Source organism: Flavobacterium xanthum (assembly GCF_900142695.1).
Lineage (GTDB): Bacteria > Bacteroidota > Bacteroidia > Flavobacteriales > Flavobacteriaceae > Flavobacterium > Flavobacterium xanthum.
Map to the genome: position 1 here is coordinate 1 of NZ_FRBU01000004.1, position 115,343 is coordinate 115,343.

The window sequence follows — 115,343 nt, forward strand, 5'->3', positions numbered from 1 at the left end:
CTCTTCTTGTTCTTGACATAATTCTGCTAATTTAAGGTTTTTAATCCTATCTTAAATTCACACAAAAAGTTGTACGTTTTTTGGGGAGCAGCATACTTTCATAAATCCAATGTCCTAGACTATAAAGCGATAGCACAACAAAAATGGGAATGAGCACAATCGCAAAAATGTTTTTAAGTTTTATAAATTTATTTACATCTAACGTTTTTTGAATTTTAGATTGGTTGATCTCATTTTTTCTGTTGAGGTTGTAAAAAACAAAAATTAAGAAGAATAAAAGTATAGTTGCTATAATGTCAAGCGTAAAATTCACATTCGTTTTTACAGTGAACCAGCTGGAGTTAATTTCTAATTTAGTTAAGTCTTTAAATATTCTACGAATAATAATTAATGTTATAATTTCATATTGTTTGCCTATATAGATTGTTGTTGATTTAGGTAAATAATAGACTAAAAGATACACTTCGTATATCAATATAAAGGAAAAAGGAGTATAAATGGCAGAGATTGGATTACTCAACAATTTCGAATAATCATTGACCAAAATAATTTCAAGATCAACCAATGCTATAACTAGCAAATGAAGTAAATAGCTAATTATAGCTACAGAGATAAAAAACTTTTCGGTTGTTTTCTTTGTCTTTTCAGATAAAAGAGCGGTATATAAAAAGCTAAACAATGATTTGGTTTCTGTCATTTGAGTTATATATATAGTAAACGTAATCAAAAAAGCCTGAAACTCATTTGAATTTCAGGCTTTTAACTTTCGTTTAAGCGTCTTTTAGCCATTAAATATCATCAAAATCGATATCCGTAAAACTAGATGTTTGTGGTAGGATCTCATCATCTGATTTTTCAGAGGCATATTCTTTTTTGAAATCTTTTTGGTGTCTTTCTGAAATTACCTCTTCGCCTTTATGGTTCAAAACGTAAGAAGTCATATCTCCTAAAATCTCAGCAAAAGCAGCAAAATCCTCCTTGTATAAATAGATTTTATGTTTTTTGAAGTGGAATGATCCATCTTCCTCAGTAAATTTCTTGCTTTCGGTAATGGTAATGTAATAATCATCTGCTTTTGTAGCTCTCACATCAAAGAAATAGGTTCTTCGTCCAGCTCGTAAAACTTTAGAAAATATCTCTTCTTTTTCTAACATGTCATGTTCTCTCATAATCCTTTCTGTCAATTTATGGTTGTTAACTAGTTTCCAAAAATCTATAAAAAATATGTATTACACAACAATTAAAGCATTTCTTTTTCTGAAAGTTGTTTCAAGTACAAAGCGGCGTAATATCCTTCCTGATTTATCAATTGATTATGAGAACCTTGTTGTATAATTTGGCCTTTGTCAATGATAATAATTCGGTCTGCGTTTTTAGCCGAAGAAACGCGATGACTAACAATAATAGTTGTTTTGTCTTTGCATATTTCATGCAAGTTGTTTAGTATCTCTTCTTCGGTTTGGGTATCCACAGCGGATAAGCAATCGTCAAATAGCAAAATCGGAGGATTCTTAATGATGGCTCTCGCAATAGAAACTCTTTGCTTTTGACCGCCAGAAAGGGTAATTCCCCTTTCGCCCAAAACTGTTTCGTATTGTTTACTGAAGCCCATTATATTATCATGAACAACAGCACTTTTAGCAGCAGATTTTACTTCTTCTTCTGTAGCATTTTCTTTTCCGAACATAATATTGTTCTTGATACTGTCTGAAAATAAAAAGGCATCTTGCGGTACAATCCCAATACTGTTGCGTAAATCAAAAAGATTGATGGTGCTTATTTCATTTTTATCAATATTTATTTTTCCTTCTGAAACATCGTACATTCTTGAAATTAGGGATAAAATGGTAGATTTTCCTGAACCTGTTTTGCCTAGGATAGCTAAAGTTTCTCCCTTTTGTACGGTGAAAGATATGTTTTGAAGCGCTTTGATATTGGTGTCTTCATAGGTGTAACTTACATTTTCAAAAGAAATAGTTCCTTCTATTACCGATTTGTTTTCGTTTTTATTTTTTATTTCTGGTTCTATTTTTAGAAATTCATTAAGCCTTTTCTGCGACGCTTCTGCTTCTTGAACCATAGACGAAACCCAACCTAATGATGCTACAGGCCAAGTAAGCATATTGACATACAATATAAATTCAGCGATGGTTCCAATGCTTTTAATGGTGCCATCGATATACATTAAACCACCAAAATAAATGACCACTAAGTTACTGATTCCTATTAGAGCCAACATTAATGGACCAAATAAAGACTGTACTTTGGCCAAATTCAAGCTTTTACTTTTGCTTTCATTCGCTAAATTAACCATGTTGTTTTGATGTTGATCCTCCAAAGAATACGCTTTTATCACGCGGATTCCAGAGAATATTTCTTGTGAAAAACTGGAAACTTTGGATAAATATTGTTGAAAAATGGTGCTTCGTACATTGATTTCTGAACTTAACTTGAAAATAGCATACGATAAAAGCGGTAAGGGCAAGAGTGTGTACAATGTTAATGTAGGCGAGACATTATACATGTAAACAATAACAATAGCAAAACGGATAACCGTGTTTATGGTATACATTACTGCTGGACCAACGTACATTCTCACTTTTGAAACGTCTTCGCTGATTCGGTTCATTAAATCTCCTGTCCGATTTTGCTTGTAAAAATTTTGAGAAAGATTTTCATATTGGCGGAATACTTCGTTTTTTAGGTCAAATTCAATATGGCGCGACATCACAATTAGAGTTTGTCGCATCAAAAAAGTAAGGAAACCCGCAATGATCGTTGTGGCAATAATCAGTAAAATATTCGAAATTAATTCTTGATGAATCACGGATTTAGCAACGGTTTTGTCTTTGGCGAAAGCTTCAATAACCTTAAATGATTTGCTGATCAACTTAGGAGTGAACAACATAAAAATCTGAGCTATAATCGTAAAAACGATTCCGAGTAGAAAACTGTATTTGTATTTGACGAAGTATTTGTTTAAATAACGTAATTCTTTCATTTTTTTAATATATTCTGTGTTGAAATGATTTTATTTTTAGGATAAAATTTTATTTTTAATAATTTAAAGGCTTAACTTTTACTTGTAAATCTTGCTAATTTGGTGATTTTTTAACAAAGCATTCATATATGTTTATATTTTGTGTAAATTTGGATTGTCTTTTTGACAAATTCATAATTTATCACTATTAAAACTTACACTATGAATGCAGCTTTCACAACTGGCAAGGAACTTCAAAAAATGGATCCCGTTTTTGGCCAATTATCATTTGATGATCACGAACAAATTGTATTTTGCAACGACAAAGATACAGGTTTAAAAGCAATTATTGGTATTCATAATTCGGTTATGGGTCCTGCTTTAGGAGGAACACGAATGTATAATTACGCAAACGAATGGGAAGCATTAAATGATGTTTTGCGTCTGTCACGGGGAATGACTTTTAAGGCAGCAATCACAGGATTGAATATTGGTGGAGGTAAAGCAGTTATTATTGGTGATGCCAAAACACAGAAAACACCAGAGTTGATGCGTAAGTTTGGTGAATTTGTACATTCTTTAAGCGGAAGATATATTACTGCTGAGGATGTAGGAATGGAAACCGCAGATATGGATATCGTTAGAGATGTAACACCTTATGTTACCGGAATTTCTGAATCTAGAGGTGGTTCTGGAAATCCATCTCCAATTACGGCTTATGGAGTGTATTTAGGAATGAAAGCAGCTGCTAAACAACAATTTGGTTCGGATGTTTTAAGCGGTAAGAAAGTATTGGTTCAAGGAATTGGTCACGTTGGTGAAACTTTAGTTGATTATTTAACCAAAGAAGGAGCAATCGTTACTATTGCTGATATCAATGAAGAAAAATTGAATGAAGTAGGAACGAAGTACAATGCAGAAATTTTCAGAGGGGAAGATTTATATACTGCAGATGTAGATATTTATGCGCCTTGTGCCATGGGAGCCACGTTAAATGACGCTACTGTATATAAAATTAAAGCAAAAGTTATTGCTGGTGCAGCTAACAATCAGTTGGCAGACGAAAATGTGCATGGAGCAATCCTGCAAGAAAGAGGCATTTTATATGCTCCTGATTTCTTAATTAATGCGGGTGGAATTATTAATGTTTATGCGGAATTAGCACATTATGACAAAGCTGAAATTATGCGTAAGACGGAAAATATTTATAACACAACTCTAGAGATATTTGATTTTGCTCTTGCTAATAAAATCACACCGCACCACGCCGCTTTGACGATTGCTCAAAATCGAATCAATCAAAGAAAATTGGAGAATAGCAAAAAGTAATTTTAACTGTTCCATAATCCGTATTCAGTGTTCATTTCGTCTTGATCGATGCATACGGATTATGGAATACTTTTAAAATAAGCGATTATATATTTTATTTTAAAAAAGTAAAGACTTATTTTTGCAGGCTAATTAATAAAAGTTCTTACAAGGTGGTAAATAGAAGACACATTCGCGTTAAAGTCATGCAATCCATTTATGCGATGCATCAAAGCGGTTCAGATAATTTAGAAAAAGAAGAGAAATTTCTTTTTTACAGTATCGACAATATTCAAGATTTATACCTAATCATGCTTTCTTCGCTGATTGAGATTTGTAAAACAGAAACAATCTTTTTGGATAAATCAAGTCTAAAGCATCTTGCAACTGCTGAGGAACGTAAGCCCAACGAGAAATTCATTAAAAACATGATTTTTCAAATTCTTTCCGAAAACAACTCATTAAGTATTGCACTGGAAAACCGTAAAATTAATAATTGGACTTTAAACGACGATTATATTTTATTGCTTTTGAATGCGATAAAAGCAAGTAGTTTGTATGCTGATTACATGAGTAATGCAGTAAATACATTTGAAGAAGACCGACAATTTATTGTTGATTTGTTTATGGAGGTTATTGTTCCTAATGAAAAATTATACGACTATTTAGAAGATGATAAGTTGACTTGGGTTGATGATATTCCATTAGTGAATACGCATATCATCAAGCAATTGAAAGCGATTAAACCAGGTGAAGATGACAATTTTAGAGTACCAAAATTGTATAAAGACAATGAAGACAAGGATTTTGTAAAAGACTTGTTTCGAAAAACGGTTTTAAATGAAACTGAATTGGCAAAGGAATATCTAGATAAAACGCCCAACTGGGACAGTGATAGAATTGCTGAAATTGATACGATTATCCTTAAAATGGCAATTTGTGAATTCTTGAAATTCCCGTCCATTCCAATAAAAGTTACTCTTAATGAATATTTAGAAGTCGCTAAGGAATATTCTACACCAAAAAGTAGTATTTTTATCAATGGAATTTTAGATAATTTAGTAAAAGAGCTGCAAACCAACAAGAGAATCATCAAAGCTGGTCGTGGTTTAATGTAATAATTAACAAATAAAAAGAGAATTAAAATTATGGAACAATTAACTCAATTTGCACCGTATATATTAATGTTTGTGGTGATCTATTTCTTTATGATCAGACCACAACAAAAAAGAGCTAAAAACGAAAAAGAATTTGAAAGTACGTTAAAAGTAGGTGATAAAATCATTACTAAAAGCGGTCTTCACGGAAAAGTTTCGGAATTAGCGGATACAACTGTTGTTGTAGAAACGATGTCAGGAAAATTAAAAATGGAGCGCTCTGCAATCTCTATGGAAATGAGTGCTGCATTGAACAAAAAATAATTCACTCCTTCTTATCAATATAAAAGTCCCAATCCGATTTTCGGTTTGGGACTTTTTTTATGTAAAAAACAATCCTATTATTTCTTATTCTTTTTATTCTTCTTTGCTTTTTTAGATTTTGCCTTGGCTTTTTTTGCTTTTATCTTGGCTTTAACTTTTGCTTTCTTCGCTTTGTCTTTTTTAGCTTTTTTTGCCTTTTTAGCTTTTGCTTTCGCTTTTTCTTTTGCATCGGCTTTTTTAGCCTTTTTCTTGTCTTTGTCTTTCATTTTCACTGTCTTTTTAGTGGTTTTTTTCTTGTCTTTTTTTTCTGCTACAACAGGAGTACTAGTGTCGCTTTCAACCGCGATAGTTATCGTTTCTTCAATAATTTCTGTTGTGATGGTCTCGTCTACAGGTTCTATAATCGCTACAGGCTCGTCTTTAACTTTGATTACGGGTGTTCTTTTGGCTCTAACCGGCTTTTTAATCTCCGGTTTTGATTCAGCCGGCTTTGTTGTTTCCTCTTCGTTTTGTTGTGTCATAGTTTATATTGTTAGTTTACTACTTGTTTTAATTACATTCTATATTCTGAATAATGTTATTAAATTGTTGTGTTATTGTAAGTAAATATAGTGATTTAAAACATAATGCAATGTTAAGCTTTTCATAGAATAGCTTTTTTTTATTTCAGTAAATCAATTATTTTCGAAACAATGGCATCTGAATTAAAAGTGTAAAACAAGGTTTTAATTTTGTTTTTCAAATAAAAATCGATCAAACTTATGGCCGCACGTTGGCTTATTAAAACAATAAAACCCCAAATCTGAATTTCAGAAATGGGGCTTTATTTTTACAGTAATAATCATTTAAACCTATGTTTTTCAGTAACACTGGAGGTAAACAAGTAATAATTTTATACGATCAACAGGTTAACTAGTTGTATTCCAATATTTTATTTTCTTGCACTATTTTCTATAGCGGTTAATTCAGCTATTTTAACGATTACTTCTACTGCTTTTTGCATGCTTTCTGCAGGAACATATTCGTATTTTCCGTGAAAATTATGGCCACCTGCAAAAATATTAGGGCATGGTAATCCTTTATATGATAACTGAGAACCGTCTGTTCCACCACGAATAGGTTTAATTAATGGTTTTATTCCAATTTCTTTCATTGCTTGTTCAGCAATATCCACAATATGTTTCACAGGTAAAACCTTTTCTTTCATGTTGTAATATTGATCCTTTATTTCGGCTGTAACGATATCTTCACCAAACTGTTTAGCAAATTTCTTATTTATTTTTTTAGTTATTTTTTCTATTAGCTCTTTACGCTTTTCAAATTTTTTCTTGTTGTGATCGCGAATGATTAATTCCAAAACGGTTTCTTCGATACTTCCTGTTAAGTGATGAACGTGAAAAAAACCTTCATATCCTTTTGTTTCTTGTGGAGTCTCTCCATGAGGAAGTTCATTGATGAAATCATTAGCGATCAGCATGGAATTGATCATTTTACCTTTGGCATAGCCAGGATGCACGCTTTTTCCTTTGAAAGTTATTTTGGCGCCAGCTGCATTAAAATTTTCGTATTCTAGTTCCCCAACTTGGCTACCATCCATAGTATAGGCCCAATCAGCTCCAAATTTATCTACATCAAAATGATGGGCACCGCGGCCAATTTCTTCATCTGGTGTAAAGCCAACTCTAATTTTTCCGTGTTTGATTTCTGGATTATTAATAAGAAATTCCATTGCCGTAACAATTTCTGTAATACCGGCTTTATCATCGGCACCTAATAATGTAGTTCCGTCAGTGGTAATCAACGTTTGTCCTTTGTAAAGCAATAAATCTTTGAAATAACTAGGCGATAAAACAATATTTTTATCGGCATTTAATACGATGTCTTTACCATCGTAATTTGGTACAATTTGTGGTTTTATATTGGCTCCGCAAAAATCAGGTGACGTGTCAAAATGAGAAATAAATCCAATCGTTGGTACCTCGTGCTCCACATTACTTGGTAGTGTAGCCATGATATAAGATTTATCATCTATTGAAACGTCTTGCATTCCAATATTTTTCAATTCCTCAACTAGTTTATGAGCTAAATCCCATTGTTTTTTGGTACTTGGAGTTGTTTCTGAATTCGCATCGGATTCCGTATCTATAATTACGTAACTGATGAAACGATCGATGATATGTTGCATGGATTTTTATATGTTTAATTCAAGCAAATATATAAAAATGGAAAGGATAAGAATGTTTAAAAAAGTATAATTTATTAATTGTTTCCAAACATATTATAGGGATCGTAGGGAGAGGCGCTCACTTCTATAGTATCGATCGTGCCATTTTGATCGATGTCATTTTCAAAAGAAAAAGTAAAATTAGTAGCTGTTAATGCGATCACTTTGTAAGTCAAAACAACTTGATTTCCGATATAGAAATAGAGTGTATCCTTTTTTATTTTCCAGTCCAATGTAGCACTGTTGTTCGTGCAATAATCATTTGTAAAAGTGGTTTCAATAAATTGATAAGCTTGTCCCGGTCTATTTAGAAAACCAAAAAAATCATTATTACAATTTGGGTTATGCTCGTAATTATAATAGGTTCCGTTTATTTTCAAAACGTCATACCGCCACCCTTTTAATAGTAAATTGACATTGAATGTAGGTTGGTCAATTGATCCTATTTCTTCATCGTCATTTGAGCAAGAAATAGTAAACAGAATTAGCGCAAGCAAAATTATTTTTTTCAAGTGATTTATTTTTGTGGTGATTGTACAAAAATAGCTTTTATTGTAAGTAATTGTTCAAATGTATGTAGCAAAACAGCAACTATTTTATATTTTTGCACCACACAACTAACTACTCATGTATAAATTACTGATTCGCCCCATACTTTTTAGCTTTGATCCTGAAAAAGTGCACTATTTTACTTTTTCATTGATTCGCTTTGTATCAAAAATACCAGGTTTTCCAGCACTTTTTAAATCTCTTTATGAAGTAAAGGATTCTCGATTAGAAACGGAAGTTTTTGGATTAAAATTTAAAAATCCAGTAGGATTAGCGGCAGGTTTTGATAAAGACGCAAAATTGTATAAAGAACTATCGAATTTTGGTTTTGGTTTTATCGAAATAGGAACACTCACGCCAAAAGGACAAGAGGGAAACCCTAAGAAACGCTTGTTCCGTCTAAGAGAAGATAATGCAATCATCAATAGAATGGGGTTTAATAATGGAGGTGTTCATGACGCGGTGGCACTTTTAAAGAAAAATAAAGGCGTTTTAATAGGCGGGAATATTGGAAAAAACAAACTGACGCCAAATGAGGAAGCCACGTCAGATTACGAAATTTGTTTTGAGGCGTTGTATGATTATGTGGATTATTTTGTAGTAAATGTAAGTTCGCCTAATACACCAAATCTGCGTGCTTTGCAGGATAAAGAACCGCTGACACAGTTGTTGCAAACACTACAAAATAAGAATTTGGCAAAGCCAAAACAAAAGCCAATACTGCTGAAAATCGCACCTGATTTAACCGATGGCCAGTTATTAGATATTATTGATATCGTAAATGAAACTAAAATAGCAGGCGTTATCGCTACCAACACAACTATTTCCAGAGAAGGTCTACAGTCTGAAAATAAAGTAGAAATGGGCGGATTGTCAGGGAAGCCGTTAGCAAAACGTTCGACTGAAGTGATTCGGTTTTTGTCCGAAAAAAGTAATAAATCTTTTCCAATAATTGGAGTAGGAGGCGTTCATTCTGCGGCTGATGCCTTAGAGAAATTAGATGCTGGAGCAAGTTTAGTACAATTGTATACTGGTTTTATTTATGAAGGACCCGCTTTGGTGAAAGCCATAAATAAAGAAATTTTAAAAAGACTGTAGTTTTTAAAATGTAGAAAAATACAGCTAAATATTAATTTGCTAATATTTAAAAACCTTAATTTTAAATTCCTAATTGTTTTTCTATCTTTGGCTGTCTATGGAAGCAATAAAAATTATAGAATGTCCACGTGATGCCATGCAAGGCATTAAACCATTTATTCCTACGAAAAAAAAAGTGGCTTATATTCAGTCTTTGTTGCGTGTAGGTTTTGACAGTATTGATTTTGGGAGTTTTGTTTCGCCTAAAGCGATTCCGCAAATGCTAGATACAGCCGAAGTTTTGGCACAACTTGATTTGTCTCAAACCCAAAGCAAATTACTAGCAATTATTGCTAATACTCAAGGTGCAACACTAGCCTCTGTTCATCCCGAAATACAATATCTAGGTTTTCCATTTTCGATTTCTGAAAATTTCCAAATGCGGAATACGCACAAAACTATAGCCGAATCATTAATCACTCTTCAGGAGATCCTTGAAATTGCTGATAAAAGTAATAAAGAAGTAGTGGCTTATTTATCGATGGGTTTTGGTAATCCGTATGGAGATCCATGGAATATGGAAATTGTTGGGGAGTGGACCCGGAAATTAGCAGCCATGGGTGTTAAGATACTGTCACTCTCGGATACAGTGGGAAGTTCCACTCCTGAGGTAATCTCGTACTTGTTTTCCAATTTAATTCCGAAGTATCCCGAAATAGAATTTGGAGCTCATTTACACACAACACCAGATAAATGGTTTGAGAAAATTGATGCAGCTTATAAAGCGGGATGCCGTCGTTTTGATGGCGCTATCCAGGGTTTTGGTGGCTGTCCAATGGCGACTGATGATCTCACTGGTAATATGCCGACGGAGAAATTGTTGTCCTATTTTACTGCACAAAAGGAATTTACTAATTTGAGTCCAATGAGTTTTGAAAGTGCTTACAATGAAGCTTCTAAATTGTTTGGAGAATATCATTAAAATTAACATCCTGTTATTTACAAACATCAATTACTTCAGAAATAATAAATTTAGGATTGGTTCGTTAGTTATACTGTTCTCTAAATTTTACCATTAAATTACCTTAGTATGAAATTTCGGACTCTCAATAGATTTTTAGGAATACTACTGTCGTTTTTTTTATTTTCCTGCGCAAGTGATTTGGATTTCAATCAGGTGAATGATGTAAAAATAGAACCGGTAGTGGTGACTAATTTAGCTTATTTTGATGTACTTGCAAATCAATTTGTTACCAATGGAGTAGAGCAAAATGTAATTTTTGATGCACCAACGGTTGATATATTTAATGGCTCTTTCTTTAGACAGCGATTAAAAAAAGTGGAACTTTTCTTTGAAATGGAAAACACAATAAATAGAGGGTATTCAGTAGATTTAGTATTTTTAGATAGAAATAATCAACCTGTTCACGCTATTAATCTGGCTATTCCGCCGTACTTAGGTGTAGAAAATAAAGTGACCAAAACGGAAGTGTTTGAAAATACTCAATTAGATCTTTTAAAAAGAACTACAAGAATTGCGTTCACAATGACCATGTTGCCGGGTGCTGCATTAAGCGAAAGTAGTATAGGAAGTTTGAAATTGCGTTCAGGTGTAACCGCTTATTTAGTAGTAGAATGAAAAAAATAGTGTGGGTTTTAGTTCTAATGCTAGCGATAAATTGCTTTTCACAAAACAAACAAATATTATATAATTTTACATCGGTTCCGCAGTCATTACTGACTAATCCTGGTGCTGATTTTAAATACAATTTTTATTTTGGCATTCCTCTCTTGTCTGGAATTTCTGCAAATGTAGGTTCTAGTGGATTTTCAGCTTATGATTTATTTGCCGATAATGGTATCGATTTTAATGTAAAACTGCGGAATGTTGTGTTTTCTACTACAAGAAAAGACAGGCTGGCGATAAACGAGCAAATAGAAGTTTTTAACGGTGGTTTTAAAATTGCTGGAGAACAAAGTGATTCCTATATTTCGTTTGGTATGTATCAGGAATTCGATGCGTTGAGTTATGTTCCTAAAGATTTAGCCATTTTAGCTTTAGACGGGAACAGAGACTATTTGGGTAAAGTTTTTGATTTAGGAGATTTAAATGTAAAAGCTGAAATGCTATCCGTTTTTCATGTTGGATTCCACAAGAACATTAATAAAAACTTTATTTTAGGTGTACGGGGAAAGATTTATTCTAGTATTTATAATGTTAGTTCTACAAATAACTCGGGTTATATTTACACTAATCCATCTTCAGCCGGAGTCTACGAACAGATGATTTATTCTCAACTGCAACTTAATACATCAGGCATCGCAAAATATGATGACGAGAATTATGAACCTAATGTAGTAAAAGATATCACCAAAAGGGCTTTTTTAGGTGGTAATTTAGGGTTGGGATTTGATGCTGGTTTTACCTATTATCCAAAGAAAAATGTACAGCTAACTGCAAGTATGATAGACGTTGGTTTTATTAAGCACAACAAAGAAGTGGAAAGTTTAACTTATAAAGGAACCTATGAATACAAGGGAGTAATTCCAAAATTCAGTTCTGGAGAATCGGTTGAAAATGGATTTCAAGATTTTAAGGACGCTATTCCTTTGGACACCTTATACGCAGCTTATACAACTTGGCGCCCGGCTAAATTCAATTCTTCCGTTCAGTTTTCATTTGATGAAGAAAGACCAGAAGAGTGTAATTGTTTAGATTATAATCCGGAAACTATTTATAAAAGCGCGATAGGTGCTCAGCTCTTTGTGATGACTACGCCAAGAACGCCATTGGTTGCCTTTACCACTTTTTACAGAAGAAAAATTTTCAAGTCATTGCAAATGAAAGCAACATATACTTTGGATTCGTATTCATACAATAACATAGGTTTGGGATTATCTAGCACTTTTGGCCCTGTAAATTTCTATGTTCTTGCTGACAATCTTTTGGAATACAGAGATATTACCAAAGCAAACAGTCTTTCTTTTCAACTGGGACTAAATGTTATCTTTAAGAATAGAAAAAAATAAATGTTATTCTAAATCGGAGGCTTTCCGTCGTTTAAATCCTTTGTAAATTTCTATCCAAAGTACGGACACAATCCCTACTAAAATACTCAATCCCATTTGGAATCCAGAAACCCTTTCAAACTGGAAAAAAGAGGCAAATAATGGGATAAACAACAAGGAAGCCGTTACTAAAATGGTGGCGCTGATGATCAATAAGACCAAATTATTTTTGTAGTGTAATGTTGTTAAAATGGAGTAATAAAAGGAACGATTGGCAAGTGTTAGAAAAATATTAGACGAAATTAACGTTAGGAATACCACGGTCCTTGTGGTACTCTCAGAACAATGTGTAGCTACGCAATACTGGTACATAAATAACAGTCCAATTGTGATGACAAGACCTTGAATGATACTGATTGTAATTTCTTTAAGTTTAAAAAATGTACTAGTAAAAGGTCTGGGTTGTAACAGCATTAAGTTGCGTTCCATAGGTTCGTTCTCGTATATTATAGAGCAAGTAGGTCCCATGATTATTTCCAAAAATATAACGTGAACTGGGGAGAAAATATTAGGATAAATCCATCCTAATGCCAAAGGGATAAAGATAATCAAGATGATAGGGATGTGTATTGAAATGATATATTGTATGGCTTTTTTTAGATTGTTGTATATTTTCCTACCCATGGCAACCGCATCAATCATTTTGGAGAAATCATCCTCAATCAGGATCAGATTGGCAGCTTGTTTCGCAATTTCTGTTCCCTTTTTTCCCATAGCAATTCCTATGTGGGCTGATTTTAAAGCGGGTCCATCGTTTACACCATCACCAGTCATGGCTACAATTTGATTGTTGTCTTTTAGTGCTTTTATAATCTTGAGTTTAGCTTCAGGAAACATTCTGGTAAAAATGGCAGTTTCCATAACCTTTTCTCTAAGTGTTGCGTCGTCCATCGCCATTAATTCATCTCCATTTATTGTTTTATCGGCATTTCTAAAACCAATTTGTTTAGCAATTGTCGCTGTTGTTTCCGCATTGTCGCCTGTAACTATTTTTACTTGGATTCCAGCTTTGTATAGGGTTTCGAAAACCGCTTTTATATTTGCTTTTGGAGGATCGTAAAAAGCAACTAGTCCTTTAAATTTAAAAGAAAAATCCTGTTGTTTTTCAGGATAATCAGAGCCTGAAAATGCTGCAAGTCCAACACCTAAAACCCGATAACCTTCTAAAGCCATTTTGCTCATTGCGGCTATAATTTTTTGTTTTTCATTTTCGGATAAATTTGAAGTTGCTATTAATGCTTCAGTAGCACCTTTGGCAGCGATAATTCTGTTCCCATTATGATTCTCGAAAACATGAGTCATCATAGGTGGTTTCCCCTCTAATGGATATTCATGTACAAGTTTAAAATTAGGCCGTTCGTCCGCTGTTTTTAATTTGGAATAGGCATCATGCAAGGCGATTTCCATTGGGTCAAAAGGAATGGGTTCGCTGGCCCACATCGCTATAGTTAATAATTCAGTATTATTGTCCGAGCAAGGTTCGTTTATAGTATCATTCGACAGCGTATAGCATTGCGCCAGACTCATCTTGTTTTCTGTAATGGTTCCTGTTTTATCTGTACAAATTACGTTTGCACTTCCTAAAGTTTCTACGGTTTTTGTTTGTTTAACAATAATCCCCATTTTCATCAAGCGCCAAGAACCAAGAGCCATAAAGGTGGTAAAAGCAACTGGAATCTCCTCTGGAATAATACTCATTGCCAAAGTTAGCGCTTTCAAAAGGCTGTCTAGAACCTCTTTTGAATTGTAATAATTTATAAACCAGACAAAGCCAAAAATCACCAAACCAACAAGAGACATTTTTTTGACAAAGTTTCCGATCTGAATTTGCAAAGGTGTTTTTTCTTCCACAATAGATTCTAGACTTTTGCCTATTATTCCCAATTGAGTTTTGTTGCCTATAGCGGTTACTTCACAAATCGCCAAACCACCTGTGACAATTGTTCCAAGAAATACGGTATTGTTTTTTGTTGTTTCATTTTTAAAAACAGCCAGCGATTCTCCAGTAAGAATGGATTCATTAACAGAGAAATCATTGGATTGCAGGATGACGCCGTCCGCAGGAATAAAAGTGCCTTCTTCCGCTTGGAGCAGATCACCTATGACAATTTCCTCGCTTGGAATTTCTATTATTTCATTGTTGCGAATGACTTTGCTTTTGGGTTGGGATAATTTTTTTAAAGCTTCAATTGCTGTTCTGCTTTTTGATTCCTGATAAAGTGAAATAGTAGAAACTAACAGTATTGCTACGGTCATGAAAATTCCATTTCCAAAATCGCCTGTAATGAAATAAATACTGGTTGCAGTAAGTAAAAGCAGGAACATGGGTTCTTTGACCATTTCAAATACCGAATTCAGAAAAAGATTTTTTTTCTGTTGAACTATAGCGTTTGATCCAAACTTTGTTCTCGAAAGTACTACTTCTTCATTTGAAAGTCCTTTCAGCGGTTGTTGGGTTTCTGTCATAACAAAATAAATTAATCAGATTTAATAGATTGGAAACCATAGCGTAAATCAGGAACAAGGAATTGCCTTCGAAATGCAATTTAATTATTTATTGTATAAAGAAGCTGTTTTTTTGCTTAAAATTGTCTATATTTGCACGCAATTAAACTCCAACTACAATTGCAATGATCGCACACAACTCTAAGATTATCGGTGAAGGATTAACTTACGATGATGTTCTATTAGTACCCAACTACTCCAATGTGCTTCCGCGCGAAGTGAGTATTCAATCAAAATTTTCAAGAAATATAACACTAAATGTTCCAATTGTATCCGCTGCAATGGATACGGTAACCGAAAGTGCAATGGCAATTGCTATGGCTCAAGAGGGTGGAATAGGTGTTTTACATAAAAATATGACAATCGAGCAGCAAGCTGCTAAAGTACGAAAAGTAAAGCGTGCTGAGTCTGGAATGATTATAGATCCAGTTACTTTGCCGTTGACTTCTACTGTAGCTGATGCTAAAAATGCGATGAAAGAATATGGAATTGGAGGAATTCCAATTGTAGATGATAATCAAATTTTAAAAGGAATCGTCACTAACAGAGATTTACGTTTTGAAAAAAATAGTGCCAGACCTATTATTGAGGTAATGACCAGCGAAAATTTGGTTACTGTTGCGGAAGGTACTTCACTAGAACAAGCAGAAGTAGTTTTACAGGGACACAAAATCGAAAAATTACCAGTTGTTAACAAAGACTACAAATTAGTAGGCTTAATAACATTTAGAGATATCACTAAATTAACTCAAAAACCAATTGCAAATAAAGATGTTTATGGTCGTTTGCGAGTTGCTGCAGCCATCGGTGTAACTGGTGATGCTGTTCAAAGAGCTGAAGCATTAGTAAATGCTGGAGTTGATGCCATTATTATTGATACCGCTCACGGACACACACAAGGTGTTGTCAACGTATTGAAAGAAGTAAAAAGTAAATTTCCTCAAATTGATGTTATTGTAGGTAACATTGCTACACCGGAAGCAGCTAAGTTCTTAGTTGAAAATGGAGCTGATGGTGTAAAAGTAGGAATTGGACCTGGTTCAATTTGTACTACGCGCATTGTTGCGGGTGTTGGTTTTCCTCAATTTTCTGCTGTTCTTGAAGTGGCTGCGGCTATCAAAGGGACTGGAGTTCCTGTAATTGCAGATGGTGGAATTCGGTATACAGGTGATATTCCTAAGGCTATTGCTGCAGGTGCTGACTGTGTGATGTTGGGTTCCTTATTGGCCGGTACCATGGAATCTCCTGGTGAAACTATTATTTTTGAAGGAAGAAAATTCAAATCGTACCGCGGAATGGGTTCTGTTGAAGCGATGCAGGAAGGTTCAAAAGACCGTTATTTTCAAGATGTTGAAGATGATGTAAAGAAATTAGTTCCAGAAGGAATTGTGGGTCGTGTACCTTATAAAGGGGAATTGAATGAAAGTATGCAGCAATTCGTTGGGGGTCTTAGAGCTGGAATGGGTTATTGTGGTTCAAAAGATATTCCTACGCTACAAGAAACTGGTCGTTTTGTTCGCATTACAGCTAGTGGAATCAATGAGAGTCATCCTCATAATGTAACGATTACAAAAGAAGCTCCAAATTATTCAAGATAAATTTTAAGCTAAAAGCATAAAAAAGGCTGCCTAGAGTTGAAAACTTTTGGCAGCCTTTTTAAGTACTTAATCTCTTTTTGGAGTGTTTTTCTTGTCTCTCTTTTCTTCTTTCTTTTCTTTAGCCGTTTTCAATGGCTCTTTTTTAGCTGTTTTCTTTGCGTCTTGACTTTTTGCCATGATATAGATTTTTAAAATTAGTTTTTTATGATGTAAGTAAAAGTATATAATTTTTTTGATTTGGAATCAAAAAATATTTTTAAAACGTTCCTTCAATGATTAATTATCATACTCCCTTGGCATACAATGAGTGAGATGTAATTGGCATATTAAAAATGGAGGTGTCTCTCTTCGTAAATAAGAAGTTCTGTTTTAGATTTTAATTAACCTATAGAATCTTTACCGCAGTAATAATTATTTTTGAAACTAACAATTGTCGCGATAGACCCTGATAAAAAATACTGCCAAGTTTAAAGTTTACGGCATTGGCACCAGTAAATTCCTATAATTGTATTGTCGTTATTGTTGTAGTACATACTTTGAAATGTGATCCTATCAATCGATTACATTGTATTGGAATTTTAATTCTGTGCTAAGTGTATCTGATTAAAGTGAAAATTTCTAATCGCTACTGCCATCGAGGAATTGTAGAATTAGAAATAAAACCGACTGGATTTTCATTGTATTTATTTCTTCTTCAAAACCTTATATTCCTCATAACAACCACTTATAGCATCCATAATTTGTAAATCGTTTGCGGATTGTATAAAAGATTCGGAATAGTTACAACGCTGGAGAATTTCAGCTATTTCATTTTTTTCAACGCCTAAAAGAACTGAAATCATTTCTCTATCAAACTTAGATTCTAGTAGATTCCGAACCGTGTCATCTTTTTTCATCTCTTTAAGTTTCTTGAGCTCTTTTGGGTTTTTACCAAAAAAATTATAGAGCACATCTGCTGGATTAAAGATGGATCCAAGTACTCTTCCAAAGGCATTTGGAGAATAAGCGCCTGCTTCATATCCTTGGGTTAACCCTGAAATGCTGTACCTGTAGTTTTCTTTAACGGGAATAATTTTAGTGTCAACTTCTAGATATCCTGTTAAATTAAAGGGACGTATTACTATTTCTTCAAGTGCGATGGCTTTTTCAGTAAGTTGTATTTTTGTGCTTTTATTTTTGATCCAGTCATTGGTAACACGCACGCGGAGCGATTGAAAACCTAGGCTAGTAATGTGAAGTGTGTCGTTGAGTTGCACATCGATTTCAAAATAGCCTCTTGAGTCAGTAGTTGCACCTCTTACTTTGTTGATATTTATGATATTCACATTAGGTAAAGACTGTCTAGTTGTGTTACTGATGATGATGCCATCAACTTTTTGGGAAGGTTCTTTAACTTGTGCAACAGCAACCGCAGAGAGGATTGTAAACAAAAAAACTACAAAATATTTCATACACTGATTTAAGACTTTAAAAGTAATAAATCAGGATTAAATATTTTGTAGTTCTAGTATATAATTACAAGAAAATTAACAATGAATGTTAGTCTCTTCTTGGTCTTCTTGGTCTTGGTGCGTCACCAAAGCTTTGAGAGCGTCTAGGTGCTCTATCTGATGAACCTTCAGTTCTAGGTCTGTCAGATGAAAAACCACCTTCTCTTCTTGGAGCAGCACTTCTAGAATCGCTTCTTCCGCCAAATCCACCTTCTCTTGGAGCTGAATTTCTATCGCTTCTAAAGCCACCGCCAGAACCTTCTCTTCTTGGAGCAAAACTACCTTCTCTTCTTGGAGCAGAACTTCTTTCGCCACCAGAGCGACCTCCGCCAAAACCACCACCAGAGCTTCTTCCATTATGGTCACGTCTTCCGCCACCTTCATTTTTAGAAATTTCAACATTGATTCTACGTCCTTCTAATTGTACGTTGTTCAATACTTCCATTACTTTATCAGTATGTTCCGGATCAGTGTTAAAGAAAGAGAAACCTTCTTTTACATCAACTTTGAAAACGTCATCACGACCTAAGTCTAATGTTTCTTTTAAGTAATCTTTCAATGACATCCAATCAAAGTTATCTCTAGAACCTATGTTCACAAAATACCTCGTTGCACCACCATTGTTATTTTCTCTTGGAGCACCATCTCTGTCATCACGTTCTCTTCGTTCGGAACCTGAAGCTTGATTAGAAAGGTCTCTCGTTTTCTTGTAGTAATTGATAAAACGATTAAATTCAACCGATACCATTTTCTTGATTAATTCTTCTTTCGAAAGATCTTCAAGAACGCTGTTTATTGCAGGTAAATAGTTGTCAATTTCGTGATCAACCTCTACATCTTTAATTTTATTAGCTAAGTGCAATAATTGAATTTCGCAGATTTCAATCCCAGATGGAATAGTTTTTTCTTCGAATTTTTGTTTGATGATTCTTTCAATAGAAGAAATCTTACGCAATTCGCTTTTAGTTACAATTACAATAGAAGTACCTAATTTACCAGCACGACCCGTACGACCTGAACGGTGGTTGTACGTTTCAATTTCGTCAGGAAGTTGGTAATTTACTACGTGAGTAATATTATCAACGTCAATTCCACGAGCAGCAACATCTGTCGCAACAAGCATTTGGATTTGGCGACCTCTAAAAGATTTCATTACACCATCACGTTGCGCTTGAGATAAATCTCCGTGCAAGGCAGCAGCGCTGTATCCATCTTCGACTAATTTTTCAGCAACAGCTTGTGTATCTCTTTTGGTACGACAAAATACTACTGAGAAGATGTCTGGATTAGCATCAGCTAAACGTTTCAAAGCTTCGTAACGGTCACGTGCATTTACAAGGTAAAATTCGTGAGAAACGGTAGCTGAACCTGAATTTTTAGCTCCAACTGTAATTTCAATTGGATCGGTCATGAACTGTTTTCCAATACGTGCTACTTCAGCAGGCATTGTTGCAGAGAATAACCATGTGTTTTTTTCGTCTGGCGTAGTAGACAGGATGTTTACGATATCTTCGTAGAAACCCATGTTTAACATTTCGTCAGCTTCGTCAAGAATACAGTAGTTGATTTGAGAAATGTTTACCAATCCTCTATTAATCATATCTTGCATTCTTCCTGGAGTTGCTACAATAATTTGTGCTCCTCTCTTTATGTCTCTCGCTTGTTCTGTAATGCTAGCTCCACCGTAAACTGCTACCACATTAATACCTTTTTCGTATTTAGAGTAGTTTTTAATTTCGTTGGTAATCTGCAAACAAAGTTCACGTGTTGGAGATAAAATTAATGCTTGTGTGTTTCTGTTGTTGGCATCAATTTTCTGAATAACTGGAAATCCAAATGCTGCCGTTTTCCCTGTCCCTGTCTGAGCCAACGCAACCATATCTGTGTCTTTTTCCAATAATAGGGGAATCGCTTTCTCCTGTACTTCGGTCGGATTTTCAAATCCTAGATCTAAAATCGCCTTCAGTAACGATTCACTCAATCCTAATTGTTCAAATTTATTCATATGTATTTTTAAAATAGGGTGCAAAATTACTGTTTATAATCCATATAAACTAATGCTATTTTAAGAATTAATGATTTATTACAATTTGATTATCAGATTGTTATATTTTTAATTGTAAATTACACTATGCAGTCGCAGCTATTTTAGTGGGATATTGCTCTTTAGAATTTAATAATTTGTTCGAAAGAGTGTGTTTAATGCGCTCTATTCCGATGTTTTCAAAAAATCAATTAGTTTTTTAGTTGCCTTTCCCCTGTGACTGATTTTGTTTTTTATCTCTAATGATAATTGGGCGAATGTTTCGTCATAACCGTCTGGCTGAAAAATGGGATCGTATCCAAAACCCTGATCTCCAATTTTTTTTGAAGTGATCAATCCTCGTGCTATTCCAGTAAAAAGATGCTGATTGCCATTTAGATTTAATGTCATAACGGTTTTAAACTGTGCAGCTCTATTATTTTTGCTGCCAAGCGCATCCAATAATTTATTTATATTATCATCTGCGTTGCGTTGTTCCCCAGCATAGCGCGCGGAGTAAACGCCGGGATCACCATTCAAAGAGTCTACTTCTAGTCCAGTATCATCTGCAAAGCAATTGTAGCCAAATTTTTCAGTCACATAATTTGCTTTTTGAATTGCATTCCCTTCAATAGTTCCAGCTGTTTCTGGAATGTCTTCAAAACATCCTATACTTTCAAGACTCAATATAAGAATTGTATCAGGAAGCATGCTTTGTAATTCTAGGATTTTGTTTTTGTTATTAGAAGCGAAAACGAGTTGCATTTTTTTTTGATTTAATTTCCAAATATACGCTTTATCGGTAGGACAGATCCCATTTGAAGTATTTTATTGTTTATTAAATATAGGGAGCTGTATTTGTAATAAATATTTTAAAACCTGTACACTAAATTATTTTTAAAGTATTGATATTCATGTAATTGTGTAAATTTTTTATATCTTTGAATGTCGTTTTGGTTGATCACTTGAATAATTTGCCAGTATATGGTGATACTATTTAAATAGCTAATTTTACTGAACGGTAAAGTTTGTAATGGTAAATCGAAATTAACAATCGGAGGCACTTTAAAAAGGCCTCCTTTTTTTATTTGTTGGTTTCCCTAAATAATAATTATTCCTGTACTTTTTTGATAGTTAATTTTCTACACCACTTTTGTTCAATTGTAATTCTGCGTTCATTATTACTAATATCTATTTAATAACTGATAATCAATACGTTAATGATTAGTTAAAGTGTTTGATGTTGTTTTTTTATGTTCTAATTAGTTGTATATTTGATTATGGTTTTGGTTTATTGTTGAATATATCCATTTGCAAGGAGAAGAGTATTTACTAGTTAGTAGTATCGAAAGATATAAGCTGATAACAAAAAACCAAAGTCCATAATTAGGAGGCCCTTTAAAAAGGCCTCCTTTTTTTATTTGTTGGTATCCCTAAATAGCAATTATTCCTGTACTTTTTTGATAGTTAATTTTCTACGCCACTTTTGTTCAATTGTAATTCTGCGTTCATTATTACTAATATCTATTTAATAACTGATAATCAATAAGTTAATGATTAGTTAAAGTGTTTGATGTTGTTTTTTTATGTTTTAATTAGTTGTATATTTGATTATGGTTTTGGTTTATTGTTGAATATAACCATCTGCAAGGAGAAGAGTATTTACTAGTCAGTAGTATCGAAAGATATAAACTGATAACAAAAAACCAAAGTCCATATTTGGAGGCCCTTTAAAAAGGCCTCCTTTTTTTTGTGCTACTCCTTGAAGTAGTAGTTTTTACAGATTGTTTTTCAAAAGAATTTTTCAAAGCTTATTTTTAAAAATTAGTTGCCAAATAACATAAATGGAGTGAAAAAAGTCATTTGCCAATTCATGATAAAAATAATTTAAATAACTGATTATCAATTTATTTTGTTGTTTAAAATCGTAAATTTGAGTGTGGTTTTGATTAATTACTTGGGATGGCAATCTCACAATGAAATTGATATTTCATAATCGACTCTTCTTGTAATAGTAGCAGTTAATATTGGTAAATCAGAATCAACAATTGGAGGACTCTAAAAGTCCTCCTTTTTTTTAATACTGTAAACCATAATCTATTTTAAAAAATAGATAAGTAGTAAGCATTTGTCTGTAACGGCTATTTTACTGCGTGTTGAAAAGGGTTTAGTTGTGGCATGTAACACGTTAATTTTTTGGTTTAAAAACTATTTTTCAATATTTTTTCATTTAAATATTGCTAACTTTAAGTATGTTTTTGATTAATTACTTGAATATGTCTTTCCTACAATAGGAATGACAATTCAATAATCAGCTATACTACTAATTGTATGAGTTGATAATGGTAAATCAGAATCAGCAACAGGAGGGCCGTAATGGCCCTCCTGTTTATTTAGTAAAGGTTCTTTTTTAATGCTTTGTTACGCTTTTTAAATTGTCAGGAAAATACAAATCAGCTAAATGAGCAAATTCATCACCACGCATGAAAATGTTTATATCTACCTCTTTGAAGCTTTTTTTTCCTGCGGCAGCGAGTAGTTCATTTGCCGAATGCAATGTGTTTTTATGAAAATGAAAAACACGTTCTGATTTGTCTCTTACAACTAATCCTTTCATTAACATTTTGTCTTGTGTAGCCACTCCCGTAGGGCATGTATTGGTATTGCAACGCAATGCTTGAATACAGCCTATTGAAAACATAAAGCCTCGAGCACTATTGCAAATATCTGCACCAAGAGCAACTGCTCTCAGAATTGAATAGCCCGATATCATTTTGCCACTGCAAATAATGCGTATGCGGTCTCTAATTCCAAAACGGACTAAAGTTTTATTGACAAATATAAGTGCAGGTTCAAATGGCATTCCTACACCATCTGCAAATTCTAATGGCGCAGCTCCCGTTCCTCCTTCGGCACCGTCAACAGTGATAAAATCGGGGAAGCAGTTTTGAGTAATCATTTCTTGGCAAATCATTTCAAATTCTCTAGTGTCCCCGATGCAAAGTTTGAAACCTATTGGTTTTCCATTGGAAAGTACTCGTAATTTTGATATGAAAGCAATCAAACCTTTAAAATCTTCAAAAGCAGAATGATTGGGAGGTGAAAGAATCGTTGTATGTGGTAAGACACCTCTTATTTTAGCAATTTGTATCGTGTTTTTTGCTGCTGGTAAAACTCCTCCATGGCCTGGTTTAGCTCCTTGTGATAATTTAATCTCAATCATTTTTACTTCTGGTAAATTTGCTTTTTCAGCAAATTTACCGCCGTCAAATCCACCTCTGTCATCGCGACAACCAAAATAACCCGTTCCTATTTGTCATGTAACATCGCCTCCTTGCTGATGGAATTCGGTTAAGCCGCCTTCCCCTGTATTGTGATAAAAGTTTCCTTTTAAAGCTCCTTTATTTAGAGCCATGATAGCATTCTCACTCAAAGAACCAAAACTCATTGCAGAAATATTCAATAAAGAAGCTGAATAAGGCTGTAAACAGTCTTTTCCTCCAATTGTTATTCGAGGAAGTTCCTCATTGACGACCGCAGGAAAAATGGAATGTTTAATGCCTTCATAATGATGTTCTTTTAAATTGAGTTGCGTTCCAAAAGGAGTAGTAGAGTCGATGTTTTTGGCTCTTTGATATACGAGGGAGCGCTCATTTCTTGAAAAAGGTTTTCCGTCAGTGGAACGTTCGATAAAATATTGTTGTATTTCTGGAGCTATCATTTCGAATAAATATCTGAAATAACCCAAAACCGGAAAATTTCTTAAAATAGCATGTTTGTGTTGGATGCTGTTAGCCAAACCAATTAATAATATAATGGTCAAGAGTACCATAAATAGCAGGCCGACATTGAAATAAAAATAAATAATACCGTTGCAAATTAATGCGGATAGTATTAAAACGAAAAACTTTTGTCTCATTCTCAAAATTGTTTAAGCCCCTAAAATACTAAGAATATTAAATATTTCTTACTTTTAACGCTTTTAATTATAAAGGATTTTTTTAATTCGCATTCGCGTTCTGGATTAAGGACGTGGTTTGAAAACCATAAGATCCTTTTTAACGTATCTGTTTTTAATTAATAACAATTCACAAACTATGAGTCTAAAAATAGATAAACAGATACTTGCTGTTTCAAAATTTTTATTTTTCGTCTTGTTTTTTTCTAACACGTATGCACAGTATGTCTTCCCAAGCGATGCAATTCCTCAAAAAATTTCTTTACACAAATACACTACGATTGCTGATGTAGGTCAAAGAAATTTAGACGTCAAATTTGTTATGGCTAATTTTGATGCTTTGAAACCGCTACAACTTGAAACTGAAAATGACGATTTAGGTTTTATTCAAAATAATTTCTGGTCAAAAACAGTACTAAAAAATCCGACTAATTCTAGCTTGAATTACTACTTAGAAACGGCCAGACCCGTTACTGATTTAGTCGAATTATATACCGTTGATAGTATTAATGGGAAAATTACAAAATTAGTAAGTGGTGATGCCATTCCGTATTCGGAGCGAAGTTTTGAGAACCGTAAAGCTATTTTCAAAATAGACCTTGCGCCAAGATCGACTCAGCAGTTGTATTTGCATTTAAAGAGTGATGGTGAAGCTATTAAAATTCCAGTCATGCTGTATTCAGCAGAAAGTTTTATGACAATGATATCAAATGAACAATTGTTTTTTGGTATGTTTTATGGAATTTTAGTCATTGCAACAATAATCTATTTCTTCTTCTTTTTTGCTTTGAGCGATAAGATCTTTTTATACTATAGTTTATATGTTTTTTTTGTGGGTTTGTTACAATTTGCTTTAGATGGATTTTTCTTCAAATTCGTTACGCCAAATGCAGGTTGGTTTTCTAATCATGCTTTATTGTTTATAGCGATTATAGCGGTTTTTTTATCGGGTAAATACAGTGAGTTGTTTTTAAAAATTAAAAGTAATAGTCGAAAAATCAACATTCTGTTTAATGTTGCTTATGCCTTATTGTTTTCGTTATTGTTCTGCGTTATTTTTATCCCGTCCATTTTGTTGTTTTCTTACATTTTAGTTAATGTGCTTACACTCGTATTTCTAATCTTAATTGTTTATTCCATAGCCTATCTCTATTATAAAAGGAAGCCCGTAGATGCTTTTTTTACTGCTGGTATTTTATTTTTAATAACAGGTTTTGGCATCTTTATTTTGTATAATTTCGGCTTATTACCCAATACCTTTTTTACTCAAAACAGTTCGAAATTGGGAACCGGTTTAGAGGTTATTTTCCTATCCCTTTCGATGTCCAAATTAATTAGAAATTTGAAAAACGAAAAAAATGAACTCAATCGGATAGCCTTGGTCCGTTCTGAAGAAATGAACGATTTGAAGTCTTACTTCTTGTCCAACATCAGTCATGAATTGCGAACGCCATTGAATGCTATTGTAAACTTGATTGATTCCATTTCTAGTGAAGTTCAGGACGATAAAATTAAACAAAACTGTCAGGTCATAAAATATTCATCTCATAGTTTATTGAGTTCTGTTAATGATATTTTAGATTTTTCTAAAATTGAAAAAGGGGAATTGAAGTTGGAAATGAATCAATTTGATCCCTTGCAGGTTTTGCAGCATTTAAAAGATAATGCCAATCGAATTGCCACAGAAAAAGGATTGCAGTTTGAATTTTCTGCCTCAAGAATTGTTCCTCATTTATTATTTGGGGATCAAACTCGTTTACAGCAGATTGTTAATAATGTGCTGAATAATGCTTTAAAATTTACATCCACAGGTTTTATTAAATTTACTATTGATAGTGAACTAAAAGCGAACAATAGAGCCAGTTTAATTTTGACCATTTCTGATTCAGGTGTAGGATTTCCAAAAGAGAAAATGGATCGTATTTTTGCTTCTTTTTCTCAAAATAATAGTAATAACAAGCGCCAATTTGGTGGACTTGGATTGGGTCTTTATATCGTGAAAACATTGGTCAATATGCAAAATGGAACTATCGAAATGAATAGTACAGTCAACCAAGGAACTACGTGCATAATAGAATTAGATTTTGATATGGTGCAGCAGGAAAAAAAGGAAGTAATTGGAATTGAGCCCGTAGTTTGCGATTTAGGAGGCAAAACTATTTTGGTAGTGGAAGACAATCCTATTAATCAAATGGTTGTTAAAATGATAACTAAAAAATGGTTGAACACCACCGTTATTTATGCCAATAATGGACAAGAAGCACTCGAGGCATTCAAAATAAATCAATTTGATATTGTCTTAATGGATCTTCAAATGCCAGTCATGGATGGATACGAAGCGACAATTGCAATTAGAAACGGGGAAGCAGGAGCAGAGAATGTAAATATACCCATTATTGCCATAACCGCTGATGTGATGGAAACCACAAAGCAGCGGGTTAAAGACATTGGGATGAATCATTATTTATCCAAACCTATAAGGAAAGAAACCTTGTATGAAACAGTAAAAAAATTAGTTTAGCTGAAACGCAATCGTACATAAACATGTTTGATTCCTTTTTTTTCAGATTCTCGTTCGTCTATTTCCAAGATATCAGTTAATGATTTTAGCATTGGAGTTAATTTTACAAAACCATAATTTCTAGGATCAAATTCTGGTTTTCTTTTTACGATTAGGTTTCCCACATCACCTAGAAATGCCCATCCATCATCATCGCAAATATCTTCTATGGTGGTTTCAATCAATTCAATGGTTTCTGTGTCGATTTTGCTCAATGATTTCTCTATCGGTTTTTCAACTGTTTTTCCAGCAGGTTTTCCAGCAGGTTTTATAGTATCTGCAGAACGTTTTTTTGCTTTTTTCTGAATAGCGCCATCTAAAACTTCGATATAAATAAATCGGTCGCAAGCAACTATAAAAGAATTGGGCGTTTTTTTCTCTCCAAGTCCAATAACTTTCATTCCAGATTCTCTCAAACGAATTGCAAGTCGTGTAAAATCAGAATCACTAGAAACAATACAAAAACCGTCTACTTTATCCGAATATAACAAGTCCATGGCGTCAATAATCATCGCTGAATCCGACGAGTTTTTACCCACTGTGTAGCTGTATTGTTGAATAGGTGTAATGGCGTGTTCTAATAAAACACTTTTCCACCCACCAGCATTTGGCTTGGTCCAATCGGCATAAATGCGCTTGGTGGTTGGTGTTCCAAATTTGGCTATTTCTTCCATCATTCCTTTTACATTGCTGTATGGAACATTATCAGCATCAATGAGAACGGCCAATTTTAATTCTTTTGTATCTTGTGACATTTTTTGATTTTGTTGCGTTTTTCTACTTTAAAGGTAGGAATAATTCTTTTAATTGATATTTCTTTACTTTTTGTTAGCTAAATCTTTGATGGAAACCTCGTTGATTCTAACATCTTTAATAACGGCTTCGCCATTTTTTATCGCAACTAAAGCATAAGTTTGATCCTTCTTATTTAGGGATAAATCTCGATAAATTTTTTCGGCGTCAGAGGCACTATTTTCATTCATATAAAACCGATCAAAAGGAAGGTCCAAAGCTATTTTATTCTGGTCAATAGTAAAGGCGATTTTTGATTTAACATAACAATTTTCAGCAGTGGGTTTATTTCTCGAAATTGAAATTATCTGTGCAAAACCATCTTCATTCGTTTTTATAGTGGCATAAACGGTCTCTCCTATCATCCATTTAGAGGCATTTTTAACGGTTATTTCTCGTTCTTTAAAAAAAAGAGTAATGTACTTTCCTCTAAAAGCATCATAAGGATCTACTGGAGCAGTTTGAAACTTGAACTCAGTTCCAGTTTTCACTACGTCTTCCTGTTTCAATATCATTTGCAACGGAACATACAATTGTACTACAATCAGTAAAATAAATAATAGGACTTGTACTTTCTTATTTTTCATTTCTATTTCTATTTTTTAGCATGATATAATTAGTTGCGAAAAATCCAAAACCAATGACAATAAAAACAATTCCTCGGATCACAAAACTCAAATTGGTATCAAAAAAACGACAAGCAATAAGAATGGTAATTATTACTAAACCAAAATTTAGTATTCCCAAATGTTTTTGGGTAATCCCGCGTTTAATCTCCGCAATCCCTATTGCTAATACGATTCCATTGGCGACAAGAGAAAATTCGTATCCCGAAATGAAAGGAAGGATATTGGTCAGAAAGACGAAGTCGAAAATGGAACTTTCTTTGAATTTCGTTTTGGAGTTTTTTGCAAAATATAAGACAGCAGCAAAAAGTGTAAGAAGAAAAGTAGTTAAAAATTCGGTTGAAAAAAAAGTATCTTTCGCAGAAATAGTATTATAAATAGACTTATCCCAAAACCACTTAAAGCTATAAAGCAACAGCAGGTAGAGTATTCCTAATTTACCAATAATCAGATAGCTATTATTTTTTAATTTTAAATTTTTAAAAAAGGAGGATTCACCAATAAAATAAAAAATCGTAAACAAACTCATGTAGCTTAAATACAACAGATTCTCATTTTTGTTAGCGATAGTGCCTAAACATATTAAAAGAGATAGCGAAACAAACCAGTTATGAAAAAGGGTGAAATTGCTTTGTGAATTAGTTCTGAGTAGTTGTATATAGTGTGGAACTATTCCTAGAATTAGTAACCAATAATAATAAGAATGGGCATTTGGATAACTAAAGTAATTCGTATTGCAAGCATAGTAGGTAATTCCAATAAGATATAATAGCGAAACTATTGAGGATCGAATAAGATATACTAATGGCAAGCACAAAAGCATCCAAGTGATTAAAAATGAACTTAAATCTCCTGGAATATTATAAACCTGAGCAATTAATGAAATTGTGGTTCCAACGGCAAAGAATAGAAAAACGGCAGAACTTTCTCTCCAAGTATTGTTTTCGGACTTTTTTAAAAGGGAATAGCCACTTGAGAATTGACCCATCAAAAGAGGCAGAAACGATAGGATTATTTTTGAAGGTCGGGATAAATTATCCCAGTTATGCGCAAAAACTAGTACGACTCCAAGTCCAATAAGAATAGCTCCTAAAACACCAAAAACCAAATACAGCTTATGCTCACTTCCACTTTCTTTTTGGCTATAATAAGACTTAATTTTTTCGGCTGTTTCGGGTGTAATTATGTTGTCTTTCAGCAGATCGTGCAGATCGTTTGTAATTTTGGGAGACATAAACTATATTTTGTATGTCCCAAATATACAAAGATTATTGTTGAAATCATCTTTAAGTCCTAATTCATCCTGAAGGTGAGAGACGCCCTTTTGTACTGCTTTGGCAAGGGATAAAGCTCTTTTTATAGACATCATAAATGATATTAACTGGCATTAGGATTAGTTTCAAAAAAGTATAAAGTTAAAGCTTGAAAAATAAATTTACTTTCAAGTCCTTTATAAAATTTAAATAATTATTTTTGCAACTTCTTAAAATTAAAATTATTACTTGATATATTATGGTAAAAGATTTATTCGAAAGGATTCAAAACAATAAAGGACCTTTAGGGAAATGGGCTTCACAAGCCGAAGGTTATTTTGTTTTTCCAAAATTAGAAGGGGAGCTTGGTCCAAGAATGCAGTTTGGTGGAAAAGATATTTTAAATTGGAGTTTGAATGACTATTTAGGGCTTGCCAATCACCCTGAAGTACGTAAGGCTGATACAGAAGCGGCAGCACAATATGGCGCGGCATACCCAATGGGCGCACGTATGATGAGTGGACATACCAAATATCACGAGCAATTAGAAAATGAATTAGCGGCTTTTGTAAAGAAAGAATCAGCGTATTTATTGAATTTTGGATACCAAGGAATCATGTCTACAATTGATGCCCTGGCTACAAAAAATGATGTAATTGTATATGACGTTGATGCTCATGCTTGTATTATTGATGGAGTTCGTTTGCACATGGGGAAACGTTTTACATACCGACACAATGACCTAGCGAGTATGGAAAAAAACTTGCAACGTGCTACAAAATTAGCTGAAGTAACAGGAGGAGGAATTCTTTTTATTACTGAAGGTGTTTTTGGAATGCGCGGACAGCAAGGGAAATTGAAAGAAATTGTTGCCATGAAGGAAAAATATAATTTCCGTTTGTTGGTTGATGATGCACACGGTTTTGGTACACTTGGAAAAACAGGAGCTGGAGCAGGTGAGGAGCAAGGTTGTCAAGATGGTATAGATGTTTATTTCTCTACTTTTGCAAAATCGATGGCTAATATTGGTGCTTTTATAGCAGCAGACAAAGATATTATTGACTATTTGAAGTACAATTTGCGTTCCCAAATGTTTGCTAAGGCATTACCAATGATTCAAACAATTGGTTCGTTGAAGCGTTTAGAATTGTTGCGTAATCATCCAGAATTAAAAGATAAATTATGGGAAAATGTAAATGCATTACAAAACGGATTGAGAGAACGTAACTTTAATATTGGAGATACAAATACTTGTGTGACTCCTGTATATCTTGAAGGAAGTGTGCCAGAAGCAATGATTATGGTAAACGATTTAAGAGAGAATTACGGTATTTTTTTATCTATTGTAATCTATCCAGTTATTCCAAAAGGAATTATCTTGTTGAGAATGATTCCTACCACGTCTCATACGTTATCAGATGTAGAGGAAACACTTACTGCCTTTGAAGCGATTCGTGAAAAATTAGAAAATGGTACGTACAAAGAGATTGCATCTAGAACAAAAGTAGATTTAGACGCATAGTTCCACAACCACTCTTTTCGTCTTTGGAAATTGGGGTAATAAAAGTGAAAATTAAAAAGTAAAAAATCTCGTTCACCACGGTGACTGAGATTTTTTTTTGTTTCTAGTCCAATGGAAATAACGTAGATTTATTAAAATTATACAAAGGAATATGACAAAAATACGTGTGTTGATTCTCGCTTTGGTGAGTGTTCTCTTTTCGTGTAATAAACAAAAAGGAACTGATGTAACTCCAGAAAAAAATGATAGTGAAGAGCCTATTTCTGAGCAGTTTTATAGTGGTAACATTAAAAAAGATACCATTTTGATGAATCTGACAATGGAAGGCAATAAGATACTATCTGGAAAATTAATTTACAATTTTTACGAAAAAGATAAAAATGAAGGAACACTTATTGGAGAATTAAAAGGCGATACGCTTCTTGCCGATTATACCTTTATGTCTGAAGGTATTTCATCCGTTCGACAAGTTGTTTTCTTGAAAAAAGGAGATACGTACATAGAAGGTTATGGAGATATAGTCGAAGAGGCTTCCGGAAAAGTAATTTTCAAAGATCGAAAACAATTGAAATTTGATGGAAAAAGCGTTTTGTCAAAAGTGGATTCTCAATCGAAACCTTTATAATGTAGAGTAAGTCAAGATCGAATATAGAATCAAAAAATCCCATTGGTAAATGGGATTTTCTCTCTAGACTCTACGTTAATTCTTTGCGAAAAGTACATCTTCGTTTGTGAATCACGGGAAAAAAATGCTTCCATAAGTTAATACTAGCTGCATTATCAGCTAGCTCAGGAGTTCTGAAGCAGTTTATAATTCCCTTTTCAGTGAAGGTCTCATAGTATTCATTGAAAATTATTGCGGTTACCGCCTTGTTTTGATAGTCAGGATGGACGCCTATTAAATAAAAAATCACACTTTTACTTTGCTTTTTAGCCCTTAGCAAATGCAAAAATCCAAAAGGGAATAATTTTCCTTTCGATTTTTTCAAAGCTTCCGCAAAATCAGGCATCACAATACTAAAAGCTACAATATTATGATCTTTATCCTCCACGAATTTGACATATTCGGGATTGATAAAGCTGATATAGTTTTTCTTGAAATATTCTTTTTGGGTATCTGAAATTGCTACAAAAGAGGATAACGAAGCATAAGATTCATTGAATAAATCAAACATTTTATCCACATGTGGCATTATTTCTTTAGTGGTTTTAAAATTTAACGGCGCTAATTGGTATCTTTTCTTCACTAGATCATTGGCTTTCTTGAAAAATTCCGGTTTTACATTGGCAAAAGGAAACTTACTTTCAATATATTCTTTCTCTTTGATGTAACCCAGTTTTTCAAAATGATCTGCATAATACGGATGATTATACCAAGTGATCATGGTTCCAATTTCGTCAAACCCTTCAGTTAGCACACCAACTTTGTCTAAGTTTGAAAATCCCATTGGACCTTCAACATATTCTAAGTTGTTTTTTCGCCCCAATTCGTACACTTTTTCAAGTAATGCTTTTGTTACCTCAATATCGTCAATGGTATCAAACCAACCAAAGCGGACTTTCATTTTTTGTTGGTCTTTTACTTCTTTCCAATTTATTATTGCTGCAATTCGCCCTACGATTGAATTGTCTTTGTAGGCTAGGAAAAAATAGGCTTCGGCATCTTCGAAAGCAGGATTTTTTGTTTTATCAAAGGTTTCTAATTCGTCAGCAATAATAGGTGGAACCCAATATTTGTTGTCTTTATATAAAGAAAAAGGGAATTTTATATACGCTGTTAATTCACTTTTCGTAATCGCTTCTTTTATTGTAATCATAATATTTCTTGAAATTCTATATTATCCTTTTTTTGTCTTTTTGGCTCTTTTCTCTGCTTTTTCTCCTGAATCACCTGAGTCAATATTTACGCGTACTTCTTTATAATTAGCATCATACCGCCAAGAAAAACCAATTCCTCCATAAACGATAGACGGTGTGTTCTTAAGGCTTGAGCTTATTGAAGCATCAATTTGAAAGTCTTTGTTTATTAAATAAGCAGCACCTCCACGAACGATGGCATCGCTGTAAAAATCACTTTTAAATCCTTGGTTTTCCACAAATCCAGACCATTTGTCATTAAATCCTCGTGTTAACGTTACTACATAACCATAACTTGGAAAATCGGTCGTTACATAATCTGCAATGATGTTAGTCACAAAAACCCATTTGCCATCACCTAAGTGATTTTGGGTGATCAACATGATTTTTGGAGATATGCTGGATTCTGGAGAGAAAGCGTAAGGATTATCTGCCATCGTAAAATTAGCCCCAGCAAATAATGAAACGGCAGGGAGTAATTGGCGCCAATTGAATTTTCTGTTGGCTTTCCAGCTGTAAATATTAACTTTTTTCTCATAGTTTTTAAAAGGATCGTAAATTAAAAACTTAGCTCCTAAAATCGTCTGTTTGAAATCTGCTATATTGGAGTTGTTAAATAACGAATTGTATTTCTCGTTTTGGTATTGGATGTCTGCTATCAATTCGAGCCTTTCCATGAACAATCCCCAGCGCAGTGTAGCATCAATTCCAAAACCATTAGCATCATAATTTAGTAGATTATGTTTTTGTTTGATTCCATATAGGCCTGTTTCTATTTGAATAACTGATTTTCCTACAGAGTAAGCAGACATAGTTTCGCCTGGTCTATTAGAATTAATTTGATCAGTATGTTGTCCATAATGAATGCTTGGAATTGTTAATAGGATTGCTGCAAGTACCATTTTTATTTTTTGCATAGTAGTATTTTAATTAAAAAGTGACAACGCTTTTCAAATGTACTATATTTTATTATTTATTTAAGAATGATATTTTAATTTTGAGCGTTGGATTTATTAATTTTGAAAAAAATTACACATTTATGCAAACAGCTTCCTTTACTGGTTTTATAAAAGCACTTTTTTATATGATCGCTTTTTACTATATTTTTAGGTTTTTGGCAAAATTGTTTTTGCCACTAATTGTAAAAAAAGTTGTAGAAAAAGCAGGGCAAAACATGCAACAGCAACAACAGAATACGTGGAATAATACGCAAAGTAAAGATGAAATAATATACAATTCGGAGAATGTCAAAAACCCACGCGAAACCAAAAAAGTGGGAGATTACGTTGATTACGAAGAAATCGATTAAATTTGTCGTTATTTGCAGGTTTTTTATTCTAATCCAAACTTTTTTAAATTGAAAATAATAAATAAGTTCTATCCGCACGCCCTTGCTATACTTGGTTTTGTATTCGTTTCTGTTCTTTATTTTTATCCTGTATTACAAGGAAAACAAATTTTCCAGTCTGATATTGTGCAGTATACCGGAATGGCCAAAGAACAAAATGACTTTAGAGCCACGGATGATGTTGAACCGTATTGGACTAATTCAGCCTTTGCTGGAATGCCTACCTATCAATTGGGAGCAAAATATCCGCACGATTATATTGGAGCTTTAGATGATGTATTGCGATTTTTACCGCGTCCTGCGGATTATTTATTTTTATATTTCCTCGGATTTTACGGTTTGATGCTGGTGTTAAAAGTTGATCCTTTGAAAGCTTTTTTTGGTGCTTTAGCCTTTGGTTTATCTACTTATTTAATTATCATTCTCGGCGTTGGCCATAATGCGAAAGCACATGCAATTGCTTATATGCCGTTGGTTATTGCCGGTTTTATTCTGGTGTTTCAAAAAAAATATATTTTGGGAGGTTTGATTACGCTTTTTGCGACAGCATTAGAAATCAATGCAAATCATTTCCAAATGACCTATTATTTATTGATTTTCTTATTGATTCTTTCTGCTTATTTTTTATATCAGCAAGTAAAAGAGAAGGAATATAAATCCTTGTTGTATTCGTTTGGGATATTAGCAGCAGCAGGAATTTTAGCTATTGGTGCCAATGCTACGAATCTATTAGCCACTTCTGAGTATGCTGATTTTAGTATTCGTGGAAAAAGCGAATTGACTTTCAATCCAAACGGTTCGAAAAATGAGACTACTTCTTCAATGTCTAAGGACTATATTACGGAGTATAGTTATGGAGTGATGGAAAGTTTTAATCTTATTGCACCTCGACTTTTCGGGGGTTCAAATAATGAGGCTGTTGGTAAAGACAGTAATATGTATGAATTCATGATAAGTCAGGGAGTTCCAGAAGATCAGGCAACTGATTTTGTTTCGGGAATGCCAACGTATTGGGGAGATCAACCTATTGTGGCCGCTCCTGCATATATTGGAATCGTAGTATTCTTTTTGGCAATTTTGGCTTTGTTCATCGATAAAAGAAAGATTAAATATGTATTCCTATCCGGTTCAATAGTTGCGTTAGTTCTCTCATGGGGTAAAAACTTTCCATTTTTGACCGACTTTTTTATTGATTATGTTCCAATGTACGATAAATTCAGAGCGGTATCTTCAATCCAAGTTGTGTTAGAATTGTGTTTCCCCGTTTTGGCTATTATGGGATTGCAGTCTTTCTTCAAATTGGACAAAAAACTGCAATGGAAAGCATTATATGAAACGACAATTTTAGGTTTAGGAATTATTTTGATTTTATTTTTAAGCAAAAGTATGTTCAGCTTTTCTGGAGGAAACGATGCTTATTTTCAAGAAAGTTACGGTCCTGAATTTGTAAGCGCTCTTAAGCTGGATCGAATGAGTTTATACAGTGCAGATTTATTGCGATCAGGCTTTTTTGTTGTGTTAACAGCCGGCGTTTTATGGTTGTCCATAAAAGAGCGATTTGCTCAAAATACAGCCATTATAATTGTAGGTTTATTGATGGTTTCCGATTTGTTTTTTGTGGATAAAAAATATGTATCTGGGAAAGATTTTGTAAGCGGAAGTCAAGTTGAAGTACCTTTTCAAGAGTCACCTTCAGATACTGAGATTCTAAAGGACACCGCTAATTACCGCGTTTTTGAAGTAGGCGATATCATGGGTGCAAGAGCTTCTTATTTTCATAAATCTATTGGTGGATACAGTGCCGTAAGACCTAGAAGAATGCAACAATTAATTGATTATCAGATTTCCAAAAATAATATAGAAGTGCTTAATATGCTTAATGTTAAGTATGTTATCCAAAAAGACAAAGAAGGAAAAGAATTCCCAGTATCAAATCCGGATGTTAATGGAAATGCATGGTTTGTGAGCCAAGTAAAATTGGTGAACTCTGCCGACCAAGAAATGAAGGCATTAGAAAATTTGGATTCTAAAAATGTGGCGGTTGTAAACAACAAAGATTTTCAACTTAAAAATGTGGCTTTCGCCAAAGATAGTTCAGCGACTATAACTTTAGAAAATTACAAACCTAACTACTTGAAATATGTATCAAACAATTCAAATGAAGGTTTAGCCGTTTTCTCTGAAATGTATTATGGAAAAGGTTGGAATGCGTATATTGATGGAAAAAGTGTGTCTCATATTAGAGTGGATTATGTTTTAAGAGGATTGCAAATTCCTGCAGGAAAACACAAGATAGAATTTAAGTTTGAGCCTCAAGTGGTAAAAACAGGAAGTACAATTACCTTGATTAGTTCGGTTGGCATGTTATTGCTTTTGATTGGAGGAATTTATTTTGAAAGGAAGAATAGATTTAAGAATATTGATTAATGATTTTTGATGTAAGAACTTTAGAAGTAGTCGTCATGATTTATTCATCTTATTAATTCAATATTCATTTAGTATCTTTGTTGTAATCTAAAAAAAAGCAATGATGAAAAAGGTATTTCTTAATTGTGGAGCTCCAGAGGAGTTAGAAGTTAAAAGAATTGTCGAAATCAAATCGCTTTCTTATCTAGAAAGATTAGAAAGATTAATGGCGATTTTAGAGGTTTCGTATATGATTAAAACAGCCAAAAAAATACAATCTAAAAAATAATGAATGAGCAAATAGTTGCCATTTGGAATAGTTTTTTTCAAAACAAAGTTAGATATATAACTATTGGTGGTTTTGCCGTAAATATTTATGGTTATAATCGTAATACAGGAGATATTGATATTTATTTAGAAGACACTCTTGAGAATCGAATTAATTTAAGAAAGGCATTAAAGTCTATTGATTTAGGAGATTTTGAAACCATTGAAACAATGCAATTTATTCCTGGTTGGACAGATTTTACATTGAGTTATGGTTTGCGATTGGATATTATGACCGCCGTTAAAGGTTTGGAAAATAAATCATTTGATTCGCTTTTAAATGACGCTACTGTTTTAATGATTAAAGAAACTCCTGTTTATTTTATTGATTATGATAATTTGATTATTGCCAAAAAAGCGACAAACAGACCAAAAGACATTCTAGATATCGAGGAATTGGAAAAATTAAATGGAAACTAAACGTTTAAATTGTAGAGATCTTAAATCACTAATTTCATTCAAAAATCAATCAATATCAATTGAATATTAAATCATAAATTGGAAAACAAAAAAATCCTTATAATCACCTATTATTGGCCGCCAGCTGGAGGGCCAGGCGTGCAACGGTGGCTTAAATTTGTTAAGTACTTGCCAGACTTTGGTGTCCAGCCAATTGTCTATATCCCCGAGAATCCTACGTATCCCATTGTTGATGAAAATTTGGTAAATGAAGTTTCAGAAAAAGCGATTATTCTGAAACAGACCATTTTTGAACCCTATCAACTAGCATCTTTTCTTTCAAAGAATAAAACTAAAAAGATGAATTCTGGAATTATTCCAAATCAGAAAAAGCAATCTTTTTTAGATAAAACGTTTCTTTGGATTCGGGGGAATCTTTTTATTCCAGATGCGCGTGTTTTTTGGGTAAAACCATCGGTTGATTATCTGGAGAAATACATTAAAGAAAATAATATTGATACCATAATAACATCTGGACCGCCGCACAGTTTACATCTTATTGGATTAGAATTAAAACAAAAATTATATCTGAAATGGTTTGCTGATTTCAGAGATCCGTGGACCACTATTGGCTATCACAAATCCTTGCGATTGTCTAGATTTGCAGCCAAAAAACACAAAGCACTGGAACATCAGGTTTTGAATACAGCCGATACTATTATTGTCACTAGTAAAACGACTAAAACGGAATTTGAAGCGATTACGCGCCAGCCTATTGAAGTAATAACAAATGGATATGATACGGAACAAGTTGCAAAACAGACTTTAGATACTAAATTTAGCTTAGCACATATTGGTTCCTTTCTATCTGAGAGAAATCCTCTGATTTTATGGGAAAGTTTGGTTGAACTGACACAAGAGATTCCAGATTTTAAATCACATTTAGAAATAAAACTAATCGGAGCAGTTAGTCAGGAAGTTTTGGAAACGATTATGCATTTTGGATTGAATCCGTATTTGAATAATTTAGGATATCTTTCGCACGCAGAAGCAATTGCACAGCAAAGGAAATCGCAGGTTTTATTGCTGATCGAAATTGATTCTGAAGACACAAAGAGTATTATTCCTGGTAAATTGTTCGAATATATGGTTTCGAACAGACCTATAATTGCCATTGGCCCAAAGGATTCTGATTTTGCCGAAATCATCAACAACACGAACACCGGCGTCTTCCTCAAGTATTCCGAAAAAATGAAATTAAAAAGTGTAATTTTGGAATTTTATAATCAATTTTTAGAGGGGAAGTTACAATCAAATGGAGTGGGATTACAGCACTATTCACGAAAGAACTTAACCAAACAATTGGTTTCGTTGCTAAACAAAATGTAAATTAGAAGTGAGGTTGATTATAACTTCACAAAAAGATAATAATGGGAATAGTACTAAATCAATCTTTAAAGAATACAATAATTACCTACTTAGGTTTTGGAATTGGAGCAATAAATACACTTTATTTATATCCCATTTTTTTAGGTGCTACGTATTATGCTTTAACTAATTATATACTTTCTGTTGCTAATGTAATCATGCCTTTGTTTGCAATAGGAATGCAAAATACATTAGTTAAATTCTATTCTCAGTACAACACTGACGAAGAACGATCTCAGTTTTTGTCTTTTACTGTTTTGTTTCCGTTACTGCTCTCCATCCCGTTAATTTTTATAGGATTTATTTTTTTTGATGATATTTTAATTTTTGTATCCAAGAAAAATCCAGTCGTTAAGGATTTTATTTGGCTCATTCCATTTATAGGACTGTGCATGGCCTATTTCGAAATTTTTTACGCTTGGGCCAGAGTTCACATGCACTCGGTTTTTGGTAATTTTATCAAAGAAGTAGGTTTGAGATTGTTTTCCTTAGTTGCGTTGATTGGGGTGTACTATAATTGGATTACTGTAGTAGATTTTGTCTACATAACCGCTGGGATTTATTTTTTGGCGCTGTTGATCACCATGGCTTATGCATTTTATATTAAAAAACCCAGTTTTCAGATCGCTGTTCCAAAAAATGCGAAAGGTTTATTAGAATATACTTTCTACATTATTTTATCAGGAAGTGTGGCTAATTTGCTTTTGGATGGTGACAAAATTATGCTGAATCAATATATGGTTATTGAAAACATTGCCTATTATTCGATAGCAACTTTTATTGCTTTAGTAATATCAGTTCCAAGTCGCGCGATGCATCAAATTGTATATCCAATTACCGCTAAACTGATGCACGACGATAAATTTAGCGAATTGAATGCGTTATATAAAAAGACATCAATCAATTTACAAGTGGTAGGTGGTTTTGTAATGCTAGGAATTTTTGTAAATATTAATCAGCTCTATGAAATTGTACCAAAAGAATACAGCGGTGGAATATTAGTTGTTTTTATGATTGGATTATCAAAATATTTTGATTTGATTTTAGGAAACAACAATGCAATCATTTTTAATACAAAGTATTACCGTGCTGTTTTATTTTTAGGCGTTTTTCTAGTAGTTGTAGCGATTGGTTTGAATGCAATATTTATTCCTCTATACGGTATTATGGGGTCCGCATTTGCTACTTTGGTGTCAATTACGTTGTACAGTATAGCTAAATTGCTTTTTGTGGTCAAGAAATTGCATTTGTATCCATTTACAAAGCAAACCCTATATTCGCTCGGAATCACATTTGTTTTGTTCCTTTTATTTTATTTTTGGGAATTTCCCTTTAATCCAATAGTATCTATAGGTTTAAAATCGGTTTTAGTTACCCTTACTTACATTTATATTAATTACAAATTTGTAATTTCCGTTGAAATCAATGAAGCTATTGATTTGGTTTTAAAGAAACTACGATAGAAGATTTGTAGCTCTGGAATTAATATGCAGTAAAATAAACACTTTATTATCGGATATTTAGGATTTAATTTTAGTTACTATTGTATGATAATAATTGAAATATCACTAAAAGTGGGTATTGTATGATTCTAAATTTGCTTTTATTTTTGTCCTTGTTGTTTTTAGAAATAACAAATCAAAAATGTGGATTAATTATCATAAGTAACATGAAAACAAAAGATACTATCTTGGACGAGAATTTAATGAAATTTTCGTCGATTCTCGCCAACAAAACTAGCAACGGATTTGTAGTTTTGGAACGAAATGACAAGTTACCGTATGCCGTTTTATTAAAAAAGAAAAAAAAAGTAGACCATTTTTTTAATTTTGTTATTTTTTGTGCGACTCTTGGTCTTTGGTCAATTGCTTGGATTTACATTACACAAGTTTCATCAAAGGCTAAAAAAATCCTAATAGCAATTGATGAAGACGGCAATCCGTTTGAAGAAAAATGTTATATGGGGTAATGCTCTTATAATTTATCTATCAAATAGTGTCCAGTAACTGAAGCTTTTATTTTTGCTACCTGCTCTGGAGTTCCCACTGCTAATAGTTTGCCACCATTTTCTCCACCCTCAGGTCCTAAATCAATAATCCAATCCGCACATTTTATTAGATCCAGATTGTGTTCTATTACAATTATCGAATGCCCTTTTTCGATTAGGGCATCAAAGGAAGTTAATAGTTTTTTGATATCGTGAAAATGCAATCCTGTTGTAGGTTCGTCAAAAACGAAAAGTGCTTTGTCCTTTGTAGCTCCTTTTACTAAGAAGGAGGCTAATTTGATTCGTTGCGCCTCGCCACCTGAAAGTGTAGAGGACGATTGTCCTAATTGTACATATCCTAATCCAACATCTTGTAGCGGTTGTAATTTTTGAATGATTTTAGCCTGTTTATTTGCTGTAAAGAAAGCAATAGCATCGTCAACAGTCATAGTGAGAATATCATGGATATTTTTGCCTTCAACGGCTACTTCTAGAACTTCTTTCTTAAATCTTTTTCCATTGCAGGTTTCGCAAGGCAATTGCACATCGGCCATGAAGACCATTTCCACATTAATGGAACCTTCTCCTTTGCAGGTTTCACATCTTCCACCATCAACATTAAAAGAAAAATGTTTGGCCTGATATCCTCTTATTTTTGATAATTTTTCTTTTGCGTATAATTCTCTAATGTCATCATACGCTTTAATATAAGTAACAGGATTAGAACGAGAACTTCGGCCTATCGGATTCTGATCGACATATTCAATGTGTTTTATTTGTGAAAATGATCCAGACATTTCACTGAATTGTCCCGCTTTTTCACCCACATTTTCCAGTTTTTTCTGCATCGCTGGGAATAATATTTTCTTGACAAGCGTGCTTTTTCCGCTTCCTGAAACTCCTGTGATCACAGTCAAAACATCCAATGGAAAGGTGACATCTATATTTTGAAGATTATTTTCTCTGGCGCCTTTTATTTCGATATAATTCTTAAATGGTCTTCGTTTTTTAGGAACTGAAATCTCTAAATCTCCGTTCAAATATTTAGCAGTAAGCGATGTCGATTTAAGAATTTCATCAAATGTTCCTTGTGCTACTAAATGACCGCCTAATGTACCCGCTTCGGGACCAATATCGATGATCATATCCGCTGCCTTCATAATATCCTCATCATGTTCCACAACAATAACTGTGTTCCCTAAATCTCGAAGTGAAAGCAATACTTTTATTAAACGTTCCGTGTCTTTTGGGTGTAACCCAATACTCGGTTCATCCAAAATATACATCGATCCCACTAAGCTGCTCCCTAACGAAGTCGCTAAGTTTATGCGTTGCGATTCTCCACCAGAAAGGGTTGATGAATTTCTGTTTAACGTAAGATAATCCAAACCAACTTCAGTTAAAAATGCCAGTCGATTGTTTATTTCAAGTAATAAACGTTTGGCGATTTGCTTTTCATAAACATCTAACTCAATGCTATTAAAGAAACGAACTAAATGTTTAATTGGTAAATCAACTAAATCAGAGACTGTCTTAGAATTAATTTTCACATAAGAGGCCTCGATTCGCAAGCGTTTTCCTTTGCAGGAATAACATTTGGTTTTCCCGCGATAGCGAGAAAGCATTACCCGATTTTGTATTTTATAATTCTTTTCTTCTAATTCTTTGAAAAAAGTATTCAGACCTTGAAAATATTCATTTCCGTTCCAAATCAATTCTTTTTGCTCTTCGGATAATTGAAAGAACGGTTTGTGAATGGGAAAATCAAACTTGTAAGCGTTATTTACCAATTCATCTCGAAACCAACTCATACTATCACCACGCCAAGGGAAAATAGCGTTTTCATAAATAGATAAAGTAGTATTGGGGACCACTAATTCGGCATCAATTCCTATAATATTTCCATACCCTTCGCAAACGGGACACGCTCCATAAGGATTATTGAAACTGAACAAATGAACGTTTGGTTCCAAGAATGTAATACCGTCTAATTCAAAATTATTAGAATAAGAAAACTTTTTATCGGAGTTTAATTCTTGTAAATGGCAAATTCCTTTTCCTTCAAAAAAAGCGGTTTGCACTGCATCGGCTAATCGATTGTAGAACTCTTCTTCCTCTTTAACTACAATTCGATCGATAATTAGAAAAATATTTTTTTTGCTGAGTGAATCTGGTAAATCATCCAAACGAACCATTTCATTATTTACTAATATTCGAGCAAAACCTTGTTGCAATAGCACTTTTAATTTGTCTTCCAGTTTTCTTCCTTCTTCCAAATGAATGGGAGCGAGGAGAAGCCATTTACTTTCTAAATCAAAAGTTTTTACATCAGTGACCACGTCAGTTACTGTATTTTTTTTGACTTCTCGTCCAGAAACTGGGGAATAGGTTCGTCCTATTCTAGCAAACAATAATTTTATATAATCGTAGATTTCTGTTGAAGTTCCTACAGTCGATCTGGCATTAGTCGTGTTAACCTTTTGTTCGATAGCAATTGCGGGGGCGATTCCCTTAATGTATTCTACTTTTGGTTTGTCTAATCTTCCAAGAAATTGTCGGGCGTAAGACGATAAACTTTCTACATAGCGCCTTTGTCCTTCGGCATACAGTGTGTCAAATGCCAAACTTGATTTTCCAGAACCTGAAAGTCCGGTAATAACCACTAATTTATTTCGGGGAATGGCGACATCTACATTCTTTAGGTTATGTACTTGCGCACCTTTTATGATGATATTTTTCTTTGGATCTAATTTTGAAAGGTCAACTTGCATAAAAATGATAATTTTTACAAAAGTAATCAATTTTGAACGGACTAAAAGAATTGAACAACTCACAAATATTGATTAAAAGAGCGGTAGAAATATACTTTTTCCTTGTAGTATAGTTTTTATTTTTTCTATCCAATAAATAAATACTATTTTTAAGATTATTTTTGGAATAATTAACATCGATATACCATTGAAAACAAAACTATACATTTTTATTTTTTTACTGTCTTTTACTGCTTTTTCTCAAGAATTGCCACCAATTGTCAAATATTCCTCTTCTGTATATGGAGCTGGAAACCAAAATTGGATGATTTCTCAAGGTCAAAACCATTATGTTTTCTTTGCTAATAATGAGGGACTGCTAGAGTTTAATGGTGCTGCATGGGAGTTATATCCATCGCCAAACGAAACTATTATTCGTTCGGTAAAAGTGATTGGAAACAAGGTTTTCACGGGTTGTTACATGGAATTTGGTTTCTGGACGCGACAGGCAAATGGCAAGCTTAAATACGTTTCACTGAGCAAAACAATAAAAAGTAAAATTCTTGATGATGAACAATTTTGGAACATCTTAAATTATGATCAATGGGTGATTTTTCAATCCTTGAATCGGATTTATATTTATGATTCTAAAACAGGAGGGTTTCAAATTATTGCTCCTAAAAATAATATAACCAAATCGTTTCGAACAAAAAATGCGCTCTTTTTTCAAACGATTAATGAAGGGCTTTTTGAAATTGAAAGTGGAAAAGGACGATTGGTTTCTGACAATGTAATTTTACAAACGAATAAAATCGTAAATATTTTCGCAATAGATGAAGGCCTTTTAATCCAAACCCAGAGCAACGGATTTTACAAACTCATAGGAACTGTCTTGACTAAGTTTTCTACAGAAGTTGACTCAGAGTTGGCGGCAAGCAGCGTGTACAGTAGTCAGTTACTGTCAGACGGAAGCTTTGCTTTAGGAACGGTTTCAAATGGGGTTTTTATCGTAAAAAATGATGGAAAAATCAAATACCACATCACTCAAAATAAAGGTTTGAGTAATAATACGGTACTTTCTTTATTTGAAGATGCCGATAAAAATCTTTGGGCAGGTTTAGACAACGGAATCAATTGTATTAATCTGCAATCTCCAATACAAAGTTTTGTTGATGATACAGGAATTTTAGGAACCGTATATACGTCCAAATTGTACAATGGCAAACTGTATGTAGGAACTAATCAAGGTTTATTTTATAAAAATTATCAGACTAATGATGAATTCAAGTTTGTAAATGGTACAAAGGGGCAGGTTTGGTCTTTGTTTGAATACGATGGTACACTTTTTTGTGGTCATGATTCTGGAACCTTTGTAATTGAAAATACGATTGCAAAAAACATATTTTCAGCATCAGGAACTTGGAAGTTTGAAACAGTCCCCAATCAAAAAGGTATTTTACTTCAAGGAAATTATTACGGAATGTCAGTCCTTACTAAAATCAATAATCAGTGGAGTTTTAGAAATAAAGTAGCCGGATTTGATTATTCCTCCAAATATTTTGAAGTCACAAATAGTTTGGAAGTTTTTGTTAGTCACGAATACAAAGGAGTTTTTAGGTTACAGTTGGATCCAAATCTATTGAAAACAAATCCTTTTAAAACTTATAAAACACCTACAAAAGGGAAAAATGCCAGTTTGACTAAATTCAATAACACCATTTATTATGCTAATAAGGAAGGGATCTTCAAATTGAATGACAAGACAAAACAATTCAATAAAGACAAGTTGTTGAGTTCTATTTTTGAAAAGGAGGAGTACACATCGGGAAAATTAATTGTTGATAATTCAAATAAAATATGGCTTTTCTCGAAAAATTACATTCATTATTTTTCATTAAGTAAATTAAGTAAACAGCTGAAACAAAATATAATTCCAATTCCCGCTTCATTGACTAATTCCATGTTAGGTTATGAAAATATTACCCAAATTTCGAACTCTAACTATTTGATTGGAACTACTGATGGGTATTATATTCTAAATCTTAACGATTTGAGTTTTAAAAACTACACAGTTTTAATTACTGATGTGATGACAAATAGGCAAAATGAAATTTTTAAAAATCAAACTATTTTAAATGAAGGTCGTTTTCACTACGATGAAAATAACATCACTATTAATTACACCGTTCCAGAATACAATAAATATATAAATGCTGAATTTCAGTATTTATTAGAAGGGTTTCAAGAAGATTGGAGTGCTTGGAATGCAAAAACGTCGGTAAATTTTAAGAATTTGCCATCAGGTGATTACACGTTCAAAGTACGAGCTAAATTTGCTAATGGTACTTTGAATGATGCCGTTGTTTATTCGTTCCGAGTTGAAAAGCCGTGGTATTTGGTTAATCTTGCGCTCTTTATCTATTTTATTTTCTTTCTTATAATGGCTCGACTTATTCACAAAACCTATAAAAACTACTATCAAAAACAAAAAGAAAAACTGATAGAAGAGAATAATCTATTATTAGAAATTAAGGAGCTTGAAAACGAGCAAGAAGTAATGCGAGTTAGAAACGAGCAGCTTTCTTTAGATGTGGATACTAAAAATAGGGAGTTGGCTGTCTCTACTATGAGTTTAAATAGTAAAAATGAACTGCTAGCTTTTATTAAAGAGGACTTAAAGAAAACAACGGACGATGGGAATCGAAGTATCAAATCGGTTATTTCTACCATCAATAAGAATATTTCAGAAGGGGATAGCTGGAGTGTTTTTAAGGAAGCTTTTGACAATGCGGATAAAGATTTTTTGAAAAAAGTAAAGCTAGCTCATCCATCTTTAACTCCAAATGATCTGCGATTGTGTGCCTACTTAAGATTAAATCTTTCATCTAAAGAAGTGGCTCCTTTGTTAAATATTTCGGTTCGAAGTGTTGAAATAAAAAGATATCGTTTGCGTAAAAAAATGGAGTTATCGCATGAACAGGGGCTTGTTGAGTACATTTTATCTGTATAGTTTTCTTCAATTCTCAAAAATAAAACTATACATTACCACAACAATACCGTTATTGTTGTGGTTTTTTTGTTTTATAAGAAAAGCAAGTATCATAATTTCTTCTTAATATTCAATACTTTTTTCAGTATTGTAAATTAAATACCAAAATTTTTGCATTGTATGTTTTTTGTTGAGGTTCTTTTTGATTTATTATTAATGGTTCCTATTAATTTTATAATTCACAAAAAACATAAATTATGAAGTCAAACTATCTACTAATCCTTTTTCTATTTCTATCCTCTTTTGGTTTTGCCCAAGGATATGATGTTGGAGGAGTTGTTAAGGAAGCAGGTTCTGGTTTACCTATACCGGGAGTAAATGTTCAAGTTAAAAATTCAACAATTGGTACATCGACAGATATGGATGGTCGTTTCTCTCTAAAAGGAGTTGCTGCTGACGCTACACTTGTCTTTACTTACATAGGATTTAAAAATAGGGAATATAAAGTTGTAGCTAGCAATAGTGCGCTTTCAATTTCGTTGGAAGAAGATTCGAAAGTATTAGATGAAGTAGTGGTGATTGGATACGGAACTCAGAAAAGAAGAGAAGTAACAGGTGCAGTTTCTGTTGTGGACAGTAAAACTTTAGAGGCTTTAAAACCTGTAAGAATTGAACAAGCTTTACAAGGAACAGTTTCTGGGGTGAACGTGACTACTACCTCAGGCGCTCCTGGAGCCGCTTTGGATATTCGTATTAGGGGTATTGCCACCAATGGGGAGAATAGGCCCACCACTATAATTGATGGATATGTGGGAGAGTTGGGATTGTTAAATCCAAATGATGTAGAATCTATCACAGTTTTAAAAGATGCTCAAGCAGCTATTTATGGTACTATTGGTGCTAATGGGATCATCCTTATTACCACTAAATCGGGTAAAAAAAACTCAAAAGCTAGAATCAGCTATAATTCCTATACCGGTTTTCAGGAAACGTCAAGAACATTACCGACATTGAATGCTACCGAATACGCATTATTATTAAACGAAAGCTATGCTAATGGAGGCAACCCAGTTCCTTTTCCTAATGTTTCTGGTTTAGGTAAAGGGACAAACTGGCAAAATGAGGTTTTTAGTATCAGTGTCCCTATTATCAACCATGATATTTCCTTTTCTGGGGGATCTGATAAAATTACGTACGCCGTAAGTGGTTCTCATCTGGATCAAGAAGGGATTATTGGCGAAAGTAAATCTGGGTTTTTAAGAAATACCGCCAGAGTCTCGTTGGGAGCAGATGTTTCAGAGAAATTGAAATTGAAAACGAACGTAATCTATACTTATTTTAATAGAAAATCATTAAATGAAAATGGTTTAGGTTCTGTTTTATTTAATGCTTTAAATACGCCCTCTACATTATCACCTTATGATGCCAATGGCGATTTTACAAAAGTGCCGACAAATACTGGGTTGGGAATAGAAATTATAAATCCATTAGCCCAAATGGCTAATACTTATAATGATTATAACTTTAAAAAAGTAAATGGTAATTTTGGATTGGATTATAAAGTTTTTAAAGATTTTACAATTTCGAGTTCTATTGGTTTTAATACTTCAAATAGTGAATCTAAATCGTTTGCCAAACAAATTTTGTATTGGATAAATCCTTCGGATAAAGTATTTGATGTTTTGAGAAGTTCGGTTTCTCAAAGTGCTATTAATGATAATGATTATTCTTTTGATTTATTCGGAACGTATACTAAGAAAGTTGCTGAGGATCACAATATAACGGCCACAATAGGAAATACTATTTTTAAGCAGTTTGGAAACGGATTGTTTGCAACTGGATTTGATGTTCCTTACAATTCATGGGAATTTGCAGATATAGCGTTGACAAAGGGTATTTCTGAAACAGTTCCAAACAGTTCTTACAATTATGACGAAAGAAGACTTTCTTATTTTGCAAGAGGGCAATACGATTATAAAGGAAAATACCTTTTTTCAGCAATGATTCGTCGTGATGCTTCGACTAAATTTGGTCCTGGAAACAAAGTGGGGTATTTTCCATCGTTCACGGCAGGTTGGGTAATTTCAGATGAAGGATTTTTTGGAGAAGACAAAATAATCAACTTCATGAAGTTGAGAGGGAGTTATGGTACTTTAGGAAATGACCAAATTCCAAATAATGGGTATATTTCTCAATTGAGCGGAGAGGCAACTTATGTTTTTGATGATGTTTTAGTGAATGGTTTAGCAACGGGCCAAACTCCAAATCCAAATTTGAAATGGGAAGAGGCTAGAAAATTTGATGTTGGTTTAGATTTTAAACTACTACAAAATAAAGTGTCTATAGTTGCAGATTATTTTATTGATACCAGAGCTGATTTATTAATCCCTTTTATTCCTGTTTCTGGAATCAACGGAACTGCAGCTCCAGGGGCAGCTTCACCAACAATCAATGCGGGAACGGTACGAAATTCAGGTTTGGAGTTCTCCATCGATTACAAAAATAAATTCTCTGATAATTTTTCGATGAGTGTTGGGTACAATGTTACTTTCCTTAAAAATGAAGTGCTAGAAGTAAATAACGGAATAGGATATATTGAAGGTGGTGCATTTGGCGTAGGTCAACTCCCTCCTTCAAGAATGGAAGTGGGCAAGCCGATAGGTTATTTTTTCGGATATCAAACGGATGGGATTTTTCAAAACCAAGCTGAAGTTGCTGCACATCCATCTCAATTAGCCCTTGGTGCAGAGGCGAGTCCTGGTGATCTTCGTTTTGTGGATGTCAACGGAGATGGAATCCTTGATCCTAATGATAGAACTAGTATTGGTGATCCAATTCCGGCAGCGACAATGGGGTTCAATTTGCAAATGAATTACAAGAACTTTGATTTTGCAGTCTATACTTTTGCCTCTGTGGGGAATGATATGGTCAGAAATTACGAAAGAAATCTTACTGATGTGAATCGCCTTAATTATGTCTTGGATCGCTGGACAGGGGAAGGAAGTACTAATTCTACTCCAAGAGTCACTACGGGTGCAACTGGAAATTCAACTTTCTCTAGTTATTTTGTTGAAGATGCCTCTTATCTAAGAATCCAAAACATGCAGTTAGGCTATTCATTAGATCCTAAATATTCTGAAAAAGCGGGAATCACTAAAGTTAGGTTGTATGCAGGGGTAAACAATTTGTACACGTTTACAAAATACAAAGGTTTTGATCCAGGCGCATCCAATGGATCTCCAATTGGCGGTGGAATTGACTATGGTTTTTATCCAATTCCAAGAACCTATTTGTTAGGTTTAAACATTAATTTTTAATTCGTATAAAAATGAAAAAGTATCTATTTATTACCCTAATAACAACAATTGTACTCTCTACTGTAACCATTTCTTGTAGTGATGATTTTGTTGACCGACCTGTTGAATATTCGATTGATTCGGAGAATTATTTTAACTCAAAATCCGATTATGACAATGCTTTAATTGCTTCTTATGATTTGTTGCAATCTACTTATCTTAATGCTTTATTAGGCGAAATTGCTTCAGATAATACGTTGGCTGGTGGCGAAAGTCAATCCGATACGCCCGGTTTTCAGCAAATTGACAAAATGATTCATACTCCTGTGAACAGTAATCTTAAAAATTTATGGGACTGGATGTTTGCTGGAGTTCAGAGAACGAATTACATTATGGAATTTAAAGACAAAACTGATTTTGAAGGCAAAAATCAAGTACTTGCAGAAACACGTTTTCTAAGAGCGTATTATCATTTTGAATTAGTAAAATGGTTTGGTGGAATTCCCATGAAAGGGGATGCACGATTCAATCCTGGTGACGAAAAAGTAATTCCTCGCTCTTCTATTTCAGAAGTTTATGCTTCAATTGAAGCCGATTTAATTTTTGCTTCCGAAAACTTATCTGCTACAGCGGCACAAAAAGGAAGAGCAACTAAAGGCGCTGCTTTAGCATTACTAGGGAAAGCCTATTTATATCAAAATAAATATCCACAAGCAGCAACCACTCTTGAAAGTTTAATTTCGGCATCTCCCTATTCACTGGTTTCAGATTACAATACTATTTTTGAAAATGCAGGAGAGAATGGTCCGGAATCAGTTTTCGAAGTGCAGTATACTGATGTGGAAGGTGCCGGATTTGGATGTTTCCAATGCAGTGAAGGAAATATAGCCGTAGGTTTTAGTGGACCAAGAAATTATTCAGGTGATTTATTTACGTCTGGTTTTAGTTTTAATGTTCCAACTCAGAAAGTCGTGAACGCATTTGAAGCTGGAGACAGAAGAAAAGCGGTAGCAATTTTAGACATAGAAGCTTGGGCTACTGCAACAGGCGCTACTTTTGGAAAGGGATATGAACATACTGGTTTTTTTAACAGAAAATACATTCCAAGAAAAAGACGTTCCGAAGCCCAAGGGGATTTAAATCTAACCAATCCAAATAATTACAGAGCGATTCGATACGCAGATGTTCTTCTGATGGCTGCGGAAGCCTACAATCGCGGTGGAATTGATGATGCAAAAGCAAGAGGGTATTTGAACCAAGTTCGAAGACGAGCTTTTGGAGACTTAAATCATGATATCTCCTCTTCTGGAGCTGCGTTGACTGACTTTATTTTGGCAGAAAGAAGAGTAGAATTAGTTGGTGAAGGCCACCGTTTCTTCGATTTAGTTCGTACAGGAAAAGCAGCACAGGAAATTACTGGATTTAAAGCCAATAAGAATGAATTATTTCCAATTCCATTGGAAGAGATTCAATTTGCTAATGGAAATTGGGCACAAAATCCTGGATATTAAAACTAATATGATTTATATATGAAAAAGTTAAAATTAATACTAAGTATTTTTGTTCTAACGTTCTTTTTAGGATGTTCAGACGAAAACAATGATGTGGATTTGGACGGCGTGAAGGCTCCTTTAAATATAGCTGCATTGACAACCATAACTCAAGATAATTCAGGGAATGTCACTTTTTTGCCAAAAGGGGAAGGAGTTACCCAATTTGAAATTTATTTTGGAGATGCGACTACAACGCCTGCTTATGTAAATCCTGGTGGAACTGTTACTCATAAATATAGAGAAGGTAAGTATCAAGCAAAAATTGTAGGTGTAACGATCAATGGTAAAAAAACAGAAGCGATTCAAGAAGTTACCGTATCTTTTCTAGCCCCAACAAATTTTGAACCTACCATAACTATAGGCAGTAACCTTTCGATTAATGTAACTGCTAAAGCAGAATTAGAGACTTTCTTTCAGGTTTATTTTGGAGATGTAGCTAATGAAGTTCCAGTTGATTTTATGGAAGATGAAGTGATTACACACACCTACTTAAATCCTGGAACATATCAAGTAAGAGTGGTTGCCTTAAGTGGCGGTCTTGCAACAACAGAAAAAACACAGGCAATTACCGTAACTAATTTATTTGCAGCACCTATTCCTACGATTCCTGCGGCAAATGTAATTTCCATGTTCAGTGATAGTTATACAAATGTTGCTGTGGATACTTGGAGAACTTCTTGGTCACAGGCTAACCTTGAAGATATTGACATCAGTGGCAATAAAACTAAGAAATATAGTGCCTTGAATTTTGTAGGTATCGAAGCGACTACAACTCCTATAAATGCATCAGCTATGACATTTTTTCACCTAGATATTTGGTCCTCGGATTTAACAGAATTTAAAGTTAAGTTAGTCGATTTTGGAGCTAATGGCGCTTTTGGCGGAGGTGATGATAAAGAACACGAAATCACAATTTCAAACCCTGAAAAGGAGAAATGGGTGAGTTTAGATCTTCCGTTAAGTACCTTTACCGGATTGACAACTCGCAGTCATATTGCACAATTAATTTTAGTTGGTGCTCCCTCAGGAAATACTACGGTTTATGTAGATAATGTTTTCTTTTACAATCAAGCAGGATCTATAACTGCAGCTCCAACACCAACTGTAGCGGCTTCTAAAGTGATTTCTATGTTCAGTGATGTCTATACAAATGTAGCGGTTGACACGTGGAGAACTTCTTGGTCTAGTGCCACACTTACGGATTTAAGCATCAATGGAAATGCTACCAAAAAATACAGTGCCCTTGATTTTGTTGGTATAGAAGCAACAACAACTCCTATAAATGCAACAGCTATGACCCATTTTCATACGGATGTTTGGTCTTCCGATTTCACAGTATTCAAAATAAAATTAGTTGATTTTGGCGCGAATGGTGCTTTTGGTGGTGGTGATGACAAAGAGCACGAGGTAACGATTACCGCTCCTGCAAAAGGATCGTGGGTGAGTTTAGATATTCCTTTAAGCACTTTTACAGGGTTGACCACACGTGCTCATATTGCACAGTTGATCTTTGTAGGAGCACCATCTGGAAATAACACTGTTTATATTGATAATGTTTATTTTCACAACTAATAAATCGGATAAAGTAAATTCATGATAAATTTAAAAGGATTGGATTTCAATCGATTATCACAACTGGATTTTTAAAAAAATAGTAAAAATGAAAAAAATAATAATAAACATAGTATCCCTGTTTGTCCTTCTTTTGATGGTCAATTGCCAGGAGGATAATTTAGGTTTTGGAGCAATAGATACTCCTGCCAACCTCCAAGTTGCGGTAGAAATAACGGGCAAGTCTGTTGCGTTTCCGAATGGAGATGGCTCGGGAAAAGTAAAATTTTCTAGTACGGCGGATAACGCTATTTCATATAAGTACATTTTTAGCGATGGAACTTCTCAGAATTCACCTAGTGGGATTTTGGAAAACACTTTTGCTACACCAGGTACAAATACATACACAGTTACTGTAATCGCTTCTGGAGCGGGAGGAGTAGCTACCAATATGACTTTGGAAGTAACTGTTTTCAGTGATTTTAAAGATGAACAAGCGGTACAATTCTTAACTGCTGGAACGTCCAGAAAATGGTATTGGGCGCAAACTGAGCCAGGACATTTAGGAGTTGGTCCAAATGTTGCTTGGTCAGATCCAACTTTTGGAACAAAAAATTATTACCCAGATTTCTATCAAGCTAAAGCTAATGAGAAATCAGCTACGTGTTTGTATAATAGCGTAATGACTTTTTCTCTTGTTGGTCCAATAATGAAATTTGAATTGGATAACAAAGGACAAACGTATTATAACGGTGCTTTCAAAGGTGGTGGTGAGGATGCTTGTTATGACCTAAACACTAGTGGGTTAAAAACAGTCACGTTGAGCAAATCCGAATCTTTCGTAACTAAGAATCCAGATAGTGCAACTCAAACCAGAGGAACTGTAATTAATATCGCAGATGGTGGTTTTATGGGGTATTTTGTTGGAACTAGTTCTTACGAAATCTTATCAATTACTGATAATAGAATGGTAGTACGCGTGATTCAATCTGGAAATCCATTTTTAGCTTGGTATCATACTTTTACCACTTCGCCTCCAGGTGCAGCTGTAACGCCTACTCCTACAGTTGATTATACTGTTTTGAAATTTTCTGATGAATTCAATACTGACGGTGCTCCAGATCCTACAAAATGGGGTTATGACCTTGGTGCTGGCGGTTGGGGGAATGGTGAAGCACAAACGTACACTAGTGCTGCTGATAATGTAATTGTTCAAGGTGGAAGTTTAAAAATTACTGCTAAAAAGGTAGGAACAAGTTACACTTCTACAAGATTAAAGACAGAAGATAAATACGAATTTACTTATGGTAAAATAGAGGTCAAAGCTAAACTACCAGTAGGTGGAGGAACTTGGCCTGCAATTTGGTCCTTAGGACAAGATTATAAAACAAATGCATGGCCAAATTGTGGTGAAATTGATTTCATGGAGCACCGAGGAAATACTCCGAATGTAATTCATGGTTCCTTGCATTATCCGGGGAATTTTGGTGGAAACGCAAATACGGCTACCACAACCATAGCAAATGCGTCAAGTGAATTTCATATTTACAAAACAATTTGGAGTCCCACCTCAATTCAGTTTTATGTGGATGATAAGTTATTCCATTCTTTTGCTAACAGTAGTTCAGTACCTTTTAACAGTGATTTTTTCATGATTTTGAATGTGGCAATGGGAGGAACTTTTGGTGGAGCTATTGATCCTGCTTTTACTCAATCTTCTATGGAGATTGATTATGTGAGGATTTATCAATAAAATAAGGAATTAATATAAAAGGGTCGGAATTTATTTCGGCCTTTCCAATATAATAAAAATGGATAAAGATGAAAAATAAATCCCTGTTAGCATCATTTGCTATAGCAGCTCTACTAGTTGCAGGTTGCAGTAATAAAATCTTGAAATCGCCTGTTGCTTTTTCCAAAGAAAATGTTTTAGAGACTAAAGTGGATTCTGTGCTTCAACTGATGACTTTGGAAGAAAAAGTAGGGCAACTCAATCAGTACAATGGTTTTTGGGATATCACAGGTCCGACACCAAAAGAAGGTCAGGCAGCAAAAAAATACGAGGACTTAAAAAAAGGTTTGGTTGGATCAATGCTAAATGTAAAAGGAGTTAAAGATGTAAAAGCGTTGCAAAAAATAGCGGTAGAACAAACCCGCTTAGGGATTCCACTGATTTTTGGATTTGATGTGATTCACGGATACAAAACAATCAGTCCAATTCCGTTAGCCGAAGCGGCAAGTTGGGATTTACAAGCGATAAAAAAATCAGCTGCAATAGCCGCTGAAGAAGCAGCTGCTGTAGGGCTAAACTGGACTTTTGCGCCTATGGTTGATATTGCCCGAGATGCCCGTTGGGGTCGTGTGATGGAAGGCGCTGGTGAGGATCCTTTCTTAGGAAGTAAAATTGCCGTAGCTCGTGTACAAGGTTTTCAAGGCGAAGATTTAGCGGCGACGAATACTATTTTGGCTTGTGCCAAACATTTTGCAGGATATGCTTTTGCAGAATCCGGGAGAGATTATAATACCGTTGATATTAGTGAAACCGTATTGCAAAATACTATTTTTCCTCCATTCAAAGCAGCTGTTGAGGCTGGTGTTCGAACATTTATGAACTCTTTCAATGAACTAAATGGTATTCCCGCAACAGGAAATGCTTACTTGCAAAGAGAAGTTTTAAAAAGAGATTGGAAATTCGATGGTTTTGTAGTGTCTGATTGGGGTTCGATCAACGAAATGATTCCACATGGTTATGCGAAAGACAGTAAACAGGCAGCTGAAATAGCTATTAATGCTGGTTCCGACATGGATATGGAATCCAGTGCGTATGTGGAACATTTAGTGGCGTTGGTTAAAGAAGGCAAAGTCAAAGAAAGTGTTATTGATGATGCGGCAAGACGTATTTTGAAAGTAAAATTTGAATTGGGTTTATTTGATGATCCTTATAAATACTGTGATGAAAATCGCGAATTGGCAACTGTTGGAAAAACAGAATTTCAAGAAGGAGTTCTGGATATGGCCAAAAAATCAATTGTACTTTTGAAAAATGAGAAGGAGTTATTGCCTCTTAAAAAATCAGGTCAAAAAATTGCATTAATTGGGGCTTTGGCAAATGATAAAACGAGTCCATTAGGAAGTTGGAGAATCGCTGCTGATGACAATACAGCCATTTCAGTTTTGGAAGGATTGCAAAAATATCCTGGGAATCAGCTTACGTATACCAAAGGAGCTGATGTAACAGAAGGAAGAACGCAATTCGTTTGGGAAACCAAAATAAATATGACGGACAAAAGTGGATTTGCTGAAGCGATAGCCGTTGCAAAACAAGCGGATGTAGTAGTTATGGTTTTAGGAGAACACGGTTTGCAGTCCGGTGAAGGTAGGAGTAGAGCTGATATTGGTTTGCCAGGTGTGCAACAAGAATTATTAGAAGCAGTATACAAAGCCAATCCAAATGTGGTATTGGTTTTAAATAACGGTCGCCCATTAGCGATTCCTTGGGCTGATGAAAATATTCCTGCCATTGTTGAAGGATGGCATTTAGGAACACAAAGCGGTAACGCTATTGCTCAGGTTTTGTACGGTGATTACAACCCAAGTGGGAAATTACCAATGACTTTTCCTAGAAATGTGGGTCAGCTTCCACTATATTACAATTATAAAAATACAGGAAGACCGGTCATGAATGAGCCTGAAAGTGTATTTTGGTCTCACTATATTGATGAAAAGAATACGCCTTTATATCCCTTTGGTCATGGACTTAGTTACTCTAAATTTGATTACTCTGATTTGCAACTATCATCCAATTCTTTTGCTAAAAATGGCAAAATAGAAGTTTCTGTAAACCTGAAAAATTATGGCAAAGTTGCTGGAAAAGAGGTCGTTCAATTATACATTAGGGATTTGATAGGAAGTGTCACGCGTCCCGTTAAAGAGTTAAAAGGTTTTGAAATGATTGAATTACAGCCTAACGAAACCAAGAAAGTGGTGTTTACAATCGATGAAAAAACAATTGAGTATTTCACAGCAAATAGAAAATGGGAAGCAGAAGTTGGAGATTTTAAAGTATTCATCGGAGGTAGTTCTGTAACAAAATTGGAAGGCAATTTTCAATATTCTAATTAAACTAAAATGAAAAAAATAGTAGTATTATTATTTGTGGTCAATTTTTCCTATGCACAGCAAACCAATAGAAAACTGGTTTGGGAAGAAAATTTCGACGGAAAAGAATTAAATGAAAAGAATTGGAACTTTGAACTTGGTGATGGTTGTCCTAACTGTGGTTGGGGCAATAACGAGCGACAATTGTACACCAATCAAAACCACAAGATTACTAAAGATCATTTAGTCATTACAGCCAAAAAGGAAGGAGATAAATATACTTCGACGCGAATCACTACCAAAGGCAAAAAAGAGTTTCAATACGGTCGTTTCGAGGCGAGAGCAAAGCTGCCTGTAGGTCAAGGTGTGTGGCCTGCTTTGTGGATGTTAGGTTCCAATATTACTGAAGTCGGTTGGCCAAAATGCGGTGAAATCGATATTTTAGAATATGTTGGGAAAGAGCCCAACATGGTTTTTACTTCATTGCACACGCAAGACAGCCACGGAAATACTATAAATACCAAGAAAACAAGATTTGATGATATTGAGGAAGGTTTTCATATTTACGCTATGGAATGGACCAAAGACAAGATTGATTTTTTTGTAGATGATACTTTAGTCTATACGTTTGCGCCTGAAAATAAGACAGAGGCAGTGTGGCCTTTCAATCAGCCGTTCTACATTATTGTGAATATGGCCATCGGAGGGAATTTTGGTGGTCCTGAAGTGGACGATACAATTCTTCCGCAGGATTTTACAGTGGATTATATTAGAGTCTATCAATAACTGATAAAAATCATCTAAAAAGAGTATAACTAAAATAAGGTTTGATTCTAATTAGTTAACAATCAAGTCTTATTTTGGTTCTTTTATTTTTAAGAATTCCTTGACATAAAATTTACTGTGTTGACTAAAGGCATACTATTTGTACTGTTAATGTGAAAAAAAGAAGAAAAATTTTAACAAATTTTATTTTTGATATGTTAATTTTTATTAATTTTACTTGCATGTTAAAATAATAATTGGTTAAATTTGAAAACTTAACAACCTAAACACTCTTTAGCCTATAATAGAAAACTACTTTTTAGAGAAAAATCTCGAATTTTAATTAACAACTAAAAAGTATTATTATGGTTAATATACAACTTCCAGACGCGTCATTAGTTAAGGAATATGTCGCAGGTAATGAGGATGCCTTAGCTAAACTAATAAAAAGGCACGAATCAAAAATCTACGGATTTATTTATTCTAAAATCCCAGATCGAGATATAACCAATGATATTTTTCAAGATACCTTTATCAAAGTTATAAAAACTTTGAAATCAAACTCTTATAATGAAGAAGGTAAATTCTTACCATGGGTAATGCGTATTTCTCATAATCTGGTGGTAGATCATTATCGAAAAACGAAAAAAATGCCGATGTTCAGAGAAACAGAGGAATTTTCTATTTTTTCAATAATGTCTGATGATTCGTTAACAATAGAAAATAAAATTATAGCGGACCAAGTCCAGATGGATTTACAAAAACTAATAGAAGAACTTCCAGCGGATCAAAAAGAAGTATTAGTCATGCGTATGTATCAAGATATGAGTTTCAAGGAAATATCAGAGTCTACTGGAGTGAGCATTAATACTGCCTTAGGAAGAATGCGGTACGCTTTGATGAATTTGAGAAAAGTAATTGATAAACACCAAATTGTTTTAACCAATTAACAATATCTTGAAAGTTGCTGCGTTGTAATAGAAAACAAAAAGGTATTACTTTATGGCAAAAACTTACTCAAAAAAATCATTAGTTTCCCAAACGATGAAACCAAGTAAAGAAACAATTTCTTTTTTATTAGGCTATTCCAAAGCATTAAGCATAATAAAAATAGACAATAAAAGTTTCGAAATTATATCGAATTAGGACTCACTTGATTAAAAAACAAATCATTTTTCAAATGTAACCAGCTTAAAAATCCCACCGTATTTCAAATGGAACATGTGGGATTTTTATTTTTTGCTACTTTGCTTTTTGAGATAAGTATCAAGTACGGTTTTGCGACCAATAGTTTTGGTAATCACATCTTTTTCCATATCCCAGCCACGAGCTGGAGAATATTCCCTCCCGTACCAAATAATCTGTAGGTGCAGGTCATTCCATATTTCCTCGGGAAAAATACGTTTCGCATCTTTCTCCGTTTGCACTACGTTTTTTCCATTGGTTAAATTCCAGCGGTACATCAATCTATGAATGTGAGTGTCAACAGGAAATGCAGGAACTCCAAAAGCCTGTGACATTACCACACTCGCTGTTTTATGTCCCACAGCCGGCAGTTCTTCTAAAAATTCAAAACTTTGAGGCACTTCTCCACCATGTTTGTCAATTAGGATATGAGACAATCCATGAATTCCTTTCGATTTCATTGGCGATAGACCACAAGGCCGAATGATTGCTTTAATTTCCTCCACTGACATTTTAATCATATCGTATGGATTATCTGCCTTGGCAAAAAGCAAAGGGGTAACTTGATTTACCCGCACATCCGTGCACTGTGCCGATAGCAAAACGGCAATTAATAAAGTATAAGGGTCTTTGTGATCCAGCGGAATAGGGATCGTTGGATATAATTCTTTTAACGTATTTATAACAAAAGTTACACGTTCTTGCTTATTCATTTTTGTATTTTTATACGTGTAAAAATAGTATAATTTTTAGTATGTGCCTAATCCAGCTGTACATTGCAAGTCCTCCTTCAAAAAACTTTTTTTCTAAGGTCATAAAGGAGCTTCCTGCCGGTCGCTCTTTATTACCAAGAAACAATAGTTTTTTTTAGTCTGGGCTTTTCATTGCCATATGGGGCAGTAAATAGTATATAGAGGTGGAATTCTTTACCTTTGAGTGTATTACTTTTAATTAAAATGAATAGAAATAGCATTAGTAAAGATAGCTAAGTTTTAAAAAAGCAATAGCATTGTTGCGAACTTTACGGTTAACAAACAAACAAAATTATGACAACATTAAAAAAAGGCGATAAAGCCCCTGATTTCTCTGCCTTGGATCAAGATGGACAAGCACATCAATTAGCCGATTACGCTGGAAAAAAACTCGTAGTTTTCTTTTACCCGAAAGCAAGTACACCTGGATGTACCGCAGAAGCTTGTGATTTAAGAGATAATTTTGAGCGTTTTCAAGCTAATAATTATGCTTTGTTAGGCGTAAGCGCTGATTCAGCCAAAGCACAAGCCAAGTTTAAGGACAAGTATGAATTTCCTTTTCCGTTACTTGCGGATGAAGATAAATCCGTAATTCAGGCTTTTGGGGTTTGGGGTCCCAAAAAATTTATGGGTAAAGAATATGATGGAATCCATAGAACCACTTTTGTAATAGACGAAAACGGAATTATTGATGAGGTTATCGAAAAAGTAAAAACTAAAGAACACGCTGCACAAATATTGAAATAAATCTTTAGTAGTAAAAGTATAGAGCGTCTTTTAGAATCTAATTAGCTAATACATATAAATACAAAATCCTTGACTGTTTGCACAATCAAGGATTTTGTATTTAAACTATAATAAAGTGTTTAATTAGTTTCTTTCAAAACTTTATTTGGATCATAGCCAAAGAGTTGGTGTTCTTTTATTATTTCGGCAATACCAGAAGGAAGCATGGTTTCCCAGCCCATTTTGCCCTGATTGATCATGTTTAAAACTTCACGGGAGAACACTTCTAAAATAGAAGGATCATAATCATTTATATCAACTACTTTTCCATTGAACTTAAAGAATTTATACAGTTCTTTCATTCTAGGATGTACCTTCAAGTTTTCTGATGTAATTATTTCACCGTTTTCACCAATCATTGGATACAAGAATACCTTCATATCGCGATAAAATAATTTACCAAAAGCTTCTAGTATGCCACCACTTAAATGGCGGTAATATTTCTCGTCAAAAATATCCACTAAATTATTCACACCCATGGCTAATCCCATTCTTGCCTTGGTATAATTAGCAAAATATTCTACTACTTTATAGTATTCTTGAAAGTTCGAAATCATAACTGTTTGCCCAAGTGAGCAGAGTAACTCCGCTCGATCCATAAAATCTCTTTCATCGATTTCTCCATCGGAACGAAGGTTTGACAGCGTAATTTCAAAAATTACAAGTGTATTTTCTTTATTTACTTTGTTTTCATTCAGAAACATTTTCAATGATTTCTCATACATATCCATGTTGACCTTTGTCACCGGACGAAAACTTCCTCGGAAAGCAAGAATATTTTTTTTGTACAAGATGGCTGCTGGAAGAATGTTCTTGCCGTCAGGATTAAACATTACGGCATCAGTCATGCCATTTTTAACAAGTTGCAGACTCATCAAACGATTATCAACATCGGCAAAACGCGGACCTGAGAAATTGATCGTATCTATTTCCAATTGATCTTTATCTAGATGATCATACAAATAACGCAATAAGCGTTTTGGATCGTTGTATTTGTAATATGCTCCATAAATTAAGTTTACTCCCAGAATTCCAAGCGTTTCTTGTTGTAAACGAACATCCGTTTCTTTAAAACGAATGTGGAGTATAATTTCGTTATAATCCTCGTCAGGCTCAATTTGATAACTAATACCTACCCAACCATGGCCTTTGAATTGTTTGGCAAAGTCGATTGTGGCAACCGTATTGGCATAACTAAAAAACATTTTATTGGGATGTTTTTCTCGGCTCAAACGTTTTTCTATTAAATTGACCTCATGCGATAGCATTTTTTTGAGTCGGCTTTCAGTAACATAACGGCCGTCTTCCTCAATGCCATAAACGGCATCACTAAAGTCTTTGTCATAAGCTGACATCGCTTTTGCGATTGTTCCAGAAGATCCACCAGATCTAAAAAAATGTCTTACAGTTTCCTGTCCAGCTCCAATCTCTGCAAAAGTACCGTAGATATTTTCATTCAAATTGATACGGAGTGCTTTATCTTTTACTGAAGGGATTTGTTCGATGATGCGATCACCTTTTAATTTTATTTCTGTATCCATTTTCTTTTAATATGGCTAATATTTGTCAAAGTTAATGAAATAGGTTTCTAATGAAAGATAATTAACCCTATTTTTGTAAATAAAATCAAGAAAGTTGAAGGTATATTTTTTAGGAACTGGTACGTCACAAGGGATTCCTGTTATTGGGAGCAATCATCCTGTATGTAAAAGCACTGATAGTAAAGACAAAAGACTCCGTGTTTCTGTTTGGATTTCGTGGGGTAATTATTCTTATGTAATCGATTGCGGACCTGATTTTAGACAACAAATGCTTTCTTCACATTGCCAGAAGGTTGATGGGATTTTATTTACCCATGAACATTCAGATCACACGGCAGGAATTGATGATATACGGCCATTTAATTTTAAGCAAGGAGAAATACCAATTTATGCGCATCAAAGAGTCATTGATAATCTAAAAAGACGCTTTGAGTATGTTTTTGAAACCGTGAATAAGTATCCTGGAGCACCGTCTATAGAAACCAATGAAGTGATTAACAATAAGCCCTTCTCCATTGGAAACAAAACAGCAATTCCCGTGAATGTAATGCATGGAAACCTTCAAGTTTTTGGTTACAGAATAGACGATTTTGCCTATTTAACAGATGTCAAAACAATTGAAGATAGCGAAATTTTAAAGCTTAAAAATTTAAAAGTATTGGTTATAAATGCTTTACGAGAAGAACCACATGATACGCATTTCAATTTGAAAGAAGCATTAGATTTTATAACTTTGGTTCAGCCTGAAAAGGCCTATCTCACACACATAAGTCATATTATGGGATTTCATGAAGAGGTGCAAAAAAAACTTCCAAAAAATGTTTTCCTAGCGTATGATAATTTAGAAATTACACTATAATACCAATCCAAATGAAAAAATCATTATTTCTCTATTTATCTATTCTTGCTGTACTTTTTGCTGTGTTTACTTATTCTTTCTTGGATAGCGAGGTCAAATTTGAACAAGAAAGGTACAAAAAAATAACTACTAAGCTGCGGGACAGTATCAATTTGTTAACTACTAAATTAGCTGATGCCAACTATTTTTCTTTGGAAAAAAATGAAAATGCTCAAAATTATTTTGATTCGGGAAGTGCAGAAAAGATGATTCAATACGAGAAATTAATTCCTGTTGTTACTGAAAAATTATTGGATTTAAACGCTAACCCAAAAGGAAATCCTTACACAGGACAAGATCAAATAGGTGCGAATAAATTTATCATCAATAAAGTAAAAGTCTTGAATCACCGATGGATTATCGCAGATTTTAGTGATGGGGATATTTGGGGGGAAGTTTTATTGAAGTACTTTGTCAATGAAGATGAAAGTATTTCTTTTGAAGTAAATCAGTCTTTGTTATACCAGAAACAAAAATAGCCAATAGATTAAACGGAGAAAAATCCTTTACTTAAGATATTCGACCTGCGATTATCTCCTTTCTGAGGATTTGTATCAGGTTTTATTTGGGCATTTTAAATTTCAATCGCAGATAGTTCACTTAGTGAAACTGCGATTGAAAATTATTTATTTATGGTCCACAAGCCAACTTTTGAAATCATAAAAATTTTGCGGTGCCACTCCATGGCCTATTGGATACTCCTTGTACGTTATGTCAATTCCTAAATTTTCTAATATTGCAGGTGTTTTCCTAGCCCATGCTACAGGGATAACTTGGTCTGAAGTACCGTGCGAAGCAAATATTTTTAAATTGTTAAAAGTATTTTTAAGGTAATCATCGTTAACAATTTCTAAATTCAAATAGCCACTCATAGCCACTACTTTTTGGACCTTTTCTGGATAGGAGAGCGCCACAGCATAACTTAAAATCGATCCTTGACTAAAGCCAACTAAAGTTACTTTTTCAGGATCAATTGGATAGGTTTGAATCAATTCGTCAATAAATCCTGCAATTAAATCTCTGGAAACTTTAGCTTGATCGTGGTCGGAAAACTTATTTTGGTCTGCATCAAAATTGATTGCGTACCAAGCATAGCTGCCATATTGCATGTCGTACGGTGCACGGGCTGAAATTATATAATATTCATCAGGAAGCTCAGTTGAAAATGAAAATAAATCAGCTTCGTTGCTGCCGTATCCATGAAGTAGAAGCAAAAGTGGGTTTTTATCTAATTTTACTTTGGGCTCGCGTATTTTATATTCTAAAGATAAATTCATTTTTATTTATTGTTTTAAGAATCTTTATCATAGTTTGAAAAAGTGATAAGGATATAGCACTTTGAAATTAAATTTAGGATATGTTGGATAACCATTTTTGAAAATAAGCTCCTAGTAAGGGAACAGGCTTTGTTTCGCCTTTTATGGCGCTGGTAATGCCATAAGACCATAGAACTAGTACAAAAATCCACATGGGTGCTGAAATCAGTAAACTGTCAAAATTACTGATGATAAGGCCTAGTGATATAAATGTTAAGGTGAGTCCGAGTCCTTGTCTAATGTGGAAGGAAGCAAATGCATTTTTATCTTCTGAGTTCATGGACATGGCTATAAAAACGCCAATTCCTAAAATATAACTCGTTATAGCAGCTGTTTTTCCTGATTCAGAGGTGTTGTTATTATTATTGTTCATTTTTCTATGCTAAAATTAATTTTGCTTGATTCACAATCCCATATACTTTTCCTTTTATTTCTATTCCTAAAAATGCAGAATTTTTAGATTTTGAAAGGATTGCTGTTTTTGTAAAAATAGTTTTTGGTTCTGGATTAAATAAGGTCATGTTTGCTTTTGAACCTTCATCTATAGTTTGCATTTCAATGCCAAATGATGTTTTCCCGGCGGTCAATTTCTCAATTACAATTTCTAATGGCAAGACAGTCATCAACGCACCAAAAGCGCTTTCTAGTCCTATTGTTCCATTTTTGGCTCCATCAAATTCCATTTTTTTATGCTCAATATCCATTGGGTTATGATCGGAGGTAATCATGTCAATCGTTCCATCTTTTATTGCTTTCAGTAATGCTTTTCTATCCGTTTCAGTTCTAAGCGGCGGTGAAACTTTATATCTGGTATCAAAACCTTCTAATTTTTCATCTGTTAAAACTAAATGATGCACGGCAACACTGCACGTTACCTGCAGACCATTGGCTTTTGCATCTTTGATTAATTGAGCGGATTTTTTAGTAGAAATCGTAGGTATATGTAATTTCCCACCGGTGTATTCTAAAAGGAATAAATTTCTTGCAATTTGTAATTCTTCGGCAAGGTTGGGAATTCCTTTTAATCCTAATCGAGTAGAAACAATACCTTCATTTGCCACTCCATTTCCTTTTATATTTTCGTCTTGGGAAAAAGCCACAATTAATCCATCAAAATCCTGAACGTATTGCAATGCAATTTTCAGCAAATTAGCATTGTCAAGACTTTTATTATAATCTCCAAAAGCAATGGCACCTGCTTTTTTCATATCGTATAATTCAGCCATGTCTTTTCCGGCACTTTCTTTGCTTAAAGCACCAATAGGATAAAGTTGTGTTGCACATCCTAATGCTTTATTTAACACAAAATTTACTTGGGACTGATTGTCAATAATAGGGAAGGAGTTTGGTTGTAACGCTATTGCTGTAAAACCACTTTTAGCTGCCACGGTAAGTCCATTTGCTATCGTTTCTCGGTCTTCAAAACCGGGTTCCCCTAGGCAAACACTAGAATCAAACCAACCTTGAGAAACATGCAAATTATCAAGTTTTATCTCTTCGGCATTTTCAGAATTTGAAAGCGAAGTTCCTATTTTTTTTATAAGACCATCAACAATTAAAATATCTACAGTCTTATTGTGAAAAGGACTTTTTGAATCGATAATTTTGGCGCTTCTGATGATAAATTTCATAGATTTATTTTAATTATTTGAACTTCGTTAACTATTTTACGAATCTTATAATTGCCATTTCTGCAATGAGAAATAACAGTGCAAAGATAACAAACCATTTCCAGATTTGATTATCCGTTCGATCAGATTGTAGTGTATCAAAAAACGATTGTATGGATTCCGTTGTTTTAAAGTCGGAGAAATTGCTTTGATTGGCTGAAGCCAAATCACTTTCGGTTCTGCCATAATTAAAACTTATGTTTTCAATCCATTCTTTTTTACGGAGGATTTTAAAATTACCCGCCTGTTTAGGAAAATCATTGAAAGTCATTTTGACTTTGTTAGTCAGGATCTGTTGCAGAGGAATAAATTCTTCATCGGAACCTTGTACCGTCAAAATTGCGTCTTTATCCAAGGATACTTCAGTCCAATGGGGGGTATTATTTCCTATAATCAAAGCATCAATACCATTATTTGGATTGTACATTGCCATTTTATAAAAAGTAGGGACAATAAGCGGAGATTGTTGAAAATTTGAGTTCTCAAGAGAAATCGGAGCTGCAAAGACGGCTACTTTACCGCTTGGATTGTTGGTTGAAGTCAAAAAAATGCTTTGATCTTCATAGGATAAAACAGCTGGATTTGAACTCGTTAAAGAAAACGATTTTTTTGTTTTAGGATATTGAAAATTTATCACTTTTTTCTCGAAAACACTATTGTAAATGGGATGATTGAAGTTGATTTTTGTAATTTGTTTTTCGTTATTCTCTAGCGTATTAAATTTCAGGGATCCAAAATTGGATACAAAAGAATTCAAATTTGTGATGGAACCTTCTGCCGATGGAATCAGAATTAAATTCCCGCCTTTTTGTACAAAAGATTTTAAAGTGGTTGTTAAAGCTTGGGGGATTTCATCTAATTCATTTAATACAATAGCATCTTGATCCTCTAGTTTATTATAATCCAAGGCACTTAAAGTAGAGGTGTTGAAATTGAATTCTTCTGCGGTATAAATCCGAGATAGGAAATTGTTTTTCGCCGGTTCACCAATGCTGATAACATTTGTTTTTTTTATTTTTGATATACTAAAATAATAGGTGTTATCATAAGTTAAGCCATTGTCAATAATTGAAACATAGCCATGAAAAGCTTGTTTTGGAATGGTGAAATTAATACGTTTTTTGGATGTTTCTAGTGGTACTGTCGTTTTTGCAATAAGCGTATTATTGTTGTATAACGAAACTGGAATGGGATCGAAATCCTCTCCATATCCGCTTAGTTGGATACTTATCTCATAAAAATCATTAAGTGTTTTATCGATGAAAACGCTGTCAATGGAAACGTTATTTTTTTGTTCTGCCTTTGGGATGATAAAAATAGGGTCATCTTTTAACGCGACATTTTTCAATTGTTTTTGATCAAGGCCAATTCCGTCGGTAATGATTATGATATCCTTTTTATAAGCGCTTTTATGGGCTTTTAATTGGGCTAGGATATTGTCCAATTGGAAAGGAGAGGCGCTGTGTTTTAGATTTTGTAAAGTAGCTCGAATCGACTTAATATCCGTATTCCAATAATTTTCTTCATTAGTAAGCAAAGAGAAATTTTTGTTTTTAGGGGTTTCTTCCAGCAAATCTTGGACCGCTCGTTTTAGTAGCTCCCCTTTTTTACCTTTGGCTTGCATGCTAAAGGAATTATCCAAAATAATATACAATTCATTGTTGGCATTTTTATTGTCTTTGGATTCAAAAAAAGGTTGTGTAAAAGCAATGATAACAAAAAATAGCAACAATAGACGGCACGCAAGAAGCAACCATTTCTTAATTTTAGAGCTTTTTCTAGTTTGAATAGAAAGTGCTTTTAAGAAGCGAACATTGGTAAAATATTCTTTTTTGAAACGACGTAATTGAAACAAATGAACCACTATTGGTATGATCAACGCGAACAGAAAATATAGATTTTCGGGATGTTTAAAATGCATTCTGTGGTTAAGTTTACTTCACTAGATTTTATCTTCAACGGTGTTCATTGAATTTTCTGAGTCAAAAATACAAATTTGTTGACAGTTTTAAGTGAAGATGTTATAATTTTTCAAAGGAAGAAACAATTGACAATCATTATGAATTTAATATGTATTTTAGCTTTTAAATAAAATTTACAAACATGAGAAATTCGTTTGCTGTAGTTCTTTTAATTTTAATTTTTTCGAGTGTTCAAGCACAAAAAAATAAATTGAATTTACTGGTAGGGACCTATACCCAAAGTTGTGATAGTAAAGGAATTTATGTGTATGAATTTGATTCAAGAATAGGTGATTTCAGTTTTAAAAATGCTACTGAAAAGGTGATAAATCCAAGTTATTTGTCGGTTTCAAAAGATAATAATTTTGTGTATTCCGTAAATGAATTTGGAGCTGAAAGTGCAGTAAGCTCTTTTCGATATAATTCAACAAGCGGAAAATTAGCATTAATCAACAAGCAAAGTTCAAAGGGAGCTGATCCATGTTACATTATCAATGATGAAAAAAATGTAATAGTTGCTACTTATTCTGGCGGGACTATTTCCGTTTTTGGTAAAAATAATGATGGAAGTCTTGCTGAGGCAAAGCAAGTAATCCAGCATTATGGAAAAGGAAGTAATACGCAAAGGCAAGAAGGTCCGCACGTACACATGGTTCATTTCACTCCAGATCAAAAGTTTGTTTTGTCTAATGATTTAGGGAATGACAAAGTGTATTCTTATGCCTATAATCCTAATGCTGAACAAACTGTTTTAGAACTGAAAGATAGTGTTTCAGTACAATCGGGTAGTGGGCCTAGACATTTGACATTCAGTAAAAACGGAAAGTTTGTCTATTTATTACAGGAACTCAATGGTGCCTTAACGGTATTTAGTTATTTCAATGGTATATTGACAAAGATTGATGAAACCACTATTTTAGCTAAAGATTTCAAAGGAACATTTAGTTCTGCGGATATTCATATTTCTCCGGATGGGAAGTTTTTATATGCTTCTAATCGTGGTGAAGCCAATGACATAACAATTTTTAAAATTCTTAAAAGCGGAAAATTACTACTGAAAGGTCAAACCAGCACGCTGGGAAAAGGACCCAGAAATTTTGCAATTGATCCAACTGGGAATTTTCTTTTGGTAGCACATCAATATACCAATGATATTGTAATTTTTAAAAGAAATAAAACTACGGGAGCTCTAATGGATATTGGAAAAAAGATTGCTTTGTGTTCTCCGGTTTGCTTAGTTTTTACAAAGAATTAAAAACTATCAATTCAAGAAAAAAGGGTTGAAAAATGATTTCCATTTTTCAACCCTTTTTTACTATAGATTATTTTTTTTATTTTTTGTCCCCGATGGTCAGAAAGAAATCAGGATTAAGAAACGGAATACCGATCTCTATTTATTCTTGTCTTTTCTCTTTTTATCTCTTGTTTTTAGCATGTTTCTATTTACAGAACCGTGCGTTTTTTTCTTAGTTACCCCAGGTCCACCTAAGTTGACTTTCTTATTCTTTTTACTTTTCTCCTGAAAAGCACCGTCTCCGTCTAGTTTTTGTTTTTTCATCATAAACTTAATCGGTTGTCTGTCTTTTTCAGGTTCGATTAATTTCGAGGAAATTTCAACTGTGTCTGGAAAGGATTCGATGGCTAATTCCATATTCATCAGCACTTCGATTTCTACTTTATATTCCTCTTCGCGAGGGGCAATCATGCTAATTGCGGTTCCTTTTGCATCGGCACGACCTGTTCTACCGATTCGGTGCATATACAATTCAGGTAATTCGGGCATTTCGAAGTTCACAACATGGGTAATGTTAGAAATGTCCAGACCTCTTGCCATAATGTCCGTCGTAATTAGACCACGTAAATTTCCTTCTTGGAACGAAGCCATGGTACTCAAACGATAGTTTTGAGATTTATTGGAGTGGATTACTCCAAATTGATCCTCAAAATCTTCCTCGATGCGCTCATGAACCATATCTGAAATTTTCTTATTATTCACAAATACCAAAACACGACTCATGTCTTCGTTGTTTTGCAATAGGTGTTTTAGAAGATTTATTTTGGTATTAAAATTAGGAACTTGATAGGCTGTTTGCTTAATATTCTCTAATGGTGTACCGGAGGCAGAAAGTGTAACTTCTTGAGGGTAATCAAAATAGTCATTCAAAATAGCATCTACTTCATCCGTCATCGTTGCTGAGAACAGAATATTTTGACGTTTTTTAGGCATCATGGCCAAAATTGATGTAAGCTGAGTACGGAAACCTAAATTTAGCATTTCGTCAAACTCATCAATTACTAGCTTTTGCATTTCTTCAAAACGAATCACATTATCTAATGTTAAATCCATGATTCTTCCTGGAGTACCTACAAGAATATCGCAACCTTTGTAAACGGCAGTTTTTTGGGTGTTGATATTAACACCTCCAAAAATTCCAATCGTTCGAACCGACATGTATTTTGTCAATTTCTCCACTTCTTCCACGACTTGAACTACAAGCTCCCGTGTAGGAACCAGAATCACTATTTTGGGAGTATGTCCTGGAGTAAATTTGTATAGTTTCAGCAAAGGCAAAAGGTAAGCAAATGTTTTACCAGTCCCTGTTTGAGCGATTCCCATCATATCTCTTCCTGACATAATCACAGAAAAAGTTTTTTCCTGAATAGGAGTAGGAGTTGTAAATCCTAGATCGTCTATCGCTTTTTGTACGGATTTAGGAAGATTGAATTGCTCAAAAGTAGTCATTTGCTTAAATTTTTTGCAAAGATAGTCTTTTTGAAAGTAATGAGGAAAATCAAGTGGATTCTAACCATTTTTGATTCTATTTTCAACTTTTTTAGGAAGCTAATTATTTAATAATCGCTTTACACGTAACACTAATTCATTTGGATTAAACGGTTTTGCAATAAAATCATCAGCGCCTAGTTTAAATGCTTCGCTAACAGAATTTTCTTCTTCGCCTAAACTGGATAACGCAATTATAGCTTTTTTATCAAAATGGCTTCTGACAAAACTGATTACCTCCAAGCCAGATTTATAAGGCAATAGCAAATCAGTGATCACCATGTCTGGATTTATGTCATGCAATTGCTCAATAGCATTCAGTCCATCTTTCAAGACGGTCAGCTGATATCCTTCCTTACTTAAAATGAACAGAAGTATTTTAATCATTAGTTCATCATCTTCAATGATCAGTATTTTTTTGTCGCTATTCATCTTGAGATATTTTATTTGTTATAAAGCTCAATCTCGTCAATCATTACCATTGGTTTTTTATTTTTTCGCTTTCGCCAAGCAGGTAAATCATCTTGGTTTTGTATGACTAATTTAATTTTGTCAAAAGAATGGAAACTTGTATCTGCTAACCCTATTTCGCTGGTTTTTACTTCATAATTTTCTACTAAATTTACGATTTTTTTTTCAGTTATCAAATTCCATTTTTTGTTTTTATATCCAAATAGTGTAATTTTTTTTGGAATAAAAATCCAATTTCGTTGGTTATCTAAAAAGTGAAGTTGAATGTGATTAAAATCTAATCTATTGGTTATCAATTCTATTTCGGGATTGTTTCCATACCATCCAATCCAATTGATATTGTAGTCCGTATGCCCTTTAATTCCATCTACTAGTGAGGAGCTTCCTTTTGCAGAATATTCAATTGCTGGCGGAGTTAGAAAATTAACTTCTAGTTTTTCTCCAAGGTGGGTGGCTGTGTTTTTAGTAATTTCTAGCCAGTTTTCATAATATTTATTGGGAGATAGTCCCTCCTCGCTCAGTTCATAAATTCCCAATACCTTGCAGGCTTCTGCAAATTGGAGTACTCTTTCAGTAAGTCCTGCTTTTACTTCTTTTTTTCCTTCAGTATTGATCACGAACATTCCGTGTTTATCAGTGCCATAAAACTTAGACTGTTCAAAAAATACATATTCTAGCGTGAGTCTTAATTTATTTATTCTGGAAGATAAAACAGGATCTTCACTTACTGACATCGCCGCTTCATTCAGTAATTGGTCATATTGGTCGATCGCTTTTGGTGATAAAAAGGTATTTCTGTTTTGAATTGGACCAGAGTAAATGTCTAAAGGTCGGTTTGAATTTTCTTGATTTTCAGTCAATAAATTGAGATATTCTTTCACCGAAGAGGCGGCATTACCATAGAATCCTCTTAAGAAGTCATCTGTGGTGTCTTCCAAATCTATTTCTGTGTTCCACAATAATTTAGCTAAAAGATACTGTCTCAATTCCGAAAAATCTCCAGGAACATCTGCATAACCTTGGACAAATACTCCTTTCACATTGTTTTGTTTGAAAAGTTTATAGTTATCCGAAAAAGTATGAAAGTTTGGAAATGGAGCTAGGTAGTTTGAAAATTGAACCGTATAATCCCATAAATACAAATTAGAGGTAGTTTTCCCCCAGTTGTGCAATACTTTAATAAAGGTTTTGTTTTCAAGATCGGCTGCTATTGATTTTCCTCTATTCAATTCGATTGGACAAAATAAGGTATAAATATTAGGTTGTATTTTTAAATTTATGGGGGCTTTATAAGTATGTTGGTATGCCAGAGTGGCTATTTTTGTTTTAGGAAAATGTTTGGCAATTTTGTTGAGAAAAAAGTATAGAGAACCTTGTGGTCCGCCGTGTTTTTCATTTAATGATTTGCATTTTTCACACTCACAATACACGGCATCATCATTTTGACTTACCGATATAAATGATGCATTGGGATTTTCAGCAATAATTTCAGCAATTTTTTTTATGACCTTTTCAACTGCAAGTTCATTGGTCATACAAAGCGATTCTGGTCTTCGCTTTCCCTCATAAAAGGCAAAAAATTCAGGATTTGTTTTAAAAAATTCTTTTGCAGGTAACAAGGTCTGAAATGAATGTCCCCAGATACTAAAATCATTTAGATGCCAGTCTAATTTATGCCAATCCCTGAAATCTTCATCAAAGGCATCTGGATAAAGTAGCACTCGGTATTCAAAAGAAGGATGGTGTGTTTTCTCCGTATTCTTTGGAAAAACCACTCTTTTTAATTTTGGGATATACAGGTCTGTTGCAGTGAATTTTCTAAATCCCCAATTTTCAAGTAAAGTATAAACGGCATATCGAAGAAGTTTTTCATTGGGTGCAATCAAATAAATATCCTTCTCATCACTTTTGATGCTGAAACTATTTTGGTCTTTTTTATTTTTTAACTTTGAAATAACGAGGTAAATGGAGGAAGCCTTTTTTTTAGGTTCATCGTTTGTTTGAACTAAAAATGGATTTGTAAAACTTTTATCTAAGTAAGTTTTTAAAATTTTCGCAGCAGGCTTGGCAATTTCGTCGTTAGTGATAATCGTATTTTCATTCTCTGTTTCATTCTCAATTATAATATTAGATTGAGCCATAGCTTGCGAGTTAAAAAGAACTATAAAAAATAGCGTATAAATTATTTTCAGCCGTATGATAAACATATTTTTAGAATTTATATTGCAACATTAGCGATAATTCCAATTCATTTTGTGTTAAGTTTCGAACATATTCTTGCTTGTTATAAGTAACTTGAAGGCCAGCTATATAGTGTTTGTGGAACATTTTGTAATATCCTGCACCCATGCGATAGGAATCAAGCGAAATTCTTTCATTGAATTGTCCCAGAGTGGTTCTTTCTTCTGGAGAGGAACCATAACCAGATGTCAAAGTTACATAATCAAACCGAGTTTCAAAGTAATACCTGATGTTTAGACTGACTGCGGGATACCAATTATTATTGTCGCTTTGAATAAAAGTTCTCAGATTAATCCAATACGAGCCAATGTATTTTCCGGCCCCAAGAACAACCGTTGTGAAGTCATTATCTTGGGTTTTTAAGTAGCGAATGCCCAAATCGCCTTCCCAACCTTTTTTAAAATTATGATAAAAGGAATATCCAAGTCTCAATTTGGGAAAAACAAGATCGTTGCTGTAAGCTGCACCCAAATAGGAATAATTGTTTTTACCAGTAAAAAGATAAGATTCTAATTCATATTGAATGCCATTTGCAATACTTTGTCCCGAGGATAAACGATCTGCATAATTGATATGACCAGTCAATGATCCCCACTGACGCTCTCTTATATATTGAAAACCTAATAAATGCCATGGGCCATATCCTTTCCTGTCAAAAGTGGTGTAGCTGTAAGTTGAGCCCATTCGGTCTGATTTTAACTTTGACTCCATTTGAAAAATAAGTTGCCTTACAGCATCGTCATTTGGGTTTTTTAATTGTAATTTTTTTAAATATTCATACTCTCTTTTTTGCTCTTTTTGCAATTGTAAGACCGTTAATTTTTTTTGTTCAAAATTTTTACTTTCTGGATGTAATTCGATTGCTTTGTCAATGATACTTTCAGCTTCTTTGTAATTTTTAGTTTCCAATTCAAGGTTTATTAAATAATTTAAGGCGTCATCATTGGCTGGACTTTTGCCAATGTAATATTTATAATAAAACCGCGCGCTGTCATTCTTTTTTACTAAATCATAATTACGTCCCAGAAGCAAATAATAATCTACATAAGTAGGAGCAATTTTTATTCCTAACAATGCTCTTTGGATGTTTTTTTCATAATTCTTAGTTGTTTGCATGTCCTTTACAATGACTCTGAGCAAACTATCCGAATCAATTTTTTGTGCGGATAAATTTTGGTGGGACATAAATACTAAAATTAGTATGAAGCTGGCGGTTCTTAGAATTTTGTTTGGGATCATGATGTTACTTTTTGGGTGGTTACAAATCCTTTTCGAACCATGACGCCCCACTTTTGTTCTGTTTGTCTGATAAACAACCAATATCCCTTCAATGAGGCATATACATTTAATGGATGGTAAACAAAGGGCTCTATTATAGCCATAAAAATGAAGATTGCTAATTCTTTATAATTGGCATAACTTTTATACAATAAGTCGTCTATAAAAATAGAAATCAGCGTAATCAATAAATAAAAAAGATAGACAAACAACGCTACTGAAACAAGATATTCAACATTTACTGAATTGTTTAAAAAACCAATAAGTAGCGCAATAATTCCCAGAAATTCTATGATAGGAACTAAGAGTTCGAACACAAAAAAGAAGGGCAAAATTAAAAAAGCTGTTTTTCCATATTTGGGATTTAAAAACATTTTTCGGTGCAAGTACAGGGTTTGTATCAGTCCTCTTGCCCAGCGAGTCCGTTGTCTGAGTAGTACTTTTCTAGTTTCAGGAACTTCGGTCCAACACAAGGATTCTGGAATGTATTTGATTAAAAAAGGTTCTTTTTTTTCATGCATGTGTTTTCGCATCCGGGTGATAAGTTCCATATCTTCTCCTAATGATTTATGCCAGTAACCGCCAACTTTTATCGCTATTTCTTTATCGAACATTCCCAGACCACCTGAGACTAATAACAATCCATTGATTTGACTCCAAGCCATCCTCCCAAAAAGGAAGGATCGTACATACTCTAATTCCTGAAATCTAGGATACCAGTCCTTAGGAAAATGTACCTGATGCAAAAAGCCTTCTTTCACCTCGCAAGAATTAGAAATTCTGATTCCAGCTCCTGTCGCGATTACTCGTGTTTCATTTTCCATAAATGGTTTCGCTAATTTTAGAATGGTATCTGTTTTTAAAATGCAATCTACATCCGTGCATAAAAATAAGGGATATTGAGACGAATTGATTCCAGCATTAGAACCGTCTGCTTTACTTTTCCCGTTCACTTTATCCACCACCATCAACTTTGAATATATAGGGTTAGTCGATTTATAGTGTCCTCGAACGGGCATAGTCACGATTCTTTCTTGGTAATAAAAATCAACTTTAACCAGTTCAAATTCGGTTATCAATTTGGTTAAAGTATCATCTGTGCTGCCATCATTGACTATAATAATTTCGTACTTAGGATAGGTTAATGACAACAAAGATTTAACATTATAGACAATACTAACTCCTTCATTAAAAGCTGGTGCTACAACGGAAACGCCTAGTAAATGATTTGAACGTATTAATATATCTTCCGAAATGTATTTTTGGTATCTGAGATGTTTCAGTATCGCAAAATAGGAGAGAATTGATAAGACGATGTAAATTAAAATATAAGTAAGCGAAAAAAGCGAAATAAAAATTTCGTAGTAATAAATAATTTGATGGGTGAAGTTGTTTATCATTAGATATAAATTGCTCTTACATGTTTTGTCATTTTTGAGGTGATATAATCTTGGGTAGCTAGCACATCTAACCCTGTTTTATCTATTTCATTTAAACAGTCAACTGCTTTTAATTTTAGATCTTTATTGGATTCATAGGATATTATATTTTCTAGAAATGATAGCATACTTTCATCGCCGATTACCTTTAATGTTTCTATTATTTCTATTTTGAGCTCAGGTGTTACTTGGTCAAAAATCCGTACTAAATCCTCTTTGGCTTCAATCAAAAAGAGTTCTCGGATGGCAATAATAGCTTCTTTTTTTATGCTATTATCTTCTATTTGAATCGATTCAATAATTTCTTTGGCGCTGCTTCTATAATTGTAATAAACCATTATTTTAAGTCCTAATTTTATAACTGAAGCGTTAGTGGTCATAAGCCACTGATCAATGTTTTTAGGAATTGGAATTTTTTTTTCATGCAATATGTCCATAATTTTTATCATATTCAATTGCGAAATTTCTGCTGATAATTCCAGAAAACTTTCCATGTGATTTTCAGACAAGGAGATGTAGGCCATATTGGCATTTGATTGAATTACAATATTGGGGTGTTTCAAATACGTTTTGATCAAAGACCCTCCTTTTTTATACTCTAAAGCTTGGTAGTGAAAAAATCCTTCACATTTATAAAAAGTTCTAAAATCGCGAATTAATCCTTCAGAATATTTATCAAGATTTAAAGCTTGATAAAAAATTGTGATTTGCTCGGATACCTTTCCCTTCAAACTACTCTTAAAACGAATCATGTCAGTAATGATCATTTCCTTACACCAGGATTTATGAAAAGGAATCTCTTTTTTAAAAAGAGATAATTTTGTTCTGAATTTTTCACTATTCGGTTTGGAGAGAATCATCTCCGTCAAAAACGTCTCTGCCTTATTGCTTATTGATTCTTTAAGGGGTTTATTACGCTCATAGCGTATTCTTCTTAATAGTAAAATAAGGGCTAGTAACACCGTCAATAGCACCATAAATGGAATAATGTAATTTTCTAGGTATTTAAGAAATAAGTCCATGATTAGCAGTGTTTTATAAGTTAATATTACAAATAAAATAAAGCTAAAAAAAATATTTTCGACGTATAACATTTAAATCCTTCAAAAGACATATTCTAAAAAAAGACCGGAATAGATTTAATAAGATGTAGTTTTTTGGAATTCATTTTAACAAATCCTGATCCTTTTCAAAGGAACTTAGTAGTTTAGCTATTTTTATAGTTAAAAGGGAAACGGTACACTTTTTTTAAACATTAACTCCAAATTCGGGTCTAATAAAGGAGCAAAATTCTTCTTTCCTGGAGTAAAAGAAGTATTTTACCAAATTAAAATTGTATTTGAAAAGCGTGGTCTCTTTATTTGAATTTTAGATTCCATGATACGGTTAGCGAATAAATCCAAAAATAATTGCCAGGATCAAAAGCTATTTCTTGATGTGCTACGTCAAATTGTGCACTCCAAGCTTCTTTGTTTTTGTTAGTGGTAAAAAAGTAACCTACATTAAAGCGCTGTGTTTTTAGGTTAATAATGGCAGCATCGTTAGCATCAAATATAAATTGATTGGCTTCAGGAGACACTCCCATGCTAAATAAAAAGCTCAAATAGTTTTCGGCATTGCTGCGGTATTTTCTATAATTTAAAGCTGCTGATGTGCTAGTACCTCCGTCACCTGGAGTAAAATTAGGCCGCAAGGACCAAAAACTGTTTCCAGTATACCAACCAATAGAACCGGTGTAAATTGTAGTTGTTGCACTGTATTTTAAAGTTCTAAAACCAGCCGAAACTTCTAAACTATGGGGCAGGGATTTGTATAGTTCCCCACCATATCTTAAATCGGGAAAAAGGAAGGTATTGGCAAAACCTACATTTACGTATGCATATAGGCCTTTTGCAATTTTAGGATATAAATCAAATTCTATTTGAGAACCATTCTCATTAAAACGGCGGTTGAAATTATATTTTCCAATAATGCTGCCATATTTTGTTTGCTTAGCATAACTCAATGTATAATATTGCATTGGGTCAAAGGTTTTTGAGTAAAGATCTACCGCAGCTCGCAAGCCTATATCGTTAGTTCGCAGGGTGCTGTTTAAATCGCTCAGAAACTCTTTTGATTTTTTATCATCCGGATTTTGCGCAATATACGTTTTAACAGTATTTCGAGCCTCTACCGCGTTGTTTGTATTAGTAAGAGCAGTTGCCTTCAATAAAACAATTTCTAAATCATTTGGAAATATTTTTAGCGCCTTGTTAGCCATTTCAAGCGCTTCATAGTATGAATCACTCCATGATTCGTTTTTAATTGCTGCAATCCAAGTGTCTTTGTGCTGTAAATCTTTCTCTAAAATACTTGCAAATACTTTTCTGGCTTTTTTATAATCTCCATCCCAAGAATAAGTTGTTCCCAAAAATAAACGAATATCATGATAATCAGGATATTTGGTCAATATATTTAGCAAAGTATCTTGCGCTTGTTTTCGTTGCTGGTTGAACGCTAAGTTCCGCGCTGTTTCAAAGGAAGTATCGGGGTTTCCATTATAGGCTTTTTGTTGTCCTTGCATTTGTAAGAAGCCCAACAACGCCATTAAAAAAGTCAGTTTTATAATTATTTTTGGAATCATTTTTTTAAGGATTTTTTAAAATTGGAGTATTCTTTATTTTCAGGACTTCTTGCGGTAAGACTGTCAATAGTCTTGTTTGATTCTTTAAAATTATTCATTCTTTTATAAGCTTGTGCCAATTTATAGCCTAATTCGGGATCGTTTATTTGATTGCCTAATGCTTTTTTACCAATGTCAATTGCTTTTTTATTTTGTCCAGACCACCAGTAGACATCCATTAGTGCTAAGTAGGAATCACCATAATAAGGCGTTCTGCGTATAACTTCTTGTAATTCTATTTCAGCATTTTTATAATCGCCATCCCAAGCTAAGGTTCGGCCTTTTAGCGTTCGCACGTCTCCATAATTGGGAAGTTCATTCAAAATATAATTGCATAATAGTCGTGCTTTTTCACGTTCTTTTTTGAAAGCTAAATCTCGAGCCAAAAAGAATATATGGTCAGGATCCAATCCTTTAGTTAGTTTTTTAATGATCGATAGCTCCTCTGTTGTAAATTCATACGTTGGTTTCTTAAAGCTGGAAGCAATTTTGGTAATTTTGTTCTTTTTTGTTACGTATGAATTTAGTTTTTTAAAATCATTAAATGAACTACTTACTTTTTCGGTCATATCGTTATCTGTTTCGCTAACATTGAAATTTTCATCAATTTTAAACAACGCTCCATCAGAATAAAAATAGTCTTTATAAATATAATCACTAATACTTCCTTTGTATCGCATCAACGCAATGTTGTGGATATTTCTAAATTCTCTTACAGTGTCTAGTCCTTTACTGATCCAAGTCGTTTTTTCCGGTTTATTGAATTTGTAATTGTTCGTTAGAAAAGAGACTAAACTTGGTGTAACATCAGAATGAGAAGAAATGGATTTAAATTTTGCTGTTTTCTTCAATAGGGGACTGTAAATGTAAAACGGAACGTGAAAACGAGATAAATTATCTTTTTGAGGCACGGGAATTAAGCGGTGGTCTCCAGTAATTATAAAAATGGTATTTGCATAATCCGGTCTTTTAGAATACGTTTCCATGAAGTTTTTGATTGAACTATCCGTGTAAAGAAGACATGCAAATATGTCTTTGTATTCCTTTAGTTTATTTTTTTCAAAATAGGATTTGGTTTTTAGAATGCGTTCTACTTTTTCTAAATATATATTTTTGGACGGGAAATCAAAAGGTTCGTGATTGGTTAGCGTCATTATAATATCCAATCTAGGTTGTTTATTGTCTTTTAATTCGGATAATGTTTTGCGGTATATTTCAGCATCTGGATACCCCCAAGAAAAACCACCTGAATTTGCTTTAGTCTTAGTATATCCGGGGCCAAATTTGTTGATGTCTATAATTTTATCGATACCATTGTATTCTAAAAAGGTACTTTTTCTGTCAAATGTCGATTCATCACCACAGTAATAACTGGTAGCATATCCATTTGATTTTAGAAAACTGATTAGCGAATTGTGTTTCGGTAGCGGATTTAATTCCATGAAACCATTTTCTCCAAACGGTAAGGAGCCCATCAATGAAGGTAACGCGCCAAAGGTACGTCCTGAGTTACTTACAAAATTTTCCCAATAAAGTGATTTCTCTGTCAAGGAATCGAGGTAAGGCGTGAAGCCTTTATAATCGCCATCATCTGTAAAATCACTGCCAAGTCCTTCCACAATGATGAATACGATATTCGGATTATTTTTATTAATAGTGAAAAAGGGAGCCAAAACATCTTTAGTATTTTCGGAGGCTTCTTCTAATGGAAATTCTTTCTTAAAAGTCATGCTTCCTTCATTTGCAAAAGCTTGGTCATTTTTGGCTCTTATAATGTCACTCAATAAGAAATTTAGTTTATTCTGCGAAATAGGTTTTTGATTGCTGGCTACTAAAAAATTCAAACTGCACGATAATAAAACGACTACAAGTATAATTTTTGCGTTGGCTTTAGGCCCATATTGTTGCAACAATCGGTTTAATCCTAAATAAACAATAGGAAGAATTATAAACGGCAAAAATAGTAAAAAAGATAACGATAAAGAGGCAGTAACAGTGGTGTACATATCACTCCAAGAGTATCCAAGAAGATCAGCTCCAAGATTGATGTGCGTTGTAAGGCTATATCCTATTAAACCAAGTTGGATTAAGGCAATGATGGAAAATAGGAATCGGATAACCATTATTCCTAAAGAATTTTTTACCTGTTTTAATACTACATAGAGCGGGAAAAATAATAAACCAATAAATATTCCTGTAAAAAAATCATCTAATAATTTGTATAGGAATAATTGTATTTCGAAATTTTTGAAAATTTCAATTAAGCTTAATAGACAAAATATAAGCATTAATGAAACGGTAGAATAAAGATATTCCAAACTATTTTTATAATTAAATTTAATTTTCATTGCGCTATAAATTATGCTTTGGTCATTCCTTTTCGGGTCATTTCTCCCCATTTCTTTTTTTTGTTAAAATAATAATCAAAATTTCCTCGTATTGCGGCATATAAGATGAAAGGATGATTAACAAAAGGTTCTAAAAAAGCAATTTGTAATAAACGAATGCCAGTTCCTTTCTTTTTATACTGGTGATAGGTTAACTCTTCTGTAATCAATGCTATTAAAGAAAAGAAAACTGTAAATAAATAGGCTAAAATAATTAATGCAAATGCATAATCCCACCTAATCTTATTAAATACAGTGAGAATTCCAAAGTACAGTATGCCGACAAATTCAATCACAGGTGCCATTCTTTCGAAAAAGAACCAATAGGGATAACTTATCAAACCCAGTACTTTATATTTTGGATTAAATCCAATTTTGCGATGTTTCCTTAAGGTTTCAATTGTTCCTCGAGTCCATCTGTTTCTTTGAGAAATAAATATTTTATAGTTGTCAGGAGCTTCTGTCCAACAAAGTGGGTCTGGAATATAGGCTACTTTATATATTTTGTTCTGTTCTTCCATGTAGGCTCTCATCCGCACCACAAGTTCCATATCTTCACCAACGGTATTTCTATCATAACCGCCAACCTCAATTGCTATTTTTTTATCAAATAAACCAAAAGCACCTGATATAACCAGCAAACCATTCAGTCTACTCCATGCCATTCTACCTAACAAAAAAGCGCGAATGTATTCTAGAATTTGCCCCTGTTCGATTAGTTTTTTGGGAAAGTTTACATCGTGTAATTTACCTCCTTTGACCACACATGAATTTGCAATTCTAATTACTCCTCCAGCAGCGATAACTTTTCTATCTGTTGTTTCTAGAAATGGTTTGATCATTTTTTGGAGGGAATCTTCTAATAGGAGACAGTCTACATCTATACAAGCCACATATTCACTGTTACTAATGTTAAGTCCCATGTTTAATGCGTCGGCTTTTCCTCCATTTACTTTATCAACGATAATTAGTTTTTCAAATGCAGGATTAGTTGATTTGTAAATTCCGTTTCTAAGGGGTTGGGTTGGGATTTGTTCATTGATGAGGTAATCTACTTGGACTAAATTATATACTTCAATTAATTTCTCTAAGCTATCGTCTTTACTGCCGTCATTTATTATAATTACGTCGTAGTTTACATAGTGATTAGACAATAAAGAACGCACATTTTCAACAATATTTAAACTTTCATTGTATGCTGGTGCTATAATTGAAATGGAAGGAGCACTAGTAGAAGACATTATTTCTTTGTAATTAACATAACTGTTTTTACGCTTGTATTCAATAGTCTCTATTGCAGAAATAAACGCAAGAACAAGGTAGGATGCAATGGCAGTCGCACTAAAAATAAAAAACAAATAGTGAAATAATTCAATTATATTTTGGAATATAGGATCTCCCATACTTAATTGTTTTCTATAAAATTAACGAATCTCAAATAGGGATCGTTAGCGGATTCGATTTTTAAAGCACAGAATTTTTCTCGATTGATTCTTTTTAAAATTTTCAAGGCCATAATCTTTATTTCAAAAAGGTCATGATTGATATATTTCATAATAAAGGATTCGTCATCACTTTCGTATAAATTTTCCATCATTTTAAAAACAGCGATTTGCTCTTCTTGACTGCGTTTTTGTAAATCCGTTTTTAAAATTTCTTTGGCTTCCAATACATTTAAATAGCTTAGTACATCAATTGCATCTAGTCGTACTTTTTTATTTCTGTGATGCAACAATTGAATGATCTCGTTTTTTGCTTCCAATTGATTGTAGATTTTGGCTAATTTTAGCGCAAAAATAATCACGGAATCGTTAGAAGAATTCAACCAAGACGCAATATTAGAAATGTTTTGATTTTCTAATTTTTGCACTATTTCCAATAATTGAATCTGATCCCATTCTGAAAGGGGTGTTTCTAATAAATCTAAAAAAGTAAGTCCTTCAAAATCAAATAAATTGACCATATACAATTGCATTTCCTTTCGGACTTCTGGCCTAGGATGATTTAGGTGAATTATTACTTGATCATAAGCTTCTTTTATCTGAAATTGTTTTAATTCTCGGATTCCTTTGGCAATTACAAACCATTTTTTATGACTTAATCGAGATAAAGCATAATCGACAAGTTCCGTTTGATAATAAAGATTTTGGATAGACTCGGCAACTTCACCAGAAATTTCATTTTTCAACTTGACCAAAACTGCAATTAAAATTTTCCTTTTAAAAGGTTCTTTGGCATCGTTTTTTAATAGATCAATAATCGCTTGTTGCTCTGAACTGATTGTCTCTTCTTCATTTCCAGCATAGAGATAAGTGATAAGAGCGGATTCATATTCTTGCTCATAGGCAATAGTGACCCTTTCTTTTTTTCTTAGATGGCCTCTTAAATATTTCAAATAAAAAATAAGACCAATAATGATTATTGAAAACAAACCAATTATAATCCAAGCAGCTTGAATGATAGTTGGAGAATCATTGAAATAGTCAATTAAAAAGGAATAGGTATTCATATCGAAACTCTGGGGTAATTCAATTGGACTTATCTAACTCAACAAGCGTTTTACTCTCAAGACTAGCTCGTTTGGGCTTAAAGGTTTACTCATAAAATCAGTGGCGCCTAGATCAAATGCTTTAAGAACAATTTGCTCTTGTCCTGCTGCTGAAAAAACAACAATAGGAGTGAGGAGATTTAATGTGTTTCGCACATGGCTGATCACTTCTAGTCCGCTGACAAAAGGCATCATAATGTCTGTTAATATTAATTCTGGATTATGTTCTTCAATTAATTCAATTGTTTTCTTACCATTCTCCGCTATAAAAAGCGAATATCCTTCTTTTTCTAATTTAAATTTAAGTAACATCGAAAGCATCGAATTATCTTCTGCGAGAACAATTTTTTTAGCACCATTCATATTAGATTCTCTTTGTTTTTTTGCGAAAGCAAAAATATTATTTTTCGTAGGTTGTTGGTAAAAGCTTGGGGCTTTCTTCCATTTGTATTTTGATTAGTATCAAAGTAAATTTTTAACACATCTTTGATTTTTACTATTTTTTATTTTATGCGCGTGAGGTCTAATTACACGATAGGAAACATTGTACTTACGTAAAATTATCTCTGTTGGTTTTAGCGAGTTGATTTCAGTGATTTATCACCAAAGTTCCTATTAATCCAACATGAATCAAAATACGAACTATTTCTTGGTTTTGTAAATAGGGATACACTTCTCAACGTACTGATATTGTTAATTTTGTTCAGAATTTAAAGGATTTTATACAAAATAAATAATGTTCAAAATAGTGCAATGGCTACTTATTTACACGAACAGGATTCATAAATAACGGTAGATTATTAGAATGTACGAGTGAAAAAAGAAAAAGAAGTTTTATGATATTTATCCTCTTATCTTCGGCAAGATTGAACCTGAAAATTGAATCTTTTAATCCGGTCTGAGAGTGATTTGATTGGGTTCGAAAAAGACTATTAAACATAATACTATTTCGCAGCAAAAGACATAAGTAGGTTTTCATGTTTTTGTTAATTTTAAGTTGAATTTTGTAAGTACATATATCACAATTACAGTAGTGGGGACTATTGTGTCGCAACGATATGGTACAAAGATAGATATAATCGTAATATAAAAACTTAAATATCCCTGTAGAGTACTAAAAACCCTCAAATACACCTAAACCAAACAAAGCAAAGTCGTATTTAACAGGATCTATACTATCTAATTTTCGAAGTTGCGAGTCTAACTCTGCGACTGCTTTTCCATCATTTTGCTTCCGAGTCAGTAATCCCAATTTCCTTGCTACATTTCCAGAATGGACATCTAAAGGGCAGGATAAAGATGCCGTTGAAATGGTTTTCCAGATTCCGAAATCGACTCCCTTATTATCTTGACGGATCATCCATCTCAGGTACATGTTGATTCGTTTTGCCGCAGAGTTATTTAGCGGATCCGATATGTGCTTTTGGGTTCGATACTGATGTGGAATCTCGAAAAATATTTTCTTGAATTCGTGGATGCTTTTTTGCATGGAGTGGGCTTCCTGATGTTTGCTAAAAACTGCCTCTAAGCCACCATGATTGGTATAGATATGTTTCAAACTTCTAATAAAGCTGGATAAATCACCTCCATTGAAAGTTCTATGTACAAAAGATTCCATTCGCTCTAAATCATTTTCGCTGTGTGACATAACAAAATCATACGGCGCATTTCCCATCAAATCCATCATACGGTGCGAATTTTTGATGATCATTGTGCGATTTCCCCAAGCAATAGTGGCACTTAAAAAACCGGCAATTTCAATGTCTTCTTTTTGTGAAAATAAATGAGGAATTTGTACAGGATCACTTTCTAGGAAATCAAATGTATTGTATTGAAGTACTTTTTCGTCAAGAAAATCTTTAAGTTCTGATTTTGTCATGATTGGAGCGCTTGGTAGCGAAGTAGAAAATTTAATAAGAAATAATACCATCAACGAGAGGTAGCAGGAAAAGAATAAAATTCTTTTTTAAAAGATACTAAAAGTACCTTCGTATATTTAAATTAGTGTCCGTTAAGTTCGTGTCGAAATGACAGTTGGTTTTGCTAAAAAAAAAGAATAGGTCTAATTACTAATTTGTCCATCTACCATCACTAATTTTCTATCGGCCATATTGGCTAACTCTTCATTGTGGGTAACAATGACAAAAGTTTGTCCTAGTTCATCTCGTAATTTAAAAAACAATTGATGTAAATTTTCTGCAGAAGCCGTGTCTAGATTTCCTGAAGGCTCATCAGCAAAAATGATCGCTGGTTTGTTGATTAATGCTCTAGCAACGGCTACGCGCTGTTGTTCTCCTCCAGAAAGCTCATTGGGCTTGTGGTTGATTCGATGCGAAAGTCCCAGATAAGTCAATAATTTTTTGGCTTCGGTTTCTGTTTCCTGTTTGGATTTATTGGCAATAAATGCAGGAATACAAACATTTTCTAGCGCTGTGAATTCCGGTAGTAACTGGTGAAATTGGAATATAAAACCTAAATTCAAATTTCTAAATTTCGATAAAGTTTTGTCATTCATCGTCAGGATGTCTTCATTGTTGATGCGCAATTCAATTCCATTTTCAACGGTTGGTTGGTCCAAAGTACCAAGAATTTGCAAAAGCGTTGTTTTTCCAGCACCTGAAGCGCCAACGATAGAGACTATTTCTCCCTGTTTAATGTGTAAATCTACTCCTTTTAAAACATGTAGTTGATCGTAATATTTATGTAGATTTTTGGCTTGTATCATTTTGAAACTATTTTCACAAAGAAACAAAGATTTTAATGATTATTAAATGCAACGCCTATTATTTTGCCTTGACAAAGTATAAACTTTAGTTAATAGGCTCAATTTCTTGCTATTTTTTAAATAAATTTGAGTTAAATTGACATATTATGAAAAAAGTAATTGGAGTTTTTTTGGCACTGCTGCCTTTTTCATTTTGTGCAAAAGAAAAGAATATAATGGTGCCAAAAAGTATAGAGACAAAAAATATGGAAATACAAAACGGAAAAGAAGTAGCTACTTTCGCAGGAGGATGTTTCTGGTGTACAGAAGCAGTTTTTTTAGAATTAGATGGGGTGAGTAAGGTAGTTTCAGGCTATATTGGCGGGCATACCGTAAACCCTAAGTATAGTGAAGTTTGCGATGGAGAAACAGGACATGCTGAAGCGATTGAAATTACATTTGACCCATCCAAAATAGGATTTGGGGAACTATTAGAAATATTCTTTGCTACACACGATCCTACAACCTTAAACCGTCAAGGAAATGACGTTGGAACACAATACAGAAGTGAGATATTTTACCACAATGCAGCCCAGAAACAATTATCCGAGGATTATATCGCTTTGATGACAACTGAAAATACGTTTGGAAAACCAATTGTTACTAAAATTTCGGAAGCAACGGTTTTTTATGTCGCTGAGGATTACCATCAAAATTATTATAATTTGAATAAAACACAAGGGTATTGCAGTTATGTGATTACGCCTAAAATTGATAAATTAAAAAAAATATACCAAGATAAGCTCAAAAATTAATTGGCATTAGATTTGTACGTATTCTGGAAAATAATAATCTAAATACTATGACAGAACAAGTGTCCGTTAGTGCAGTAAATAATAAAACCAGAAATCTAATTTTGGGAATTGTATTTGATGGCATTGGAATGCTCTCGTTTACTGTTCCTCTAATCGGTGAGTTTTCAGATGTGATTTGGGCTCCATTAGCCGGTTTTTTGATGACCTGGATGTATAAAGGAACGATAGGGCGGGTAGGAGGAGTAGTAACTTTTCTGGAAGAGATTTTACCATTTTCGGATTTTATTCCAACCTTTACCTTAACCTGGATTTATAATTATGTAATTAAAAACAAAGATGCCTCGTAAATTCGAGGCATTTTTTGTTAGTCGTTAAAAAGAAATCCTAGTCCCAAGCGTTTGAGCATTTTTTTTTCGAAAGCCCAAAAGAATTTGAACTGTCCAAACAAAAAGCCAATCAGGACTAAAAGTATTTGGTAAATGGGGAAAATTAAAAGTAACCGAATAGGCGTAAACCAATAGCCTAAATCTTCTTTTGTAATTCCAAGCCAAAAGCAAAAAGGTTTTGAGAGCCATGCTGAGGCAGATCCAGTTATAGCAAAAACAATAAATATAATAGTAAGTTGGAAATTAGTTTCAATGCCCCAACGTTTTTTTAGTTTGTTCATTTTAATTTATAATCAGTACAAAGGTAGTGATACTGTTTGTGAATAGGTACTAGCACATTAAAAAATGGACGATAGAAGTTTTGAAGTGGCATTTAACCAGAAAATGAAAGTGTAAATTTCAAAAACAAAAAATTTCAATCTTATCTGATGGGTACAAAACCAAAAAGTATTTGATTGTACGTATTTTGAAAATAAATCATATAATTATAAATCAAGTAATTCACTTCGTATCCGTAATTAATCGTTGGATCATAATTGATGGTCATTTCATATAAATTAGGATCATACCGTTGCGGTTGCAAAACACGGCTATTCCATTCCATAACATAAAGTTGATTTTTAGCCGCGAGAAAGGCTTGAGAATGATAACCTCTTTGAAAAGCTCTTGAATTGAGCCACATATTAAATCCTGGATCAATTATAATTACTTCATATTCAAGTTCGTCATTTGCAATACGGACCGTGTCACCTTGAGCCGCAACCGTTTTTTCAGTGGTAGGAAAACTTGACTTCGATGTGTTACAACTAATAATAAACACCGAAATAATTGCTAATAAATAAACACTATTTCTCATAATCAAAAATTGAATACTAAAATTACAATATTAAATGATTTATTAATAACGTTTTAACAAAAAAGAGAGGTTGCCTTTTAGGGACAACCTCTCTCGAATATTTAAATAATCTAGGACTAGCTTAACAAACTAATAATTTGTGAAGCTAATTCAGTACCGATTCTGTCTTGTGCTTCTCCTGTTGCAGCTCCAATGTGTGGAGTCAACGAAATTTTATGGTTCATCAAAATAGCCATTTCAGGAGTTGGTTCATTTTCAAAAACGTCTAATCCTGCAAATAATACTTTTCCGCTGTCTAATGCTTTTACTAAAGCCACTTCGTCAATAACACCGCCACGAGCACAGTTTACGATCCCTACACCATCTTTCATAATGGCAAGTTCTTTTTCGCTAATGATGTAACCATCTTGAGCAGGAACGTGTAATGTAATGAAATCAGCTTCTTTGAAAACCGATTCCAATGATTGTGAAACGATGGTAGTCGTGATGGATTGTCCGTCAAAAAATTCCACTTTAACATCCACTTGAGGGATAAAACTATCGGCAGCAATCACTTTCATTCCTAATCCTAACGCCATTTTAGCGGTAGCCTGACCAATGCGGCCAATTCCAACTATTCCTAGCGTCTTTCCTCTTAATTCGATTCCGTTTGCGTAGGCTTTCTTCAAACCATCAAAGTTGGTGTCGCCTTCAAGCGGCATATTTCTGTTCGAATCGTGCAAGAAACGAACACCAGAAAATAAGTGTGCAAAAACTAATTCTGCCACTGATTCTGAGGAAGAAGCCGGAGTATTGATTACGTGAATTCCTTTGCTTTTAGCATAATCCACATCAATATTGTCCATTCCTACACCACCACGTCCTATAATTTTCAATCCAGGACAAGCGTCAATAATGTCTTTACGAACTTTAGTCGCACTACGCACCAAAACTACACTTACATTATTTTCATTAACAAAATTAGCCACTTGCTCTTGCGCTACTTTTGTCGTTATCACTTCAAATCCACCTTTTTCTAAAGCTAGAATTCCACTTTTTGAAATTCCGTCATTGGCTAATACTTTCATTTGTGTTTTATATTTTAAGATTGTAAAATTTAACGATTTAAAGATTCAATCTGGGTTGTTTAATGTGATGATTGATTAAAAATTGATTTTTCAAATCTTTAAATCATTCAATATTTTAATTTTTAAATTGCTTTTTCCAAAGCCTGCATTACATCAACTAATACTTGAACACTTTCTAACGGAAGCGCATTGTACATAGAAGCTCTGTAACCACCTACGGAACGGTGTCCAGGCAAACCTGAAATTCCCGCTGCTTTCCACATTGCATCAAATGTGGCAGCATGTGCTTCATCATTTAATAAGAAAGTAGCATTCATGTTCGAACGGTCTTCAACAGCTGCAGCACCTTTAAATAAAGGGTTTCTGTCTATTTCTCCATAAAGTAATGCCGCTTTAGCATTGTTAATTTTTTCAATAGCAGCAATTCCACCAAGGTTTTTCAACCATTGTAAGGTCAATAAAGAGGCGTAAACAGGGAAAACAGGTGGCGTATTGTACATACTTTCTGCTTTGATATGTTTGGCGTAATCCAACATGCTTGGGATTATTCTACCATTTTTACCTAAAATTTCATCTTTTACAACAATAAGTGTAGTTCCCGCTGGACCCATATTTTTTTGTGCTCCGGCATAAATCAAATCAAATTTAGAAAAGTCTAATTCTCTAGAAAATATATCCGAACTCATGTCGCACACTACTGGTATATCAACTGACGGAAATTCCTTCATTTGTGTCCCAAAAATAGTGTTATTACTCGTGCAGTGGAAATAATCAGCATCCGCTGGTACAGTATATCCTTTTGGAATATGATTGTAGTTTTGTTCTTTCGAAGAAGCCACGGTAACAGTTTCTCCAAAAAGTTTTGCTTCTTTTATCGCTCCTGCAGCCCACGTTCCCGTATCCAGATAAGCTGCTTTTCCGCCCTCTTTCATTAAGTTGTATGGAACCATTAAGAATTCTAAACTCGCTCCTCCAGCAAGAAATAAGGCGCTGTAGCCTTTTCCTTCTAGACCTAAAAGTTCAAGAGCAAGTGCTCTAGCTTCATCCATAACGGCAACAAAATCTTTACTTCTGTGCGAAATTTCTAAAAGCGATAACCCGGAATCATTAAAATTTAAAATTGCTTGTGCTGATTTTTCAAAAACTTCTTGCGGTAAAATACAAGGTCCTGCGCTGTAGTTGTGTTTTTTCATGGTGTAGTTTATGTCCAAAAAATTAAAGTGCAAATTTCGACAATAGGAGTTTAAAAAGCGTTAATTAATTCGGAATAATTGCACTTTTTTCCACTAAATTGTTAACAAAAATGAAATTGTATCGATGTTATCTGCGTAATTCCATAATCGGGGATTTTGAGTTTGTCCAAATGCCACGCTGTTTTCTATAGTTTCATCAGCAACGATACATTGCAACAGCTCATTTTCAGACTTTAATCTTGTTTTTAAATCATTTATATCCTCGTAAAACTCGTAAAAAACACTCGAAATAGGCGAGGCATGACTTTGATCTTCTTTCAAGGTAAGAAATCCGTTATCCAATAATTTAAAATTACTCATCAGAAAAACGGCTTTGTTGTAATCGTAATTGTTAGCGTATTTTTCATAATGAATGACGTCTTGGTAAGCAAATATCGCTTCAAAAAACGGAACAAAGGAATATTCTTTAGGCACAAATAGTTTAGAAACATTGCGGCAACCCAATCCAAAATAGCGAAAAATATCTTCCCCTAAAGCGGTAAGTTGTTCTTTGGTTTCATTTCCTGTTAAAACTGCTACTGAATTTCTGCTTTTTCGAATAATGGAAGGTTTGTCTTTAAAATAATATTCAAAATATCGGGCTGTATTGTTGCTTCCTGTAGCAATAACGGCATCAAAATTCTCTAATTTCCCCTCTACAAAAGTAATATTCTGAGCTAATGCTGGCTGAACTGCAATAATGTATTTCGCTAAAAAAGGTAACAAATGCTGATCATTTGAGGATGTTTTTACCAAAACAGTATTTCCTGTAATCAAAACCGAAAGGAAATCGTGAAAACCCACTAGTGGAATATTTCCAGCCAAAATTAAAGCGATGTTTTTGGATGTTCTATTTTGTAAATCATATTCGGAAAGCCATTTTGTCAAATTTTCGTCCGTTAGGGCTTCTGCCCAGGATTGTATGGAGAAATAGACGTTGTCCGCAGTATACCAGCCATTGTGTGACTGAGACAGATTTATCAATGCGATAAAAGCATCAAAAAATGTATCGTTATGCAAAACAGCTGGCTTTTTGACCGTGTTGTCCTTAGAAAACTGACCTAGAAATTTTCCTAATTCAACAAAAACACTTTTTTTTGTTTCTAATGTCATTATGTTTGCTTATGAATAGTTTAGATTGTAATTTTGCACAAAAATAAGGATAAAGTATTTAGGCATTGTTAAAAAAACGGAAGTTTTAAAAACAAACTACATTCCTAAAAACGGATCCTTTTAAACAAAGAACAATGGCAATTATTATAACAGACGAATGTATCAATTGTGGTGCTTGTGAACCCGAGTGCCCAAATACAGCAATATATGAAGGAGCAGACGATTGGAGATATAAGGATGGAACTAAACTTAAAGGGAAGGTAATTTTACCTGATGGTACTGAAATTGACTCTGATGAAGCTCAAACTCCAATTTCTGATGAAGTATACTACATTGTACCTGGAAAATGTACCGAATGTAAAGGTTTTCACGATGAGCCTCAATGTGCAGCAGTATGTCCTGTAGACTGTTGTATCCCAGATGATAATCACCTGGAAAGCGAAGAGACTTTATTGAACAGACAAGCTTTCTTACATAACGAATAACACTATTCTGATAGAAATAAAAAAGAAATCCTGAGTTTTTGCTCAGGATTTTTTGTTTTGTTTTTTTCTTGCGACAATTACAAACGTGTCATAGGCATAGGTTTTTCGATCGATTGTTTTTACGATTTCAAACCCATTTAGATACAGAAACAATTGTATTTCATTTAAAGTAAAAACGCGAACGGTTGAAAAATCATCTGCAATTATTTCCTTTTTATTATTTTGAAAAGTATAGTATTGCGCACTCCATTCCAGTAAAAAATTTTCTGACGAAGTTGTTCTCCAGTTGCTGGATCGAAAGTAAATCAAATCTTCAAATGGAGCTTCATGCAGTATAGCTTCATTATCCTTGGTAAATGGAATAAACCTATTGGCATCTATAAAATCAAAAATTAGAGTTCCTTCTTCGTTTAGGTTTTTATATATGGATTGAAAGGTGTTATTTAGGTCTTCATTTGTGATTAAATAACTAGTTGAGCGTCCTGTAATTAAAATAGAATCTACTGGTTGCTCTAATTTAAAATCCCTCATGTCACCTGCAAGAAAATCCCTTTTTTGTTTCGCTCTTGCGCAATTGCTATCATGCTTTCGCTATAATCTAGACCAATGTAAGTGGTGTTATGGGCTAAAAATCGTTTCGAAAGATTGCCTGATCCACTACCAATTTCTAAAACAGTTTTACCATGATAATCCTGAATTAAATTGTTGTAGAAGTTAAACTCCTCATCGTTATCTATAAAATTTTGGTACATGGCATCATAGATTGCTGCCATTTTTCCGTTGTAAAGATTTGCCATGCTGCTTGTTGTTTTACGTAAAGTTTTGAAAAAATGTACCAAATGAAAAAGGGCTGTCTAATTGTGACAGCCCTTTTCTTAATTATTTTAGGATAAAATTTAGAATTTATAGTTTAAAGATAAATTAAACATTGTTCCCAATTGGCTAAAGTGATATCCATCATACGTCATTTGAGAATAACGACCATTGAAAGTAACTAAATTATATTGAGTTCTAGTTTGAGCTGGATCGTTTAAAATAGCTGTACCAGCTGCGTTTTCAGCTTTAAATTTCCATTCAGGTAATACATTTAATAGGTTGTTTACATTTAAGGCTATTGTTAGTTTGTCACTAGCAGCGTAATTAACACCTAAATCAGTAACCATTTTTGTTAAAAATTCTACTTTTAAATCATTTGACATACCAGCATTCTTAAATTTTGTAGGTCCAAATACAGTATTGTTCAAAGTGAATCCAAATTTTCCAAGTTCATATTCTGCACCACCAATAATTTTAAATTGTGGTCTTGAAGTAAACAATAGTGCTTCTTGTGTTTGATCAATTACTGATTGGTTAACTGCTACTACACTTGCTGGATTTTTTACAGGTCCATCAATTTCGTTTTGTAAAGTATAGTTACCAGATATATTAAAGCCCATTTTTCCAGACCCTACAATTAGATTTTTGTATCCTGCAACAAGATCAATACCTGATGTTCTAGAATCAATACCGTTCACAAAAAATGCTGATGTGTTAGTAGGAGAAAATGTAATAGGGTTTCCTAAAACAATTCTATCTTCAACCTTAATATCGTAATAATCTATTGTAAGATTAAAATTCTTATTTGGTTTCAAACCTATTCCAGCGGTAAAATTAGTAGACTTTTCTGAGTCTAATTTTGGAACACCACTTGCTCTAGCAGCTGATGATACATTATTTATTAAACCTTGCACAACAATACCTTGTCCTGGAACAAATGAGGATTGTGATTTTTGAGTATAAATTTGGTGTAAAGATGGAGCTCTAAAACCTGTTGATAAAGAAGCTCTTATTGTGATTTTATCTTCAGAAAATTTATATCTTGTACTTGCTTTCCATACAGTTGCACTACCGAAATCACTGTAGTCTTCATATCTAACAGTACCATTAAGTAAGAAATCTTCTGTTATGTCTAATGCAACGTCTAAATAAAGACCTAGGTTGTATCTGTTGAATTTACCAGAATTTTCTGGAGTATTACCTTGAAAGGAATCGGCTCCACTTCTGTTTCCAATATATGAAGCTAGATCTCCTGCGAAAATTTCAAAATTTTCAGTTCTAAATTCAGATCCAAAACCTAAGCTTAATTGATCACTTAAATTTTTGGAAATATCGATATTCCCTACATAATGATTGAATGAAGTTCCACCTGGTTTAAAAGTAATTGGAGTAGATATACCATATAAAAAGTCCTCTCCTGGATCTTTACTATCATTACCATTAGCATCATTAAATGATCTGTTTTGAGAATTTGAAACGGTGTATATTTGCGTATTTCCTCCAGTAGTTAAACTTACATCTGTGTTCCAACCATTTTTTGTTGATTTGTAGCCGATTGTCGCATTGTAATCATTAAGATCACCTTCGAATGTTGGCACATAACCTTGGTATGATGCAGCAGTACCGTCGCCAAATAATGTTGCTAAATATGGCATGTCAGCTACTGATCTCCAGTATGGAGTTCTGTAATTAGCAAATGAATTTACTTTCTTGTAAACGTATGCTGCATTGTAATACATTTGATTGTTTTCATTGTAATCAACCCCACCATTTACTAAAAATTTAGCTGCTGCCGTTTCTGGAGATCCGTTTACGTTTCCAGCATCAGGTTTTAAAGCTAAGAAAGCATTCACATCTGCAGGATTAGCACCAAAATCAGCGATTTCGCCATCTGCATTTACTCTTCCAGGTCTATTCGCTAATGCTACTTTTGAAAAGTCAACAGTATAATTGATAAATCCTTTTTCACCAATAGTAGAACCATTGTTTAAACTTACACCATACATTTCTCCATCGCCTTCACTAGTTATCCCTGTTCTCAATGTTACAGATCCTAGAGAAGCGTTCTTTTTTAAGATGATGTTCATTACACCAGCAATGGCATCAGATCCATATTGAGCAGATGCTCCATCACGAAGAATTTCAACTCTTTCAATAGCCTCTGTAGGAATTGCTGAGATATCCGAACCTGTTTCTCCACGTCCTGGAGAAGTCTGTGTATACACAAGTGAACTCATGTTTTTTCTCTTTCCATTAATCAAAATTAACGTTCTACTTGGTCCCATATTTCTAATTTCATACGGATCCAATAATGAAGTTGCATCATTTACAGGTGTTTGAACCGTGTTGAAAGATGGGATTTTGTACTGTAATGCTTTATCAAATGAAGCTTGTCCAGTTGATGTCAAGTCTTTTGAAGATAAAACATCTATTGGTAGTGCTGATGTCGTATTACTTCTTGGCGCCGTTCTGGTTCCAGTAACGACAACTTCATCTAAGTTTTGTCCTCCTTCTTCTGATAAAACCACGTTCAAGGTTGCATCTGTGACTACTTTTTCTAATTTAGAAAAGCCTACATAGCTAAAAACTAAAGTAGCTCCTTCTTTTACTTTGATCTTGTAAGCTCCATCCATGTCAGTAGAAACTCCGTTTTGCGTTCCTTTTTCTACAATGTTGACTCCTGGCAATGCATTGCCTGTGTTGTCTTTTACTACTCCCGAGACCTGTTGTTGCGCAAAAACAAACGAGACGTTTAGCAGGATTAATAATAATGCAAATTTTTTCATAATAAGTTGTATTAGGTTTTTGGTTTGGTTTAAAATCAGTCGCAATATAATTTTTTTTAACATAATTGTAACATATTTTTTAAATTTTTGTAAAAAACATTTCAGCCTTTTTTAATGTCCAATTTTTAATTATTTAAAACATTTTTAAAATGGTATATTTGCAAACTTTTAGAGCCCATACTTTATCTTAATTTTAATATCGTATCAGTTTTAAAAGCAGCAGGTATTCGTACTGAATTCTATCCTTAAAATAGAAAAGGGACGATGCAATATTCCATTAAAAAACAAAATAGTATCTACCGATGAAAGCAGGAATTGTAGGATTACCAAATGTTGGAAAATCAACATTGTTTAATTGTTTGTCAAATGCAAAAGCGCAAAGTGCCAACTTTCCTTTTTGTACAATCGAACCTAATATAGGTGTAGTAAATGTTCCTGATTCCAGAATGGAAAAATTGGAAGAATTGGTTAAACCGGAACGCGTACAAATGGCAACAGTAGATATTGTTGATATTGCAGGTTTAGTTAAAGGAGCCAGTAAAGGCGAAGGTTTAGGAAACCAGTTTCTTGGTAATATTAGAGAATGTAATGCGATTATTCACGTATTGCGTTGTTTTGACAATGATAATATTGTTCACGTTGATGGAAATGTAAATCCCATTCGTGACAAAGAAACTATCGATATTGAGCTGCAATTGAAAGATTTAGAGAATGTTGAAAAACGTTTGGAAAAAGTAAATCGTGCCGCCAAAACAGGGAACAAAGAAGCGCAAACCGAAAAAGCACTTTTAGACCGAATTAGAGAAACGTTACTGCAAGCAAAATCAGCTAGAACAGTAACTCCGCAAAACAACGATGAAGAAGTTTTAATGGAATCTTTTCAATTGATTACTGCAAAACCAGTTTTGTACGTTTGTAATGTAGATGAGAATTCAGCGGTAAACGGAAACGCCTACGTAGATCAGATTCGGGAATTAGTAAAAGATGAAGATGCCGAAGTGATCATTCTTTCTGTAGGAGCTGAGGCTGATATTACCGAATTAGAAAGCTATGAAGAGCGTCAAGTTTTTCTTGAAGATATGGGATTATCTGAGCCAGGCGCATCAGTTTTGATTCGTGCAGCGTATAAATTATTGAAACAACAAACTTATTTTACCGCAGGTGTCAAAGAAGTTCGTGCTTGGACTATTAATATTGGGGCAACCGCACCACAAGCAGCTGGAGTAATCCACACGGATTTTGAAAAAGGGTTCATCCGCGCTGAAGTAATTGCTTATGAAGATTTCGTTCACTACGGCTCTGAAGCCAAATGTAAAGAAGCCGGAAAATTCAAAGTAGAAGGAAAAGAATATGTAGTTAAAGATGGTGATGTAATGCATTTCCGTTTTAACGTCTAGTTATTGCTAGGAACGAAGCAATCTCATTACGAAAACATCAAACCTGCAGAAGAAATTTTGCAGGTTTTTTTATATCTAACATTTTTTTGTACCTAATCCAGCTTTTCTCTTCAAGATTTTCCCATCCATCTCTTTTTTCTAAGTCATAAAAGGAGCTTCCGTTGGTCGCTCTTTTATGTCAAGAAAAAATAAGATGGATTTGAAAAATGCTTTCCGTTTCAATCTGGGGTAAAAGTGCTGTAGAGGAAAAAATGAAGATTCGTTTTCTTATTTGTTTTGTAATCTGTGAATCAGTGGCGAATTATTTTATTACTGTTTTATTTTCACTACTTTTAACAAAAACGAACGATCATGAAAATAATTGCCTTTGGCGCAAGCCCTAGTAAGAATTCCATCAATAAGAAATTAGCGACCTACGCAGCTCATTTATTTGAAAATGGAGAAGTTGAGGTTTTGGATTTAAATGACTTCCAAATGCCGATATACACTGTTGATATTGAAAAAGAAATAGGACACCACGCATTGGCGCAAGCGTTTTTAGATAAAATTGCTACTGCTGATATTTTGGTGGTTTCCATGGCAGAAAATAATGGAAACTATTCCGTGGCATTCAAAAATGTTTTCGATTGGTGTACTAGAATAAATGCAAAAGTTTTTCAGGAAAAACCCATGCTTTTGATGGCAACATCTCCAGGAGCAAAAGGAGCAGCAAGTGTTTTGGGAATAGCTAAAAATGCTTTTCCTTTTTATGGTGGAAATATAAAAGAAACATTTTCTTTACCTAGTTTCGATGCTAATTTTGATATTGTAAACGGTAAGATTTCCAACTCTGAATTGGATAACCAGTTGAAAGAACTTGTTAAGAATTTTTAATCTTTTAATCTTTTAATCTTTAAATTTTTAAATCTTGAAATAGAAAATGTCAATATCATTCTTGATAACTTTGATGCTTTCCTATTTTAATTTTTATCGAATTACACTACATTAGCGCCAAATCCACAAAATCTACAATGTCCGATCAAAATCAATATACCGAAGATAATATTCGGTCACTCGACTGGAAAGAACATATTCGCATGCGTCCCGGGATGTACATCGGGAAATTGGGAGACGGTTCCTCACCGGATGATGGTATTTATATTCTTTTAAAAGAAGTTCTCGACAACTGTATCGATGAATTTGTCATGGGAGCTGGAAAAACTATTGAGGTAACCATCAAGGACAAAACCGTTACTGTTAGGGATTATGGTCGTGGGATTCCATTGGGAAAGGTGATTGATGTAGTTTCCAAGATGAATACTGGAGGAAAATACGATTCTTTGGCATTTAAAAAATCCGTTGGTTTGAATGGAGTTGGTACAAAAGCAGTAAATGCTTTGTCTAATTATTTCCGTGTAGAATCCGTTCGGGATGAGAAACAAAAAGCAGCAGAATTTTCAGCAGGAAACTTAGTGCTCGAAGAAGCTATTATTGAAACTACGAAACGCAAAGGAACTAAAGTTACTTTTATTCCGGACGAAGCAATTTTCAAAAACTACAAATTCCGTTTCGAGTATATCATCAAAATGCTCAAAAACTATTGTTACCTAAACAATGGTTTGACTATTTTATTCAATGGAGAGAAATATTTTTCTGAAAATGGTCTGAAAGACCTGTTGGAAGAAACCATTCATGCGGATGATTTGGAATATCCCATCATTCACTTGAAAGGGGAAGATATAGAAATTGCCTTAACACATAGTAAATCGCAGTACAGCGAAGAATACCATTCCTTTGTAAACGGACAAAATACAACGCAAGGCGGAACGCATCTCGCAGCCTATCGCGAAGCAATTGTAAAAACCATTAGGGAGTTTTACAATAAAAGTTTTGAAGCTTCAGATGTTCGAAAATCTATTGTCACAGCAGTTAGTATCAAAGTAATGGAGCCGGTTTTTGAGTCACAAACTAAAACCAAATTAGGATCAACTGATATGGGTTCTGAGCCAGGAATGCCTTCGGTACGTACTTTTGTAAATGATTTTGTGAAAACAAAGTTAGATAATTATCTACACAAGAATCCTACAACCGCAGACGCGCTATTGCGGAAAATTCTTCAAGCCGAAAGAGAGCGTAAGGAACTGTCCGGTATTCGAAAATTAGCCACAGATCGCGCCAAAAAAGCGAATTTACACAACAAGAAATTAAGAGATTGTCGCGCCCATCTTCCGGACACGAAACATCCTAAAAATTTGGAAAGTACCCTCTTTATCACAGAGGGAGATTCAGCTTCCGGATCCATAACCAAATCACGTGATGTTAACACTCAAGCAGTTTTTAGTTTGCGTGGTAAACCGTTGAATTCGTATGGAATGAGCAAGAAAATTGTGTATGAAAACGAAGAATTCAATTTATTGCAAGCCGCGCTGGATATTGAAGATGGATTAGAAAAATTGCGGTACAATAACATTGTAATTGCTACGGATGCCGATGTCGATGGCATGCACATTCGGTTGTTATTGATTACGTTCTTTCTACAATTTTTTCCAGAATTGATAAAAGAAGGACATTTGTATATTTTGCAAACGCCACTATTTAGAGTTCGAAACAAGAAAGAAACCATTTACTGCTATTCTGATGAAGAGCGAAAAGTAGCCATCGAAAAATTAAAACCAAAACCGGAAATCACAAGATTTAAGGGATTGGGGGAAATTTCTCCAGACGAGTTTAAAAATTTCATTGGAGAGACTATTCGTTTAGATCCTATTATGATGGACAAGAACACCTCAATTGAGCAGTTATTGTCTTTCTATATGGGTAAAAATACGCCAGACAGACAGGAATTTATCATCAAGAATTTGAAAGTGGAATTAGATGTAATCGAAAAGAATTAATTAGTAATAAATGTAATATGATTAGCAAAAAAAATCTGATTTATGCTGTAATAGCTTTTGTACTTGGGTTTGTATTAACATTTTTTATTATTAAAAGTTTGAAATAATAAAGACTTGGCTTATTCAAAAAAAACAATGAGTAATAAAATTGATGTCAGAAAATCTTCAAAATAATACATTATTCACTCAAGTTGTTGATTTGCTTCAACAATCAAAACAGCAAGTAGTAAGAACAATAAACCAAACCATGGTTTATACTTATTATGAGATTGGGCGCATGATTGTAAAAGAAGAACAAAACGGAAAAGATAGGGCTGAATATGGCAAGCAATTATTAAAAGGTCTTTCAAAGCAGCTTAATAATGAGTTTGGAAAGGGGTTTTCTGTTGATAATTTGGAAAATATGAGGAGGTTTTATTTATCGTATGCAATTTCCGAGACACTGTCTCGGAAATTAGACTTAATCAATAATAAATCCGAGACAGCGTCTCCTATTTTTAAATTGAGCTGGTCTCACTATATTTTTCTAATACGCATTGACGACGCAAATGAACGAAATTTCTACCAAATTGAGTCTGGAAAATACAATTGGAGCTTACGCGAATTAAAACGCCAATACGATTCTGCTTTATATACCAGATTGGCTCTAAGCAGAAATAAAGAAGGGATTTTAAAACTTTCTGAAAAAGGTCAGATTATTGAGAAACCTAAAGATATAATCAAAGATCCGTATATTCTTGAATTCCTTGGTCTGCCAGAATTGCATCAATATTCTGAATCAGAATTAGAAGAAGAAATCATCAATAAGCTCGAACATTTTCTGTTAGAATTAGGTCATGGTTTTACTTTTGTGGCGAGACAAAAGAGAATCACTTTTGATGATAAACATTTTAGAATTGACTTGGTTTTTTACAACCGAATATTAAAATGTTTTGTTTTAATTGATTTGAAAATTGGAGAGTTAAAACATCAAGATTTAGGACAAATGCAAATGTACGTTAATTATTACGACCGTGAAATGCGTTTAGAAGACGAAAATAATACGATTGGAATCGTTCTTTGCCAAAACAAAAGCGATTTGGTGGTGGAATACACTTTACCTGAAAATAACGAACAAATATTTGCCAGTAAATACAAAACGGTATTGCCGAGTACAGAAGATTTATTGAAACTAATTGAACAGATATAAAAGCTTATAAGTTGGTTGGTTAAACAACCTAAAACAATTAAACTTTTAAACCTTAAACTTTTACATGAAAGACGAAGAAGAAGATAACATCATCCCAAATGAAGACGAATCGGAAAACGAAAGCAATGATTCAAACGAATCAAATGACGAAGGTTTTGACGATATCGTGTCTTCTGGAGGACAGCATTTTTACGATAATCAAGAAGACGGAAACGATACCATTACCAAAGTTACGGGAATGTACAAAGACTGGTTTCTAGATTATGCATCTTATGTAATTCTGGAGCGTGCCGTTCCTGCAATTGAGGATGGATTTAAACCGGTACAACGCCGAATCATGCACTCGCTAAAAGAGTTGGATGACGGCCGTTATAATAAGGTGGCCAATGTTGTTGGGCACACCATGCAATACCATCCTCACGGAGATCAGAGTATTGGTGATGCGATGGTGCAAATTGGGCAGAAAGAATTATTGATAGACTGTCAAGGAAACTGGGGGAATATCCTAACAGGTGATGGTGCTGCGGCTTCTCGTTACATTGAAGCGCGTTTGTCTAAATTTGCTTTGGAGGTTATTTATAGTCCAAAAATTACAGATTGGGGGGTTTCTTATGATGGACGTCGAGCGGAGCCGAATAATCTTCCGGTAAAGTTTCCTTTATTACTAGCTTCCGGTGCCGAAGGAATTGCTGTGGGTCTTTCCACAAAAGTATTACCTCATAATTTTAACGAATTAATAGATTCATCGATAAAAATATTAAAGGGAAAACCGTTTACGATTTATCCCGATTTTATGACACAAGGGATTGCTGACGTGTCTAATTATAATGACGGTTTGCGTGGCGGTCGGGTACGGGTACGCGCTAAAATTGCGCAACTCGACAAGAATACTTTGGTAATTACCCAAATTCCGTTTTCTACGAATACGACGACTTTAATTGACAGCATTTTGAAAGCCAATGATAAAGGCAAAATCAAAATCAAGAAAATAGAGGATAATACCGCTGCTGAGGTAGAGATATTGATTCATCTTTTTCCAGGTGTTTCGCCTGATAAAACCATTGATGCCTTGTTTGCATTTACAGCTTGTGAAACTTCGGTAGCGCCATTGGGTTGTGTGATTGAAGATAACAAACCATTGTTTATTGGCGTTTCTGAAATGTTGAAAATTTCAACCCACAGAACCGTTCAATTACTGAAAAGTGAACTCGAAATTCAATTGGGTGAATTGGAGGAACAATGGCATTTTCTTTCTTTGGAACGTATTTTTATCGAAAATAAAATCTATCGTGACATTGAAGAAATGACGACTAGGGAAACGGTAATAAAAGCGGTTGATGATGGTTTAAAAGCACACACAAAACACTTAAAACGTGCTGTTACCGAAGATGATATTCTGCGTTTATTGGATATCCGAATTATGCGTATTTCTAAATTTGACAGCAATAAAGCGCAGGATAAAATTGAATCGCTGGAAGGTGATATCGAACAAGTAAAGCACAATTTAGAGCATCTGATTGATTTTGCAATTGCTTATTTTACCAAGTTGAAAGAGAAGTACGGAAAAGGACGCGAGCGCCAAACAGAGCTCCGTATTTTTGATGATATTGAAGCTACAAAAGTAGTGTTGCGTAATACTAAATTATACGTTAATAAGGAAGAAGGCTTTGTAGGTACGAGTTTGAAAAAAGATCAATACGTGACGGATTGTTCTGATATTGATGATGTAATTGTTTTTCTTCGTGATGGAAAAATGATGATTACTAAAGTGGATGCTAAAACCTTTGTGGGCAAGGATATTATTCACATTGCTATTTTTGACAAAAGCGACAAGAGAACGATTTACAACATGATATATCGTGACGGAAAATCTGGTCCTTCTTACATAAAGCGTTTTAATGTTTCGGGAGTGACGCGTGACAAAGCGTATGATTTAACGAATGAAACCACTGGCTCACAAGTGCTTTATTTTTCTTGTAATCCAAACGGGGAGGCAGAAGTAATTACTATTTTACTACGCCAAATAGGAACAGTCAAAAAACTGAAATTTGATATTGATTTCGCCAGTTTAGCCATTAAAGGAAGGGCTTCCAAAGGGAATTTGGTAACCAAATATCCTATCAAAAAAATCGAATTGAAAGAGAAAGGGATTTCGACTTTATTACCTAGAAAAGTTTGGTTTGATGATACCGTTCAACGACTAAATGTAGATGGAAGGGGAGAGTTGCTTGGCGAATTTAGACCAAGTGATAAAATTTTAATTGTTTCGCAAAACGGAAAAATAAAAGTAATTACGCCCGAGTTATCTACTCATTTTGATGAAGATATGATTGTTCTTGAAAAATGGATTCCTAAAAAACCAATTTCAGCCATTTATTACGATGGAGAAAAAGAGCGCTATTACATCAAACGCTTTTTGGTAGAAACTGAGAACAAAGAAGAAAGTTTTATTACAGAACATCCTAGTTCCCATCTTGAAATCGTTTCGACTGATTATCGTCCAGTTGCCGAATTGATTTTTACGAAAGTAAAAGGAGTGCAAAAAGAAAACATGACCGTAGACATAGAATCCTACATTGCCATAAAAGGATTTAAGGCGTTGGGGAATCAATTAACAGCAGATAAATTGAAGCAAGTAAATCTTCTAGAGTCGTTGCCTTATGACATTCCAGTCGCCGTAATTCCGGAAGAGTTGGAAGTTTTAGGAAATACTAGTGCCGATGATTCCGATGTTCAATTAGACGATGATGGTCAAATAACTTTAAGTTTAGAATAAAAGAAAAGCGCTCATGGAGCGCTTTTTTTTGTGAAATATTATTTCTTTTTCTTTCGCATTTTCATATTCAGGAATTCTACCCCTAGTGAAAATGCTATGGCAAAATACAAATACGCTTTTGGTACTGCGCCTACAGTTTGTCCCACTAATACGGCTTCAGATAAATGCATGCTTTCAGTGATTAGCATGAAACCAATTAAAATCAAGAATGCTAAACCTAAAATTTGGATAGATGGATTATTGTTTACAAATGTTCCAACAGGAACGGCAAACAACATCATCACCCCAACCGAAATGACCACGGCCGTTACCATGATATACAAAGCCCCTTCCAATCCATTAGTCATCCCAACGGCTGTAAGAATACTATCCACAGAGAAAATAAGGTCAATCAATAAAATCTGAAAAATGACATTACCAAATGATTTAGCAGCTGAAGTTTTTAACTCTTTTTCCTCTTCTCCTTTATGATCTACTTTTTCATGTATTTCTTTGGTGCTTTTATAAATAAGGAATATTCCACCACCTAGTAATATCAATGCTTGACCATTAAAATGAGCACTAAACCAACCCCAGTCAAAACTAAAAAGAGGTTCCTTCATTTTGATCAACAAGGTAATTCCAAATAACAATGCAATTCGCATAAACATAGCCAAAAACAAACCTATTTGTGTCGCCTTTTTTCGTTTTTCAGGGGGTAATTTCCCCGTAACAATCGATATGAAGATAATATTGTCAATCCCTAAAATGATTTCTAGAAAAGTCAATGTCAATAAGGCGACCCACGCGTCCGGATTTAAAAATACTTCCATTCTATTTTTGTTATAAATTATAAAACTTAATCGGCAATTTTTGTAACGGTTCCTCTTTGTTTAGCATCTGAACCTACCATACCGAATTCAAAGGTATATGAATTTTTTGTGGTTGTCAAGATTTTCATACCAATAGCTTTTTCTTCCGCCATGTTTTTTGGATGTAATTTGAGCAATACATATTCACAATCATTCACCCAGCGTATGGAAGCCGTATCTGTTTTTCCTTCAAAAGTTTCGATTTCGATACTATCATTGCGTTCAAAAACGGTCGTTTTCTTTACCCCTTCAACTTCGTATTCAAATTTGAATTTTCCAGTTTTAAAGTCCTTACAGTTGCGCTCCGCATCATAACAGGACAGTAGGGAGACTAGCGGAAGTAGTAGTAGTATTTTTTTCATTAGTAGGATGTTTGTTTTTAAATTTTTATAAAGGATAGTAAGGTTGCGGTCTTAATCGAAGATTTGTGGGCTAGAAATGTAATTACACAATTTTAATATCATATTTGTCTAAAAGACCACTAATTCCTTGACTTGAAAATTTAGCTTTTTTCATCGGATTGAACTCGGGATCAATTTTATAACTGTAAGCTGTTGTAAAATCAACGCCTGCCAATTGCGTGTCATTGAAGACCGCGTTATCTAAATTACAATTTTCAAAAACCGAATTCGTAAGATGGGTCCCAACAAAATTGACCTCTTTCATCGAACAAGTAGTGAATTTTGTCTTTGGCATTTTTTTATTAGCAAAGGAGGAATAATCCAAAACGCAGTCCTGAAAATTGACATTAAACAAGAAATCAGTACACTTGCTAAAATGGATTCCTAGCAGTTTACAATCTTTGAACCGAACTGTTTTTAAACTCGTTCCTGTTAAATCGGTCATGGCTAAATTGCAATTGATGAATTCGCAATCCATAAAAGTATTGTTTGAAAAATTACTATTGGAGAAATCGCAATTCTGGAACACACAATCTTCAAATTCTCGATTGTTAATTCTTTTGCCGATCCAGATGACTTTGTCAAATGTTTTTTGAATGTGAATTAGGTCTTCCATTAGTCGTCAGATAAGCTTCTTACAATAGTTTTTAATCCCAAATACATCAGGAACATAGCGGCAAGACACACCACTATTCCAATGGCTAAAACCAAATAATGCCAGACATTCCCTTTGTTCATAAAGGCATTATAAATCAGTGCTGGCCCTAAAAAGAGAAGCGGTACGGAACCTGATAAATATTTAACTCCTTTGGATAATAATTCTTTATTCGTTGCCATTTATTTTAGTTTAAAATAGTGTAAAGTAACAGGTTTTAGTATAGATTATAATGCTATTTTTTGTTAAAACCAGCCACTGCTTTGCGCACGCTACCGTATTTTTTTAATAGTGTGCTCGCTTCTTCATAGGAAATTGGAATTTCGCCCATGATCATTTTTACGCCACGATCCACTAGCTTTGTGTTGCTAAGTTGCATGTCGACCATTTTGTTTCCTTTTACTTTTCCGAGTTGGATCATTGTCGCTGTCGAAATCATGTTTAATACTAATTTCTGTGCTGTTCCAGCTTTCATTCTGGAGCTTCCTGTTACAAATTCTGGTCCCACTACCACGTCTATAGGGAATTGTGCTGTTTGAGAAAGCGGACTTTCTGCATTGCAAGAAATACTTCCCGTACTAATATTATTTTTGTTGCAGGCTGCTAATCCACCAATAACATAGGGCGTTGTACCTGATGCAGCGATACCTACAACGACATCATTTTCATTTATATCGTGTTCCAGTAAATCTTTCCAGGCTTGAGTAGCGTTGTCCTCGGCATTCTCTACCGCTCGTCGAATTGCAGTATCGCCGCCAGCTATGATTCCGTTTACCAAGTCGAACGGCACACCAAACGTAGGCGGACATTCGGATGCATCCACAATCCCTAATCGTCCGGAAGTTCCAGCACCAATGTAGAACAATCTACCGCCTAACTTCATTTTAGCTATAATTTGCGTTACTAAAGTTTCAATTTGTGGAAGTGCCTTTTCAACAGCATCAGGAACGGTTTTGTCCTCCTGATTGATATTAGCAAGCAATTCTTGTACGGACATTTTTTCCAGATGTTCGTATTTTGAAGGTTGTTCGGTGGTTTTTGTGAAGGTCATATTTCGTATAATTGGACAACTCCAAAATTAACCTTTTTTATCATAATCTCGAAATATTCTATTTTTAGTTTCAGGTTTTAAAAGTTTCAAGTTTTGTTACATTTATAAAGATGGAGTAATTTTACAGTTTTAATTTCTTATTCAGCGAAAGCTTTTCAAATTGTTGTCACGTGAAGTAAAATACTATATTTGTTAAATATTAAAAGATAAATGGATAGATTAGGCTTACTGCAGGGGATTGGTCGCATCTCAGTTTTTGTTTCTTTATTGCTTGCGTTTTTTTTATTAACGGTTAAAACTGAAAATAAATTAGCAAATCGTTTATTTGCCTGGTTTTTTATTTTCTCTGCTATCGATCTTAGCGGATTTTTTATTGACGTTGGTACTCGTAATGAGTTGAATTTAGAGATTTTTAGATCTACAGCCTGTTTGTTTGGAATGCCTTTATTTTATCTTTTTGTACTTGCAGTCTGCTATTCTGATTTTAAATTAAAGTGGAAACACGTAGTGCATTTACTTCCTTTTATATTGGTTAATTTGGTTTTTATTCCAAGGATTTACCTTAGCACACACATAGATAAAGATACGTTTGTTGCAACCCTTAATCAAATGCCAGAGATATATCTGATTCAGATTTTAATTGAATTGCAATATATATTTTATATCGTCAGCGTATTTTTGATTTTGAAAAAGTACAGAGAAATCTATTTAGAAAATTACGCTGATTCGAGTACTGCGACTTATAAATGGCTTTTTCAGATAACATGTGTTTTTCTTCTCGCACATTCTATTGTGGCATTAAAAAATATATTGCGTTATAGCGGTTTCAGAGAGATATTTCTTTGGACAAATGTACTTGTAGGGGCGGTTGCTTTGCTTATAACGTGCTGGTTTATCATGAAAGCGCTCAATCATCCAGAACTTTTTAGAGGTGTTAATTCTAAATTACAATTAACAAAGGATATTCTGCCTGAAGTCGAAGAAAAAACGGAATCTAAAGATGTTCAAGTTGATGCGATTTCCAGTCAAATTTCGAAATTGAAACAATATATGGCGGAGAAAGAGCCTTTTCTTGATCCATCGCTTACCATTCAGGAACTAGCCAATCAAATTGATATTCCGGTTCGGGAGTTATCGGTTTTAATTAATCATCATATGGATCAGCACTTTTTTGATTTTGTAAATGAATATCGCATCCAAAAAGCGATGGGTATTTTGAAAGATCAGTCTAGAAGTCAGCTTACCGTTCTGGAAATTTTATACGAAGTTGGTTTTAACTCCAAATCTTCTTTTAATACCTCTTTTAAAAAATATACAAAATTAACGCCTACATCTTATAGAAACGCCTAGTAATAAGGAGTTTGTAAAAAGTCGTACTTCTTGCCCGATAAAGTCGAACTGATTTCATGAATAGAAATTGGTTCGACTTTTTTTTGTCGATCGAATTCTGAAAATTTCTAAGGCAACTTTGCTTCAAATTAATCGAAACAAGTTTTAAAATTAGAAATCATGAAAAAAGCAACTCTCCTTATTTTTTTAGTATTGCCTTTATTTTGTTTAGCACAAACATCATTTAAATTAAAAGGAAAAATAGCAAATGAAACAATTCCATTAGAATGGGCAGATATTTCCATATCGAATTCAGCAGGGAAAATTATAGATGGAACAACATCTAAACAAGATGGTTCTTTTGACATTAACCTTAAAAAAGGTTCTTATAAAATAGGAGTCAGTCTTTTGGGATTTACAGATTATGATAAAGAGATTACAATAGAAAATGATGCTGATTTAGGAATAATCATTTTAAAAGAAAGCACAACCAATTTGACAGTGGTCGTCATTCAATCTAAAAAGAAAACAATAGAACAGAAAACGGATCGTTTGGTTTATAATCTTGAAAACAATGTTACAACTGTTGGTGGAGATGCTTTGAGTGCCATTAATTCGGCTCCTGGAGTTGTCGTTCAGAATAATACAATAAATATATTAGGGAAAGGAACTTCTCGCGTTATGATAGATGGACGAATGATTGAATTAGTAGGTGAGGAACTGAATAATTTTTTAAAATCAATCTCCGCAAGTGATATTAAAAATATTGAAATTATTAGCAATCCACCGGCAAAATATGATGCTGAAGGATTGGGTGGAATTATTAATATTATTATGAAAAAAGGAGTTCGTGATTCCTGGAAAAACACTTCTACTGTTTCTTTTGATCAAAATAAATATGGTATTTATACTTTAAGAGATAACTTTTTTTACAATAAAAATAAGTTTAGATTTTCTACTAGCATTAATGCAAAAACAGGTTATTTGAATGCTACAGATGATTTAAGAATGTATTTTCCTGATGGACTTTCCCAGATGAGTAGCGTAACAAAGGTAACAAACGAAAATATTTCCGGTAAATTGGCTTTAGATTACGATTTTTCAGAACGTATAACTATTGGATTTCAATATTTAAACGATAGAAATAACCCTGATTTTAAATCGGATATCAGAATTGAGAATTACAACACTCAAAATGAATTGGATTATATTACGCTGAACAATAGCTTCACTGATAGAGGATCAATAAACCAAACGTATAATGCACATTTGATTACCAAACTAGATTCCTTGAAAAGAAAGTTATCTTTTGATGTAGACTATTTTAATTACAGTTCAAAATTCGATAGAAATTTTATCGCGAATAATTACACGCCATTCATGACTTTTGTTGATATAAATCAGTCGGGAAGAAACATTTCGAATCAGGATATCAACAATTGGAGTTTTAAGGCAGATATGGAACATCCGCTTCAAGCGTTGAATTTGTCTTATGGTGCAAAAATGAGTTTTACAAATAGTGTGAGTGATGTACTTTATTTCAATACAATTACAGGAACTCCGGAATTAGATTCGAACCAATCCAACCGGTTTAAATACACTGAAAACAATCAGGTGGTTTATGTAAATGCGGATAAAAAACTCAATGAAAAATGGAATTTCCAAATGGGATTAAGATTGGAGAACACTCAAGCAAATGGATTTTCTGAAACAATGAATCAGGAAACTGAAAATAATTATTTGAAATTATTTCCAACGTTTTATGCTTCATACAAGAAAAACGAAAACAATACTTTTAGTTTGAATTACGGAAAAAGAATTAACAGACCACGTTTTGACTTATTGAATCCGTTCAGAATTTACATCAATAGCAATAGTTATTCCGAAGGAAATCCGTTTTTAAGTCCATCATTTAGTGATAATTTTGAGTTGGTACATTCGTATAAAGAAATTTTGAGAACAAGTGTTTTTGTTAATGCAATTAAAAACGGTTATGGAGTTTTGTTTACTTCAAACCCGGAGACCAATACCCAGATTGTAACCCGTGAGAATTATTTTAAAAACTTAAATTATGGAATAGGGGAAAGTTACTCGGCAAGTTTTGCAGATTGGTGGTCTAGTGAAAATTCATTGTACCTTTTAGGTGCAAAAACAGAATTTATTAAAGCTATCAATGCTACACCATCAAACAGTTTACAAATTGATTTTTCGACAAATAATACGTTTATATTAGGTAAAATGGCAAAATTACAGATCGATTTTACGTATACAACGCCCTTTAAAGGAGGTTTATATGAAGTAGGATATACCTCAAGTTTAGATATTGGTTTCAAACAGGATTTCTTTGATAAAACCTTGCAGATTGCATTTTTGGCAAATGATATTTTTAATACCTCTTATTTAAAAAAATTTACTTCAGTTATAAACGGTGTAAAGCAGGTCTATGAGGAGAAACAAAGTAATCGATTTGCACGTTTATCTGTGGTTTATAATTTTGGAAACAAAAAAATCAATGTACAACAGCGTGATTTTGGAAATAAGGAGGAGAATAAAAGAACCGGAGGTAATTAGACAATTGAAAGCTAGGAAACAGAAATCTATTTATTTCTGTTTCTTAACTTTATAAAATTATATAAAATACGCCAAAGCAATTCCTATCACAATCATGGAAACTTTTGCGATATTGAATTTGTGTCCTTCGCTACTTTCGAAAATGATAGTGGAAGAAATATGAAATAATATTCCAATGACAACGGCTGTTATTTCAGTATAATAGTCGTTTAAAATGGGTGAATAATCCGATAAAACAGTTCCTAGCGGCGTCATTATGGCAAACGTAACCATGAAGAAAAAAATTGCTTTTTTATTGAGGCTTGAGTTGATAAAAAAAGTAGTCAGAATTATGGCTATTGGTAAATGATGGATTGCTATTCCTATGGCTAAATCATTGTGGTGACTGAGTGGAAATCCTTCTAAGAAAGCATGAATGCAAAGGCTAATGAATAGCAACCAAGGGATTTGAGTCATTATTGCGTGCCCGTGAACGTGTCCATGTTCAGCTCCTTTGGAAAAAAATTCTAATATGATTTGGAATAAGATGCCCAACATAATGAAGAGACCAATGGAGGGCTTAGCGCTTTCATAAATTTCCGGCAATAAGTGCATTACGGTTAAGGAAAGTAAAAACGAACCGCTAAAGGCTAATAGTAGTTTTAGGTTGGTCTTGTTCTTTGGTTTTAAAACCAATGCAATACTGTATCCGATAAGCACGGAAAGTAAGGGTAAAAGGTAATTCATATTTTTTGCTTAACCATTGATTTGTATTGTTGTTTCATCGTTTAAGTATTCAACTGTTAAAGTGTTTAATTGATTAATCCTTTAACATTCAACCCTTTTCTCGATTAACCTACTACCTATTTGAAAATCATAATCAGTCGTTCACTTTCGGTTTTATGGAATTTCTTCAATTTATAATCACCAAAAATGTCCAATAGATAAATCCCAGCTTCTTCCATTAATTCTTCAAAATCTTTAAGCGTTAAGGCTTTTACTTTCTCGGTAAAGTGGAATTGTTCGCCTTTGTCTTCAAAATTAATGTCTTTATAGATGTGGCCGTCTTTAAGGTAGCGCGTCATGTGAAATTCGATTCCATCAACAGTTTTCGTTTCTTCAGGAACTAGGGTTTCTAGCACTTGAGCGACATTCATAAAATCAATCACCGCAAATCCATATTCCGAAAGGCTTTCCTTGATGGCTTTAAGGGTGATGAGGTTGTCTTCGTCATTTTCGAAATAACCAAAACTGGTAAATAAATTAAAAATGGCATCGTATTTCTCTTCAAAAGTTTCTCGCATATCATGCACTTTGAAATGCAGTGTTTCATTCGTGTTTATGCTAGCTTCAGCAATACTGTTCTCCGATAAATCTGCACCAAGGACATCAAAACCCAGCTGGTTCAAATAAATCGAATGACGGCCTTTGCCACAGGCTAAATCCAGTACTTTCGCTTTTTCAGGAAGATTTAGATAGTGCGTGAGATTATCCATAAAAATTTGTGCTTCTCTGTAGTTGCGGTCTTTGTATAAAATATGGTAATAAGGAGTGTCAAACCAAGAAGAGTACCACTTTTCGGTTGAATTTAGTTCGTTTTTGGTAGACGGTTTTTCAGCTTCAGACATTTATTCTTTTTCAATTAATTCGATTCAGGCAAATTTAGTGTATTTTTGCAGAAAATAACTATTTCACAGCGATTCAAATGGGGTAACAGTGGGATATATTTTTTACCACGTAGAAAATCTAATAGAAGAGAATTTTTTTAGATTTTTTTTCCGCTTACTAATGTTTTCTCCTAAAAATAAAATATTTTTTTGTTTAAAAGTAGAGCATCTCTAGCGAGAATTGGATAAAATGGGTTGCAAGAATAAAAATAGGATGCACAATAGGATTGCATTTGGATAAGGGTTTAATTAGAATTTACTTTTTGGAATTTATAGAGAAAAATGGAAAATAATTATAAGATGGTTGCCAAAACCTTTTTTGGTTTTGAGGAGATATTAGCAAAAGAGTTACAGATGCTGGGCGCACAAAACGTGGAGCAAGGGGTGAGAATGGTAAGTTTCAAAGGAGACAAAGGTTTTATGTACAAAGCGAATTTAGCGTTGCGTACGGCTTTGAAAATCTTAAAGCCTATTTATTTTTTTAAGGCTAACAATGAGCAGACATTATACAAGGGTATTTCAGGGGTAAATTGGTCTAAATTAATTGGTGCTAATCAAACTTTTGTGATTGATACTACGGTCCATTCCGAATATTTTAATCACTCGGAATTTGTTTCCCAAAAATGTAAAGATGCTATTGTCGATCAGTTCCGAGAAAGAACCGGTCAACGTCCAAGCATTGACAAAGTACATCCTGATTTAAGAATCAATATTCATATCGATAAAGACCAAGTTTCTGTTGCACTAGACACATCTGGAAATGCGTTGAACCAACGTGGGTACAGAACGGCTACCAATATTGCACCAATAAACGAGGTTTTGGCTGCGGGAATTCTTTTACTTTCTGGTTGGGATGGTCAAGGTGATTTCCTAGATCCAATGTGCGGTTCGGGAACTTTTCTAGCTGAAGCAGCAATGATTGCCTGCAATATTCCAGCAAACATCAACCGTAAGGAATTTGCTTTTGAAAAATGGAATGATTGGGACAATGATTTATTTGACAGTATTTCTGATAGTTTATTGAAACGGGTTCGCGAATTTCATTATACCATAAAAGGATACGATAAAGCGCCAAGTGCAGTTCAAAAAGCCAAAGACAACATCAAAAACGCCAATCTTGACGACTATATTTCAATCGAAGAAAAAAACTTTTTCGATACTGAAAAATCCTCGGAAGGGAAATTACATGTTGTTTTCAATCCACCTTATGATGAGCGATTGGACATTCACATGGAAGAATTCTATAAAAATATTGGGGATACCTTGAAGAAAAATTACCCAGGAACTAATGCCTGGATGATTACCGCAAACCTAGAAGCGCTGAAGTATGTAGGGCTGAAACCTTCAAGAAAAATTAAGCTTTTCAATGCTGGTTTAGAGGCAAGATTAGTGAAGTACGAAATGTACGAAGGGAGTAAGAGAACAAAGTTTCAAGTAACAACGGATGATGCTGAATAAGCAGGATTCAATTTTTTACTTTCGACTTTTTACTTTATAACTTTAAGACTTAAAAAATGACCAAATTACAAATACGAGCATTTATCTATCAATTAGGATGTTTTGCCATTTTATTTATCTCTGCTAGATTTGCAGTGGAGCAGTACACTAATTTAATTGGATTTTGGATTCCGTTAACTGCTTTCGTTATTGGCACTCTATTGTCGCCAAAATTCCAAGCAGTAAAAACTAAAGATGGAGAGAAATTATATATGAAATGGATTTTCATGAAGGGAATTAGAGAAGTAGGATAGCTTAGAAATCTTAAGATATTCTATTTTTAAAATATTGACCGCTAATTCGCTAATTTTTATTTTTGGTAAAAATTAGCGAATTGGCGGTTATTTTTCTTCTACTTTTTTCGCAACGATTTTCTTCTTGTAAATAGGAACGAAATAAGTAACTGTATAATTGAATCCTACTCCAAAACTACCGTCGTAAGTCCTATTAAATCCAGGAATGTATAAGTTAGAGAAATTATCTGGTTCTTTGTTGGTTACTAATCGGTTCAATCGAAGGCTGAAACCTACAAATACATTGTCAAATACTTTGGCTTTTATTCCAGCCACCACTTCAATCCAACTTGCGGATAATCCATCAAACTTTTTACCAGATGGAATTATTGGAGTTTCTGCAAAATATGGATTCGCATTATAAATTCTGTAACTGTTTAATTGCTGATTAAAAGTACTGAAACCGTAACGCATTCCTATAGAAATAATATTTTCCATATCGAGCCAGTTTTCATAGGCATTGTAATCAAAACCAACTTTTAAATACGAACCTTTGGTAGTGAAATTAACTCGGTCATCATCTGTTGTTTTGTTTTCGTTACCAAGCTCGGCGGCCAAAAAGTATTTTTTTGTCAATCTATAGTCTCCTACGAACTCAATTCCTTTGTAATTATTGTCATATAAACCTCGTGTTACTTTGTAGAGATCTAGCCCCACACGCACGCCATAGCGATCTGTTTTTAAGGGAATCGAGTCGCTCTTTATTATTGTAGGGTCAATTGCGACTAATGGTAGCGGGGCATCAGGAATTTTCTGATCTGTTTTAGGAGTTACTGAAACTCTTTTAACTGTGATAGTTTGTTTTACCGGTTCCCCTTTTGGCGTCGTTTCTTGTGCTTGTGCCAAAGTCAACAACAATAGGAGACAAATACTAAAAAAAGATCTTAATGTGTGTTTCATTTTCGTTTTCGATGTTATTTTTTTCTAC

General features: G+C 33.9%; 95 protein-coding genes and 1 pseudogene (1 of these 96 running past the window's edge). 43 read left to right on the forward strand and 53 right to left on the reverse strand.

Annotated features, from left to right (window positions below):
• Positions 1-46 precede the first annotated feature (46 nt).
• The 3 genes from BUC11_RS02525 to BUC11_RS02535 all read right to left on the reverse strand — a co-directional run bounded on the left by BUC11_RS02525 (position 47) and on the right by BUC11_RS02535 (position 3,001).
• Entirely contained in the window at positions 47-697 is a 651-nt protein-coding gene (locus BUC11_RS02525) for a hypothetical protein (RefSeq protein WP_073351590.1), read from the reverse strand.
• Between the two features lie 91 nt (positions 698-788).
• Positions 789-1,169 (reverse strand): PUR family DNA/RNA-binding protein, encoded by a 381-nt coding sequence (locus BUC11_RS02530; RefSeq protein WP_073351593.1) that lies wholly within the window; start codon positions 1,167-1,169, stop codon positions 789-791.
• 71 nt (positions 1,170-1,240) lie between these two features.
• Positions 1,241-3,001, reverse strand: a complete 1,761-nt coding sequence (locus BUC11_RS02535) for an ABC transporter ATP-binding protein (protein WP_073351595.1) — start codon at positions 2,999-3,001, stop codon at positions 1,241-1,243.
• Positions 3,002-3,202: 201 nt separating this feature from the next.
• On the opposite strand from BUC11_RS02535, the gene BUC11_RS02540 reads away from it, so the two are divergent.
• From BUC11_RS02540 to yajC, 3 genes are all read left to right on the forward strand, one after another.
• A complete protein-coding gene (locus BUC11_RS02540; RefSeq protein WP_073351597.1) occupies positions 3,203-4,309 on the forward strand; it encodes a Glu/Leu/Phe/Val family dehydrogenase in 1,107 nt (368 codons plus the stop codon).
• A gap of 185 nt (positions 4,310-4,494) precedes the next feature.
• Positions 4,495-5,406 (forward strand): transcription antitermination factor NusB, encoded by a 912-nt coding sequence (nusB, locus tag BUC11_RS02545; protein ID WP_073351797.1) that lies wholly within the window; start codon positions 4,495-4,497, stop codon positions 5,404-5,406.
• Between the two features lie 30 nt (positions 5,407-5,436).
• Positions 5,437-5,709, forward strand: a complete 273-nt coding sequence (yajC, locus tag BUC11_RS02550; protein WP_073351599.1) for a preprotein translocase subunit YajC — start codon at positions 5,437-5,439, stop codon at positions 5,707-5,709.
• A gap of 77 nt (positions 5,710-5,786) precedes the next feature.
• Here yajC and BUC11_RS16730 read toward each other — a convergent pair whose 3' ends face one another.
• From BUC11_RS16730 to BUC11_RS02565, 3 genes are all read right to left on the reverse strand, one after another.
• Positions 5,787-6,230, reverse strand: coding sequence for a hypothetical protein (locus tag BUC11_RS16730; RefSeq protein ID WP_139259414.1), 444 nt, complete (start codon positions 6,228-6,230; stop codon positions 5,787-5,789).
• A 410-nt stretch (positions 6,231-6,640) separates the two neighbouring features.
• Positions 6,641-7,894: a peptidase T gene (gene pepT / locus BUC11_RS02560; RefSeq protein ID WP_073351602.1), complete on the reverse strand. Its 1,254-nt coding sequence runs from the start codon at positions 7,892-7,894 to the stop codon at positions 6,641-6,643.
• Positions 7,895-7,968: 74 nt separating this feature from the next.
• Positions 7,969-8,445 (reverse strand): hypothetical protein, encoded by a 477-nt coding sequence (locus tag BUC11_RS02565; RefSeq protein WP_073351605.1) that lies wholly within the window; start codon positions 8,443-8,445, stop codon positions 7,969-7,971.
• A 115-nt stretch (positions 8,446-8,560) separates the two neighbouring features.
• On the opposite strand from BUC11_RS02565, the gene BUC11_RS02570 reads away from it, so the two are divergent.
• From BUC11_RS02570 to BUC11_RS02585, 4 genes are all read left to right on the forward strand, one after another.
• The gene (locus BUC11_RS02570; RefSeq protein WP_073351607.1) at positions 8,561-9,580 is read left to right on the forward strand and encodes a quinone-dependent dihydroorotate dehydrogenase; all 1,020 of its coding nucleotides are present in this window, start codon (positions 8,561-8,563) and stop codon (positions 9,578-9,580) included.
• Positions 9,581-9,677: 97 nt separating this feature from the next.
• A complete protein-coding gene (locus BUC11_RS02575) occupies positions 9,678-10,541 on the forward strand; it encodes a hydroxymethylglutaryl-CoA lyase (RefSeq protein WP_073351609.1) in 864 nt (287 codons plus the stop codon).
• A 108-nt stretch (positions 10,542-10,649) separates the two neighbouring features.
• Entirely contained in the window at positions 10,650-11,198 is a 549-nt protein-coding gene (locus BUC11_RS02580) for a hypothetical protein (RefSeq protein ID WP_073351611.1), read from the forward strand.
• Positions 11,195-12,589 (forward strand): DUF5723 family protein, encoded by a 1,395-nt coding sequence (locus BUC11_RS02585; protein WP_073351613.1) that lies wholly within the window; start codon positions 11,195-11,197, stop codon positions 12,587-12,589. The genes BUC11_RS02580 and BUC11_RS02585 overlap by 4 nt, the downstream gene beginning before the upstream one ends.
• A 3-nt stretch (positions 12,590-12,592) precedes the next feature.
• Here BUC11_RS02585 and BUC11_RS02590 read toward each other — a convergent pair whose 3' ends face one another.
• Positions 12,593-15,094 carry a cation-translocating P-type ATPase gene (locus tag BUC11_RS02590; RefSeq protein WP_073351616.1) on the reverse strand — a complete coding sequence of 834 codons (2,502 nt, stop codon included), beginning with the start codon at positions 15,092-15,094 and terminating at the stop codon, positions 12,593-12,595.
• Between the two features lie 164 nt (positions 15,095-15,258).
• Here BUC11_RS02590 and guaB point away from each other — a divergent pair, with 164 nt between their 5' ends.
• Entirely contained in the window at positions 15,259-16,731 is a 1,473-nt protein-coding gene (gene guaB, locus BUC11_RS02595) for an IMP dehydrogenase (RefSeq protein ID WP_073351619.1), read from the forward strand.
• Positions 16,732-17,414: 683 nt separating this feature from the next.
• Here guaB and BUC11_RS02600 read toward each other — a convergent pair.
• The 4 genes and pseudogenes from BUC11_RS02600 to BUC11_RS02615 form a co-directional block, all read right to left on the reverse strand.
• A complete protein-coding gene (locus BUC11_RS02600) occupies positions 17,415-18,182 on the reverse strand; it encodes a carboxypeptidase-like regulatory domain-containing protein (RefSeq protein ID WP_073351620.1) in 768 nt (255 codons plus the stop codon).
• An 88-nt stretch (positions 18,183-18,270) separates the two neighbouring features.
• The gene (locus tag BUC11_RS02605; RefSeq protein WP_073351622.1) at positions 18,271-20,226 is read right to left on the reverse strand and encodes a DEAD/DEAH box helicase; all 1,956 of its coding nucleotides are present in this window, start codon (positions 20,224-20,226) and stop codon (positions 18,271-18,273) included.
• 204 nt (positions 20,227-20,430) lie between these two features.
• Positions 20,431-21,009 carry a non-canonical purine NTP diphosphatase gene (locus BUC11_RS02610; protein ID WP_073351623.1) on the reverse strand — a complete coding sequence of 193 codons (579 nt, stop codon included), beginning with the start codon at positions 21,007-21,009 and terminating at the stop codon, positions 20,431-20,433.
• A gap of 1,645 nt (positions 21,010-22,654) precedes the next feature.
• Positions 22,655-24,163 (reverse strand): annotated as a pseudogene (locus tag BUC11_RS02615) (FMN-binding glutamate synthase family protein).
• A 178-nt stretch (positions 24,164-24,341) separates the two neighbouring features.
• Between BUC11_RS02615 and BUC11_RS02620 the strand changes: the two are divergent.
• Complete coding sequence (locus tag BUC11_RS02620; RefSeq protein ID WP_073351624.1) at positions 24,342-26,723, forward strand: hybrid sensor histidine kinase/response regulator; 2,382 nt, start codon at positions 24,342-24,344, stop codon at positions 26,721-26,723.
• Here BUC11_RS02620 and BUC11_RS02625 read toward each other — a convergent pair.
• From BUC11_RS02625 to BUC11_RS02635, 3 genes are all read right to left on the reverse strand, one after another.
• Positions 26,720-27,517, reverse strand: a complete 798-nt coding sequence (locus BUC11_RS02625) for an NYN domain-containing protein (RefSeq protein WP_066081725.1) — start codon at positions 27,515-27,517, stop codon at positions 26,720-26,722. The genes BUC11_RS02620 and BUC11_RS02625 overlap by 4 nt on opposite strands.
• A 63-nt stretch (positions 27,518-27,580) precedes the next feature.
• A complete protein-coding gene (locus tag BUC11_RS02630; protein WP_073351626.1) occupies positions 27,581-28,141 on the reverse strand; it encodes a GDYXXLXY domain-containing protein in 561 nt (186 codons plus the stop codon).
• On the reverse strand, positions 28,131-29,414 hold the full coding sequence (locus BUC11_RS02635) for a DUF2157 domain-containing protein (protein WP_073351627.1): 1,284 nt from the start codon (positions 29,412-29,414) through the stop codon (positions 28,131-28,133). The genes BUC11_RS02630 and BUC11_RS02635 overlap by 11 nt, the downstream gene beginning before the upstream one ends.
• A 278-nt stretch (positions 29,415-29,692) precedes the next feature.
• Between BUC11_RS02635 and BUC11_RS02640 the strand changes: the two genes are divergently transcribed.
• Together BUC11_RS02640 and BUC11_RS02645 are read left to right on the forward strand one after the other, a co-directional pair.
• Positions 29,693-30,955, forward strand: coding sequence for a cysteate-C-fatty acyltransferase (locus tag BUC11_RS02640; protein WP_073351629.1), 1,263 nt, complete (start codon positions 29,693-29,695; stop codon positions 30,953-30,955).
• A gap of 151 nt (positions 30,956-31,106) precedes the next feature.
• Positions 31,107-31,580 (forward strand): hypothetical protein, encoded by a 474-nt coding sequence (locus BUC11_RS02645; protein WP_073351630.1) that lies wholly within the window; start codon positions 31,107-31,109, stop codon positions 31,578-31,580.
• 70 nt (positions 31,581-31,650) lie between these two features.
• On the opposite strand, the gene BUC11_RS02650 is transcribed toward BUC11_RS02645, so the two are convergent.
• Together BUC11_RS02650 and BUC11_RS02655 are read right to left on the reverse strand one after the other, a co-directional pair.
• Positions 31,651-32,772, reverse strand: a complete 1,122-nt coding sequence (locus BUC11_RS02650; protein WP_073351632.1) for a GTP cyclohydrolase — start codon at positions 32,770-32,772, stop codon at positions 31,651-31,653.
• Positions 32,773-32,793: 21 nt separating this feature from the next.
• A complete protein-coding gene (locus BUC11_RS02655; RefSeq protein WP_073351633.1) occupies positions 32,794-33,729 on the reverse strand; it encodes a transporter in 936 nt (311 codons plus the stop codon).
• A gap of 122 nt (positions 33,730-33,851) precedes the next feature.
• Here BUC11_RS02655 and BUC11_RS02660 point away from each other — a divergent pair, with 122 nt between their 5' ends.
• The 7 genes from BUC11_RS02660 (at position 33,852) to BUC11_RS02685 (ending at position 40,689) form a co-directional block, all read left to right on the forward strand.
• On the forward strand, positions 33,852-34,121 hold the full coding sequence (locus tag BUC11_RS02660; protein WP_073351801.1) for a DUF4834 family protein: 270 nt from the start codon (positions 33,852-33,854) through the stop codon (positions 34,119-34,121).
• 48 nt (positions 34,122-34,169) lie between these two features.
• Positions 34,170-36,587, forward strand: a complete 2,418-nt coding sequence (locus BUC11_RS02665; protein WP_073351803.1) for a YfhO family protein — start codon at positions 34,170-34,172, stop codon at positions 36,585-36,587.
• Between the two features lie 100 nt (positions 36,588-36,687).
• Complete coding sequence (locus BUC11_RS16880) at positions 36,688-36,855, forward strand: hypothetical protein (RefSeq protein WP_157492208.1); 168 nt, start codon at positions 36,688-36,690, stop codon at positions 36,853-36,855.
• Positions 36,855-37,313, forward strand: a complete 459-nt coding sequence (locus BUC11_RS02670) for a hypothetical protein (RefSeq protein ID WP_066081711.1) — start codon at positions 36,855-36,857, stop codon at positions 37,311-37,313. The genes BUC11_RS16880 and BUC11_RS02670 overlap by 1 nt, the downstream gene beginning before the upstream one ends.
• A 78-nt stretch (positions 37,314-37,391) precedes the next feature.
• Positions 37,392-38,681 carry a glycosyltransferase family 4 protein gene (locus tag BUC11_RS02675; protein ID WP_073351634.1) on the forward strand — a complete coding sequence of 430 codons (1,290 nt, stop codon included), beginning with the start codon at positions 37,392-37,394 and terminating at the stop codon, positions 38,679-38,681.
• Between the two features lie 41 nt (positions 38,682-38,722).
• Complete coding sequence (locus BUC11_RS02680; protein ID WP_073351638.1) at positions 38,723-40,183, forward strand: lipopolysaccharide biosynthesis protein; 1,461 nt, start codon at positions 38,723-38,725, stop codon at positions 40,181-40,183.
• Between the two features lie 206 nt (positions 40,184-40,389).
• Positions 40,390-40,689: a hypothetical protein gene (locus tag BUC11_RS02685; RefSeq protein WP_073351805.1), complete on the forward strand. Its 300-nt coding sequence runs from the start codon at positions 40,390-40,392 to the stop codon at positions 40,687-40,689.
• 5 nt (positions 40,690-40,694) lie between these two features.
• On the opposite strand, the gene uvrA is transcribed toward BUC11_RS02685, so the two are convergent.
• Positions 40,695-43,478: an excinuclease ABC subunit UvrA gene (uvrA, locus tag BUC11_RS02690; protein WP_073351640.1), complete on the reverse strand. Its 2,784-nt coding sequence runs from the start codon at positions 43,476-43,478 to the stop codon at positions 40,695-40,697.
• Between the two features lie 187 nt (positions 43,479-43,665).
• On the opposite strand from uvrA, the gene BUC11_RS02695 reads away from it, so the two are divergent.
• From BUC11_RS02695 to BUC11_RS16885, 9 genes are all read left to right on the forward strand, one after another.
• Positions 43,666-46,467, forward strand: coding sequence for a helix-turn-helix and ligand-binding sensor domain-containing protein (locus tag BUC11_RS02695; RefSeq protein WP_073351642.1), 2,802 nt, complete (start codon positions 43,666-43,668; stop codon positions 46,465-46,467).
• A gap of 236 nt (positions 46,468-46,703) precedes the next feature.
• Positions 46,704-49,763 carry a SusC/RagA family TonB-linked outer membrane protein gene (locus tag BUC11_RS02700; protein WP_073351644.1) on the forward strand — a complete coding sequence of 1,020 codons (3,060 nt, stop codon included), beginning with the start codon at positions 46,704-46,706 and terminating at the stop codon, positions 49,761-49,763.
• 11 nt (positions 49,764-49,774) lie between these two features.
• On the forward strand, positions 49,775-51,253 hold the full coding sequence (locus BUC11_RS02705; RefSeq protein WP_073351645.1) for a RagB/SusD family nutrient uptake outer membrane protein: 1,479 nt from the start codon (positions 49,775-49,777) through the stop codon (positions 51,251-51,253).
• Positions 51,254-51,271: 18 nt separating this feature from the next.
• Positions 51,272-52,867 (forward strand): PKD domain-containing protein, encoded by a 1,596-nt coding sequence (locus BUC11_RS02710; RefSeq protein WP_073351647.1) that lies wholly within the window; start codon positions 51,272-51,274, stop codon positions 52,865-52,867.
• A gap of 88 nt (positions 52,868-52,955) precedes the next feature.
• Positions 52,956-54,599, forward strand: a complete 1,644-nt coding sequence (locus BUC11_RS02715) for a family 16 glycosylhydrolase (protein WP_073351651.1) — start codon at positions 52,956-52,958, stop codon at positions 54,597-54,599.
• A gap of 68 nt (positions 54,600-54,667) precedes the next feature.
• Positions 54,668-56,968: a beta-glucosidase BglX gene (gene bglX, locus BUC11_RS02720; RefSeq protein WP_073351652.1), complete on the forward strand. Its 2,301-nt coding sequence runs from the start codon at positions 54,668-54,670 to the stop codon at positions 56,966-56,968.
• 6 nt (positions 56,969-56,974) lie between these two features.
• On the forward strand, positions 56,975-57,730 hold the full coding sequence (locus tag BUC11_RS02725) for a glycoside hydrolase family 16 protein (RefSeq protein WP_073351654.1): 756 nt from the start codon (positions 56,975-56,977) through the stop codon (positions 57,728-57,730).
• A gap of 344 nt (positions 57,731-58,074) precedes the next feature.
• Entirely contained in the window at positions 58,075-58,659 is a 585-nt protein-coding gene (locus tag BUC11_RS02730; protein ID WP_073351656.1) for an RNA polymerase sigma factor, read from the forward strand.
• A gap of 52 nt (positions 58,660-58,711) precedes the next feature.
• The gene (locus tag BUC11_RS16885) at positions 58,712-58,855 is read left to right on the forward strand and encodes a hypothetical protein (protein ID WP_165930086.1); all 144 of its coding nucleotides are present in this window, start codon (positions 58,712-58,714) and stop codon (positions 58,853-58,855) included.
• Between the two features lie 86 nt (positions 58,856-58,941).
• Here the strand turns inward: BUC11_RS16885 and BUC11_RS02735 are convergent, their stop codons facing one another.
• On the reverse strand, positions 58,942-59,607 hold the full coding sequence (locus BUC11_RS02735) for an endonuclease III domain-containing protein (RefSeq protein WP_073351658.1): 666 nt from the start codon (positions 59,605-59,607) through the stop codon (positions 58,942-58,944).
• A 333-nt stretch (positions 59,608-59,940) separates the two neighbouring features.
• Between BUC11_RS02735 and bcp the strand changes: the two genes are divergently transcribed.
• Positions 59,941-60,393 carry a thioredoxin-dependent thiol peroxidase gene (bcp, locus tag BUC11_RS02740; protein ID WP_073351660.1) on the forward strand — a complete coding sequence of 151 codons (453 nt, stop codon included), beginning with the start codon at positions 59,941-59,943 and terminating at the stop codon, positions 60,391-60,393.
• A 119-nt stretch (positions 60,394-60,512) separates the two neighbouring features.
• Here the strand turns inward: bcp and BUC11_RS02745 are convergent, their stop codons facing one another.
• On the reverse strand, positions 60,513-61,973 hold the full coding sequence (locus BUC11_RS02745) for a TonB-dependent receptor (protein ID WP_073351663.1): 1,461 nt from the start codon (positions 61,971-61,973) through the stop codon (positions 60,513-60,515).
• Between the two features lie 94 nt (positions 61,974-62,067).
• Here BUC11_RS02745 and BUC11_RS02750 point away from each other — a divergent pair, with 94 nt between their 5' ends.
• Together BUC11_RS02750 and BUC11_RS02755 are read left to right on the forward strand one after the other, a co-directional pair.
• Positions 62,068-62,832: an MBL fold metallo-hydrolase gene (locus BUC11_RS02750; protein WP_073351665.1), complete on the forward strand. Its 765-nt coding sequence runs from the start codon at positions 62,068-62,070 to the stop codon at positions 62,830-62,832.
• Between the two features lie 11 nt (positions 62,833-62,843).
• Positions 62,844-63,350 (forward strand): hypothetical protein, encoded by a 507-nt coding sequence (locus BUC11_RS02755; RefSeq protein WP_073351667.1) that lies wholly within the window; start codon positions 62,844-62,846, stop codon positions 63,348-63,350.
• 147 nt (positions 63,351-63,497) lie between these two features.
• On the opposite strand, the gene BUC11_RS02760 is transcribed toward BUC11_RS02755, so the two are convergent.
• The 4 genes from BUC11_RS02760 to BUC11_RS02775 form a co-directional block, all read right to left on the reverse strand.
• Complete coding sequence (locus BUC11_RS02760) at positions 63,498-64,148, reverse strand: alpha/beta hydrolase (protein WP_073351669.1); 651 nt, start codon at positions 64,146-64,148, stop codon at positions 63,498-63,500.
• A gap of 73 nt (positions 64,149-64,221) precedes the next feature.
• Positions 64,222-64,560, reverse strand: coding sequence for a hypothetical protein (locus BUC11_RS02765; RefSeq protein WP_073351670.1), 339 nt, complete (start codon positions 64,558-64,560; stop codon positions 64,222-64,224).
• Between the two features lie 4 nt (positions 64,561-64,564).
• Positions 64,565-65,818 (reverse strand): dihydroorotase, encoded by a 1,254-nt coding sequence (locus BUC11_RS02770; protein WP_073351672.1) that lies wholly within the window; start codon positions 65,816-65,818, stop codon positions 64,565-64,567.
• Between the two features lie 31 nt (positions 65,819-65,849).
• Entirely contained in the window at positions 65,850-67,778 is a 1,929-nt protein-coding gene (locus BUC11_RS02775; RefSeq protein ID WP_073351675.1) for a BatA domain-containing protein, read from the reverse strand.
• A gap of 182 nt (positions 67,779-67,960) precedes the next feature.
• On the opposite strand from BUC11_RS02775, the gene BUC11_RS02780 reads away from it, so the two are divergent.
• The gene (locus tag BUC11_RS02780) at positions 67,961-69,073 is read left to right on the forward strand and encodes a lactonase family protein (RefSeq protein ID WP_073351677.1); all 1,113 of its coding nucleotides are present in this window, start codon (positions 67,961-67,963) and stop codon (positions 69,071-69,073) included.
• A gap of 135 nt (positions 69,074-69,208) precedes the next feature.
• On the opposite strand, the gene BUC11_RS02785 is transcribed toward BUC11_RS02780, so the two are convergent.
• The 13 genes from BUC11_RS02785 to BUC11_RS02845 form a co-directional block, all read right to left on the reverse strand.
• Positions 69,209-70,561, reverse strand: a complete 1,353-nt coding sequence (locus BUC11_RS02785) for a DEAD/DEAH box helicase (protein ID WP_073351679.1) — start codon at positions 70,559-70,561, stop codon at positions 69,209-69,211.
• Between the two features lie 99 nt (positions 70,562-70,660).
• Complete coding sequence (locus BUC11_RS02790; protein ID WP_073351681.1) at positions 70,661-71,032, reverse strand: response regulator transcription factor; 372 nt, start codon at positions 71,030-71,032, stop codon at positions 70,661-70,663.
• Positions 71,033-71,043: 11 nt separating this feature from the next.
• Entirely contained in the window at positions 71,044-73,212 is a 2,169-nt protein-coding gene (locus BUC11_RS02795) for a DUF4838 domain-containing protein (RefSeq protein ID WP_073351683.1), read from the reverse strand.
• A gap of 70 nt (positions 73,213-73,282) precedes the next feature.
• Entirely contained in the window at positions 73,283-74,551 is a 1,269-nt protein-coding gene (locus tag BUC11_RS02800) for a YaiO family outer membrane beta-barrel protein (RefSeq protein ID WP_073351685.1), read from the reverse strand.
• Positions 74,548-75,990, reverse strand: a complete 1,443-nt coding sequence (locus BUC11_RS02805) for a glycosyltransferase family 2 protein (RefSeq protein WP_073351686.1) — start codon at positions 75,988-75,990, stop codon at positions 74,548-74,550. Before BUC11_RS02805 ends, BUC11_RS02800 begins: the two co-directional genes overlap by 4 nt.
• The gene (locus BUC11_RS02810; RefSeq protein ID WP_073351688.1) at positions 75,990-77,051 is read right to left on the reverse strand and encodes a hypothetical protein; all 1,062 of its coding nucleotides are present in this window, start codon (positions 77,049-77,051) and stop codon (positions 75,990-75,992) included. Before BUC11_RS02810 ends, BUC11_RS02805 begins: the two co-directional genes overlap by 1 nt.
• Positions 77,052-77,386: 335 nt before the next feature.
• Positions 77,387-78,652, reverse strand: coding sequence for a YaiO family outer membrane beta-barrel protein (locus BUC11_RS02815; protein WP_073351690.1), 1,266 nt, complete (start codon positions 78,650-78,652; stop codon positions 77,387-77,389).
• On the reverse strand, positions 78,649-81,039 hold the full coding sequence (locus tag BUC11_RS02820; RefSeq protein ID WP_073351692.1) for an LTA synthase family protein: 2,391 nt from the start codon (positions 81,037-81,039) through the stop codon (positions 78,649-78,651). The genes BUC11_RS02815 and BUC11_RS02820 overlap by 4 nt, the downstream gene beginning before the upstream one ends.
• 11 nt (positions 81,040-81,050) lie before the next feature.
• On the reverse strand, positions 81,051-82,481 hold the full coding sequence (locus tag BUC11_RS02825) for a glycosyltransferase family 2 protein (protein ID WP_073351694.1): 1,431 nt from the start codon (positions 82,479-82,481) through the stop codon (positions 81,051-81,053).
• Positions 82,482-82,483: 2 nt separating this feature from the next.
• Positions 82,484-83,587: a HEAT repeat domain-containing protein gene (locus tag BUC11_RS02830; protein ID WP_073351695.1), complete on the reverse strand. Its 1,104-nt coding sequence runs from the start codon at positions 83,585-83,587 to the stop codon at positions 82,484-82,486.
• Positions 83,588-83,620: 33 nt separating this feature from the next.
• The gene (locus tag BUC11_RS02835) at positions 83,621-83,989 is read right to left on the reverse strand and encodes a response regulator transcription factor (protein ID WP_073351696.1); all 369 of its coding nucleotides are present in this window, start codon (positions 83,987-83,989) and stop codon (positions 83,621-83,623) included.
• A 751-nt stretch (positions 83,990-84,740) separates the two neighbouring features.
• The gene (locus tag BUC11_RS02840; protein WP_073351807.1) at positions 84,741-85,505 is read right to left on the reverse strand and encodes a TIGR02757 family protein; all 765 of its coding nucleotides are present in this window, start codon (positions 85,503-85,505) and stop codon (positions 84,741-84,743) included.
• A 183-nt stretch (positions 85,506-85,688) separates the two neighbouring features.
• Entirely contained in the window at positions 85,689-86,351 is a 663-nt protein-coding gene (locus BUC11_RS02845) for an ABC transporter ATP-binding protein (RefSeq protein ID WP_073351700.1), read from the reverse strand.
• Between the two features lie 245 nt (positions 86,352-86,596).
• On the opposite strand from BUC11_RS02845, the gene msrA reads away from it, so the two are divergent.
• Both msrA and BUC11_RS02855 read left to right on the forward strand, forming a co-directional pair.
• Positions 86,597-87,145: a peptide-methionine (S)-S-oxide reductase MsrA gene (gene msrA, locus BUC11_RS02850; protein ID WP_084129490.1), complete on the forward strand. Its 549-nt coding sequence runs from the start codon at positions 86,597-86,599 to the stop codon at positions 87,143-87,145.
• Between the two features lie 47 nt (positions 87,146-87,192).
• The gene (locus BUC11_RS02855; protein ID WP_073351704.1) at positions 87,193-87,492 is read left to right on the forward strand and encodes a hypothetical protein; all 300 of its coding nucleotides are present in this window, start codon (positions 87,193-87,195) and stop codon (positions 87,490-87,492) included.
• 17 nt (positions 87,493-87,509) lie between these two features.
• Here BUC11_RS02855 and BUC11_RS02860 read toward each other — a convergent pair whose 3' ends face one another.
• The 5 genes from BUC11_RS02860 to BUC11_RS02880 all read right to left on the reverse strand — a co-directional run bounded on the left by BUC11_RS02860 (position 87,510) and on the right by BUC11_RS02880 (position 91,799).
• A complete protein-coding gene (locus BUC11_RS02860; protein ID WP_073351706.1) occupies positions 87,510-87,812 on the reverse strand; it encodes a DUF6787 family protein in 303 nt (100 codons plus the stop codon).
• Positions 87,813-87,952: 140 nt separating this feature from the next.
• Complete coding sequence (locus BUC11_RS02865; RefSeq protein WP_073351708.1) at positions 87,953-88,387, reverse strand: DUF6146 family protein; 435 nt, start codon at positions 88,385-88,387, stop codon at positions 87,953-87,955.
• A 116-nt stretch (positions 88,388-88,503) separates the two neighbouring features.
• Entirely contained in the window at positions 88,504-89,454 is a 951-nt protein-coding gene (locus BUC11_RS02870) for a D-2-hydroxyacid dehydrogenase (RefSeq protein ID WP_073351709.1), read from the reverse strand.
• Between the two features lie 122 nt (positions 89,455-89,576).
• Entirely contained in the window at positions 89,577-90,647 is a 1,071-nt protein-coding gene (gene serC / locus BUC11_RS02875) for a 3-phosphoserine/phosphohydroxythreonine transaminase (RefSeq protein WP_073351713.1), read from the reverse strand.
• Between the two features lie 93 nt (positions 90,648-90,740).
• Positions 90,741-91,799, reverse strand: a complete 1,059-nt coding sequence (locus BUC11_RS02880; protein WP_073351715.1) for an acyl-CoA reductase — start codon at positions 91,797-91,799, stop codon at positions 90,741-90,743.
• Between the two features lie 134 nt (positions 91,800-91,933).
• Here BUC11_RS02880 and BUC11_RS02885 point away from each other — a divergent pair, with 134 nt between their 5' ends.
• Positions 91,934-92,284, forward strand: a complete 351-nt coding sequence (locus BUC11_RS02885) for a 4Fe-4S dicluster domain-containing protein (RefSeq protein WP_073351717.1) — start codon at positions 91,934-91,936, stop codon at positions 92,282-92,284.
• A 42-nt stretch (positions 92,285-92,326) separates the two neighbouring features.
• Here BUC11_RS02885 and BUC11_RS17125 read toward each other — a convergent pair whose 3' ends face one another.
• The 3 genes from BUC11_RS17125 to BUC11_RS02895 form a co-directional block, all read right to left on the reverse strand.
• Positions 92,327-92,815 carry a hypothetical protein gene (locus BUC11_RS17125; protein ID WP_245793708.1) on the reverse strand — a complete coding sequence of 163 codons (489 nt, stop codon included), beginning with the start codon at positions 92,813-92,815 and terminating at the stop codon, positions 92,327-92,329.
• Complete coding sequence (locus BUC11_RS17130) at positions 92,812-93,081, reverse strand: methyltransferase (RefSeq protein ID WP_245793710.1); 270 nt, start codon at positions 93,079-93,081, stop codon at positions 92,812-92,814. The genes BUC11_RS17125 and BUC11_RS17130 overlap by 4 nt, the downstream gene beginning before the upstream one ends.
• Before the next feature lie 99 nt (positions 93,082-93,180).
• Entirely contained in the window at positions 93,181-95,886 is a 2,706-nt protein-coding gene (locus tag BUC11_RS02895) for a TonB-dependent receptor (RefSeq protein WP_073351809.1), read from the reverse strand.
• 302 nt (positions 95,887-96,188) lie between these two features.
• Between BUC11_RS02895 and ychF the strand changes: the two genes are divergently transcribed.
• The 5 genes from ychF (at position 96,189) to BUC11_RS02920 (ending at position 104,121) form a co-directional block, all read left to right on the forward strand.
• Positions 96,189-97,283, forward strand: coding sequence for a redox-regulated ATPase YchF (ychF, locus tag BUC11_RS02900; protein WP_073351719.1), 1,095 nt, complete (start codon positions 96,189-96,191; stop codon positions 97,281-97,283).
• A 351-nt stretch (positions 97,284-97,634) separates the two neighbouring features.
• The gene (locus BUC11_RS02905; protein ID WP_073351721.1) at positions 97,635-98,156 is read left to right on the forward strand and encodes an NADPH-dependent FMN reductase; all 522 of its coding nucleotides are present in this window, start codon (positions 97,635-97,637) and stop codon (positions 98,154-98,156) included.
• A gap of 137 nt (positions 98,157-98,293) precedes the next feature.
• Entirely contained in the window at positions 98,294-100,156 is a 1,863-nt protein-coding gene (locus BUC11_RS02910; RefSeq protein ID WP_073351724.1) for a DNA topoisomerase IV subunit B, read from the forward strand.
• Between the two features lie 151 nt (positions 100,157-100,307).
• Positions 100,308-101,345: a PDDEXK nuclease domain-containing protein gene (locus BUC11_RS02915; RefSeq protein WP_073351727.1), complete on the forward strand. Its 1,038-nt coding sequence runs from the start codon at positions 100,308-100,310 to the stop codon at positions 101,343-101,345.
• Between the two features lie 64 nt (positions 101,346-101,409).
• Positions 101,410-104,121, forward strand: a complete 2,712-nt coding sequence (locus tag BUC11_RS02920) for a DNA gyrase/topoisomerase IV subunit A (RefSeq protein ID WP_073351729.1) — start codon at positions 101,410-101,412, stop codon at positions 104,119-104,121.
• A 38-nt stretch (positions 104,122-104,159) separates the two neighbouring features.
• On the opposite strand, the gene BUC11_RS02925 is transcribed toward BUC11_RS02920, so the two are convergent.
• From BUC11_RS02925 to murQ, 5 genes are all read right to left on the reverse strand, one after another.
• Positions 104,160-104,933 carry a TerC family protein gene (locus BUC11_RS02925; protein ID WP_073351731.1) on the reverse strand — a complete coding sequence of 258 codons (774 nt, stop codon included), beginning with the start codon at positions 104,931-104,933 and terminating at the stop codon, positions 104,160-104,162.
• Positions 104,934-104,959: 26 nt separating this feature from the next.
• Complete coding sequence (locus BUC11_RS02930; RefSeq protein ID WP_073351732.1) at positions 104,960-105,334, reverse strand: DNA topoisomerase IV; 375 nt, start codon at positions 105,332-105,334, stop codon at positions 104,960-104,962.
• Positions 105,335-105,416: 82 nt separating this feature from the next.
• Positions 105,417-105,989, reverse strand: a complete 573-nt coding sequence (locus BUC11_RS02935; protein WP_073351734.1) for a pentapeptide repeat-containing protein — start codon at positions 105,987-105,989, stop codon at positions 105,417-105,419.
• Positions 105,989-106,210, reverse strand: coding sequence for a DUF6095 family protein (locus BUC11_RS02940; RefSeq protein WP_073351736.1), 222 nt, complete (start codon positions 106,208-106,210; stop codon positions 105,989-105,991). The genes BUC11_RS02935 and BUC11_RS02940 overlap by 1 nt, the downstream gene beginning before the upstream one ends.
• A 53-nt stretch (positions 106,211-106,263) precedes the next feature.
• Entirely contained in the window at positions 106,264-107,079 is an 816-nt protein-coding gene (murQ, locus tag BUC11_RS02945; RefSeq protein ID WP_073351739.1) for an N-acetylmuramic acid 6-phosphate etherase, read from the reverse strand.
• A gap of 210 nt (positions 107,080-107,289) precedes the next feature.
• Here murQ and BUC11_RS02950 point away from each other — a divergent pair, with 210 nt between their 5' ends.
• Both BUC11_RS02950 and BUC11_RS02955 read left to right on the forward strand, forming a co-directional pair.
• Positions 107,290-108,429: a helix-turn-helix domain-containing protein gene (locus BUC11_RS02950; protein WP_073351741.1), complete on the forward strand. Its 1,140-nt coding sequence runs from the start codon at positions 107,290-107,292 to the stop codon at positions 108,427-108,429.
• Positions 108,430-108,588: 159 nt separating this feature from the next.
• Positions 108,589-110,979 (forward strand): TonB-dependent receptor, encoded by a 2,391-nt coding sequence (locus tag BUC11_RS02955; RefSeq protein ID WP_073351743.1) that lies wholly within the window; start codon positions 108,589-108,591, stop codon positions 110,977-110,979.
• A 57-nt stretch (positions 110,980-111,036) separates the two neighbouring features.
• Here the strand turns inward: BUC11_RS02955 and BUC11_RS02960 are convergent, their stop codons facing one another.
• A complete protein-coding gene (locus tag BUC11_RS02960) occupies positions 111,037-111,705 on the reverse strand; it encodes a ZIP family metal transporter (RefSeq protein WP_073351745.1) in 669 nt (222 codons plus the stop codon).
• 116 nt (positions 111,706-111,821) lie between these two features.
• The gene (locus BUC11_RS02965; protein ID WP_066081607.1) at positions 111,822-112,586 is read right to left on the reverse strand and encodes a class I SAM-dependent methyltransferase; all 765 of its coding nucleotides are present in this window, start codon (positions 112,584-112,586) and stop codon (positions 111,822-111,824) included.
• A gap of 321 nt (positions 112,587-112,907) precedes the next feature.
• On the opposite strand from BUC11_RS02965, the gene BUC11_RS02970 reads away from it, so the two are divergent.
• Entirely contained in the window at positions 112,908-114,083 is a 1,176-nt protein-coding gene (locus BUC11_RS02970) for a THUMP domain-containing class I SAM-dependent RNA methyltransferase (RefSeq protein WP_073351747.1), read from the forward strand.
• Between the two features lie 56 nt (positions 114,084-114,139).
• The gene (locus tag BUC11_RS02975) at positions 114,140-114,376 is read left to right on the forward strand and encodes a hypothetical protein (protein ID WP_073351749.1); all 237 of its coding nucleotides are present in this window, start codon (positions 114,140-114,142) and stop codon (positions 114,374-114,376) included.
• Positions 114,377-114,463: 87 nt separating this feature from the next.
• On the opposite strand, the gene BUC11_RS02980 is transcribed toward BUC11_RS02975, so the two are convergent.
• Complete coding sequence (locus tag BUC11_RS02980; RefSeq protein WP_073351751.1) at positions 114,464-115,315, reverse strand: DUF6048 family protein; 852 nt, start codon at positions 115,313-115,315, stop codon at positions 114,464-114,466.
• Positions 115,287-115,343: the 3' end of a DUF6452 family protein gene (locus BUC11_RS02985; RefSeq protein ID WP_073351755.1), read on the reverse strand. 465 nt of this gene lie beyond the right edge of the window; only the last 57 of its 522 coding nucleotides appear in the window; its start codon lies off the right edge, out of view; it ends in the stop codon at positions 115,287-115,289. The genes BUC11_RS02980 and BUC11_RS02985 overlap by 29 nt, the downstream gene beginning before the upstream one ends.

What these genes read in the sequence shown, in the direction of transcription:
- BUC11_RS02660 (WP_073351801.1), top strand. Translation starts at nt 33,852, where the DNA reads ATGCAAACAGCTTCCTTTACTGGTTTTATAAAAGCACTTTTTTATATG.
- BUC11_RS02755 (WP_073351667.1), top strand. Translation starts at nt 62,844, where the DNA reads ATGAAAAAATCATTATTTCTCTATTTATCTATTCTTGCTGTACTTTTT.
- yajC (WP_073351599.1), top strand. Translation starts at nt 5,437, where the DNA reads ATGGAACAATTAACTCAATTTGCACCGTATATATTAATGTTTGTGGTG.
- BUC11_RS02935 (WP_073351734.1), bottom strand. Translation starts at nt 105,989, where the DNA reads ATGGAAGACCTAATTCACATTCAAAAAACATTTGACAAAGTCATCTGG.
- BUC11_RS17130 (WP_245793710.1), bottom strand. Translation starts at nt 93,081, where the DNA reads ATGGCAAATCTTTACAACGGAAAAATGGCAGCAATCTATGATGCCATG.
- serC (WP_073351713.1), bottom strand. Translation starts at nt 90,647, where the DNA reads ATGAAAAAACACAACTACAGCGCAGGACCTTGTATTTTACCGCAAGAA.
- BUC11_RS02680 (WP_073351638.1), top strand. Translation starts at nt 38,723, where the DNA reads ATGGGAATAGTACTAAATCAATCTTTAAAGAATACAATAATTACCTAC.
- BUC11_RS02745 (WP_073351663.1), bottom strand. Translation starts at nt 61,973, where the DNA reads ATGGATACAGAAATAAAATTAAAAGGTGATCGCATCATCGAACAAATC.
- BUC11_RS02530 (WP_073351593.1), bottom strand. Translation starts at nt 1,169, where the DNA reads ATGAGAGAACATGACATGTTAGAAAAAGAAGAGATATTTTCTAAAGTT.
- BUC11_RS02605 (WP_073351622.1), bottom strand. Translation starts at nt 20,226, where the DNA reads ATGAATAAATTTGAACAATTAGGATTGAGTGAATCGTTACTGAAGGCG.
- BUC11_RS02940 (WP_073351736.1), bottom strand. Translation starts at nt 106,210, where the DNA reads ATGGCAACGAATAAAGAATTATTATCCAAAGGAGTTAAATATTTATCA.
- BUC11_RS02635 (WP_073351627.1), bottom strand. Translation starts at nt 29,414, where the DNA reads ATGTCTCCCAAAATTACAAACGATCTGCACGATCTGCTGAAAGACAAC.
- BUC11_RS02620 (WP_073351624.1), top strand. Translation starts at nt 24,342, where the DNA reads ATGAGTCTAAAAATAGATAAACAGATACTTGCTGTTTCAAAATTTTTA.
- BUC11_RS02930 (WP_073351732.1), bottom strand. Translation starts at nt 105,334, where the DNA reads ATGAAAAAAATACTACTACTACTTCCGCTAGTCTCCCTACTGTCCTGT.
- BUC11_RS02670 (WP_066081711.1), top strand. Translation starts at nt 36,855, where the DNA reads ATGAATGAGCAAATAGTTGCCATTTGGAATAGTTTTTTTCAAAACAAA.
- BUC11_RS02625 (WP_066081725.1), bottom strand. Translation starts at nt 27,517, where the DNA reads ATGTCACAAGATACAAAAGAATTAAAATTGGCCGTTCTCATTGATGCT.
- uvrA (WP_073351640.1), bottom strand. Translation starts at nt 43,478, where the DNA reads ATGCAAGTTGACCTTTCAAAATTAGATCCAAAGAAAAATATCATCATA.
- BUC11_RS02630 (WP_073351626.1), bottom strand. Translation starts at nt 28,141, where the DNA reads ATGAAAAATAAGAAAGTACAAGTCCTATTATTTATTTTACTGATTGTA.
- pepT (WP_073351602.1), bottom strand. Translation starts at nt 7,894, where the DNA reads ATGCAACATATCATCGATCGTTTCATCAGTTACGTAATTATAGATACG.
- BUC11_RS02795 (WP_073351683.1), bottom strand. Translation starts at nt 73,212, where the DNA reads ATGGCTCAATCTAATATTATAATTGAGAATGAAACAGAGAATGAAAAT.
- BUC11_RS02790 (WP_073351681.1), bottom strand. Translation starts at nt 71,032, where the DNA reads ATGAATAGCGACAAAAAAATACTGATCATTGAAGATGATGAACTAATG.
- BUC11_RS02975 (WP_073351749.1), top strand. Translation starts at nt 114,140, where the DNA reads ATGACCAAATTACAAATACGAGCATTTATCTATCAATTAGGATGTTTT.
- BUC11_RS02735 (WP_073351658.1), bottom strand. Translation starts at nt 59,607, where the DNA reads ATGAATAAGCAAGAACGTGTAACTTTTGTTATAAATACGTTAAAAGAA.
- BUC11_RS02725 (WP_073351654.1), top strand. Translation starts at nt 56,975, where the DNA reads ATGAAAAAAATAGTAGTATTATTATTTGTGGTCAATTTTTCCTATGCA.
- BUC11_RS02775 (WP_073351675.1), bottom strand. Translation starts at nt 67,778, where the DNA reads ATGCATTTTAAACATCCCGAAAATCTATATTTTCTGTTCGCGTTGATC.
- BUC11_RS02845 (WP_073351700.1), bottom strand. Translation starts at nt 86,351, where the DNA reads ATGATACAAGCCAAAAATCTACATAAATATTACGATCAACTACATGTT.
- msrA (WP_084129490.1), top strand. Translation starts at nt 86,597, where the DNA reads ATGGAAATACAAAACGGAAAAGAAGTAGCTACTTTCGCAGGAGGATGT.
- BUC11_RS02715 (WP_073351651.1), top strand. Translation starts at nt 52,956, where the DNA reads ATGAAAAAAATAATAATAAACATAGTATCCCTGTTTGTCCTTCTTTTG.
- BUC11_RS02925 (WP_073351731.1), bottom strand. Translation starts at nt 104,933, where the DNA reads ATGGAAGTATTTTTAAATCCGGACGCGTGGGTCGCCTTATTGACATTG.
- BUC11_RS02885 (WP_073351717.1), top strand. Translation starts at nt 91,934, where the DNA reads ATGGCAATTATTATAACAGACGAATGTATCAATTGTGGTGCTTGTGAA.
- BUC11_RS02580 (WP_073351611.1), top strand. Translation starts at nt 10,650, where the DNA reads ATGAAATTTCGGACTCTCAATAGATTTTTAGGAATACTACTGTCGTTT.
- BUC11_RS02825 (WP_073351694.1), bottom strand. Translation starts at nt 82,481, where the DNA reads ATGGGAGATCCTATATTCCAAAATATAATTGAATTATTTCACTATTTG.
- BUC11_RS16885 (WP_165930086.1), top strand. Translation starts at nt 58,712, where the DNA reads ATGGCAAAAACTTACTCAAAAAAATCATTAGTTTCCCAAACGATGAAA.
- BUC11_RS02860 (WP_073351706.1), bottom strand. Translation starts at nt 87,812, where the DNA reads ATGAACAAACTAAAAAAACGTTGGGGCATTGAAACTAATTTCCAACTT.
- BUC11_RS02610 (WP_073351623.1), bottom strand. Translation starts at nt 21,009, where the DNA reads ATGCAACTCGTTTTCGCTTCTAATAACAAAAACAAAATCCTAGAATTA.
- BUC11_RS02645 (WP_073351630.1), top strand. Translation starts at nt 31,107, where the DNA reads ATGACAAAAATACGTGTGTTGATTCTCGCTTTGGTGAGTGTTCTCTTT.
- BUC11_RS02880 (WP_073351715.1), bottom strand. Translation starts at nt 91,799, where the DNA reads ATGACATTAGAAACAAAAAAAAGTGTTTTTGTTGAATTAGGAAAATTT.
- BUC11_RS02955 (WP_073351743.1), top strand. Translation starts at nt 108,589, where the DNA reads ATGAAAAAAGCAACTCTCCTTATTTTTTTAGTATTGCCTTTATTTTGT.
- BUC11_RS02970 (WP_073351747.1), top strand. Translation starts at nt 112,908, where the DNA reads ATGGAAAATAATTATAAGATGGTTGCCAAAACCTTTTTTGGTTTTGAG.
- BUC11_RS02575 (WP_073351609.1), top strand. Translation starts at nt 9,678, where the DNA reads ATGGAAGCAATAAAAATTATAGAATGTCCACGTGATGCCATGCAAGGC.
- BUC11_RS02830 (WP_073351695.1), bottom strand. Translation starts at nt 83,587, where the DNA reads ATGAATACCTATTCCTTTTTAATTGACTATTTCAATGATTCTCCAACT.
- BUC11_RS02760 (WP_073351669.1), bottom strand. Translation starts at nt 64,148, where the DNA reads ATGAATTTATCTTTAGAATATAAAATACGCGAGCCCAAAGTAAAATTA.
- BUC11_RS02640 (WP_073351629.1), top strand. Translation starts at nt 29,693, where the DNA reads ATGGTAAAAGATTTATTCGAAAGGATTCAAAACAATAAAGGACCTTTA.
- BUC11_RS02920 (WP_073351729.1), top strand. Translation starts at nt 101,410, where the DNA reads ATGAAAGACGAAGAAGAAGATAACATCATCCCAAATGAAGACGAATCG.
- BUC11_RS02870 (WP_073351709.1), bottom strand. Translation starts at nt 89,454, where the DNA reads ATGAAAGTATTAGCCAATGACGGAATTTCAAAAAGTGGAATTCTAGCT.
- BUC11_RS02540 (WP_073351597.1), top strand. Translation starts at nt 3,203, where the DNA reads ATGAATGCAGCTTTCACAACTGGCAAGGAACTTCAAAAAATGGATCCC.
- BUC11_RS02525 (WP_073351590.1), bottom strand. Translation starts at nt 697, where the DNA reads ATGACAGAAACCAAATCATTGTTTAGCTTTTTATATACCGCTCTTTTA.
- BUC11_RS02685 (WP_073351805.1), top strand. Translation starts at nt 40,390, where the DNA reads ATGAAAACAAAAGATACTATCTTGGACGAGAATTTAATGAAATTTTCG.
- BUC11_RS02655 (WP_073351633.1), bottom strand. Translation starts at nt 33,729, where the DNA reads ATGCAAAAAATAAAAATGGTACTTGCAGCAATCCTATTAACAATTCCA.
- nusB (WP_073351797.1), top strand. Translation starts at nt 4,495, where the DNA reads ATGCAATCCATTTATGCGATGCATCAAAGCGGTTCAGATAATTTAGAA.
- BUC11_RS02590 (WP_073351616.1), bottom strand. Translation starts at nt 15,094, where the DNA reads ATGACAGAAACCCAACAACCGCTGAAAGGACTTTCAAATGAAGAAGTA.
- BUC11_RS02905 (WP_073351721.1), top strand. Translation starts at nt 97,635, where the DNA reads ATGAAAATAATTGCCTTTGGCGCAAGCCCTAGTAAGAATTCCATCAAT.
- BUC11_RS02980 (WP_073351751.1), bottom strand. Translation starts at nt 115,315, where the DNA reads ATGAAACACACATTAAGATCTTTTTTTAGTATTTGTCTCCTATTGTTG.
- BUC11_RS02600 (WP_073351620.1), bottom strand. Translation starts at nt 18,182, where the DNA reads ATGAAATATTTTGTAGTTTTTTTGTTTACAATCCTCTCTGCGGTTGCT.
- bglX (WP_073351652.1), top strand. Translation starts at nt 54,668, where the DNA reads ATGAAAAATAAATCCCTGTTAGCATCATTTGCTATAGCAGCTCTACTA.
- bcp (WP_073351660.1), top strand. Translation starts at nt 59,941, where the DNA reads ATGACAACATTAAAAAAAGGCGATAAAGCCCCTGATTTCTCTGCCTTG.
- BUC11_RS02810 (WP_073351688.1), bottom strand. Translation starts at nt 77,051, where the DNA reads ATGGACTTATTTCTTAAATACCTAGAAAATTACATTATTCCATTTATG.
- BUC11_RS02835 (WP_073351696.1), bottom strand. Translation starts at nt 83,989, where the DNA reads ATGAATGGTGCTAAAAAAATTGTTCTCGCAGAAGATAATTCGATGCTT.
- BUC11_RS02765 (WP_073351670.1), bottom strand. Translation starts at nt 64,560, where the DNA reads ATGAACAATAATAATAACAACACCTCTGAATCAGGAAAAACAGCTGCT.
- BUC11_RS02535 (WP_073351595.1), bottom strand. Translation starts at nt 3,001, where the DNA reads ATGAAAGAATTACGTTATTTAAACAAATACTTCGTCAAATACAAATAC.
- BUC11_RS02700 (WP_073351644.1), top strand. Translation starts at nt 46,704, where the DNA reads ATGAAGTCAAACTATCTACTAATCCTTTTTCTATTTCTATCCTCTTTT.
- ychF (WP_073351719.1), top strand. Translation starts at nt 96,189, where the DNA reads ATGAAAGCAGGAATTGTAGGATTACCAAATGTTGGAAAATCAACATTG.
- BUC11_RS02570 (WP_073351607.1), top strand. Translation starts at nt 8,561, where the DNA reads ATGTATAAATTACTGATTCGCCCCATACTTTTTAGCTTTGATCCTGAA.
- BUC11_RS02785 (WP_073351679.1), bottom strand. Translation starts at nt 70,561, where the DNA reads ATGACTACTTTTGAGCAATTCAATCTTCCTAAATCCGTACAAAAAGCG.
- BUC11_RS02840 (WP_073351807.1), bottom strand. Translation starts at nt 85,505, where the DNA reads ATGACAAAATCAGAACTTAAAGATTTTCTTGACGAAAAAGTACTTCAA.
- BUC11_RS02585 (WP_073351613.1), top strand. Translation starts at nt 11,195, where the DNA reads ATGAAAAAAATAGTGTGGGTTTTAGTTCTAATGCTAGCGATAAATTGC.
- BUC11_RS02780 (WP_073351677.1), top strand. Translation starts at nt 67,961, where the DNA reads ATGAGAAATTCGTTTGCTGTAGTTCTTTTAATTTTAATTTTTTCGAGT.
- BUC11_RS02865 (WP_073351708.1), bottom strand. Translation starts at nt 88,387, where the DNA reads ATGAGAAATAGTGTTTATTTATTAGCAATTATTTCGGTGTTTATTATT.
- BUC11_RS16730 (WP_139259414.1), bottom strand. Translation starts at nt 6,230, where the DNA reads ATGACACAACAAAACGAAGAGGAAACAACAAAGCCGGCTGAATCAAAA.
- BUC11_RS02705 (WP_073351645.1), top strand. Translation starts at nt 49,775, where the DNA reads ATGAAAAAGTATCTATTTATTACCCTAATAACAACAATTGTACTCTCT.
- BUC11_RS17125 (WP_245793708.1), bottom strand. Translation starts at nt 92,815, where the DNA reads ATGAGGGATTTTAAATTAGAGCAACCAGTAGATTCTATTTTAATTACA.
- BUC11_RS02710 (WP_073351647.1), top strand. Translation starts at nt 51,272, where the DNA reads ATGAAAAAGTTAAAATTAATACTAAGTATTTTTGTTCTAACGTTCTTT.
- BUC11_RS16880 (WP_157492208.1), top strand. Translation starts at nt 36,688, where the DNA reads ATGATGAAAAAGGTATTTCTTAATTGTGGAGCTCCAGAGGAGTTAGAA.
- BUC11_RS02915 (WP_073351727.1), top strand. Translation starts at nt 100,308, where the DNA reads ATGTCAGAAAATCTTCAAAATAATACATTATTCACTCAAGTTGTTGAT.
- BUC11_RS02820 (WP_073351692.1), bottom strand. Translation starts at nt 81,039, where the DNA reads ATGAAAATTAAATTTAATTATAAAAATAGTTTGGAATATCTTTATTCT.
- BUC11_RS02910 (WP_073351724.1), top strand. Translation starts at nt 98,294, where the DNA reads ATGTCCGATCAAAATCAATATACCGAAGATAATATTCGGTCACTCGAC.
- BUC11_RS02965 (WP_066081607.1), bottom strand. Translation starts at nt 112,586, where the DNA reads ATGTCTGAAGCTGAAAAACCGTCTACCAAAAACGAACTAAATTCAACC.
- BUC11_RS02730 (WP_073351656.1), top strand. Translation starts at nt 58,075, where the DNA reads ATGGTTAATATACAACTTCCAGACGCGTCATTAGTTAAGGAATATGTC.
- murQ (WP_073351739.1), bottom strand. Translation starts at nt 107,079, where the DNA reads ATGACCTTCACAAAAACCACCGAACAACCTTCAAAATACGAACATCTG.
- BUC11_RS02960 (WP_073351745.1), bottom strand. Translation starts at nt 111,705, where the DNA reads ATGAATTACCTTTTACCCTTACTTTCCGTGCTTATCGGATACAGTATT.
- BUC11_RS02800 (WP_073351685.1), bottom strand. Translation starts at nt 74,551, where the DNA reads ATGATCCCAAACAAAATTCTAAGAACCGCCAGCTTCATACTAATTTTA.
- BUC11_RS02855 (WP_073351704.1), top strand. Translation starts at nt 87,193, where the DNA reads ATGACAGAACAAGTGTCCGTTAGTGCAGTAAATAATAAAACCAGAAAT.
- BUC11_RS02805 (WP_073351686.1), bottom strand. Translation starts at nt 75,990, where the DNA reads ATGATAAACAACTTCACCCATCAAATTATTTATTACTACGAAATTTTT.
- BUC11_RS02770 (WP_073351672.1), bottom strand. Translation starts at nt 65,818, where the DNA reads ATGAAATTTATCATCAGAAGCGCCAAAATTATCGATTCAAAAAGTCCT.
- BUC11_RS02650 (WP_073351632.1), bottom strand. Translation starts at nt 32,772, where the DNA reads ATGATTACAATAAAAGAAGCGATTACGAAAAGTGAATTAACAGCGTAT.
- BUC11_RS02895 (WP_073351809.1), bottom strand. Translation starts at nt 95,886, where the DNA reads ATGAAAAAATTTGCATTATTATTAATCCTGCTAAACGTCTCGTTTGTT.
- BUC11_RS02815 (WP_073351690.1), bottom strand. Translation starts at nt 78,652, where the DNA reads ATGATTCCAAAAATAATTATAAAACTGACTTTTTTAATGGCGTTGTTG.
- BUC11_RS02950 (WP_073351741.1), top strand. Translation starts at nt 107,290, where the DNA reads ATGGATAGATTAGGCTTACTGCAGGGGATTGGTCGCATCTCAGTTTTT.
- guaB (WP_073351619.1), top strand. Translation starts at nt 15,259, where the DNA reads ATGATCGCACACAACTCTAAGATTATCGGTGAAGGATTAACTTACGAT.